Consider the following 115,343-nt stretch of genomic DNA (forward strand, 5'->3'; position numbering starts at 1 on the left):
GCCGCCGGCGGCTATGTCGGCCGCGCCGACGCGGCCCAGCTCGACGAGGCGTACCGCTTCCTGCGCGCCATGGAGCACCGCATCCAGCTCTACCGGCTGCGCCGCACCCACCTCGTCCCCGAGGGCGAGGGCGACCTGCGCCGCCTCGGCCGCTCCCTCGGCCTGCGCACCGACCCGGTCGCCGCGCTGAACAAGGAGTGGAAGCGGCACGCGTCCGTCGTCCGCCGCCTCCACGAGAAGCTCTTCTACCGGCCGCTGCTCGACGCCGTCGCCCAGCTCGCCCCCGGCGAGATCCGGCTCAGCCCGAAGGCCGCGGGCCAGCGCCTCGAAGCCCTCGGGTACGCTGACCCCGCCGCCGCCCTGCGCCACCTGGAGGCGCTGGCCTCCGGCGTCAGCCGCAAGGCCGCCATCCAGCGGACCCTGCTGCCGGTGCTGCTCGGCTGGTTCGCCGACTCCGCCGACCCGGACGCGGGCCTCCTCGGCTTCCGGAAGGTCTCCGACGCCCTCGGCAAGACCCCCTGGTACCTGCGGCTGCTGCGCGACGAGGGCGCCGCCGCCGAGAACCTCGCCCGGGTCCTCTCGGCCGGCCGGCTCGCCCCCGACCTGCTGCTCCGCGCCCCGGAGGCGGTCGCCATACTCGGCGATCCCGAGGGCCTGAAGCCGCGCGGCCGGGACCATCTGGAGCAGGAGGTCCTCGCCGCCGTGGGCCGCGCGGACGACGCCGAGCAGGGCGTCGCCGCCGCCCGCGGGGTGCGCCGCCGCGAGCTGTTCCGTACCGCCGCCGCCGACCTCATCGACTCGTACGGCACCGAGGACAGCCCCCGCACCTCCGACCCGGGCGCCCTGGTCGACCGGGTCGGCGAGGCCGTCACCGACCTCAACGCCGCGACCCTCGCCGGCGCCCTGCGCGCCGCCGTCCGCGCCGGGTGGGGCGACGAACTCCCCACCCGTTTCGCGGTGATCGGCATGGGCCGCTTCGGCGGTCACGAACTCGGTTACGGCTCCGACGCCGACGTCCTCTTCGTGCACGAGCCGCGCCCCGGCGTGGACGAGCAGGAGGCCGCCCGGGCCGCCAACCGGGTCGTCACGGAGATGCGCAGGCTGCTCCAGGTGCCCACCACCGACCCGCCGCTGCTGATCGACGCGGACCTGCGCCCGGAGGGCAGGAGCGGCCCCATGGTCCGCACCCTCGCCTCCTACGGCGCCTACTACCGCCGCTGGTCCCTCGTCTGGGAGGCGCAGGCCCTGCTCCGCGCCGCGCCCATGGCTGGGGACCCGGAGCTCGGACAGCGGTTCATCGAGCTGGTCGACCCGCTCCGCTACCCCGCCGAGGGCCTCGGCGAGGACGCGGCCCGCGAGATCCGCCGCCTCAAGGCCCGCATGGAGTCCGAGCGGCTGCCGCGCGGCGCCGACCCCACCCTCCACGCCAAGCTGGGCCGCGGCGGCCTCAGCGACGTCGAGTGGACCGTCCAGCTGCTCCAGATGCGGCACGGCTGGTCCGAGCCGGGCCTGCGCACCACGCGGACCCGGGAGGCGCTCTTCGCCGCCCACGCGGCCGGGCTGATCCCCACCGAGGAGGCCCAGACCCTCGACGAGGCATGGGTGCTGGCGACCCGGGTGCGCAACGCGGTCATGCTCGTCCGCGGCCGCCCCGGCGACACCTTCCCCTCGGACCCGCGCGAACTGGCCGCCGTGGGACGCTACTTGGGGTACGCGCCCGGCCACGTCGGCGAGATGGTGGACGACTACCGGCGGATCACCCGCCGCGCCCGCGCGGTCGTCGACGAACTCTTCTACGGGGCCTGAGCCGAGAGAGAGCCGGACGAGAGCCGAACGACGCGGCCGGGCCCGGCCGGTTACGATCGCGGCATGGCCCTGATCATGAGCGACGTGCACCGGTTCGAGGCGGCCCGGCCCCGGCTGGAGGCCATCGCCTACCGGATGCTCGGTTCCTCGGCCGAGGCCGAGGACGCCGTGCAGGAGACCTACCTGCGCTGGCAGGCCGCCGACACCGGGCGCGTCGAGGTGCCCGAGGCGTGGCTCACCAAGGTCCTCACCAACTACTGCCTCAACCAGCTCACTTCGGCCCGCGCCCGGCGCGAGACCTATGTGGGGCAGTGGCTCCCGGAGCCGCTGCTCGCCGGCGACCCGATGCTCGGCCCCGCCGACACCGCCGAGCAGCGCGAATCCGTCTCGTACGCCGTCCTCGTCCTCCTGGAGCGCCTGACCCCGAACGAGCGGGCGGTGTACGTGCTCCGCGAGGCGTTCGGCTACCCGCACCGGGAGATCGCCGAGATCCTCGACATCGGCGAGGCCGCCGCTCAGCAGATCTTCCACCGGGCCAAGAAGCACCTCGCGGACGGCAGGGCCCGTACCGAGATCGACGGGGCCGCCGCCCGCAGGATCGTCGAGGAGTTCCTGGCCGCCGCCACCAGCGGACGTACCGAACCCCTCGTCCGCCTGCTCACCCAGGACGCGGCCGCGATCGGCGACGGCGGCGGCAAGGTCCCCGCCCGCGCCAGGGCGTTCGAGGGCGCCCTCGCGGTCGCCACCTTCCTGCGCGGCCTCTTCAAGCCGAGCGACGCCAAGCGGGCGCTGGTCGGCGGCTCGCCCGACTTCTACGCCGCCACCGCCAACGGCGGGCCCGCGATCGTCGCCGTCGTGGACGGCCGGGTCATCGGGATCACCTGCCTGGAGGCCACCCCGGACGGCATCGTCGCCGTCCGCAGCCAGGTCAACCCGGACAAGCTGGACCGCGCCACCGGGCGCTGGGCCGCCGAGGGGCACGAGGAGGCCCCGCTCTTCACCTTCCGGGACCCCTCCCAGGGGGTGTGACGCGGGTCACATCAGCTTCCTGTCAGGAAACGCGGGGCCGTCCGGTTCAAGGGGCGAGACCACGCCGGGAAACGGCGCGGACCCCGCGCAGACAGGAGCACGGTCATGCAGCACCGCATCGTCGTCCTCGGAGCCGGATACACCGGAGCCGTCGCCGCCGGCCGCCTCGCCCGCCGGCTGCACCGCGAGGACGTGAGCATCGCCCTCGTCAACCCCGAGCCCGACTTCGTCGAGCGCGTCCGCCTGCACCAGCTCGCGGCCGGCCAGGACCTCACCCCCCGCCCCTTCGCCGAGATGTTCTCCGGCACCGGGGTCGAGCTGAGGCTCGGCCGGGTCGAGGCCGTCGACGTCGACCGCAAGGCCGTCACGGTGGACACCGGCGCCGGACCCGAGGAACTGCCCTACGACAGCCTCGTCTACGCCCTCGGCAGCGGCTGGAACCACGGCGGGGTCCCCGGGGTCGCCGACCACGCCCACGAGGTCTCCTCCCGCCCCGGCGCCCTCCGGCTCCGCGACCGCCTGGCCGCCCTGGAGGCCGGACGGCCCGTGGTGGTGGTCGGCGGCGGCCTGACCGGCCTGGAGGCCGCGACCGAGATCGCCGAGGCCCGCCCCGACCTCGACGTGGCCCTGATCGCCCGCGGCGCCCTCGGCGACTGGCTCTCGGAGAAGGGCCGCGGCCACCTGTGGAAGGTCGCGCGGCGGCTCGGCATCACCGTCCACGAGCACACGGAGGTCGCCGCCGTGGCCGCGGACCGGGTGACCACCGTCGACGGCACGGCCCTCCCCGCCGACGTCACCGTCTGGACCACCGGCTTCGCCGTCCACCCCGTCGCCGAGGCCACCGGTCTGGAGCTCGCGGGCGACGGGCGGATCGTGGTCGACGGCACCATGCGGTCGGTCTCCCACCCCGACGTCTACGCCGTCGGCGACGCGGCGACGGCCCTCGGCCCGAACGACGTGCCGCTGCGCATGTCCTGCGCCTCGGGCGTCCCGATGGCCTGGCAGGCCGCCGACGCCCTCGCCGCCCGGCTCGCCGGCGTCGAGGTGCCCCGGGTCGCCATCCGCTACTTCCAGCAGTGCGTCTCGCTGGGCCGCAAGGAGGGCCTGATCCAGTTCGTCACCGCCGACGACCGGGCCAAGGAGAAGGCCCTGACCGGCCGGACCGCCGCCCTCTACAAGGAGATCATCTGCAAGGGCGCCGCGTGGGGCGTCGCCAACCCGACCGTCGGCCTCCCGTCCCGCCGCCGGCGCGTGGCCCGGCAGGAGACCCGGGACGCCGCCCGTACCCAGGCCGCCGTCTGACCCTCAGGCGCGGCTACGGCGCCTGATCCTCGCGCGGCGGGGCCTGGGCCATCAGGCTCCGGACCTGGGCCAGGAGTGCCGCGAGCGCCAGCTCGAAGGCGTGGTCGGCGCGGCCCTCCGGGGCCGCGCCGAGCGCCGCGGCCAGGCGCGGGGTGACCGTCGCGTCGGCCACCTCCCACATCGCCTCCGGCGCCGCGAGGTCGAGCGCCGAGCCGAGCACCAGGTTCTCCAGGCCGATGATCACCGGCATGACGTCCGGCAGCGCGAACCCCGCCTCCAGGAGCCGGGTGACGGCCCGCTCGTACTGGCCGAGGACCATCGGCGCGCGCACCGGTGAGGTCATGAGCAGCGGGATCGCGCGCGGGTGCGCGGCGAAGGCGGCCCGGTAGGAGCGGGCCCAGGCGGTCATGGCCGCCTCCCAGGGCTCCAGGTCCAGGGCGGCGACGTCGATGCCGGAGGCCACCCGCTCGCGCATCAGCTCGATGATCCCGTCCCGCCCGTCCACGTGGTGGTAGACGGAGGCGGTCTGCACCCCGAGCCGCTTGGCGATCTGCGGGACGCTGAGGTCGCCCAGCTCGTCGACGACCGCGAGCGCCGTGGTGGTGATCCGCTCCCGGTCGAGGAGGGGTCTGCGCGGCCGGCCCATGCGAGGTCACTCCCTGTTCAGGTTTCCGTCAGGTCTTCCCCCGCGGACGAAGCCGAGGTTACATTGCGCCAACCGAAAGCCTTTAGGTTTCGCCTCCCCATGGACCCCCCTGCCACGGAAGGGCTTCCCCGCGCATGCCCGAAACCACCCCCGACCGGCCGCCAGGACTCCGCACCGGCACGCTCTCCACCAGCGACATCACGTTCTTCGTCGTCTCCGCCGCCGCCCCGCTCACGGTCATGGCCGGCGTCGCGCCCGTCGCCATCCTGCTCGGCGGCATCGGCGCCCCCGTCGGCTATCTCCTGGCCGGTCTCACGCTCACCGTCTTCGCCGTCGGCTTCACCACCATGAGCCGGCACGTCCGCTCCGGCGGCGCCTTCTACGCGTACATCACCCGCGGCCTCGGCGTCCCCCTCGGCCTCGCCGCCGCCCTCGTCGCGATGCTCGGCTACAACGGCATGGAGATCGGCGTCTACGGCCTCCTCGGCTCCGCCACCTCCGACACCGCCGCCGCCTTCGGCCTCGACATCCCCTGGCTCCCGGTCTCCCTCGCCGGCCTGCTGATCATCTGGTACGGCGGCTACCGCTCGATCGACTTCGGCGCCAAGGTCCTCGGCGTCCTGCTCGTCGCCGAGACCGGCATCCTCGTCCTGCTCGCCGGAGGCGTCCTCCTCGACGGCGGCGCCGACGGCCTCTCGATCGGCGGACTCGCCCCCGCGCACGTCCTCACCGGCGGCACCGCCGCCGTCCTGGCCTGCGCCTTCGCCGCCTTCACCGGCTTCGAGTCGACCGTCATCTACCGCCGCGAGGCCCGCGACCCCGACCGCACCGTGCCGCGCGCCACCTACCTCGCGGTCGCCTTCCTCGGCCTCTTCTACGCCTTCGTCGTCTGGACCGTCATCCAGGCGTTCGGCGAGGACAAGGTCGTCCAGGCCGCCGCCGACGACCCCGGCGGCCTCTTCTTCGCCGCCATCACCACGTACGTCGGAGCCTGGGCCGCCGACCTGATGCACGTCCTCATCGTCACCAGCGTCCTCGCCTCCCTCCTCGCCTTCCACAACGCCATCAACCGCTACACCCTGGCCCTCGCCGAGGAGGGCGTCCTCCCCAAGGCGCTCGGCCGGATCCACCCCCGCCACCGCTCCCCGTACCTCGCCGGGGCCGCGCAGACCGTGCTCGGCGCGGTCGTCGTCCTCGCCTTCGCGCTCGCCGGCGCCGACCCGTACCAGCAGCTCCTGCTCTGGGTGAACACCCCCGGCATGCTCGGCCTGATGTTCCTCCAACTGCTCGCCGCGCTCGCCGTGCCGTGCTTCTTCCGGAAGATTCCGCACCGCGAGGGCGCCTGGCGCACCGTGGTCGCCCCCGTCACCGCCTTCGTCCTGCTGGCCGGCGCGATCGTCCTGGTCACCGCCAACATCGAGCTCTTCACGGCGGCCTCCACCACCGTCAACACCGTCCTCGTCGCCCTCGTCCCCGCCGTCTTCGTCCTCGGCCTGCTGCTGGCGCGCCGGCTGCGCCGCACCCGCCCCGAGGTGTACGCCCGCTTCGCCGCCGAACCCACCCCCCAGGGAGAGACCCCCGCATGTCCGCCGACCTCGTCCTCGTCAACGCCCGCGTCCGCGACCCCGAGCTCACCGGCCACACCGCTGTCGCCGTCCGTGGCGGACTGATCACCGCCGTCGGCTCCACCGCCGACGCCCGCGACTGGACCGGACCCGGCACCGAGACCGTCGACCTGGCCGGTGGCACCCTCGTCCCCGGCCTCACCGACGCGCACAGCCACCCCGTCTGGGGCCTGGAGATGTCCGCCGGCACCGACCTCTCCGCCGTCACCGACCTCGACGGGCTCCGCGCCGCGCTGCGCGGCGCCGAGCGCCGCGACGGCTGGGTCCTCGGCTTCGGCCTCGACCACAACGTCTTCGGCGGCCGCCCGATCCACCGCGAGCTCGTCGAGGAGGCCCTGGCCGGCGCCCCCGCCTTCCTCCGCCTCTACGACGGCCACTCCGCGCTCGCCAGCGGCGCCGCGCTGAAGGCGGCCGGCATCGACGGACCGCGCGCCTTCAGCCAGCGCTCCGAGATCGTCTGCGACGCCGAGGGCCGCCCCACCGGGCACCTGAACGAGCACGCGGCCATGGAGCTGCTGGCCCCGGTCCTGCCCGTCACCCCCTACGCCGAGCGCCGCGACCGGCTCGTCGCCCTGCTCTCCGCCATGGCCGCCACCGGCCTCACCTCCGCCCACGTCATGGACCTCGGCGGCCACGACGTCCCCGGCCTGCTCGCCGCGATCGAGGAGGACGGCGACCTGCCGGTACGCCTCCGGCTCGCGCCCTGGTGCATGCCCGGCGCCACCGAGGAGGAACTGGACGCCCTCGTACGGCTCCAGGAGCGGGCCGGCCGGAACTGGCGCATCGGCGGCGTGAAGTTCTTCATGGACGGCACCGTCGAGGGCGGCACCGCCTGGCTGGAGCACGCCGACTGCCACGGCCAGGGCACCGACGCCTTCTGGCCCGACCCGGAGGCGTACTCCGCCGCCGTGCGCCGGCTCCACCGCGCCGGGGTCGGCACCGCCACCCACGCCATCGGCGACGCGGCGGTCCGCCACGTCCTCGACACCGTCGAGGGCCTCGGCGCCGGCGGCCCCCGCCACCGGATCGAACACATCGAGACCGTCCCCGACGGGCAGCTCGGCCGCTTCGCCGCCCTCGGCGTCGTCGCCTCGATGCAGCCCCCGCACACCGGGTACACCCGCGCCGACCACACCGACCAGTGGTCCCAGCGGCTCGGCGAGGAGCGCGCCGCGCGCGCCTGGCGCTGCCGCGACCTGCGCGACGCGGGCGCCCATCTGGCGCTCGGCTCGGACTGGCCCATCGCGCACTACGACGCCCGGCAGGTCCTCGCCACCGCCCGCGCCCCGCTCGGCGCCGCCTCGGCCCGGCACGGCCTGACCGGCCTCATGGCCCTGGAGGGCATGACCACCCACGCGGCTTACGCGGCGGGGGAGGAGGCGCTGACCGGGCGGATCACCCCGGGGCTGCGCGCCGATCTGACCGCTCTCGCCCTGGATCCGACGGAGGCCCCCGCCGACGAAACGGCTCAGGCCCCGGTCCTGCTCACGCTCAGCGGCGGTCGGATCACCTTCCGGAGCTGACCGGCTCCTCGTGCTCCGCGGCCTCGGGCGCGTCCGTCCCCCGTGCGGGGGCGGACGCCGCCGGCGCGACGGCGGTCATCGGCTCCACCCGCTTCGACAGGCGGTGCGGCCAGGTGCCGTACCAGAAGTAGGCGACGAGGAAGCCGAAGCCGAGGCAGATCCAGCCGCCGACCGCGTCCAGCCAGAAGTGGTTGGCGGTCGCGACGATCACGACCAGGGTCACCGCCGGGTAGAGCAGGCCCAGGATGCGGGCCCAGGGCGCCTTCGCCAGGAAGAAGATCGTCAGGCCGCACCACGTCGACCAGCCGATGTGCATCGACGGCATCGCCGCGTACTGGTTCGACATGTGCTTGAGGTCGCCCGAGGCCATCGAGCCCCAGGTGTGGTGCACCAGCACCGTGTCGATGAAGTCCTTGCTCTCCATCAGCCGCGGCGGCGCGAGCGGATACAGGTAGTAGCCGACCAGGGCCACGGCGGTGGTCGCGAAGAGGACGGTACGGAACGCGGCGTAACGGCCCGGCTGCCATCGGTACAGCCACACGAGCACACCGATGGTGACGATGAAGTGCAGTGTGGCGTAGTAGTAGTTCATCGCCACGATGAGCCAGGTCACCGAGTTCACGGCGTGGTTGACCGCGTGCTCGAAGGCGAGGCCGAGGGACTCCTCGGTCCGCCAGATCCAGTCGGCGTTCTTGAGCGCCGCCGCCTTCTGCTCCGGCACCGCGTTGCGGATCAGCGAGTACACCCAGTAACTGATGCCGATCAGCAGCAGTTCGAACCAGATGCGGGGACGCCGGGGCGTGCGCGCGCGCAGCCATGCCCACCGCCCGTCGGCCACGATGGGTGACGACGGGGTCGTCCGGTCGTCCAAACTCTTCACGGTCGTTTCACCCATAGGCAGAGAGTTTGCCAGATCCCCGCCCCCCGACCGATCATCCCTCGGGTGGGTTAAGGGCGCACCCGCTCCGTCTCAGGGACGAGGCCCCGGGGCGGAGGCCGTGGAACCGCGCACGACCAGCTCCGGCATGAAGACGAACTCCGAGTGCGGGGCCGGGGTGCCCCCGACCTCCTCCAGGAGCGCGCGCACCGCCGCCTGTCCCATCGCCTGCACCGGCTGCCGGATGGTGGTGAGCGGCGGATCGGTGAAGGCTATGAGCGGGGAGTCGTCGAAGCCGACGACGGAGACGTCCTTGGGCACGTTGAGCCCCTGCTGGCGTGCCGCGCGGATCGCGCCGAGCGCCATCATGTCGGAGGCGCACACGATCGCCGTGCAGCCCTTGGCGATCAGGGCGGCGGTGGCCGCCTGGCCGCCCTCCAGGGTGTAAAGAGAGTGCTGGATCAGTTCCTCGGACTGCTCCGGGGTGAGGCCGAGACGGTCCCGCATCCCCTTCTGGAAGCCCTCTATCTTGCGGAGCACCGGCACGAAGCGCTTCGGCCCGACGGCGCGACCGATCCGGGTGTGGCCGAGGGCGGCGAGGTGCGTGACCGCCAGCTGCATCGCGGCCCGGTCGTCGGGGGAGACGAAGGGCGCCTGCACCTTGGGGGAGAAGCCGTTGATGAGGACGTACGGGACGCCCTTGCCGCGCAGCTGGTCGTAGCGGGAGGTGTCCGCGGTGGTGTCCGCGTGCAGGCCGGAGACGAAGATGATGCCGGCCACCCCGCGCTCCACCAGCATGTCGGTGAGCTCGTCCTCGGTGGACCCGCCGGGGGTCTGGGTGGCGAGCACCGGCGTGTAGCCCTGGCGGGTCAGGGCCTGCCCGATGACCTGCGCGAGGGCGGGGAAGATGGGGTTGTCCAGTTCGGGGGTGATCAGCCCGACCAGGCCCGCGCTGCGCTGGCGCAGCCGTACCGGACGCTCGTAACCGAGCACGTCGAGCGCGGCAAGGACGGATTCACGGGTGGCCGTGGCCACGCCGGGCTTGCCGTTGAGCACGCGGCTGACTGTGGCTTCACTGACCCCCGCCTGGGCTGCGATGTCGGCAAGCCGCGCGGTCATGAGAGTGGACTGTACCGGTCACAGCGCGTATTGCCCACCAGTGGGGTGGGGCCGTCTCGCCGCGGGGGAGTGCGGGTGGTTGCGGGTGCCGAACCGCAAGGTCTTGCAGGTCTTGCAGGGGAATGCATGAGGCCGTTGTTGCGGAAGGGCCGGTTCCGTGCGGGCCGGATGGCGGTTTCCGGTCGGAGATTACGGACGAAGAGGCGGAAGGCGGGCCTCCGTGCCGCTGTCAAGCGGCCCGACGGCAACCTTCGGGACACGCGGATGTAACGATCCCCGGTCCTTGCAGAAATTTCACGCAAGGTCTTTCGGCTCGTTTTCATCCCTGTTACGTTCCTGGCAACCCGGAGCGCCGCGAGGGAGCGGTCGCAATGAGGCAGGTTCCAGCCCCTCGTCACCCCGGGATCATGTTGAAGGAGTTCACATGCGGCGTGGCATAGCGGCCACCGCGCTGGTCGCGGCCCTGGGCGTCACCCTGGCGGCGTGCGGCGGAAGCGACAGCGGTTCCAACGGCGCGAAGGGCTCGGGCGAGCTCTCCGGAACCGTGACCTGGTGGGACACCTCCACGGTCGGCTCCGAGGACAAGGTCTTCAAGAAGCTCGCCGAGGACTTCACCAAGAAGCACCCGAAGGTCACGGTCAAGTACGTGAACGTGCCCTTCGGCGAGGCGCAGAACAAGTTCAAGAACGCCGCCCAGTCCGGCGGCGGCGCCCCCGACGTGATCCGCTCCGAGGTCGCCTGGACCCCCGAGTTCGCCGACCTCAGCTACCTGGCCCCGCTGGACGGCACCCCGGCGCTGAAGAACGCGGACGACTTCCTGGAGCAGGCCGCCGCCTCCACCAAGTACAACGGCAAGACCTACGCCGTGCCGCAGGTCATCGACTCCATGGGCATCTTCTACAACAAGAAGATCTTCAAGGAGGCCGGTGTCGAGGTCCCGAAGAGCATCGCCGAGCTGAAGACCGTCTCCGCCAAGATCAAGGAGAAGACCGGCAAGACCGGCCTGTACCTCCGCGGCGACGACCCGTACTGGTTCCTCTCCTTTCTCTACGGCGAGGGCGGCGACATGGTCGACGCCGAGCAGAAGACGGTCACGATCGACAACGAGGCCGGCGTCAAGGCCCTCAAGACGGTCAAGGACCTGGTCGACTCCGGCGCCGCCAAGACCGACGCCACGGACGGCTGGAACAACATGCAGACCGCCTTCAAGGAAGGCAAGGTCGCCATGATGATCAACGGCCCGTGGGCCGTCGCCGACACCTACGCCGGCAAGGAGTTCGCGGACAAGGCGAACCTCGGCATCGCCCCGGTCCCGGCCGGCTCCGCCGGTCAGGGCGCCCCGCAGGGCGGCCACAACCTCGCCGTGTACGCGGGCTCCAAGAACCTCGACGCCTCCTACGCCTTCGTGGAGTACATGACGTCGGTGGAGAGCCAGACCCAGGTCACCAAGGAGCTCAGCCTCCTCCCGACCCGCCAGTCCGCCTACCTCCAGAAGGAGGTCGCCGGGAACGAGATGATCGGGTTCTTCAAGCCGGTCGTCGAGAAGGCCGTCCAGCGCCCCTGGATCCCCGAGGGCGGCAGCCTCTTCGAGCCCATCAAGACCGAGTACGTCAAGGTCCTCACCGGCCAGGCCACCCCCGAGGCCGGGGCCAAGGCGATCGGCGACGCCTACCGCAAGCTCCTGAAGGACTGGAAGTAAGAGGAAGGCTGGCCGGCTGATGGCTGTGGACACCCCCAGCCAGTCGGTGGCGAAGGCCGCGGGCGACGACGTCGCCCGCGGCCGGAGCCGCGGGACTGGTCCGAAGCGACGGGCGCCGAAGCGCTCCCTCGCCACCCACTGGTACGCCTGGGCGATGGTCACCCCCGTGGTGATCGTGATCGCCGTGATCATCGGCTACCCGCTGGTCCGCGGCATCTACCTGTCGCTGACCGACGCCACCGAGCGCAACGTCGCGCGCAGCATCGGCGTCAACGAGATCCCGGCCACCTACGAGTTCGTCGGCCTGGACAACTACAAGGACGCCCTCACCGGCAGCCAGTTCCTCGCCACCCTGGGCTGGACGGTCGTCTGGACCGTCTCCTGCGTGGCGATCACCTTCGCCCTCGGCCTGGCCCTCGCCAACATCCTCAACCGGAAGATCGCCGGCCGCTCCGCCTACCGGATGCTGCTCGTCCTGCCCTGGGCGGTCCCCGGCTTCGTCTCGGTCTTCGCCTGGCGCTTCCTCTACAACGGCGACAACGGCCTCATCAACAAGGTCCTGGGCGGCGTCGGCATCGACGGAGTCCCCTGGCTGAACGACCCCACCTGGGCCAAGTTCGCGGTCATCACCGTCAACGTCTGGCTCGGCATCCCCTTCATGATGGTGGCCCTCCTCGGCGGCCTCCAGTCCATCCCCGGCGAGCTCTACGAAGCCGCCGAGATGGACGGCGCCAACGCCTGGCAGCGCTTCAGGAACATCACCATGCCGGGACTGCGGTCCGTCTCCACCACGGTGATCCTCCTCTCCACCATCTGGACCTTCAACATGTTCCCGGTGATCTTCCTGCTCACCCGGGGCGGACCGGGCGAGGCGACCCAGATCCTCGTCACCCAGGCGTACAAGTTCTCCTTCGAGATCAGCCCGCGCGACTTCGCCCAGTCGTCCACGTGGGGCGTCCTCATCCTGGTGCTCCTGATGATCTTCGCCGCGATCTACCAGCGCGTCCTCCGCAAGCAGGGAGAAGTCTGGTGACCACCACGAACCCCGCCCCCCAGGCGATGAACGCCCCGATCCGGGGCCGCCGCTCGCCGCTCGCCTCCGTGGCGCTGCACCTCACCCTGATCGTCGCCTCCGTCGTCGCCGTCTTCCCGGTGCTGTGGGTCCTGCTGACCTCGCTCAAGCCGGCGAAGTACGCGACCACCACGGACTTCTTCAAGGAGACGACGTTCGAGAACTACACGAACCTGCTGAGGGACACCCCGTTCCTCACCTGGTTCGGGAACTCGCTCCTCGTCGCCGGACTCACCACCGTCGTCGGCGTGTTCATCTCCGCCACCACCGGCTACGCCGTCAGCCGCTTCCGCTTCCCCGGCAAGCGCGGACTGATGTGGACCCTGCTCATCACGCAGATGTTCCCGGTCGCCGTCCTCATCGTGCCGATCTACAACATCATGGCGTCGCTGGGACTGCTCAACCAGTCGGCCGGCCTGGTCATCACCTACCTGACCATCGCCGTCCCCTTCTGCGCCTGGATGATGAAGGGCTTCTTCGACGGCATCCCGCGCGAGATCGACGAGTCGGGGTACGTCGACGGGCTCACCCCCTTCGGCACCTTCTGGCGGCTCATCCTGCCGCTCGCCAAGCCGGGCATCGCGGTGACCGCCTTCTACTCCTTCATCACCGCCTGGGGCGAGGTCGCCTACGCCTCCGCCTTCATGGTCGGTGACGAGAACCTGACGCTCGCCGGCGGACTCCAGAAGTTCGTCAACCAGTACGGCGCCCAGTGGGGCCCCATGACGGCGGCCTCCGTCCTCATCGCCATCCCCGCGGCCCTGGTGTTCCTCTTCGCCCAGCGCCACCTCGTCACCGGCATGTCCGCCGGTGCCGTCAAGGGCTGACGGCCCTGAGCGCCGAACCCGTACGCCCCTCCTTACCTCCCAGGGAAGACATGACCCAGCACCTCGCCACCGCCGCCGACGCCCCCACCACCGGCACCGACACGGGCTGGTGGAGAGACGCGGTGATCTACCAGGTCTACCCGCGCAGCTTCGCCGACGGCAACGGCGACGGCATGGGCGACCTGGTGGGCATCCGCAGCCGGCTGCCGTACCTCAAGGAGCTCGGCGTCGACGCCGTGTGGCTCTCCCCCTTCTACGCCTCCCCGCAGGCCGACGCCGGCTACGACGTCGCCGACTACCGGGCCATCGACCCCATGTTCGGCTCGCTGCTCGACGCCGACGCCCTGATCCGCGAGGCCCACGCCCTGGGCCTGCGCATCATCGTGGACCTGGTCCCCAACCACTCCTCCGACCAGCACGAGTGGTTCCAGCGGGCACTGCGCGAGGGCCCCGGCTCCCCGCTGCGCGAGCGCTACCACTTCCGCCCCGGCAAGGGCGAGACCGGGGAACTCCCGCCCAACGACTGGGAGTCCATCTTCGGCGGCCCCGCCTGGACCCGGACCGAGAACCCGGACGGCACCCCCGGCGAGTGGTACCTCCACCTCTTCGCCCCGGAGCAGCCCGACTTCGACTGGGACCACCCGGCCGTCCGCGACGAGTTCCGCTCGATCCTGCGCTTCTGGCTCGACATGGGCGTCGACGGCTTCCGCGTCGACGTCGCCCACGGCCTCGTCAAGGCCCCCGGGCTCCCCGACATCGGCGCCCACGACCAGCTGAAGCTGCTCGGCAACGACGTCATGCCCTTCTTCGACCAGGACGGCGTCCACGAGATCTACCGCTCCTGGCGCCGGATCCTCGCCGAGTATGACGGCCAGCGCGTCCTCGTCGCCGAGGCGTGGACCCCCACCGTCGAGCGCACCGCGAACTACGTGCGCCCCGACGAGATGCACCAGGCGTTCAACTTCCAGTACCTGGGCACCCACTGGGACGCCGCCGAGCTGCGTACCGTCATCGACGCCTCGCTCGAAGCGATGCGCCCGGTCGGCGCCCCCACCACCTGGGTGCTCTCCAACCACGACGTCACCCGGCACGCCACCCGCTTCGCCAACCCGGCGGGCCTCGGCACCCAGCTGCGCACCGCCGGCGACCGCGCGCTCGGGCTGCGCCGGGCCCGCGCCGCGACGCTGCTGATGCTGGCGCTGCCCGGCTCCGCGTACGTGTACCAGGGCGAGGAGCTGGGTCTGCCGGACGTCACCGACCTGCCCGACGAGGTGCGCCAGGACCCGTCCTTCTGGCGGGCCAGCGGGCAGGACGGCTTCCGCGACGGCTGCCGGGTTCCGATCCCGTGGACCGCCGAGGGTTCCTCGTACGGCTTCGGCGAGGGCGGCTCCTGGCTGCCGCAGCCCGCCTCCTGGGGCGGGCTGAGCGTCGAGGCGCAGACCGGCGACCCCGGCTCCACCCTGGAGCTGTACCGCAGCGCGCTCGCCGTGCGCCGCGAGCGCCCCGAACTCGGTGCGGGCGAGACCGTGGAGTGGCTGGAGGCACCCGAGGGTGTGCTCTCCTTCCGCCGCGACGGCTTCGTCTGCACCGCCAACACCACCGGCCGGGCCCTCTCCGTCCCGCTGCCCGGCCGGTATCTCCTCTCCAGCGGGGAGGTCCGCATCGTCGCCGTCGACGACGAGGACACCGTGGAGATCCCCGCCGACACCACCGTCTGGTGGGCGGTGTGACGATCCCCCCGCCGCGGGGCACCGGCAACGGCGCCCCGCGGCTCGCGGACATCGCGGCCCAGTCCGGGGTCAGCGAGGCCACCGTCAGCCGCGTCCTCAACGGCAAGGCGGGGGTGGCCGGCGCGACCCGGCACAAGGTGCTGGCCGCGCTCGACGTGCTCGGCTACGAGCGTCCCGTACGCCTCAAACGCCGCAGCGCGGGCCTCGTCGGGCTCGTGGTGCCCGAGCTGACCAACCCGATCTTCCCGGCCTTCGCGCAGGTCGTCGAACAGGTCCTGGCCGGGCACGGCTACACGCCGGTGCTCTGCACCCAGATGCCCGGCGGCGCGACCGAGGACGAGCTGGTCGACCAGCTGGTGGAGCGCGGGGTGGCCGGCATCGTCTTCCTCTCCGGGCTGCACGCGGACGCCACCGCCGACCCGGGGCGGTACGCCCGGCTGACCGAGCGGGGCGTGCCGTACGTCCTCATCAACGGCTACCACGAACGGATCGACGCCACCTTCGTCTCCCCGGACGACCGGGCCGCCGCCCGGATGGCCGTGCGGCACCTCGCCGAGCTCGGGCACGAGCGGATCGGCCTCGCCATCGGCCCGACCCGTTACGTGCCCTCGCGCCGCAAGGCGGAGGGCTTCGCCGCCGAGCTGTACGAGATGCTCGGCGTGGAGCGGGCGGAGGCCGAACGCTTCGTGCGGCCCACCCTGTTCGGCGTCGAGGGCGGGCACGCCGCCGCCGAGATCCTGCTCGACGAGGGCTGTACGGGCATCGTCTGCGGCTCCGACCTGATGGCGCTCGGCGTCGTCCGGGCCGCCCGCGCCCGGGGCCTCGACGTGCCCCGGGACGTCTCCGTCGTCGGCTTCGACGACTCCCCGCTGATCGCCTTCACCGACCCGCCGCTGACCACCGTGCGCCAGCCCGTGCAGGCCATGGCGACGGCGGCCGTCGGCGCGCTCCTGGAGGAGATCGAGGGAAACCCGGTGCAGCGCACCGAGTTCGTCTTCCAGCCGGAGCTGGTCGTGCGCGGTTCCACCGCGCAGCCGCCGCAACTCCCCGCGTAATCCCCAAGGAGGGGCGTGCCGGAGGTATTGACCGCACGCCTGTACGCCCCTACGGTCGCGGCTGAAAACAGTTGCTGAGAGTTTCGGCAACTTCTTGCGAACAGCTCTCGCACGCGACAGGGACGTCGTACAGGAGGAAGCATGGCAAGAAAGACCGTGGCCGCTGCACTCGCCCTCGTGGCGGGAGCCGCGGCGGCCGTCACGGCGAACGCCCCGGCCCAGGCCACCCCGCCGGGGACCAAGGACGTCACCGCGGTGATGTTCGAGTGGAAGTTCGCCTCGGTGGCCCGTGAGTGCACCGACCGCCTGGGCCCCGCCGGCTACGGCTACGTCCAGGTCTCCCCGCCGCAGGAGCACCTCCAGGGCGGCCAGTGGTGGACCTCGTACCAGCCCGTCAGCTACAAGATCGCCGGCCGGCTCGGGGACCGCACCGCCTTCAAGAACATGGTCGACTCCTGCCACGCCGCCGGCGTGAAGGTGATCGCCGACTCGGTCGTCAACCACATGGCCAACGGCTCCGGCACGGGAACGGGCGGGACCCCGTTCTCCAAGTACGACTATCCGGGCCTCTACTCCGGCGCCGACATGGACGACTGCCGGGCCACCATCTCCACCTACCAGGACCGCGGGAACGTCCAGAACTGCGAACTGGTGGGCCTCCCCGACCTCGACACCGGCGAGGACCACGTCCGCGGGAAGATAGCGGGCTACCTCAACGACCTCCTCTCGCTGGGCGTCGACGGGTTCCGCATCGACGCCGCCAAGCACATGCCGGCCGCCGACCTGGCGAACATCAAGACCCGGCTGACCAACCCGAACGTGTACTGGAAGCACGAGGCCATCCACGGCGCCGGCGAGGCCGTCTCCCCGAGCGAGTACCTCGGCAGCGGAGACGTCCAGGAGTTCCGCTACGCCCGCGACCTCAAGCGGATCCTCCAGAACGAGAAGCTCGCCTACCTGAAGAACTTCGGCGAGTCCTGGGGCTACATGCCCTCCGGCCAGTCCGGCGTCTTCGTCGACAACCACGACACCGAGCGCGGCGGCGACACCCTCTCCTACAAGGACGGCGCGAACTACACCCTCGCCTCCGTCTTCATGCTCGCCTGGCCCTACGGCTCCCCGGACGTCCACTCCGGCTACGAGTGGACCGACAAGGACGCCGGACCGCCCAACGGCGGCCAGGTGAACGCCTGTTACAGCGACGGCTGGAAGTGCCAGCACGCCTGGCGCGAGATCTCCTCCATGGTCGCCTTCCGCAACACCGCCCGCGGCGAGGCCGTCACCCAGTGGTGGGACAACGGCAACAACGCGATCGCGTTCGGCCGGGGCAGCAAGGCGTACGTGGCGATCAACCACGAGTCCTCCGCCCTCTCCCGCACCTTCCAGACCTCCCTCCCGGCCGGCTCCTACTGCGACGTGCAGTCGAACACCGCCGTCACCGTCAACGCCTCCGGCCAGTTCACCGCCACCCTGGGCGCCAACACCGCCCTCGCCCTGCACACGGGCGCCATGAACTGCGGCTCCGGCACCACCCCGCCGACCACCCCGCCGACCACGCCCCCCGCCACCGCGGGCGCCTCCTTCCACGTCACCGCCACCACGGTGATCGGCCAGAACATCTACGTCACCGGCAACCGCGCCGAGCTGGGCAACTGGTCCCCGGCCGCCGCCCTCAAGCTCGACCCCGCCACCTACCCCGTGTGGAAGCTGGCCGTGAACCTCCCCGCCGGAACGGCCTTCGAGTACAAGTACCTCCGCAAGGACGCGGCAGGGAACGTGACCTGGGAGTCCGGTGCCAACCGCACCGCGACCGTCCCCGCCTCCGGCCAGGCCGTCCTGAACGACACCTTCCGCAGCTGAGCCCCTCCCCCTCCTCAAGGGCCGCCCCCGCCGGGGCGGCCCTCCCTTCCCCGTACCTTCAGGGAGCCCCTGTGATCCGCAAGAGAACGGCGGTCGCACTCGCCGCCGCCCTGGTCGCCGCCCTCGCCCCGGCCCTTCCCGCGACCGCCGCCCCCCGCCCGCCGGCCCCGCCGTCGGACCGGGCGATGGCCGCCGAGCCGGCCCGCCAGGACCTCACCCGCGAGCAGTTCTACTTCGTGCTGCCCGACCGCTTCGCCAACGGCGACACCTCCAACGACCGGGGCGGTCTCACCGGCAGCCGTACCGCCACCGGCTTCGACCCCACCGACAAGGGCTTCTACCAGGGCGGCGACCTCAAGGGCCTCACCCAGCGCCTCGACTACATCAAGGGCCTCGGCACCACCGCGATCTGGATGGCGCCGATCTTCAAGAACCGCCCCGTGCAGGGCGAGGGCAAGGACGCGAGCGCCGGCTACCACGGCTACTGGATCACCGACTTCACCCAGGTCGACCCGCACTTCGGCACCAACGACGACCTCAAGAAGCTCATCAAGGCCGCCCACGCCAAGGGCATGAAGGTCTTCTTCGACGTCATCACCAACCACACCGCCGACACCGTCGACTACGCCGAGAAGAAGTACGGCTACCGCCCCAAGGGCGCCTACCCGTACCTCGACAAGGACGGGCGCCCCTTCGACGACCGCACGGCGATCGGGAAGGTGGACGCGGACTCGTTCCCGTACACCCCCGTCGAGAAGGCCGGCACCAAGGTCCCGGCCTGGCTCAACGACCCGGAGATGTACCACAACCGCGGCGACTCCACCTGGCAGGGCGAGTCCGCCGAGTACGGCGACTTCGTCGGGCTCGACGACCTGTGGACCGAGCGCCCCGAGGTCGTCGAGGGCATGAAGAGGATCTACGAGAAGTGGGTCCGCGACTTCGACATCGACGGCTTCCGCATCGACACCGTCAAGCACGTCGACCTCGACTTCTGGACCCAGTGGGCCACCGCGCTCGACGCCTACGCCAAGAAGCGGGGGCGCGAGGACTTCTTCATGTTCGGCGAGGTCTACTCCGCCGACACCACCGTCACCGCCCCCTACGTCACCCGCGGCCGGCTCGACGCCACCCTCGACTTCCCCTTCCAGGACGCCGCCCGCGCCTTCGCCTCCCAGGGCGCCGGCGCCGACCGGCTCGCCAAGGTCTTCGCCGAGGACTACCGCTACACCACCGACAAGGCCAACGCCTACGAGCAGGTCACCTTCCTCGGCAACCACGACATGGGCCGCTTCGGGACCTTCCTCAAGCAGGACAACCCGAACGCCTCCGACGCCGAACTCCTCCGCCGCGCCACCCTCGCCAACGAGCTGATGTTCCTCTCCCGCGGCAACCCGGTGATCTACTCCGGCGACGAGCAGGGCTTCACCGGCGCCGGCGGCGACAAGGACGCCCGCCAGACCCTCTTCGGCTCCCAGGTCGCCGACTACCTCGACGACGACCAGCTCGGCACCGACCGCACCCACGCCACCGACGCCTACGACACCGGCCACCCGGTCTACACGTCGATCGCCCGGCTGTCCCGCCTGACGAAGGACCACCCCGCCCTGCGCGACGGCGTCCAGCGGGAGCGCTACGCCGAGGGCTCCGTCTACGCCACCTCCCGCACCGACGCCCGCCAGCGCGTCGAGTACCTCGTCGCCGCCAACAGCGCCACCCAGCCGAAGACCGTCACCGTTCCGGTCGACTCCACCGCCTTCCGCGCCCTGTACGGGGGTCAGGGCGCCGTCACGGCGAAGGACGGCGAGGTCACCGTCACGATCCCGGCCCTCTCCACCCTCGTCCTCAAGGCCGACAGGCCCCTCCCGCCCGTCACCGGCAAGCCGGCCGTCACCCTCGACGCCCCGGCCGCGGGCTCCACCGGCACCGTCGAGATCAGCGCCGACGTCGACGGCGACGGCCTGAACCGGGTCGTCTTCGCCGCCCAGGTCGGCAACGGACGCTGGCAGACCCTCGGCACCGCCGACCACGCCCCCTACAAGGTCACCCAGCACGTCACCGCCCCCGCCGGCACCCCGCTGCGCTACAAGGCCGTCGTCGTCGACGCCGCCGGACGCACCGCGAGCGCCACCGCCGCCACCACCGCCGGCGCGCCCCCGGCGCCCGAGAAGCCGGTCGCCGTCGAGCGCCCCTACGCGATCGTCCACTACCGGCGCGAGGACGGCGACTACGACGGCTGGACCCTCAAGGCCGCGGGCCAGGAAGCCGCCTTCACCGGCCGCGACGCCCACGGCGCCTTCGCCTGGGTCAAGCTCCCCGAGGGCGCCTCCACCGTCCCGTACACCGTCGAGAAGGCCGGCACCGCCGACGGCCCGCAGCGCACCATCAGCCTCGGCCGCACCGGCGAGGTCTGGATCACCCAGGGCCAGGACGGCCAGTCCGACACCGCCCCCGCCCCGGTCCCGCAGGACAAGACCAAGGCCGTCATCCACTACCAGCGCGCCGACGGGAACTACGACGGCTGGGGCCTCCACCTGTGGACCGGCGCCGCCCAGCCCACCGACTGGTCCAAGCCCCTCCCGCCCACCCGCGTCGACGCCTACGGCGCCGTCTACGAGGTCCCGCTCGCCGAGGGCGCCACCTCGCTCTCGTACATCCTCCACAACGGCGACGAGAAGGACCTCCCCACCGACCAGTCCCTCGACCTGGCCGCCACCGGCCACGAGGTCTGGCTCCTCGCCGGGCAGCCGAAGCACCTCCTGCCGACCTCCGGCGGCGCCCCCGCCCTCGACCTCGGCAAGGCCGAGGCGCAGTGGATCGACCGGAACACCGTCGTCTGGAAGGTGAAGGCGAACGACTCCACCAGCCAGCAGCTCGTGTACGCCCCCGAGGGCGGCATCACCGTCACCGACGGGTCCCTCAGCGCCGAGGGCCAGTGGCTCCGGCTGAACGCCGGCACCCTCACCGACGCCCAGAAGGCCGAGTTCCCGCACCTCAAGGACTACCCCGCCTTCACCGTCGACCCGCGCGACGCCGACCGGATCCGCACCTCCCTGCGCGGCCAGCTCCTCGCCACCCAGCGCGCCGCCAACGGCGCCCTGCTCGCCGCCACCGGCGTCCAGACCGCCGGCGTCCTCGACGACCTGTACGCCGCGAAGGCCGTGAAGGCCGACCTCGGGCCGGTCTTCGACCGGAAGGGCCGCCCCACCCTCTCCCTGTGGGCGCCCACCGCCGCGTCCGTCGCCCTGGAGATCGACGGCCGCACCGTGCCCATGCGCCGCGACGACGCCTCCGGCGTCTGGAAGGCCACCGGCCCGAAGTCCTGGAACGGCAAGCCGTACCGGTACGTCGTGAAGGTCTGGGCGCCCACCGTCCAGAAGCTCGTCGAGAACCGCGTCACGGACCCCTACGCGACCGCCCTCACCGCCGACTCCGCCCGCAGCCTCGTCGTCGACCTCACCGACCCGAAGCTCGCCCCCTCCGGCTGGAAGAACCTCAGGAAGCCGGCCGCCGTGCCGCTGCGCGACGCCCAGATCCAGGAACTCCACGTCCGCGACTTCTCGATCGCCGACCCCACCGCGAAGGCCGCCCACAAGGGCACCTTCCTCGCCTTCACCGACAAGGACAGCAAGGGCTCGAAGCACCTCAAGGCCCTCGCCGACTCCGGCACCAACTACGTCCACCTCCTCCCGGCCTTCGACATCGGCACCGTCCCCGAGAAGAAGTCCGACCAGGCCGAACCCGCCTGCGACCTCAAGGTCTACGCCCCCGACTCCGAGGAGCAGCAGGCGTGCGTCGCCGCCGCCGCGGCGAAGGACGCGTACAACTGGGGCTACGACCCGCTGCACTACACCGTCCCCGAGGGCTCCTACTCCACCGACCCGAACGGCACCCGCCGCACGGTCGAGTTCCGGCAGATGGTCCAGGCCCTCAACGGGCAGGGCCTGCGCACCGTCATGGACGTCGTCTACAACCACACCGTCGCCGCCGGACAGTCCGACAAGTCCGTCCTCGACCGGATCGTCCCCGGCTACTACCAGCGGCTCCAGGCCGACGGCTCCGTCGCCACCTCCACCTGCTGCGCCAACACCGCGCCCGAGAACGCCATGATGGGCAAGCTCGTCGTGGACTCGGTCGTCACCTGGGCGAAGCAGTACAAGGTCGACGGCTTCCGCTTCGACCTCATGGGCCACCACCCGAAGGAGAACATCCTCGCCGTCCGGGCCGCCCTGGACGCGCTCACCGTCGAGAAGGACGGCGTCGACGGCAAGGCGATCGTCCTCTACGGCGAGGGCTGGAACTTCGGCGAGATCGCCGACGACGCCCGCTTCGTCCAGGCCACCCAGAAGAACATGGCCGGCACCGGCATCGCCACCTTCTCCGACCGGGCCCGCGACGCCGTCCGCGGCGGCGGCCCCTTCGACGAGGACCCCGGCGTCCAGGGCTTCGCCTCCGGCCTCTACACCGACCCCAACTCCTCCACCGCCAACGGCACCCCGGAGCAGCAGAAGGCCCGCCTCCTGCACTACCAGGACCTCATCAAGGTCGGCCTCACCGGCAACCTCGCCCCCTACACCTTCACCGACACCTCCGGGCGCACGGTCAAGGGCTCCGAGGTCGACTACAACGGCTCCCCGGCCGGCTACGCCGCCGCCCCCGGCGATGCCCTCGCCTACGCCGACGCCCACGACAACGAGACCCTCTACGACGCCCTCGCGTTCAAGCTGCCCGCCGGCACCTCCGCCGCCGACCGGGCCCGCATGCAGGTCCTCGCCATGGCCACGGCCACCCTCTCCCAGGGTCCGGCGCTCTCCCAGGCCGGCTCGGACCTGCTCCGCTCCAAGTCCCTCGACCGCAACTCGTACGACAGCGGCGACTGGTTCAACTCGATCCACTGGGACTGCCGCGACGGCAACGGCTTCGGCATCGGCCTCCCGCCGGCCGCCGACAACAAGGCCAAGTGGGGCTACGGCAAGCCGCTCCTCACCCTGCCGAACCTGACGCCGGGCTGCGCCGAGATCGACGGCGCCTCCGCCGCCTACCGGGACCTCCAGAAGATCCGCACCACCGAGCCCGGCTTCTCCCTGGCCACGGCCGGACAGGTGCAGGACGCCCTCTCCTTCCCGCTCTCCGGCAGGGACGAGACCCCCGGCGTGATCACCATGCGCCTCGGTGACCTCGTGGTCGTCTTCAACGCGACCCCGGGCGAGCGGAAGCAGACCGTCCCCGGCCTCGCCGGCACGGCCTACGGCCTCCACCCCGTCCAGGCGGACGGCTCCGACGCCGTCACCAGGTCCGCCTCGTACGAGGCCGGTTCGGGCACCTTCACCGTCCCGGCCCGCACGGTCGCCGTCTTCAAGACGACCGGCTGACGATCCTCCTCGGGGACACGGGCCCCGGCCGCCACTTGTGCGGCCGGGGCCCGCGCCGTAAAGCTGTGGCCCGACATCCCGCGCCACCAGGAGACACCGTCATGCCGCAGATCACCGTCGACTACTCCGCGCCCCTGGACCGGCGCGGTTTCGCGCTCGCCCTCCACGCCCTGGTGGTCGAGACGGTCGACACCACCCTCGACGCCTGCAAGACCCGCTTCCGCGAGGTCGAGGAGCTCGTCGTCGGCGACGGGTCCGGCGACGACCTCGTCGTCCACGTCGAGATCGCCCTGCTCTCCGGCCGTACGGACGCGACCAAGGCGCGGCTCGCGGCGGGCGTGCTCGACCTGCTGCCCCGCCACCTCAAGGCGGTGGACGGAGCCCGCCTCTCGGTCGAGGTGCGCGACCTGGAGAACTCCTACCGCAAGCGCTGACCCGGCACGGCGGCGGGCGGCGCCAGCTCCAGGAGCCGCACCACCAGCTCCGCGAACGGCCCGTCCGCCGGCTCCTCGGCCAGGATCGCGGCCAGCACCCCGGCCGCCTGCTCGTCGTAGAGGGCGCTGACCGCCGTCAGGGCCGCGAAGTCGTGCACCAGCTTCTGCTCCAGCTCCGCGCGCGGCACCCGCCGCCCGTCCAGCCACAGCAGCGCCGTCGACTCCGCGAGCGACACCCAGGACCGCACGACCAGTTCGAGCCGCGGCGAGGGCTCCGCCACCCCGAGGTGGGCGACGATCTGCTCGTACGCCGCCTGCCGGACCTCGTCGATCATCGCGTTGGTCGTCGACGAACCCACCGCCGGGCCGCCCCGCATCAGCGCAGCGAACCCCGGGCCGTGGTCGTCGACGAAGTCGAAGAACCGGCCCATCACCCGCAGCAGCCGCGCCCCCAGCGGTCCCTGCGGCGGCTCCAGGAAGCGGGCCGCGAGCTCGTCGGCCGCCCGCCGCAGCGCCGCCTCGTACAGGCTCTGCTTGCCGGGGAAGTAGTGGTAGACCAGCGGCCGGGAGATACCCGCGGCGGCGGCGATCTCGTCGATGGAGACCTCGTCGGGCGAGCGGCTGCTGAAGAGTTCGAGGGCCACCCCGATCAGCTGCTGCTTGCGCTCCTCGACGCCCATCCTGCGCCGTACACCGGTCGTCATACGAACAGCCTATCGGGGTCCGTTACGCTCCTCGTCCATGAGCGCTTCCGACCAGGACACCCCGGCCGCCGAGGGCCCCGCGACCGACGAGCCCGACGAACTCGACGAGGCGGCGGGGGAGGAGGGTGCGGAGGAGGACCGGGAGGACCTGGAGGACCAGGACCACCCCGTCGACGGCATGAGCCCCAAGCAGGCGAGGCGGCTGCGCGTGGCGGCCGCCTCGGTCCTGCTGGTGGTGATGGGCGTGGTCCTGGTGGTCCGCCTCGCGAGCCGGACCTCCGTGCTGGTCGTCGGCGTCTACGGCCTCGCGATGATTCTCTGCGGAATCGTCATCGAGCTCTCCCGCAACGGCCGCACCCGGCTCGGCACCTGGCTCCTCGTGGGCGGTCTCGCGGCCGCCCTCGCCTTCGACTGGTTGATCCTGCCCTGACGGTTCAGAGGTCCAGGACGAGCTTCTTCCCGGCGCAGCGCGAGACGCAGATCAGCATCGAGTCCGCCCGCTGGGCGTCGGTGAGCAGCTCGTCCCGGTGGTCGACCTCGCCGTCCAGGACGGTCTGCCGGCAGGTGCCGCAGAAGCCCTGCGTGCAGGAGTACATGAGGCCCGGCACCTCCTCCCGTACGGCCGCGAGCACGGACTGGTCGGCGGCGACGGCCACCGTCCTCCCGGAGCGCCGGAGTTCGACCTCGAAGGGGGTGCCGGCGGCCGGGGCGAGCGCCGAGAAGCGCTCCAGGCGCGGCGCCCGGCCCTCCGGCATCGCGGCGGTGACGGCGTCCATCAGCCCGTCGGGCCCGCAGCAGTAGACGGCCGTCCCGTCCGGCACGGACGCCAGGAACGACAGGTCGGGGTACCCCGCCTCGTCCTCGGCGACCACGGTGACGCGCTCGCCGCCGAGCCGTACGAGCTCCGCCAGGTACGGCATCGTGGCGCGGGACCGGCCGCAGTAGACCAGCCGCCAGTCCGCGCCCGCCGCCTCGGCCGCCCGGACCATGGGCAGGACCGGGGTGACGCCGATGCCGCCCGCGACGAAGACGTAGCCGGGGGAGGGGACCAGCGGGAAGCGGTTGCGGGGGCCCCGGATCTCGATCTCGGCGCCCTCGTGGAGCTGTTCGTAGACCTCGCGCGAGCCGCCCCGGCCGCCTTGCTCCTCCTCGATGAGCCGGGTCGCGATCCGGTACACGTCCGGCCTGCCCGGGTCGCCGCAGAGCGAGTACTGCCGGACCTGGCCCGAGGGGAGCACGAGGTCGATGTGCGCGCCGGGCTCCCAGGACGGCAACCGCTCGCCCTCCAGGCGCAGTTCGACGACGCCCTCGGCGGGGACGGCCCGGCCGGTGACGAGCACCCGGCGCGGGACGGTCGCCCCGCGCCCGTACCCGGAGACCGGCGTCTCCAGGGACGGCAGCGGCCACAGCGGGGCGCTGTCCATCCGGGAGCGGACCGCCCGGCGGACGAGCAGCGCGGCCCCGGCGACGAGGGCGACGGTGGTGAACCGGGGCATCAGCGGCCTCCGTTGGCGCCGGGGGAGGAGGCGAGGTACGCCACCGCCTGCGCGGTGTCACCCTCCTGGGAGGGGTGGTAGGCGCGGCTCAGGTAGCGGGGTATCGAGCGCAGCATGGCCGGGGTGGACGGCAGCACGCCCGCGCGGCCCCTGCGGTAGAAGTCGGCCCAGGACGCCTTGGGGTCGAGCAGGGTCGGGTCGTTCTCCAGGAAGAAGCGCACCCCGCGCTGCCAGAGGAAGACCAGCGCGGAGAAGGCGAGCGCCCAGGTGCGGGCGCGGCGCCGGTAGCCGCCGTCGAGGTGCATGAAGAGCTCGAAGGCGACGGCCCGGTGCTCGACCTCCTCGGCGCCGTGCCAGCGAAGCAGGTCCATCATCATGGGGTCGGCGCCGCGCCGGTCCAGCTCCTCGGCGTTGAGCACCCAGTCGCCGAGGAAGGCGGTGTAGTGCTCGATCGCGGCGATCATCGCGACCCGCTCCATCAGCCACCAGCGGCGCGGCCGGCCCGGCGGCAGCGTCCGGTCGCCCAGCAGCTTCTCGAAGAACCAGTCGACCTGCGCGGTGTACGGCGTCGGGTCGAGCCCCTGCGCGCGCAGATGCGGCAGGACGTCGTCGTGCGCCTGCGAGTGCACGGCCTCCTGGCCGATGAAGCCGATGACGTCCTCGCGCAGCCGGTCGTCGGTGATGTACGGCAGCGCCTGCTGATAGACGTGCACGAACCACCGCTCGCCGGCCGGCAGCAGAAGGTGCAGCACATTGATCGTGTGCGTGGTGAAGGGGTCGCCGGGAACCCAGTGGAGCGGGGTCTCCCGCCAGTCGAAGGCCACCTTGCGCGCCTTGAGCTCGACGTGTTCCGACGCCACCGGTGCAGGCTGCGTATTAGACATGCCGTCAATGTACTGAGGAGTAAGCACAGACAACAGAGCCGTGCACGGCCTTTTTCGCCCTGCGGCCGGCCCCGGCTCAGCCCGGCCCGGCCCGGCCCAGCCCGGCCCAGCCCGGCCCAGCCCGGCCCGGTTCAGCTCAGCCCCGGCCCAGCCCGGTTCAGCGCAGGGCGGGCATCTGGCGGCCGTCTTCCAGGGTGGCGCTCAGTTCGGCTCGGGCGCCTGCCTGGGCCGGTGCGGCGAGGACCTGGCCGTCGGCGCGGGCGGTCACCCCGCCCTTCACCTCCACCGCCGCCACGTCGGGACCGCCCGCCGCCAGCACGTACCAGCCGCCGCCCGGCGCCTGCCACAGCGCCCCGGCCAGCACTCTCGGCTCGCGCACTCCGCACGCGGGGGCGTCCTGTGCGCGGGCGGCCAGCGCGGCCGGCACCTTGCGGTCCGGCGGCAGGAACTGCGCGAGGACCCGGGCGCCGGTGCCCCGCCAGGTCTCGGCCCGGGTGCACACCCAGGTCGCCCGCCCCGCGCCCTCCGGCAGCGTCTGCCGGGCGAACCGCCACGCCTGCACCGAGCGCACACCGTGCCCGAGCACCGTCGTCAGCTGGCACGCCGTCCGCGCCCAGGCCGCCCGAGCCTCGCGCCCGGTCGCGTCCACCGGCGCGTCGGGCGCGCCCCACAGCAGCCGGGCGGGCACCAGCTCGCCCAGGTCGCCGAGCAGGCGGCCGCCGGAATCGTCCTTCGCCTCAAGGGTGTTCCACCGCACGCACTCCTTCGCGTGCGCGGGACTCGGCACGGCGTCCGTGACCCCGTGCGCGTCCCGCCCGAGCGTCCACGGCTCCTTGTCGGGCATGAGCAGATCCCGTACGGCCGTACCGGTCACCCAGGGCGCGGTCAGATAGCGCACGTTGCCCGCCGCCCGCGTGACGACGACGGCACCGGCGGCCGGGCCCTCGGCGCCGTCGGTCCGGGCGAAGTCCAGCGCGGCGCCCGCCGTCCCCGCCACCGGCTCGGCGTACCGCACGATCCGCAGCCCGTCGTGGAAGAGCACCACCCGGGCCGCGTCCACCCGCCCCGCGAAGAGCAGCTGCGGCGGCCCCATCGGCGGCCCGACCGGCGTCCCCGGCGTCGCCGACGACTCCACCGCCCCGCCGGGCCGCGCCCACACGGCGAGCGCCCGCCGCAGCAGCGGCGCGTCCCCGGTGAGCTCCCCGCGCGCGGGCCACACGGAGAAGTCCCTCCGTACGGCCCCGGGCCACACGGCCGCGGAGACCCGCTTCACCTTCGCGGGGTCGAGGGCGGCCTCGGCGGCGGGGTTACGGGCATAGCTGGGCGCCGCAGCACCGTTTCTGCCCCACCCGTCCCCCGGCAGCCCCAGCAGCGCCCCGCACACCAGCAGCGCCGCCACCCCCACCAGCACGGCCCGCCCGTGCTGCCGTCTGCGCAGCAGGTCCCCGGGCCGCGCCTGCAAGGTGCACGGATCGAACTCCGCCGACTCCAGCAGCGAGGCGCCGCTGAGCCGAGGCCCGGCGGGCTCGGCAGAGCCCGGGTCCGTAGGAGTCCCACCCGAGCTCCGACGGCGCCCGGGCCCGGCCTGCTCACCGCCGCGCGCGACGACGGGACTGGCCGGCGGCTCGTCCTCCAGCACAGCGAGCTCGGCGAGGGCGGACTCCGGGTCCGCGGCCCCCGCCGAGGCGAGGACCCGGAGGACCTCCGCGTCCCCCTGGCGCTCCAGACCGCGCAGCACGTACGCGGCGCGGGCCGGCCCGGAGAGGCGGGAGAGCAGCTGGTCCAGGGCGAGTTCGTCCGCCCCGCCGGCCCGGGGGAACAGCCGCAGCCCCCACACCTGCGGCAACAGCGGCGGCAACTGCGCCCGGCGCGGCACCGCGAGCCGCCGCAACGGCAGCCCGGCCACCAGCGCCTGCCGCAACACCTCGCCCCGTACATACGCGTACCCGGGATCCACCGCGTCCTCGGCCCGCCGGGGCTCCGGCACGACGGGCCCCGGCACCCGCCGCCGCGGCAGCGCCCGCTGCACGAGCGCATGCGCGGTCAGCACCCGCCGGTTGCGCCCCATCGTCGGCGGCAGAACCAGATAGGCGATGCGTACGAGACGCGGATACCGCTCGACGAGCGCGGCCTCGGCCTGCTCGACATCGACGGGCCCCAAGGGCGAGGGAACGAGATCCTGGCTGCTCACATTCAGCAGAACGAGCGATTCTTCCGATGGTCACCCCGGCCCTTGGCCCCGCCGCACCGGCCGGGCGCCCGTGCCGCGCCCGCGCCCCCTCAGGCCGCGTACACCGTGAGCCGCTCCCGGACGAGTGCGGTGATCTCGTCGGGGACGCCGAGGCCGTCGCGTACGTACGCCTCCATCGAGCCGTGGCGCTGCGCGACCTCCTCCAGGCCCGCGTCCAGGTACTCGGGTAGGACGCCGATCATCGCGAGGGCCAGTTCGGGGTCGCCGCCCTGGGTGACGAAGCCTTCGATCATCGGTGCGAAGGCGTGGCGGACCGCCGGGTTGACCGCCAGGTACTCCTCTCGGACCACTGCCTCGTCCGCTCCGAGGAGGCCGAGTACGACCGTCGCCGCCCAGCCGGTGCGGTCCTTGCCGGCCGTGCAGTGGAAGAGGAGCGGGCCGGCGCCGGGGGTGCCGAGTTCGGTGAGGAGGGTTCGGTAGGAGTCGCGGGCCGAGGGGCTGGTGACGAAGGCGCGGTAGGTGTTCCGCATCGCCTCGCGGATCCGGCCGCCGCCGAGGTGCCGCTCGGCCAGGGCCGGATCCGTGAGGAGGGTCTTGAGCCGGGCGGCCGGCGGCAGCCCGCTCGCCGCCAGGTGGTCGGCGAGCACGTCGGCGACGACCAGCCGCGCCCCGTCCGGGAGCCGGTCGGGCCGCTCGGCTCGCTCGGCGGCGGTCCGCAGGTCGACGACGGTACGGATCTTCAGCCCGGCCACCGCCTCCTCCTCGGGTTCCAGCCGGTCGAGCTGCGCCGACCGCAGCACCAGCCCGGACCGGACGGACCGCCCGCCGCCCAGCGGCAGCCCCCCGAGGTCCCGGAGGTTGGCGACGGTGGTGGCGGGTATCGCGGGCATGGGGTCGGACTCCTCCTGTTGCGCGGCTTTCCTCCCGACCGTAATCGCCCCGCCCCGACTCGGCACCACCGGCCCCGCCGGAGCCTCCCGCCGTGGCCGAAAAGTAGTCCGTTCCGGACGACCGCGGGAAGCGGGAGGCGGTCCGTCCCGTCACCCCGACGGGTGACACCATGTCCCCCGATGACGCATCCCCGGTCGCCCCTGCGCGCCTTGAGAGCCGCCCTGTTCGCGGTCGTATGCGTCGTACTGGCAGCGGTAGGGCATTCGTCCATGTCTGGGATGGAAGCGCACCCGCTCGACCCGCTCACCCTCCTCGCCGCCTTCGCCGCCACGGCCGGTGTCGCCTGGTGCGCGGCCGGCCGCCGCCGCGGCCCCGCCGCCTGCGCGACCGCCACCGTGGCCGCCCAGGCCGCCCTCCACACCGCCTTCTCCCTCACCGGAGCCCACCACCCGGCAGCACCCGCCCCGCAGACCCCCACGGGCCACGAGGCACACATGGGCCACATGGGCCACATGGGCCACACAGGCCCCATGACCCACGTGGCCCCCGCGGATCCCACCGGCGACGGCATCGCCGCGCTCCTCGCGCCCCTCGCCGACGGCGGTCCCGGCATGCTCGCCGTGCACCTCCTGGCCGCGCTGGTCTGCGGGCTGTGGCTGGCGCGCGGCGAGGCCGCGTTCTTCGCGCTCGCCGAGGCCGCGCTCACCCCGCTCCGGCACCTCCTCGCCGTACCGCTCGGGCCCGTGGCCGTACCCGACGACCCGCGCCGCCCGGTCCGGCGGCCCCGCCGGAACGCCCGGCGCCCGCACGTCACCGTCCTCGCGCACGTCCTCTCCCGGCGCGGGCCGCCCCGGCTGTCCGTCCCCCGCGCCATGGTCCTCGGTCCGCTCGTCTGACGCCGGGGGCCGCTTCCCCCTGCCCGACGGCAGACCCCTCACGAGACTCCGAGGACAGTCATGACCATCGACGATCCCGCACGCCCCGACACAGTCGAAGCACCCGAAGCACCCGAAGCACCAACAGAGGCCCCCACCACCCCCCGCCGCCCCGGCGCCTGGAGCGCGCTGCGCCCCCTCCTCCTCCGGCTCCACTTCACCGCCGGTCTCCTCGTCGCCCCCTTCCTCCTCGTCGCCGCGCTCAGCGGACTGCTCTACGCGCTCTCGTACCAGGCGGAGAAGGTCGTGTACGCGCACGAACTGGAGGTCCCGGTCGGCGAAACCACGCTCCCGCTCGACCGCCAGGTCGCCCTCGCCCGCGAGGCGAACCCGGACGGCACCGTCACCGCCGTCTGGCCCGCCGCCGAACCGGGCGCGACCACCCGCGTCCTGATGGCCGACCCCGACGCCCCCGAGGGCACCTCGCTCGCCGTCTTCGTCGACCCGTACACCGGCGACGTGCGCGGGCAGCTGCCCAGCTACGGCAGCAGCGGCGCCCTGCCGCTGCGCACCTGGATCGACGGACTCCACCGCGACCTGCACCTCGGCGAACCCGGCCGGATCTACAGCGAGCTCGCCGCGAGCTGGCTCGGGGTGCTGGTCCTCGGCGGTCTGGTCCTCTGGTTCGCCCGGCGCCGCACCAAGCGGCGCGCGCTGCTGCTGCCCGAGGGCGGCCCGAAGTCCCGCCGCCGCACCCTCTCCTGGCACGGCTCGGTCGGCCTCTGGGCCGCCCTCGGTCTGCTGCTGCTCTCCGCGACCGGCCTGACCTGGTCGCGGTACGCGGGCGAGAACATCGGCACCCTCCAGGACGGCCTCGGCGGCGCCACCCCCACCCTCTCGGCGGGCGCCGCGCCCGGGGCGGGCGGCGAGCACGCGGGCCACGGCGCCGGCCACCAGCCGGCCGACACCGCCCCCGCCGGCGCCGACATGGGCGTCGACCGGGCCGTCGAGGCCGCCCGTGCGGCCGGTATCGACAGCGCCTGGCTCGCCGTCACCCTGCCCTCCGAGGGCAGCGGTTACGTCGTGAAGGAGACCGACAAGCAGTTCCCGGTCGAGCTGGACTCCGTCGCGCTGGACCCGGCCGACGGCACCGTCCTCGACCGGCTCGCCTTCGCCGACTACCCCCTCCTCGCCAAGCTGACCCGGGTCGGCATCGACGCGCACATGGGCGTCTCCCTGGGCCTGTTCAACCAGCTGGTCCTCGCCGCCCTCGCCCTCGCGCTCGCCCTGATGATCCTCTGGGGCTACCGCATGTGGTGGCTGCGCCGCCCGCGCCGCCCGGTGGGCCGGGGCGCCTGGAGCAAGGTGCCGGTGACGCTGCTCCTGCCGCTCGCCGCGGCGGTCGCGCTCATCGGCTGGTTCCTCCCGCTGCTCGGCATCAGCCTGCTGGTGCTGCTGGCGGCCGAGGCCGTCCTCACCCTGGTGGCCAGGGCGAGGACGAAGCGGACCGCCGTCTCCTAGGAGGCGGTCACGGAAGGTACTTGTAGCCGACCCGCCGCACGGTCTGGATCGTGTGGCGGTGCTCGGCGCCCAGCTTGCGGCGCAGCCGGGCCACATGGACGTCGACCGTCCGCCCGTCGCCCACGTGCCCGTACCCCCACACCGTCTGCACGAGCTGGTCGCGGGTGTGCACCCGGTGCGGGTGGGCCACGAGGTGGGCGAGGAGCTCGAACTCCAGGTAGGTCAGGTCGAGCGCCCGCCCGTCGACGGTGGCGATCCGCCGCTCGCCGTCGATGCCGACCGGCCCGTCGGCCGCCTGCCCCGGCGGCGCGGGCGGGAGCGGTTCCTGCTCGGCCGGCAGCAGGACCAGGTAGCCGACCATCGGCGGCCGGCCCGGCAGCGCCGGCAGGGCGTGCGGCGGGGCGGGCAGCAGCGTGGCGCCCGGCGGCAGGAAGTCCGCGACCCGGGCGAGGCCGGCGGCCTCGTCGGGGGCGACGGCGCGCAGGCGGGGGCGGGGAGCGGTAAGCGGGGCGGCGGCAGCCTGGGTGTGGGCCATGGGAGGACTCAGCTCTCTCGCGCGAGGTGCGGGACGGACCGGAGGTCGTACGTCATGCGTCGTGCGCGTCGGCCGAAGGCCGGGGACCGGGAATCCGCCCGGTCGGGGCTTTAGAGGGCCGACGCGTTCCTCACGCGCCGACAGCACCGGTCGTAGTCGTGGTGCTGACGGGAAGGCCAGAACGGCTCAAGGTCGTGGCGACCCCTCGCGCTCTCGTTCCGCTCCATGCTGGCCATATCCCTATTAAACCAGGAGGGAAGAGCTCCGGGCAGCCCCGGGACACCCAAAACCCTTGTCGCGCATCCCACATGACGGAAGGGGCGCCCACCGTACGGAACGGTGGGCGCCCCTTCACGGGACGTGCGTCAGCGGGTCGCTCAGACCTGGCCGGCCTTCTCCAGGGCCTCGCAGCAGGTGTCCACGATGAGGCGGGTCACCACGTACGGGTCCACGTTGGCGTTGGGGCGGCGGTCCTCGATGTAGCCCTTCTGGTCCTGCTCGACCTGCCACGGGATGCGGACCGAGGCGCCGCGGTCCGAGACGCCGTAGGAGTACTCGTCCCACGGGGCGGTCTCGTGCAGACCGGTCAGGCGCTCGTCGATGCCGGCGCCGTAGTTCTTGACGTGGTCGAGCGGCTTCGAGCCCTCGCCCAGCGACTCGCAGGCGGTGATGATCGCGTCGTAACCCTCGCGCATCGCCTTGGTGGAGAAGTTGGTGTGCGCGCCGGCGCCGTTCCAGTCGCCCTTGACCGGCTTCGGGTCGAGGGTCGCGGAGACGTTGAAGTCCTCGGCCGTGCGGTAGAGCAGCCAGCGGGCGATCCACAGCTGGTCGGAGACCTCCAGCGGCGCCAGCGGGCCGACCTGGAACTCCCACTGGCCGGGCATGACCTCGGCGTTGATGCCGGAGATGCCCAGACCCGCCTTGAGGCAGTTCTCCAGGTGCGCCTCGACGATCGGACGGCCGTGGATCTCGTCCACGCCGACGCCGCAGTAGTAGCCGCCCTGCGGGGCCGGGAAGCCGTTGACCGGGAAGCCGAGCGGGCGGGTGCCCTCGAAGAAGGTGTACTCCTGCTCGATGCCGAAGATCGACTCCTGCGCGGCGTACTTGGTGGCGACCTCGGTCAGCGCGGCGCGGGTGTTGGAGGCGTGCGGCGTCATGTCCGTGTTGAGGACCTCGCACAGCACCAGGATGTCGTTGCCGCCGCGGATCGGGTCCGGGCAGACGAAGACCGGCTTGAGCACGCGGTCCGAGGCGTGACCCTCGGCCTGGTTGGTGCTGGATCCGTCGAAGCCCCAGATCGGGAGCTCCGCCAGCGCCAGGCCCTCGCCCGCGATGATCTTCGTCTTGGAGCGAAGCTTCGCGGTCGGCTCGGTGCCGTCGATCCAGATGTACTCAGCCTTGAAGGTCACGGGGTTCATCCTTAGGGCGTGGCGTGCTGCTGCGGGGATCCGCGGCGGCTCGCGGCGCTGCGAGAAGCTGCGGTGTAGGCGACGGACGCCCGGCCGGTGTCCGGCCCGCCGTCTGAGGCGCCTTTCGTGTGACCGCAGCTTCGCAACACGGGATTTCCCTTCGGTTGCCCGTTTGTGAACCCCGTGTTACTCAGCTTTCCTTCGAATCGCGCGCGGCCTGTGCGAGACCGTGCGCGTCGAGCAGCGCGCCGAACCCAGCCGCGCGGATCCGCCGCACCAGCTCGTCCCGCGCGATGCCCAGCGCCTCGGCCGTCCGCCCCGGGTGCCAGTCGCAGGAGGCCAGCCTGCGCAGCAGATACCCCCGCCTGACCTGGGCGTCCGACAGCCGGAAGGTCTTCAGATAGGCCGTCCGCCCCTTGTGGTCGGTGATCAGCTCGCCGATGTGCTGCTCCCGCCCGTCCCGCAGGAACGGCGGCAGGAACCGGTACAGCGCGAACCGCCCCATCCGGTGGACCCGCTCGAACGCGTACGGAGTCTCCAGCAGGTCGCGCGCCATCAGCCCGTCGTGCGCCACCGCCCACCGCCGCTCCTGCTCCCGCGCCGCCGCCCGCAGGTCCGCGAGGTCCCGGATCCCGCCCGCGCCGTCCCGGATCCGGGCCGCGAACTCGGGCACAGGACCGCCGTAGTACGCGTACTGGTGCACCAGCTCGCCGAACAGGTCCTCCACCAGCGTCGGGTGCAGCACCCGGTAGTCCTCCGGGTGCGGCACGACGAAGGCCGCGGCCAGCGCGTCCGCCGTGTACACCAGCACCCCGCACTGGCCCGGGTGCACCTCGAAGATCCGCAGCGCCTCCGCGAGCCCCGGCACGTCCACGCCCGCGTACGCCGCCTCCGCCCGCGGCGACAGCCCGCGCCGCAGCGCCTCCCGCGACCACTCCTCCCACAGCACGGACGGCCCGCCGAAGTGCAGCGACAGGTACCCCTCCAGGGCGAGGTGGAGCGGCAGGAACCGCAGCCGCCGCTCGCCGCGCCGCCGCTTGGCCAGCCGGTGGTGCGGGGCGCGCAGCGGCACGGTGGCCGGCGGCCCGTCCCCGAGCCGCGTCCCGTACGCCGCCTCCTCGCGCTCCGCCCCCGACCAGTCCGCGACGAAGCCGTGCGGGATGTAGGAGGTGTAGACGGTGCCGTCGCCGACGTCCACGGACGAGGGCAGCGCGAGGTGCGAGACGTACCCGCCGTCCCTTCCCCCTTCGTCGTACCGGGCCCCGCTCCCGTACACCTCCCGGTGCAGCCGCAGCCCCTCCACCGGCGCGGACCGCACCAGCGGCACCAGCCGCACCCCGCCCCACACCTGCGAGGGCCGGACGTCGAGCCCGGTCAGATCGATCCGCGTCACGCCTTCTCCCCCTCGCCGTGCCCCGCCAGGAAGTCCGCCACCCGCCGGTCCAGATAGGCGCGCAGCTCCGTCAGCCCGGTCCGCCCCTCCGCGAACCCGGCGACCTCCACCAGCGCCGGCAGGTCCTCCGCGTCCCGGATGCCGACCGCGGGCACCGAGGGCCCCAGCCGGCGCACGTCGAACACCCCGGCGTCGTATACGGGGTTCACATGGACCGCCGCCGTCCGCCGCTCCGGGTCGAGCCGCGACCGCCACACCCGCAGCACCTCGCCCGCGAGACCCGGCGGCGCGTTGTCCCAGCCGTCCGAGACGATCACCAGCCGCTCGGGACCGCCGTCGAGCGCGTCCAGGATCCGCAGCCCCAGCGGAGTGGGCCCGTACGGCCTGACCAGCAGCGGATCCGTACCGCCCGAGGTCCACAGACCGGTGTACGCCCCCGGTGCCGCCAGCGCCTCCAGGAGGAAGTGGCAGCCGAGCGCCACGGCCAGCGGCCGGCGCCGCTTCACCGCCGAACCCGACGAGGAGAAACTGTCGTCGAGGACGGCCGCGACCCGCCCCCAGCTCCCCGCGTACGGCCCCGCCGCCCGCCGCGCCGCCGCCCGCAGCGCCCCGGTCAGCTCCGCCCGCCGCGCCGCCCGCTCCGCGAACGGCAGCGCCAGCACGTACAGCGCCAGCCGCGTCAGCGGCATCACCGCGAGCCCGGAGCCCGGCCCCGCGCCGCGCCCGGCGGCCCGCTCGGTCCGCAGCCGCTCCAGCCGGGTCATCCGGGGCGCGATCCGCTCCAGGAACACCGCCCGGTCCACCCCGTGCCGCGCCGCGAACCCCTCCGCGACCGTGAACGGCAGCGCGTAGAGCGCGGCCTCCTCGTAGTGCGCCCGCCGGTACGCCTCCAGCGTCCGGTTCTCGTACCGGACCCGGCGCCCGGGCGCGAAGAGGAAGTCGCCGGTCTCGGCGTCGGCGGCCGGTACGTGCGCGTGCCGCAGCGCGGCCTTCACCCCGGCCCGGTACTTCACGGCGTCCAGCGCCGGATCCGGCCGCGCGGCCAGCCACTCGCGCGTGATCGCGCGCGTGCGCCGGTTGTTGACCCCGGCGGCGCGCAGCACCCGGAAGAGCCGGTAGACCCGCTGCGGCGCCATCCGCGCCAGCCGGGCCGCGATCAGCCGCCCCTCCCCGGCGCCCGCCTCGCCCGGCGTCCGCAGCAGCTGCTCGACGACGAGGGCGGCGTTGTGGTCGTTGATGTCAAGCGCCAGGCAGGACGCGTACAGCGGGCGGTAGTTGACCCGTACGTACTCGTGGAGGAAGGCGAGCGAGAGGCGCTGCTCGGCGGCGGAGGAGCGGAACTCCCGCTGCCCGGTGGCGGTCACGGCCGCGTTGACGAACAACAGCACGTCCTCGGCGGCGACGAGCTCGGACACGACGTCCCCCTCCTGGCGTGTCGGTGTGCCGGCCGGGGAGAGGAAGCGCGATCAGCGAAGACGTTGCTTTACCAGGCAGGTTCCGGAAGTCACGCCGAAGTCCCGCGGCCGGCACCCCAGCACGCTAACACCGGCCCGGGGGAGCGGGGCCAGTGGATATCGGGTGCCGCCCGCCCGCCCCGGGCGGGCAGACTGGACCCATGGCGACACCCATGGCGAACCCTCCCGCGCGGCAGCGCCCCCGCATCGGACTCCTCGGCACCGGCCCCTGGGCCGCCCGCACCCACGCGCCGGCGCTCGCCGCCCACGAGGGGGTGGACTTCGCCGGGGTGTGGGGCCGGCGCCCGGAGGCGGCCGCCGAACTGGCCGCGGCCTTCGGCACGCGCGCGTACGAGGACCTGGACCTGCTCCTCGCGGAGTGCGACGCCGTCGCCGTGGCGCTCCCGCCGGACGTCCAGGCCGGCGTCGCCGTCCGCGCGGCCCGGGCCGGCTGCCACCTGCTCCTCGACAAGCCGCTGGCGACGACGGTCACGGCCGCCCGCGAGGTGGTCGAGGCGGCGGAGAAGGCGGGCGTCGCCTCCGTCGTCTTCTGCACCCTGCGCTTCGCCCCCGAGACCGCCCGCTGGATCGAGGAACGGCAGGCCGAGGGCGGCTGGTACGTCGCCGAGGCCCGCTGGCTCGGTTCGCTGTACGGCCCCGGCTCCGACAGCCCCTACGCGGCCTCCCCGTGGCGGCGCGAGAAGGGCGGCCTCTGGGACGTCGGCCCCCACGTCCTCTCCGTCCTCCTCCCGGTCCTCGGCGACGTGACGGCCCTCACGGCGGCGCGGGGCCCGGAGGACACCCACCACCTGATCCTCCGCCACAGCTCGGGCGCGAGCAGCACGGCGACGCTGACCCTGAGCGCACCGCCGGAGGCCGCGGGCGCGGCGATCACCCTCCACGGCACGGCGGGCCGCGCCGACCTCCCCGCGTGGAGCGGCGCGGCCGACGCGTACACCCACGCCGTGGACGCCCTCCTCACAGCAGCCCGCACCGGCACCCCCCACCCCTGCGACGCCCCCTTCGCCCTCCGCCTCACCGAACTCCTGACGGAGGCGGAGACCCGTGCGGAAGCCCTCTGAGGCCGCCGGTCCCGCCGCCCCCGTCCTGCGGAGGCTCACCCCTGCCGATCGGCGGCTCTGGGGGGAGGCTCGCCTCGCGGCTCTGACCGTCTCGCCCGAGGCGTTCACGATGGACTTGGCGGACTGGCGCGCGGGCGGCGAGGAGCGGTGGCAGGCCCGCCTGGACGACCCGACGGCCCTCGCGCTCGTGGCCCTCCTCGCCGGGGACCGCCCGGCCGGTCTGGCGGGCGGGCTCGTCGCCCCCGACGGGGTCCCCGAGCTGCGTTCCCTCTGGGTGGCGCCGGAGGCCCGGGGCCGGGGCCTGGCGACCCGTCTGATCGCAGCCGTGGAGGAGTGGGCCCGGGGGACCGGCGCCCCGGCGATCCGCCTGGCGGTCCTCACCACCAACACCCCGGCCACAGCCCTCTACGAACGCCTCGGCTACCGCCGCACCGGCACCCGCCCCGGCGAACACCTCATGACCAGACCCCTCACGACCGGGCCCCTCACGACCAGACCCCTCACGACCAGACCCCTCACGACCGGGCCCCTCACGACCGGGCCCGGCACGACCGACTAGCCCCGCCCGAGGGCGTCCCGCACCGCCTCCTCCGATCGCCCGACGACGGCGGAGCCGTCCTCCGCGGTGATGATGGGGCGCTGGATGAGCTTCGGGTGGGTGGACAGGGCCTCGATCCAGCGCTCACGGTCCTCCGGCTGCCGCCCCCACTCCTTCAGGCCGAGTTCCTTGGCCACCGTCTCGCCGGTTCGTGTGATGTCCCAGGGCTCCAGGCCCAGCCGCTCCAGGACGTCCCGGATCTCCTCGGTGGAGGGCACGTCCTCCAGGTACTTCCGGACGGTGTACTCGGCTCCCTCCGCGTCGAGCAGGGTGAGGGCGCTGCGGCACTTGGAACAGGCGGGATTGATCCAGATCTCCATCCCCCCAAAGTACCTCCGAACCCCGTCCGACCAGGCCCGATTGTCAGTGGCAGCCACTAAAATAGGAGCTGAAGGCAAGGGCCCCGGGGAGGGCCCCCGCCACCGTTCGCCAGGAGGTAGCCCATGGCAGCAGCCGTGATCCGCAGGCCGTCCATCGAACCCTTCACGCCACTCCTGAAGCAGCCCCTCCCGGCCGGCCGCCCGCGCGAGTGGTACGTCACCCACAACCGCCGCCTGAAGGCCATGCGCCTCGCCATCGCCCTCCTCGACGCCGGTGTCTACATCCCCTCGAAGGCCACCAACACCACCATCCGCACCACCGCCGCCCGCATAGGCATCCACCCGCCCTCCGACACCACCTGCCGCATGGTCCGAGCCCTGATCCGCTACGGCCGCTGAGCCGCGCGAGGCGAGCGCCGGGTCCGCCGTCCCCGGGACTCCCGGGAGCGGCGGACCCGGCAACCCCGCAGCCCAACTGCCCTGTGGTGCACGGAAGGAGATGGGCCGTCACCCCATCCTCGCTACGCCGTTCGGGGCTATTCTTCTGGCATGCTCGGCCGGGATGGTCCCCGGCCCTCAACGGGGAGGCGAGCGTGGCCCATATCGTCGGCGTACACGGCATCGGTTGGTCCTGGCGGTCCCGCGAGGAGATGCACGAGACATGGCACGGGGCCCTGAGCACCGGCCTGCGGAACATCCGGTACGCCGACCCCGCGTCGGTCACGTTCGAAGCGGCCTTCTACGGGCACCTGTACAACGGCGGCACGGGCAAGGCCGGCGGTGACGCGCTCTACACCGCCGCCGACGTGGCCGACGGCTTCGAGTACGAGCTCCTGGAGGCGATGGCCCGGGAGGCGGACCCGGCGGCCTTCGACGAGGAGGGCGAAGGACCGCCCTCCAAGGGCGCCGTCGTGCGCGGCGCGCAGGCGTGCCTCAGCATCCTGGAGAGGACGCCCTTCCTCGGCGGGATGACGGCCTCGGTCATCATCCGCCAGATCAAGCAGGTGCACCGCTACTTCGAGGACGCGGCGCTGGGGGAGGAGATCCGGGGCGAGCTGGAGACGGCGATCCAGGACGACACCCGGGTGGTCCTCGCCCACTCGCTGGGCAGCGTGGCCGCGTACGAGGTGCTCTGGAAGCTCAAGGACGTCCGGATCGACACCCTCGTCACCATGGGCTCGCCGCTCGGGCTGAAGTCCATCCGGCGCCGCCTGGCCCGCTCGGCCGACGCGGAACCGGGCCGCCCGCCGTCCGTGCGCCGCTGGGTGAACGTGGCCGCCGAACAGGACGTCGTCGCCCTGCGCAAGCGCCTCAAGGGCCTGTACGGCGACGACGAGGTCGAGGACTTCGTCGTCACCAACCCCCTGCTCCACATGCACGACTGCACCCGCTACCTCACCAACGTCTGGACCGCCCGCGCGGTCGGGGCAGCTCTTGGGTGAGCGGTGGTTCTTCCTGGCCGGGGAGGGCGAGTACGGCGAGGAGTCCGGCCTGGCGCGACTCGAACACGTCCCGCACGAACTGAGGGAGATGCGCCGCACCCTCCAGAGCCTGGGGATGCGGGAGATCCCCAGGCCCCCGGGGGCCACGGGGGAGCGCGGCCTGCACGAGGTGCGCCCGGAGCTCGGCGCCTGGCTCCAGTCGGTGAGGACCGGTGCGCAGGAGCCGCCGCTGTCGGTGTTCGTGTACTGCACCGGGCACGGCGAGCGGGAGAGCGACGACACGTGGGGCCTGGCCATGCCGGCGCACACGGAGTGGACGACGGCGCTCCTCAAGCCGTCGGACATCATCAACACCCTGCACGGAGGCAAAGGGGACAGGAAGAAGCAACTCTTCGAGCAGGCGGTCGTCGTCCTCGACGCCTGCTACTCCGAGCCCGGCGCGGGCGATGCCATGGAGACCCGTCGGCGTCAGTCCGCCGCCGGCCGCGCCGAGTACGACGTCTGGGTGATCGCCACGGCGCGCAGGGCGCAGCAGGCCCAGCAGCTGGCCTTCGCCCACGCCTTCGCCAAGGCGCTCTCCGGGAGCGACGGCGTGCAGGAGTTCATCGAGCCGTCCGTGCTCGTGGAGCGGATCAACGGGCACCTGCCGACGGACAGCCAGGAAGTGTGGGTGTCCTCGACCGACCGCCGGGGCTGCCGAGTGCTGCCGGATCCGGCGTACATGCCCCGGACCTCCCCCGAGTGGCTCGACCGGGAGCTCGACGAGTGGTCCCACCTCGCGCGCGGCCGGAGCGGGCGGCACCAGCCGGGCTGGTACTTCTCCGGCCGGGCCGACGAGCAGCGGCGGCTCCGCGAGTTCATCGCCGGCGGCGGACCGGCCGGGCCGCTGATCCTCCGGGGCGCGGCCGGAGTCGGCAAGAGCGCACTCCTCGGACACCTGGCCGTGAGCGGGAGGACCGAGTGGCGGCGGCTGCTGCCGCCCGTCGCCCGGCGCGGTCTGATCCTCCCGGACGGGTCGGTGCACGCGCTGGTGACCGCCGAGGACGCCGGTGTGCCGGGCCTGACCTGGCAGATCGCCCGGGCGCTCGGCCTCGACCTGGGCAACGCCCCGACCCCGGACGACCTGTGCGACGCCCTGGAGGACCTGTCTCCCCGAACCGTTCTGGTGGACGACCTCCATCTGGCGAGCGACGACCTCGTGACCGTGGTGAGGGAGCTCCTCGACCCTCTGGCCGAGTACGCGCGCACCACCGTCATCGCCGCGGCCGGCCACGCCCCCGCCGCCGACGAGGCGTGGCAGACCCTCCGGCTGCCGGTGCTCCAGCTCGGCACCGACGAGGAGGACGTCCGCGCCTACGCGCGCGCCCGGGGCGCCGAGGAGATCGCCGACGCCTGCCACGGGCACTTCGGGGCGGCGGTCCACGCGGTCGACGCCTTCCTCGGCACCCCGCGCGGCCAGGACGCCGGCGCGGGCGCGCGGCGCGCGGCGGGAAAGCGGCTGACGTACTTCCACCACAGCCTGCTCGCCGCCCGCGGCCGCGAGGACGACTGGTGCCGAGCGATGCTGGAGCCGGTAAGGGCCGCGGCGGCGGTAGGCCACGAAGCCGGCCTGACGGCCGAACACTGGTCCGCCCTCGCCACATCCGCAGACCGCTCCGGCAGGACGTACACCCCAGAGGAAGCAAGCGAAGCCGCGAACCTCCTGGCCGAAGCGCTGACGAACACCACGGCGACGGACCCCGACCCGAGCGCGGACCCCACCCCCGACTCCGACCCCGCCCCCGCCTGGCGCCTGGCCACCCCCGTTGCGCCGGAGTCGCGGGACCAGGAGTTCGCCGCGGCGGTGCGGGACTGCTTGCCCGTCCGGGCGTCCGGGGAGCCGGGGATCGACTGGACGGCTGATCTGGCGCTTACGGCGCTGTTCGCTTCCGCCGCGCGGCACTTCGAGGAGGCGTTTGTCGCCGAGTTGTCCTCGCCTGCCTTCTGGACCGCGCTGCCGGGTGGGGCCCTCGCCCGGCAGTTGGGTGGGGGAGGGGCGCGGGTGCTGCCGCCCGGGGTCGGGGACGGCGTACGGCGGCAGACGGCCGGACTGCACCCGGCGGAGCGGGCGTTCCAGGTGAAGCTCCACCTGCTCAGGTCCGGGGAGGAGGCGCGTGGTCTGAAGCCGCGCGACCTGGGCGCCGGTGCCGACGTCCTGTGGGCCACGCCCAAGGACGAGGTGCCCGTGCCCGACCTCCTGGCGGTCGCGTCCGGCGCCTCCGGCGACGGTTACGTGGTCACCACCCACGGCGACGCCTCCTTGCGGCTGTGGAACCTGGCGGACGGCGCACCGCTCGACGTGGCGGTGCGGTCGGAGCGGGACGGTATCGCCTCGCACCTGTCGCTCGCCGTCGTCGGCGGCAAGCCCGTCGTCGCGTTCGTCGCGGACGGGGCGGGACTCCTGTGGCGCCCGCTGACGGGCCGGGCCCCCGAACCGCTGCCCGCCCTGGACGGGGCGACGGCCTTCTCGCTGCACACCGACGGCCTGCTCGCCGTCGCCAGGGACACGCGGATCGAGGTCGTCGAGCCGGGCGCCGGCGGGCGGACCAGATCGCTCACCGTGCCCGGGTCCAGCCGCGTCACCCAGGTGTATCTGGCGGGCGGCACCGGCGACGGACGGCTCGTCGCCACCACCGAGTTCGGCACCGTGACCGCGCGCGTCCTGGCCACCGGAGTGACCGCGGTACGACGCCAGCCGCTGCTCATGCCCCTCGCACAGCACGCCGTGGTGTCCTCGACGGGCCGCACCGTGGGCGTGCTCGACCGCCGCGGAGGGCTGTACGTGTGGGACGAGGACCACGGGACGCGCGGACTGGAGATCCCCGCGACCCGCGACGGAACCCTCGCGTTCGCCGTCGACGACAGCCTGGCCGCCGCGGTCGGCGGCGCCCGGAAGCCCTGGCTGTGCCTCCGTCCGCTCATTCCCGCCGAGGAACGGCCCGCCTCCCGGCTGCCGCTGCCGGACCAGCCCGTCGCGCTCGCCTTCGACGCCGACGGCTCCCGCCTGGTCGTGACCGACCTGCGCGGCGTGTTCTGTCTCGACGTCGCCCCGATCCGCCCGATTCACCGCGATCCGACCGATCCGCCCGATCCGCCCCGACCGGCTCCGGCCGGCTCCGACCCCGACCCACCCGGCCCGTCCCCGACGACCGACCGCAGTGAGGAGGCAAGATGACAGCCCTGGACTCCGTCTCGCCACGTGAAGGTGTCACCGGCGCGCTGCTCGCCCTCGACGACATCCTGACGAAACGCGGGGAATCCGCCGTGCGCACGTCCCTCGGCGTCCTGCTCGGACGGCTCCACGCCCAAGGCATCCGGCCCCTGCTGGAGGAAGCCGAGCGGAGGGACCTGCGCGGCATGGCGCTCGGCCTCCCGGACCGGTTCGTGAGCGGCTCCGACCGCACCAGCCTCGAACGGCTCGTCTTCATGCTCCTGGATCCGGACGCCTGCGAGGGCCCGGACGCCGAACTGATCGCGCAACTCCAGAGCGTCGAGGGCCTGGAGGACGACCTCGTCCACCTCTACGAGCGGGCCTACGCCCCCGACAGCGGCCCGTACGACCCCGAGGAGACCCCGGCCACCGAGCACCTGGACGTCACCGTCCTGCGCCCGGAGGCCGACCCGGAGCTGCCGCCCGCGGCCTGGACGGTCCGGCTCGCCCTGGAGGGCAAGGCCGGCGACGACGCCACCGGCCACGACGACACCGTCCGGAAGCTGGCCGGCATCACCAGGAGGTGGCGGTCCGTCACCCCCGCCACCAACAGGGCCTCCGACGGAGCCGCGGAGCCCGTACGGACCCTCCTCCTCCAGCTCGGGATGGACGAGGAGGTCACGGGAGACCCGAAGCCGAGACTGGCGGCCCAGGGCCTGCTGCCGCCGAGCCGCGTCGACGACCCCACGGTGGCGCTGCCCGCCGCGCTGCGGCTCCTCTCCCGCACCCTCGCCGCCCCCGAACTGCCCCACCCCGCGCCCGGCATGTGGGCCGCGGGCGGACTCTCCCCGTCCCACCTCGGCGCGGCGACCCCGTTCGAGTCCCTCAAGCCCGGCGAGGCGCCCCTGCGCGCCGACGCCTGCGGCGGCACGCTCGTCCACCCCGGCCACGGCGGCTGGTTCCGTACCTCCGCCGGGGACGCCACGGCGACCCTCGCGGTCGCGGACCCCGGCCTCACCCTGGCGGGCGCCGCCCGCGCCTACTGGGGCGCCGCCTGGGACGACTGGACGCGGGACTGGCACACCAGCGCCCTGAAGGCCACCGGATGGAGTCTCGACGACTGGTCGCGGACGCGGCTCGACGGGCAGTGGCTTCCCGACGTCCGTACGGACCAGGTCGACAGCCTCGTGGCGATCTTCCACGACGCGGAGCGCAAGGTGGCCGTGCTGGGAGGACCGTCCGGCTCCGGGAAGAGCTGCATCGTCCGGTGCACGGCACGGGCGCTCGCCGAGGCCGGCCGGCGCGTGGTCGTCCTCTCCCCGGACGACCGGGCGTTCCCGAGCGGTGACGTCCTCGCCCGGGTCGTACGGCACGCCCTCGGCAGCCTCGAACCCCAGGAGGAGCCGGGAACCGGCTCCCCCGTCGTCATCCTCGACGACATCCGGCCGATCGGCGAGACGGACGTCGACCGCGTGCTGCGCGCCGTGTCGGCGGAGCTCGGCGTCAGCGTGCTCGCCTGCCTCGGGTACGACATCAACTCGCTCCACGACTGGCAGGCGGCGAACCTCACCGTCGTGCCGTCCATCGTCCGCCCCGCCGCCCTCCTCGACCTGGCCGCACGCGCCCGGGCGATCCACGGGGACGGCGTCGCCGCCAACCCCCGCTTCCTCGACGCGCTGGTACGCCGCTTCCCCCACGACCTCAGCCGCTTCGTCAAGGGCCTGTGCGACTACCGGGGCGGGAACGACAGGCCCGAACGCCTGGACGAGGAACTCCGGCAGGACTTCACCGAACGGCTCGGACTGGGGGCGGACACCCAGGACCTGGCCGCCGCCGTCGCGGCCGTCTCCCTGCTCGGCGGGAACGTGAGCGTCCCCGAGGACGAGCGACCCGCCCTCTCCAAGCTCGGTGCCGCGTCGGACCGGGACCCCGACCGGCTCCGCTTCCCCAGCCCCACGGACTCCCGCACCATCCTGGACGCCTACGCCGGAGAGGCGTACCCCGACGAGGCCACCCGGCCACGCCGCCACGAACTCGTCGCCGAGCTCGCCGCCAAGGAACTCTTCAAGGACCTGGGCGACCACCGCAGCGGGCTCCTGCCCATGCTGCGCGGCGCGCGCCTGTACGACGAGCGCGTCTGCCGCAGCCTCGCCGACCGCCTGCTCCGCCCCGAGCACGAGGCCGACTTCGCCAAGTGGCGCCGGAACGCCTCACCGGTCGACATCGCGCTGGTGCTGCTCGCCATGGACTCCTCGTTCGGCGACAAGCTGATGGGCAAGCTCCTGGACACCTTCGTGGCGCGGCTGCCGCAGGCCACCCTCGGGTCCGGACGCGACCTGCTCGCCGTGATCCGCGCGATCCACCGGCACCGGCACCGCTTCAGCGACTCCCGCTTCGACACCCTCGCCGCCTGGATGGTGGGGCGGTTCGGAGACCTGCTGGACGACAAGCCGAAGCCCGACGACGGCCTGTACAGCGTGCTGGAGCAGCTCAGCCGCTTCCACCACCCCGACCTCGACGAGATCGTGGCCAGACGCGGAGCCGAGACCCTGATCCGCCTCGACCCCGACAAGGCCCTCGACTACCGCACGGTCGGCCGGGTCGAACGCCTGGTGCGCCGCGCGGCCAACGACATCGGCATCCCGAACTACGCCTCCTTCGTCCAGAACGAGACCGAGGTCCGCAAGCTCCTCGACCACGATCCCGATCCCGCGCGCGGCATCGCGCTCTACATCTCGTCCCTCGTCCTGCGGCTGCGGTACGACCCCGACTACGAGGACTGGGAGACCGTCTTCCGCGGCCACGAGGTGGCCATCCGGCAGGCGCTGCGGCAGGCCGACGCGGTGGACCTGCGGTACGCCCTGGTGGACGCCCGGGACTACCGGGTCGGGTTCGTCACCAAGATGCTCAACGACAAGGAGATCAACAAGGGCGAGGGCTTCGGCGTCGCCATCCGCAACGCCCTGCGCACCGCGACCCCGACGGACGCGGCCCTGCTGATCCGGACGACCAGCGAGATCCACGACTACACCGCCCGGCACGCGCTCTACGGCGACCAGGCGGAGCGCCCCGACGCCGTTCTCGCCCGCTCCCTCGCCCAGCAGGTGCGGGACAGCCAGGACCTCAAGGGCGCCGGTCTGCTCCTGTCGGCGACGGCACGGGTCGACGAGCTGTTCCTGACCTAGAAGAAGGGCTTCGGCCAGTACCTCGCCGAGGAGATCGGCAAGGAGTGGGTGATCGACCGGCTCGGGGACGACCCGCGGATCTCCATCCAGTACCACCTGATCAAGGGGATCTGGGAGACCCACGCCTCCTTCCGGGAGGAGTGCCTGGACCAGTTCGTGGACGTCGTCGCCGGGGCGCTGAACCGCTCGATGCGCCCCTGGGGCCCGCAGGCCGCCCTGCTGCTCGGGCAGGACGAGGAGTTCGGGGCGGCCTTCCTGGTGAAGCTGCGCCGGCAGGTGGCCGACAAGAGGCTCTTCGAGGCGATGCGGGAGGCGTCGATCGGGGACGCCCGCCGCTTCTTCCACCAGCTCGGCCGCGCCATGTTCCAAGGGCTGTCGAGCCAGTACGTCAACGAGTACGACGCGGCCGGCTTCGTCGAGAAGATGGCCGCCGTCTCGCCCGCGTCGGCGGCGCTGGCCGCCCGCGAGACCGCCCGGACGCTCGTCGACGGAGGAGTGCCGAAGAGGGACGCCGGACTGTGGGTGCTCCGGAAGGACGGCACCGAGACCCCGGACGCGGTGGGCCGGCGCTGGGCCGCGCAGATCAGCCGCGGAGCCGGCGCGAACCAGCTGACCGAGGTGATGAACGTCCTGGCCGCGCTGAACCGCGACACCGCCGCGGCGGCCCTCGACGACCTGGGGACCAGGACGGTCCCCCGGCGCGGACGCAGGGACAGCCAGCTCCGGGAGAAGGCGCGCCAGGCCGTCTACAGCGACCCCGTCGACGCCGCCCGGCTGCTGACGGCGGTGGAGCGGGTCTCCGCCGGCGCCGGCGTCACGCTCATGCGCGACCTCCAGAGCGAGCGGGGGGCCTGGAACGCCTTCACCAGCGAACTCGCCCACATCCAGCACCCCACCCAGCAGTACGAGGTCGTCCGCCAGCTGGTGGCCCTCGGGCTGCGGCCGGGCGGAGTCCACTCGAACTGGGTGGACAAGCTCCGCGACCGGCACCAGGCGACGGTGCTCCAGGTGACCAGCCCGGCCGCGCTCTGCGACGTCCTGCGGCTGGCCCTGATCTGGGACGTCGGCTGGGCCGCCCGGCTGGCCGCGGACGTCCCCGGGCAGCGACTGGCCCGAAGGCTCGCGTACGCGCGCGTGAAGGACCTGATGCACCTGCCCTCGCTGCTGTCGCTGCTGGTGAGGGCCGATGCCTACGAGCCCGTCCGGTTGCTGCTCGACGAGCTGGAGCGCCTGCCGGCCGCGTCCCTGGTGAGGCGGCTCAACCCGTTCTCCGTCGACGTGCTGCTGGACGTGCTGCTCCGGGTGCGGCCGGACTACGCCCGGCGACTGGCCCCCGCCGTGGCCGAGGCGGTCGACACGCAGATACGGCGCGAGGTGGTGCTCGACGAGGCGAAGCACTGGAACGAGATCGGCTGGATGGCGCACTCCCTGCACCTGATGAAGCAGGACGGGCTGCTCACCCGGCGGGTCCCGAAGCGGAGCCCGAACCCGGCCTACCCGGACGCCTCCGTCTGGGGCGCGATGTGGCTCCCCCGCCAGGACTGGACCCGGGAGATCCTGGGCGGCGCGGCCGACCGCGTCGTGAGGCCGACGGTCTCCGGCGGCCGGCGGGTCTTCGTCGCCTACGCCTACGCGTCGGCCGAGGGCCGCACCGCCGAGCTGCGCTCCCCGGACGGCTCCTGGCCCCGGCTCGGCCGGTGCAGCGCCCGTAAGGTCGCCACCCTCCAGGGGATGGCCGAGAGGGACCCGGCCCTGCGCTCCGCGCTGCTCTCCCAGCGGGCCCAGCTGACGGCGGAGCTGGACAGGCCCGTGGCCCAGGTGGACGCGTACGCGAAGACGGCCCGCGCGTGGTTCGCCCCCGGCATCCGGCCCGCCCGGCGGGCGTAGACGGCCCGGGAGCGCGCAAAGGTGAGGGCCACCCCCTGGGGGGTGGCCCTCACCTTCACGTCAGACCGTGGTCCCGCGATTTAGAGGTCGTAGTAGAGCTCGAACTCGTGCGGGTGCGGGCGGAGCTGGATCGGGGCGATCTCGTTGGTCCGCTTGTAGTCGATCCAGGTCTCGATCAGGTCGGAGGTGAAGACGCCGCCGGCCTGGAGGTACTCGTTGTCCTCCTCCAGGGCCTTGAGCACGGCCTCCAGGTTGGTCGGGACCTGCGGGACGCTCGCGTGCTCCTCGGGGGCGAGCTCGTACAGGTCCTTGTCGATCGGCTCCATGGGCTCGATCTTGTTCTTGACGCCGTCGAGGCCCGCGAGGAGGAGGGCGGAGAAGGCGAGGTACGGGTTCGAGGACGGGTCCGGCGCGCGGAACTCGACGCGCTTGGCCTTCGGGTTCGAGCCCGTGATCGGGATGCGCATGGCGGCGGAGCGGTTGCGCTGCGAGTAGACCAGGTTGACCGGCGCCTCGAAGCCCGGGACCAGGCGGTGGTAGGAGTTCACCGTCGGGTTGGTGAAGGCGAGCAGCGACGGGGCGTGCTTGAGGATGCCGCCGATGTAGTAGCGGGCGGTGTCCGAGAGACCCGCGTAGCCGGCCTCGTCGTAGAACAGCGGGTCGCCGTTGGACCAGAGCGACTGGTGGACGTGCATGCCCGAGCCGTTGTCGCCGAAGATCGGCTTCGGCATGAAGGTCGCGGACTTGCCGTTCCGCCAGGCGACGTTCTTGATGATGTACTTGAACAGCATCAGGTCGTCGGCCGAGGCGAGCAGCGTGTTGAACTTGTAGTTGATCTCGGCCTGGCCGGCGGTGCCGACCTCGTGGTGCTGGCGCTCGACCTGGAGGCCGACCTTCTCCAGCTCCAGGGACATCTCGGAGCGCAGGTCGGCGAAGTGGTCGACCGGCGGGGCCGGGAAGTAGCCGCCCTTGTAGCGGACCTTGTAGCCGCGGTTGTTCTCCTCCGCACCGGTGTTCCAGGCGCCGGCCTCGGAGTCGATGTGGTAGAAGCCCTGGTTCGCGGAGGTCTCGAAGCGGACCGAGTCGAAGACGTAGAACTCGGCCTCGGGGCCGAAGTACGCGGTGTCGGCGATGCCGGTGGAGGCGAGGTACGCCTCCGCCTTCTTCGCGATGTTCCGCGGGTCACGGCTGTACGCCTCGCCCGTGATCGGGTCGTGGATGAAGAAGTTGATGTTGAGCGTCTTGTCGCGGCGGAACGGGTCCAGACGCGCCGTCGACAGGTCCGCGCGCAGCGACATGTCGGACTCGTGGATGGCCTGGAAGCCGCGGATCGACGAGCCGTCGAAGGCCAGCTCCTCGGACGGGTCGAAGGCCGTCGCAGGGATCGAGAAGTGCTGCATCACGCCGGGAAGGTCGCAGAAGCGGACGTCGACCATCTTGACGTCCTCGTCCTTGATGAACTTCGCGACCTCTTCGGCGTTCTGGAACCCGTGCTTGGACATCCAACTCCTCCTACTCCCGGCCCGGGGAGGGGCGGGGTTGCAGCTCGGTGATGCGGCCAGTGCGGTGGCGCACGCTCGAACCCGACCCTAGGCAGTCGGGATTTCTCAAGCATGACCCATTTGTTTCGTCGAAGTTAACCGGGGCGGGTGGCGGCCCTCCGTGTCGCGCCCCATCCGCACCCGGACCGAAGTGATCGAAAACGGGCGCAGTACGGTGGTCGGGTGGACAACAGGCAAGCACTCGGATCGTGGCTCTCCGGCCCCCGTGCCGCGGCGGAGCAAGCAGGCGTGGACTTCGGCTACCGGGGGCGGCAGCTGGGCCTCCCCGAGGAGGGACCCGGCTCCATCGCCCGCCCCGGGGCGCGACTCGGCGCGCTCGCCGTGGACTGGGGCCTCTGCCTGGTGATCGCATACGGTCTCCTCACCGACGGCTACAACCAGGCGACGGCCAACTGGGCCCTGCTCATCCTGTTCGTCCTGAACGCCCTGACCGTCGGCACCGTCGGCGCCACCCCGGGCAAGCTCCTCTTCCGCCTGCGGGCCGTCTCGGTCCACGGGGGCCGGCTCACCCTGCCGCGCGCGGTGCTCCGCGCCGCCCTCACCTGCCTGGCGATCCCCGCCCTGATCTGGGACCGGGACGGCCGCGGCCTCCACGACCGCCTCTCCGGCGCGGTCCAGATCCGGATCTGAACCCCCGGACACAGGGTTCCTGAGCACAAAGGGCGGCGCCCCGGACCTCGCAGGTCCGGGGCGCCGCCCTTCATCCGTCTCGGTGCGCGTCAGCGCATCTTCCCGCCGCGCGGCATCTTCATGCCCTTGGGCATCGGGCCCTTGGGGAGGGGCATGTTGGACATGAGGTCACCCATCGCCCGAAGTCGGTCGTTGGCCGCCGTCACCTGGGGGCCGCTGAGCAGCCGGGGCAGCTTCAGCATCTTGGTGCGGACCTTCTTGAGCGGGACCTGGCCCTCGTCCTCGTCGTTGCCGACGACGATGTCCGTCACCGGTACGTCGACCAGGATGCGGGCCATCTTCTTCTTCTCGGCGGCGAGGAGGGGCCTCAGCCGGTTCGGGTTGCCCTCGCCGACCAGGACGATGCCCTGGCGGCCGACCGCCCGGTGCACGACGTCCTGGCTGCGGTTCATCGCGACCGCCGGGGTCACCGTCCAGCCGCGCCCGATGTTCTGCAGCACCGCCGCGGCCGCGCCCGGCTGGCCCTCCATCTGCCCGAAGGCCGCCCGCTCGGCGCGCCGTCCGAAGACGACGGCCATCGCGAGCAGCGCCAGGACGAAGCCCAGGATGCCCAGGTAGACCGGGTGTCCGATCAGGAAGCCGATACCGAGGAGGACACCGAGTACGACGATGCCCACGCCGGCCACGACGAGCCCGACCTTGGGGTCGGCCTTCCGGGTCATCTTGTACGTGAGGGCGATCTGCTTCAGTCGCCCGGGGTTCGCGGCGTCAGCGCCGCCCGTGTTTGCCTTCCTCGCCATGTCCTGAAGTCTACGTGGCCCTCGACGTCCGGCCAGACGCGGCCTCCAGGACATGCTGGGCCTCGACGCGGTCCTTGGCGCGGCGGCGGTCCTCCAGGACGGAGGTCCAGGCGTTGCGGCGGGCGGTGCGCTGCCCGGCGCCCAGGAACAGGGCCTCGACGGCCCGCAGGGCTCCGGTGACGGACGGAAGGGCACTGACGCGGACGTGCGTCGACGCGGCCGGCATGAGGGGTCCTCTCTCGCGTGCGGATGAGACGAGGTGGGGGAGTGAGCGGGTGGTGGCGGTGTGTGGATCCATGCTCACAGATCGGTGTTACCAGGGCATGACCCGGCGGTCAAACACTGATGAAACGCTGATGCGGGACGCCCGTACGGCGGAGCGGCCCGTACCGCCCCGCTGAACTGCGGGGCCGTACGGGCCGCTCTCCGGCAGACGTTACCGACCGGTAACGTCCTGTGCCGCGACTCACACCGCCTGGACGGCCTCCACCGTCGTCCCGCGCTTCTCGATCGCCTGCTGGTACAGGCGGCCGGCGCGGTACGAGGAGCGGACCAGCGGGCCCGACATGACACCGGAGAAGCCGATCTCGTCGGCCTCGTCCTTCAGCTCCACGAACTCCTGCGGCTTCACCCAGCGCTCCACCGGGTGGTGGCGGAGCGAGGGGCGCAGGTACTGGGTGATCGTGATGAGCTCGCAGCCGGCGTCGTGCAGCTGCCGGAGCGCCTCGCTGACCTCCTCGCGGGTCTCGCCCATGCCGAGGATCAGGTTGGACTTCGTGACCAGACCGTAGTCACGGGCCCGGGTGATGACGTCCAGCGAGCGCTCGTAGCGGAAGCCGGGGCGGATCCGCTTGAAGATCCGCGGGACGGTCTCCACGTTGTGCGCGAAGACCTCGGGGCGGGAGGCGAAGACCTCCGCGAGGAGTTCCGGCACCGCGTTGAAGTCGGGGGCGAGCAGCTCGACCTTCGTGCGCCCGTCGGCGCGCTCGGCGGTCTGCTGGTGGATCTGGCGCACGGTCTCCGCGTACAGCCAGGCGCCGCCGTCCTCCAGGTCGTCGCGGGCGACGCCGGTGATGGTGGCGTAGTTCAGGTCCATCGTGACGACGGACTCGCCCACGCGGCGCGGCTCGTCCCGGTCCAGCGCCTCCGGCTTGCCGGTGTCGATCTGGCAGAAGTCGCAGCGCCGGGTGCACTGGTCACCGCCGATGAGGAAGGTGGCCTCGCGGTCCTCCCAGCACTCGAAGATGTTGGGGCAGCCCGCCTCCTGGCACACCGTGTGCAGGCCCTCGCTCTTCACGAGGCTCTGCATCTTGGTGTACTCGGGCCCCATCTTGGCGCGGGTCTTGATCCACTCGGGCTTGCGCTCGATGGGGGTCTGGGCGTTCCGGACCTCCAGGCGCAGCATCTTGCGTCCGTCGGGTGCGACTGCGGACACATCGGCTCCTGTAGCTTCGATTCTTCGGCGCACACCAGGGTACGCCCGTTGCTTCCATGCCTTGCTACGTCTGGCCAACCCGTGGCCAGAGCCAGGCATTCCTAGGCCGAGGCCCGTTCCGTCTCGCGTGCGATCTCGCGGGGCCTGAGCTCCGCGTTCTCCAGCACGTCCCGCAGGTGCCGCTCGGCCACCGGCAGGACGTCCTCGATCGTGAGGTCCCGCCCCAGCTCGTTGGCGAGCGAGGTCACGCCCGCGTCGCGGATGCCGCACGGGATGATCCGGTCGAACCAGGCGTTGTCCGGGTTCACGTTGAGGGCGAAGCCGTGCATCGTGACGCCCTTGGCGACCCGGATGCCGATGGCGGCGAGCTTGCGGTCCTCGCGGCGCTGGCCGGCGTTGGAGGGGGCGTACTCGGGGCCGTTCAAGCGCGGGTCGAACTCGTCGTCCGTCAGCCGCGGGTCGAAGTCCAGCGAGAGCCCGCCCAGCGAGGGCCGCTGCTCCACCGGGTCGCCCAGCACCCAGACGCCGCTGCGCCCCTCGACGCGGGTGGTCGCCACGCCGAACTCGGCGGCGGTGCGGATCAGCGCCTCCTCCAGCCGGCGCACGTGCGCGACCACGTCCACCGGGCGGGGCAGCTTGAGGATCGGGTAGCCGACCAGCTGGCCGGGGCCGTGCCAGGTGATCTTGCCGCCGCGGTCGACGTCGACGACCGGGGTCCCGTCGAGCGGGCGCTCGCTCTCCGCCGTGCGCCGCCCGGCCGTGTAGACCGGCGGGTGCTCCAGGAGCAGACAGGTGTCGCCGGTCTCGTCGGCGAACCGCGCGGCGTGCACCTCGCGCTGCTTGTCCCAGGCCGCCTGGTACTCGACGGCGTCCTCGCCGAAGCCCAGGCGGACGAATTGCAGCTCACTCACGGCCATGCCTCCTCCTGGGTGCCCGCGGCCGGGTTCCGGGGATCGTCCCGGGGCGGGAGCCGGCCCGGCACCCTGCGTCATACGCGCCCCTGCCACTGTACGGCGACACGCCCGGGAACCCTCGGGCAGGTGGAGGCCGCATCCCGGGCCCCCGGGGGGTGGGGTCCGGTCAGCGTGGAGCGACAACGGGGGTTCTGGTTCCTCACACGATCGGATGAATGTGGGGCGAAGCTGGCGGTACGGGCCGGGATGACCGCTACATTCACGCCGTTCCATGAGGGTCGAAACGGGCTGCCACCTGCGCCCGGAAGGCAGGAGACCGCACAGCCGATGACGGAACGACCACCGCAGCGCGTCCCGAACCGCCAGCTCGCCGCGCTCATCGCCGAGGCCGGGTTCTCCAACGCCGGGCTCGCCAGGAGGGTGGACCAGCTGGGCCTGGAGCACGGGCTCGATCTGCGGTACGACAAGACCTCCGTGACCCGGTGGCTGCGCGGCCAGCAGCCGCGCGGCACCACCCCCGCCCTCATCGCCGAGGTCTTCACCCGCCGCCTCGGCCGCCGGCTCACCGCCCAGGACCTCGGGCTCGACGCCTGCGCGCCGGTCTACGCGGGCCTGGAGTTCGCCGCCACCCCCGAGGAGGCCGTCGACATCGTCAGCGGGCTCTGGCGCAAGGACTCCGGCAGCCACGCCGAGCTCCGCAAGATCGCCTTCACCCCGGCCGGTCTCGTCGTGCCCAGCCGCGACTGGCTCATCGGCCGCGCCGACGAAAGGGTCGCCCGCGGCGAGCCCGCGCCCGCGCCGGCCGTCCGCCCCGCCGGGCCCGTCCTGCCGGTCAGGCAGTCCCTCACCGATCCCCGCGTGCCCCCGCAGGGCCGCTTCTCCGTCCCCCGCCAGCGCGGCACGGAGCGGGGCCCCGGCCAGCGCGTTACCGGCGGCGACATCGCCGCCCTCCGCTCCGTCGGCGACCTCTTCCGCACCCTCGACCACGCCTACGGCGGCGGCCACGCCCGCCAGGCCCTCGTCCGCTACCTGGAGCACGAGGCCGAGCCCATGCTCCGCGGCACCTACGGCGAGGCCACCGGCAGGCGCCTCTTCGCCGCCGCCGCCGACCTCACCCGGCTCGCCGGCTGGACCTCGTACGACATCGCCGCCCACGGCCTCGCCCAGCGCTACTTCGTCCAGGCGCTGCGCCTCGCCCAGGCGGCCGGGGACCGGGCCTACGGCTCGTACGTGCTCCTCACCATGAGCTGCCAGGCCGTCTACCTCGGCCACGGGCGCGAGGCCGTCCAGCTCGCCCGCGTCGCCCAGCAGGGTGTCGGGCCCGCCGCCCCGCCCGTCGTCCAGGCCATGCTGCACGCCGTCGAGGCCCGCGGCCACGCCGTCCTCTCCGAGGCCGGCGCGTGCAGCGCCGCCCTCGTCCGCGCCGAGCGGGCCCTGGAGTCCGCCCGGCCCGGCGACGAGGTGCCCTACTGGGCCCGCGCCTTCGACGAGGCCCAGCTCGCCGACGAGCTCGGCCACTGCCACCGCGACCTCCAGCAGTACCGCCCCGCCGCCCAGCACGCCGAACGGGCCCTCCAGCTCCGCGCCCCCGGCTACGCCCGCAGCCGCCTCTTCTGCCGGGTCGTCCTCGCCACCGCCCGCCTCGCCCTCGGCGAGCTGGACCAGGCGTGCGCGCTCGGCGCCGAGGCCGCCCAGCAGGCCGCCGAGATGCGCTCCGCCCGCGCGATCGAGTACGTCCGCGACTTCGAGCGGCGCCTGGAGCCCTACCGCGACGCCCCGCCCGTCCGCACCTACCGCGACCGCGTGGCCGCCCTCGGCTGACCGGCGGCCCCCGGGCCGGTCAGGCCGCCGCCTCCTCCTCCGCCTCCTCCAGGACCGGCGGACACAGGCCCAGGTCCGCCAGGACGGCGCCGGCGGCCCGGTCGCCGGAGGCCAGCGTGGAGCGCAGGGTGCCCGCCGCGCGGTGGTCGCCGCACACGTACAGGCCCGCGAGCAGCCGCACCGAGCGGCACGGGTCGTGCGCCGGGGGAGTGGCCAGCACCGCGTCCCGGGTGTGGTGCAGGGCCAGCAGCTCCCACTCGTCCGTGGAGGTCCCGTACAGCGCCGCCAGGTGCTTGCGGACCCGCCGCTCGGTGTCGTCCGGCGGCGTCCCGAGCACCGTCGAGGTGATCAGCGGCCGTCCCGCCGGCGCCCGCGTCGGGTCCACCGCGCTCATCACCGCTGTGTGCGCCACCGGCCCGCCCGGGTCCGATTCGAGGAGCAGCGTCGGGTCCGCCGTCGGCGCCACCGGCGCCGTGTGGTGCAGCACCGTCACCGGGTGGTACGCCGGGACCCGCAGGCCCGGCAGCAGTTCGGCCGCCGTCCGCGCACCCGTCGCCAGGACCACCGCCCGGCAGCCGACCGTCCCGTGCTCCGCCGTCACCACCCGGGCCGCCGACACCTCCGTGACCCGGACGCCGGTCCGCACCGTGCCCGGCGGCAGCAGCGCCGCCAGCCGCTCCGGGAGGGCCGCGGACCCGCCCTCCGGCACCGACACCCGGCCCCGCGCGAAGGCCCGCAGCGCCAGGTCCGCCCGCCGGCTGGACGAGGCCAGGTCCGGATCGGCGAGGAGCGCCGCGAGCAGCGGCCGCAGCACCGTCTGCACGGTCCGGGCCGGCAGCCGGCCCGACAGCGCCTCCCGCGCGGTCCGCTCCGGCCGGGCGAGCAGCCGCTGCGTCGGCGTCGCCGCCAGCCGCACCAGCGAGGCGCCGAGCCGCGCCTGGTCCAGCGAGGCCGCCGGATGCCGGGGGGCGCTCGCGAGGGCGCGTGCCACGGTGAACGCGCCCCTGCGGGCGCGCGGGTGCGGGGCGCCCCAGCGCGCGTACCGCCCGTCGGAGTGGATCAGCACCCCGGGCGCGAAGGGGCGCGGCACGACGCCGTCGAGGCCGGGCAGGGCCCGCAGCTCCTCCGGCGCGAGGGTGAGCAGCCGGCCCACCCGGTCGAGCCGGAAGCCGTCGGCCGTGGCGGTGGCGTGCCGGCCGCCGACGAACGGCTCGGCCTCCAGGACGGCGACCGAGAGCCCCGCCCCGGTCAGCCGCCGGGCCGCCGTGAGCCCCGCGATCCCGGCGCCCACGACGACGACGTCCACGTCCCCCGGCCCGCCGGCGTCCCCGTGCGCCGCCGTCCGGGGCCGCGGAACGGCCGTGCCCCGCGCGGCCTCCGGCACGGAGGTGGCCTCCGTGGCGTCGTCCGCGTGCTGTGCCTGCTGTGCGGTGCGTGCGGTACTGAGCACGTGCCCCTCCCCAGGTCTGCGCCGCCTGTTGGTGGCCTATGCCCCCAACGGGCCCCCGGAATGCCCGAGTTCGCGATCCGTGTCGACTGGTGGCCACCGAGGGTAGGCAGCGCTCCCACGACGGGGGGCCCGCGCGCGGCGGGCTTGCCGGAGCACGGGGGAGCGCAGGGAGCGCAGAGGGCCCGCTCAGCGGGGTGCGGCGGCCCGGATCGACGCGTCGATGGTGGGGAAGGCGAAGGTGAAGCCGGAGGAGAGCAGCCGCTCCGGGAGCACCCGCTGGCTGCCGAGGACGTCCTGCGCGAAGTCCCCGAGGACCAGCCGCAGGGCGGGCGCGGGGACCGGGAAGGGGGTCGGGCGGCGCAGCACCCGGCCCATGGCCGCGGTGACCTCCCGGTTGGTGACCGGTTCGGGGGCCGTCAGGTTCACCGGGCCGGAGAGCGAGGGGGTGTCGATCAGGTGCCGCAGGGCGGCGACCTCGTCGTGGAGCGCGATGAAGGACCAGTACTGGCTTCCGTCGCCCATCCGTCCGCCGAGTCCGGCCCGGAAGACGGGGAAGAGCCGTCCCCACGCGCCGCCCTGACGGGCCACCACCAGGCCGGTGCGGGCGTACGTCACCCGGATCCCGGCCTTTTCGGCGGGCGCCGCGGCGGCCTCCCACTCCACGCACACCGAGGGCAGGAAGCCGGTGCCGGCCGGGGCGCTCTCGTCCACCGCGCGGCTGCCGGTGTCCCCGTACCAGCCGAGGGCGGTGCCGCACACCAGCGCCTTCGGCGGCTCGGCGAGCCCGGCGAGGGCCTGCGCGATCGCGGTGGTGCCGAGGACCCGGCTGTCGCGGATCTCCCGCTTGTACGCCTCGTTCCACCGGCGCTCGCCGACGCCGGCGCCCGCCAGGTGCACGACCGCGTCGACGCCGACGAGACCGGCGGAGTCCACGTACAGCCGCTTCGGGTCCCACTCGACCTCGTCCGCCGTCCGGGCGGGCCGGCGCACGAGCCGGAGCACGTCGTGCCCGTCGGCACGCAGGGAGCGGACGAGGGCGGCCCCGATGAGCCCGGAGGCCCCGGTGACGGCGACACGCTGACGAAGGGCAGAAGGCTGCATGCCCCCCATCCTGCCCCCTCCCCACCCCCCACCCACCGCCAGCCACCCTTCCCACCGGCGGGTGCCCGCCTCTCCCGCCCGCCCGTGCCCGCGCTTCGGCTGCCCCGGGGTGCCGGGGGCGTGGCAGAGTGGCCGGTATGACCGTGGCGGAGACGTTGGTGATCCGGGGGGCGCGGGTGGGCGACGCCGAGGCGTTGGGGGTGCTGGACCGGGCGGCCTGGTCGCCGCTGCACGCGGTGCTGCCCGCGCCCTCGGAGCCGTATCCGCCGTTCTTCGACGAGCGTCACCTGCCGGGGGACTACCTGGTCGCCGAGCGGGCCGGTGTGCTGCTCGGGTACGTGCGGGTGGCGCGGCCGACGCCGCTCGACTCCAACGCCCACGTCCGCCAGATCCAGGGGCTCGCCGTCGCCGGTGAGGCGCGCGGCCAGGGGGTGGGACGGGCGCTGGTGCGGGCCGCGCTGGTCAAGGCGCGGGCCGACGGGGCCGCGCGGATCACCCTGCGCGTCCTCGGGCACAACGTGCCCGCCCGCGCGCTCTACGAGGCCGAGGGCTTCGTGGTGGAGGGCGTGCTGCCGGGCGAGTTCGTCGTCGGCGGCGCTCCCGTCGACGACGTCCTGATGGGCCGCTCGCTGCTCAGCTAGGGCCCGGGCTCCACAGCGCCACCCCGCCCATGAGTTCGCGCAGGCAGCGCAGGGCGAGGGCGGCGGGGGAGCCGGGGCCGTCGACGGGGGCGTCGGACTCGGCCCAGCTCTCCAGGGCGATGCGGATCGCGTCGGTGGCCGCCGCGGCCGCGAGCCGTACCTCCAGCGGGTCGGCGTCCGGTCCCGCGAGGACGGCCAGGACGTCACGCAGCCGCTCCTCGGACTCCTGGTTGACCCGGTACCAGACGGCCCGCAGCGCCGGGTCCTCGGCCGAGGCGCGCAGCAGCCCGCGGGTCCAGCGCAGGCCCTCCGCCCCGGCCTCGTCCACGGGGGTCAGGGAGGCGGCGATGGAGCCCTCCAGGGCGGCGGCCAGGGGGGTGCCGGGGGCGGTGGCGGAGAGCGACTCCCGCCACCGGTCCGCGCCGCCCGCGAGGAGCGGCGCGACGGCGTCCTGCTTGGAGCGGAAGTAGCGGTAGAAGGTGCGCAGCGCGACCCCGGCCCGCAGGGCGATGGACTCCGCCGTGGTGCCGTCGGGCCCGTCCTCGGTGAACAGCTCGGCCGCCGCGCGGGCGATGTCCAGCTGGGTGGCGGCCTTGCGGCGCTGGGTCAGGGAGGGCGTGGCGGCCGTCGGCCCGGGTCGGTGGTTCACCGTACGAGGGTACGCCTCCGGATACGGAAAGTGCGCGATGTGCAGGTGTGGCAAAACGTGCCATCCAGGCGTACGGTGGCCACCAAGCAAAGAAGCTTGACATCGAGAGGTCGCCGCCATGAACCAGCTCACCCGTTACGAAGGACGCCGCGCACTCGTCACCGGCGGCGGCTCCGGCATCGGCCAGGCCACCGTCCTGCGCATGCTCGCCGAGGGCGGCCGCGTCGTCGCCGCCGACATCAGCGAGGACGGCCTGAAGGACACCGCCGCCAAGGCGGGCGAGGCCGCCGACCGCCTCACCACCGTGGTCCTGAACGTCGCCGACGAGGAGTCCGTACGCGCCGGCGTCGCCGCCGCCGTCACCGCCCTCGGCGGCCTGGACGTGCTGGTCAACGCGGCCGGCGTGCTCCGCTCCTCGCACACCCACGAGACCAGCCTCGACTCCTTCGAGCAGGTGCTCCGGATCAACCTCACCGGCACCTTCCTCATGATCCGCGAGGCGATCCCCGCGCTCCTGGCGGGCGACGGCTCCGCCGTCGTCAACTTCTCCTCCACCTCCGCGCTCTTCGCCCACCCCTACATGGCGGCCTACGCGGCCAGCAAGGGCGGCATCCAGTCCATGACCCACGCCCTCGCCGCCGAGTACGCCAAGCAGGGCATCCGCTTCACCGCCGTCCAGCCCGGCTCCATCTCCTCCGGCATGACCGACGGCTCCGGCGCCAGCAAGCAGTCCATGGGCCCCGGCCTCCCCGCCGACGCCGACATGTCGCTCTTCATGAAGCTCGCCCCCGCCCTCGGCCAGGGCTTCGCCGGCCCCGAGACCGTCGCCGGCGTCGTCGCGATGCTCGCCTCCGAGGACGGCAGGTTCATCACCGGCACGGAGGTCCGGATCGACGGCGGGACGCACTTCTGATGTCCGCCGCCCCGGCCCCCGCCCCGTCCGGCACCCCGTCCGCCGCCGAGGTCTTCGCCGGGCGCGTCGCCGTCGTCACCGGAGCCTCCTCCGGCATCGGCGCCGGCCTCGCCCGGCACGCCGCGAAGCTCGGCATGAGGCTCGTCCTCGCCGACATCGCCGCCGACCGGCTCGCCGCCTTCGCCGAGGAGCTGCGGGCCACCGGCGCCGAGGTCGAGAGCGTCGTCACCGACGTCGCCGAGCCCGCCTCCGTCGAGGCCCTCGCCGACACCGCGTACACCCGGTTCGGCACCGTCGACCTCCTGGTCAACAACGCCGGGATCATGGCCATGGGCTACTCCTGGGAGATCCCCGCCGAGCGCTGGGACGCCATGCTCCGGATCAACATCGGCGGCTACGTCAACGGCATCCGCGCCTTCGTCCCCCGCATGCTGGAGCGCGGCGAGAAGGCGTGGGTGGTGAACGTGTCGTCGATCGGCGGCCTGCTGCCGAGCCCGCTCATGGCCCCGTACAGCGTCACCAAGTTCGGCACCCTCGCCCTCAGCGAGTCGCTGCACTACGAGATGCTGATGAAGGGCGCCCCGATCCAGGTGTCCGTCGTGACCCCCGGCTCGGTCAAGAGCGAGATCTTCAAGGCCGCCCGGCCCGGCGAGACCGCGCCCCCGGAGATCGCCGCGTTCAACGAGCGGCTCCAGAAGCTCGCCGACGAGCACGGGCTCACGGCCGAGGAGCACGCAGAGCGCGTCTTCGACCTGGTCGCCGAGGGGAAGTACTGGGCGATCCCGCAGCCCGAACAGCTCTTCCCGGCCCTCCAGCCGCGCACGGACATGATCCTCGCGCAGGAGAACCCCCGCCTCCAGGCGGGCTGACCCGAAGCCGCCGAGGGCCCCGGTTCCCCCGCCGGGGCCCTCGGCCATGTCCTACGCAGCCGGGCTCGGCCTACCCCGCCCCGAAGCGCTCCCACAGCCGGGGCAGCCGCGCCGCGAGCGCCGTCTCGTCCGCCAGGTCCAGCGGCGCGCCCTCCGGCTCCCCGTCGGGCATCACGATCCCCAGGTCCGGCGTCTCCGTCCCGGTCAGCGTCTCGTACGCCTCGTCCGCCGCGAAACCCAGCTCCTCGCCGTCCCCGTCCAGCTCCGGATCGAACTCCTCAAGGAGCTCCGCCAGCCCGTCAGGATCGGCGACCCCGCCCTCGTACACCTCCCGGCCCTGGCCGATCAGCCAGCAGCGGAACGCGTCGAAACCCTCCTCGCCCGCCCCGGCCCCGTCGAGCAGCACCGCCGCCGCGCCCCACACGTCCCAGTGGTACGCGCGGTTGAAGCGGGCCTCGAAATGGCGCGCGTAATCGAGCACCGTGTCCGGATCCAGCCGGGTCAGCCGCTCCACGAGCAGATCCGCCTGCTCCTCGGGGTCGCCCTCGGCGTCCGCGCGGGTGGCGTCGATGATCTCCCAGAACTCGGTCTCGTCCATCACGGGACCAGCATCCTGTGTCCGCGACGGCGACGCACCCGGAAATCCGGAATCAATCCGGACAAAAGACGTCGGTGTTTCCTGCCAGCCTGAGAACCATGACGACCGACAAGACCACCGAACCGAAGCCGCTGCGCGGACGGATCTGCCTCGTCGCCGGGGCCACCCGGGGCGCCGGCCGGGCGATTGCCGTCCAGCTCGGCGCCGCCGGAGCCACCGTCTACGTCACCGGCCGCACCACCCGCGAGAGGCTCAGCGAGGTCGGCCGCGCCAGCGAGACCATCGAGGAGACCGCCGAACTGGTGACCGCCGCGGGCGGCGAGGGCGTCGCCGTCCCCACCGACCACCTCGAACCCGACCAGGTCCGCGCCCTCGTCGACCGGATCGACCGCGAGCGCGGCCGGCTCGACGTCCTCGTCAACGACGTGTGGGGCGGCGAACACCTCGTCGTCTTCGGGAAGAAGTCCTGGGAGACCGACCTCGCCGGCGGCCTCAGGATGCTCGAACTCGGCGTGCGGACCCACGCCATCACCTCGCACCTCGCGATCCCGCTGCTGATCCGCCACCCCGGCGGGCTCGTCGTCGAGGTCACCGACGGCACCGCCGCGTACAACGGCACCCGCTTCCGCGAGAACCTCTACTACGACCTCACCAAGAACGCGCCGATCCGGATGGCCTTCGGCCTCGCGAAGGAACTGGAGGAGTTCGGCGGCACGGCCGTCGCCGTCACCCCCGGCTGGCTCAGGTCCGAACAGATGCTCGCCGCCTTCGGTGTCACCGAGGAGACCTGGCGCGACGCCACCGCGAAGATCCCCGACTTCGCCGTCTCCGAGTCGCCCGTCTACGTCGGCCGCGCCGTCGCCGCCCTCGCCGCCGACCCCGACCGGCACCGCTGGACCGGACAGTCGCTCTCCAGCGGCGGCCTCGCCAAGGAGTACGGCTTCACCGACGCGGACGGCTCCCGACCCGACGCCTGGGGCTTCATCATCGCCGGCGAGACCGGAAAGCCGGACGTAGCCGACTACCGGTAGCGCTCCGCCATGGCCCGGACCGCCTCCGCGAACCTCTCCCGACCCGACGCCCGGGGCTTCATCGTCGCCGGCGAGACCGGAAAGCCGGACCTAGCCGACTACCGGTAGCGCTCCGCCATGGCCCGGGCCGCCTCCGCGAACCTCTCCCGGAGCGTGGCCGGGGCCAGCACCTCCGCCTCCGGGCCCAGACCTAGCAGCTGTGCGAGGGCCACCTCCTCGCTCTCCACCCGCAGCACGGTCCGCAGCCGCCCGTCGTCCTCCGCGACCGCCGCCGCCAGCGCCTCCCCGGCCGCCGCCCGATCCGTCACGTACGGCAGCCGGCGCGCGCCCGCCTCCGTCAGCCGCAGCTCCACCTCCGCGCGCAGCAGCGAGCGCGCGAACTCCGCCGCGCGCTCCGCCCAGAAGGCCGCCAGATCGAAGCCGGGATCCCGCTCGAAACGCTCCCCGCCGACCGCGACCGCGGTGAACCGGTCCACCCGGTACGTGCGGAACGACCGGTCCGCCAGGGCGCACACGTACCAGACACCGGCCTTCAGCACGAGCCCGTACGGCCGCAGCTCCCGCTCCACCTCCTGGCCGTCCCCGCGCCGGTAGCGCGCGGAGACCCAGCGGTCGTCCCAGACCGCCTCCGCCATCGCGGGCAGCAGCTCCGGCGTCTCCGGCTCCTGGTACCAGCCCGGCGCGTCCAGGTGGAAACGACGGGCCGCCGAACCCGGCGCGTCCGCCAGCGAGGGCAGCAGCGCCGCCGACACCTTCAGCCGGGCCGCCGAGGCCGCGTCCTGGAGCCCCATGTCCCGCAGCGCGCCCGGCAGTCCGGACAGGAACAGCGCCTCCGCCTCGTCCCTGGCGAGCCCCGTCAGCCGGGTCCGGTACCCGCCGACCAGCCGGTACCCGCCCGTGCGCCCCCGGTCCGCATACACGGGAACCCCCGCCTCCGAGAGGGCGAGGGCATCACGCGTGACGGTCCGCTCCGACACCTCCAGCTCGGCGGCGAGCTCACCAGCCGTCATGGAAGGGCGGTTCTGAAGGAGCAGGACCATCTTGATGAGTCGGGCGGCGCGCATGACTCACATCATGCGCGCCGCCACTGACATCTGACCCTTACAGGCCGTAGCGCTCGCGCGCCTCCTTCACCGCGGTGGCCGGGACCTCGCCGCGGCGGGCGAGCTGGGCCAGGGAGGCGGCGACGATCGACTGCGCGTCGACACCGAAGTGGCGGCGGGCGGCGGCGCGGGTGTCCGAGAGGCCGAAGCCGTCGGCGCCGAGCGACGAGTAGTCCTGCTCGACCCACTGCGCGATCTGGTCCGGGACCTGGCGCATGTAGTCGGAGACCGCGAGGACCGGGGACTCGACGCCCGCGAGGGCCTGGCGCACGTACGGGACGCGCTCCTCGCCGCGCAGGAGGGCGGCGTCCGCCTCCAGCGCGTCGCGGCGCAGTTCGGTCCAGGAGGTGGCGGACCACACGTCGGCGCCCACACCCCACTCCTCGGCGAGCAGCTTCTGCGCCTCAAGCGCCCAGTGGATCGCGGTGCCCGAGCCGACGAGCTGGATCCGCGGGGCGTTGGCCGGCAGGGTCAGCCCGGCCGACTCGGCGGTGTTGAAGCGGTAGAGGCCCTTGACGATGCCCTCGTCGACGCCCGCGTGGCCCGGCTTGGCCGGCTGCGGCATCGGCTCGTTGTAGACCGTCAGGTAGTAGAAGACGTCCTGGTCCTCGCCCGGCGCGGCCTCGCCGTACATCCGGCGCAGACCCTCCTTGACGATGGCCGCGACCTCGTAGGCGAACGCCGGGTCGTAGGTCAGCGCCGCCGGGTTGGTGGCCGCGATGACGGGGGAGTGCCCGTCGGCGTGCTGGAGGCCCTCACCGGTCAGCGTGGTGCGGCCGGCGGTGGCGCCGACGAGGAAGCCGCGGCCGAGCTGGTCGCCGAGCTGCCACATCTGGTCGGCGGTCCGCTGCCAGCCGAACATCGAGTAGAAGATGTAGAACGGGATCATCGTCTCGCCGTGCGTGGAGTACGCGGTCGACGCGGCGATGAAGTCGGCCATCGAGCCGGCCTCGGTGATGCCCTCGTTCAGGATCTGGCCGTTGACGGCCTCCTTGTAGTACATCAGCTGGTCGCGGTCGACCGGCTCGTACGTCTGGCCCTTCGGCGAGTAGATGCCGAGCGAGGGGAAGAGCGACTCCATGCCGAAGGTGCGGGCCTCGTCCGGGACGATCGGGACCCAGCGCTTGCCGGTCTCCTTGTCGCGGACCAGGTCCTTCACGAGGCGGACGAATGCCATCGTGGTGGCGATCGACTGCGAGCCGGAGCCCTTGTCGAAGGAGGCGAACGCCTTCTCCGGCGCCGCCGGGAGCGGCGCGACCGGGTGGACGCGGCGGGCCGGGGCGGGGCCGCCGAGGGCCGCGCGGCGCTCCTGGAGGTAGCGGACCTCGGGGGAGTCGGCGCCCGGGTGGCCGTAGGGCACCACGCCGTCGACGAACTGCGCGTCCGAGATGGGCAGTTCAAGAAGGTCACGCATGTTCTTGAACTCGTCCGTCGTCAGCTTCTTCATCTGGTGGTTCGCGTTCTTCGACGCGAAGCCCTCACCCAGGGTGAAGCCCTTGACGGTCTGCGCCAGGATCACGGTCGGGGCGCCCTTGAACTCCAGGGCGGCCTTGTACGCGGCGTACACCTTGCGCGGCTCGTGGCCACCGCGCGAGAGGTGGAAGCACTCCAGGATCTTGTCGTCCGAGAGCAGCTGCGCCATCGCGACGAGCGCCGGGTCCTTGCCGAAGAAGTCCTGGCGGATGTAGGCGGCGTCACGGGTCTGGTACGTCTGCACCTGCGCGTCCGGCACCTCGCGGAGGCGGCGGACGAGGGCGCCGGTGGTGTCGAGCGCGAAGAGCTCGTCCCAGGCGTTGCCCCACAGCGACTTCACGACGTTCCAGCCGGCGCCGCGGAACTGGGCCTCCAGCTCCTGCACGATCTTGAAGTTGGCGCGGACCGGGCCGTCGAGGCGCTGGAGGTTGCAGTTGATGACGAAGGTCAGGTTGTCCAGACCCTCGCGGGCCGCGAGCGCGAGGGCCGCGGTCGACTCGGGCTCGTCCATCTCGCCGTCGCCGAGGAACGCCCACACGTGCGAGGCGGAGACGTCCTTGATGGCGCGGTTGGTCAGGTAGCGGTTGAACCGCGCCTGGTAGATCGCGGAGAGCGGGCCGAGACCCATGGAGACGGTGGGGAACTCCCACAGCCAGGGGAGGCGGCGCGGGTGCGGGTAGGAGGGCAGGCCGTTGCCGCCCGACTCCTGCCGGAAGTTGTCGAGGTGCGACTCGTCCAGGCGGCCGTCGAGGAAGGCGCGGGCGTAGATGCCGGGGGAGGCGTGGCCCTGGATGTAGAGCTGGTCGCCCGAACCGTCGCCTTCCTTGCCCTTGAAGAAGTGGTTGAAGCCGGTCTCGTAGAGCCAGGCGGCGGAGGCGAAGGTGGCGATGTGGCCGCCGACGCCGTGCTTGGAGCCGCGGGTGACCATCGCGGCCGCGTTCCAGCGGTTCCACGCGGTGATCTTGCGCTCCATCTCCTCGTCGCCGTCGATGACGGGCTCGGAGGAGGTGGGGATGGTGTTGAGGTAGTCCGTCTCCAGCAGCTTGGGCAGGGCCAGGCCCGCGCCCTCGGCGTGCTGGAGCGTACGGCGCATCAGGTAGGCGGCCCGGTGGGGGCCGGCGGCCTTGGTGACGGCGTCCAGGGAGGCCGCCCACTCGGCGGTCTCCTCGGTGTCACGGTCCGGGAGCTGGTCGAGCTCGCTCGGATTCTTGCCTACGGGATCGGTCATGATCGCCGCCTTCCGGACAGATGGGGGTGCAGATAAAAACGGTGGCCTTGTCTGGCAGGACAGGGCGATGGGCCGGGTAGCGGCCCGCCGAAGACTGTAAACCGCCGATCGATGATCGATCAAAGGGTTGAAGCAGGAAACCTCTTCAGATCGAGAAAGTCGGCACAGGGTGCCGCGAAAGAGGGCACCCGGTGCCGACTTTTCGAACGCCGCGGAAACGGCCCCAAGACGCCGGAAGCCCCGCCGAAGCGGGGCTCTGACCTGCGGAAACCCGCGCGGACGGGTCAGGCGCGGGGCGCGCAGCCCAGGACGTGGGCCTTCACCAGCGCCCCGATGTTCGGATCGCCCCTGCGGAACGCCTCCACGAGCTCCTGGTGCTCCTCCGCGTACGACTTCTGCACCGTGCCCAGCCAGCGGATCGACAGCGCGGTGAAGACCTCGATGCCGAGCCCCTCCCAGGTGTGCAGCAGCACGCTGTTCCCGGCGGCCTTCACCAGCTCGCGGTGGAAGCCCACCGTGTGCCGGACCTGCGCGGTGCCGTCGGAGGTCGCGTCCGCCTCGTACAGGGCCGCCACGTGGGGCTCCAGGGTGGAGCAGTCGGCGGACAGCCGGGGCGCGGCCAGCTCGGCCGCGATCTGCTCCAGGCCGGCCCGGACCGGATAGCTCTCCTCCAGGTCGGCGGCGGTGAGGTTGCGGACCCGGACGCCCTTGTTCGGCGCCGACTCGATCAGCCGCAGCGACTCCAGCTCCCGCAGCGCCTCGCGGACCGGCGTCTGGGAGACCTCCAGCTCGGTCGCGATCCGGCGCTCCACGATCCGCTCTCCCGGCTTCCAGCGGCCGCTGACGATCCCCTCCACGATGTGCTCGCGGATCTGCTCGCGCAGCGAGTGGACGACGGGGACGGTCATGGAACGGCTCCTCCGGGAGTTTCGTGACCCTTAGACAATACGGCGGTGCCCCCGCCCGGACACACATCCGGACGGGGACACCGCTGGTGAGGCTCGTTACGTTGCCTCCGGGGCGCTGAGCCCTATGAGCCCTATGAGCCCCTACGAGTCCTGCGAGTCCTTACAGACCGAGGTCCACCTCGAACTCGCCGGCCTCCAGGATCGCCTTGACGGCCGTCAGGTAGCGGGCGGCGTCCGCGCCGTCCACCAGACGGTGGTCGTAGGAGAGCGCCAGGTAGGTCATGTCGCGGATGCCGATGACCGTGCCCTCGGGGGTCTCGATGACGGCCGGACGCTTCACCGTGGCACCGATGCCCAGGATGGCGACCTGGTTCGGCGGAACGATGACGGTGTCGAACAGCGCACCGCGCGAACCGGTGTTGGAGATGGTGAAGGTCGCGCCCGCCAGGTCGTCCGGCGTGATCTTGGAGGCACGCACGGCGCCCGCCAGCTCCGCGGTCTTCTTGGAGATGCCGGCGATGTTGAGGTCGCCCGCGCCCTTGATGACCGGGGTCATCAGACCCTTCTCGGAGTCCACCGCGATCCCGATGTTCTCGGAGTCGAAGTAGGTGATCGTGCCCTCGTCCTCGTTGATCCGGGCGTTGATGACCGGGTGGGCCTTCAGCGCCTGGGCCGCCGCCTTCACGAAGAAGGGCATCGGGGAGAGCTTGACGCCCTCACGGGCGGCGAAGGCGTCCTTGGCACGGGCGCGCAGCTTCATCAGCTTGGTGATGTCGACCTCGACGACCGTGGTCAGCTGGGCCTGGCTGTGCAGCGCCTTCATCATGTTGTCGCCGATGACCTTGCGCATGCGGGTCATCTTGACCGTCTGGCCACGCAGCGGGGAGACCTCCAGGGCGGGAGTCCGCGAAGAGGCAGCCGCGGCGGCGGCCGGGGCGGCGGCGGCGGGGGCGGCAGCGGCGGCCTTCTTGGCCTCGGCGGCCGCGAGGACGTCCTGCTTGCGGATGCGGCCGCCGACGCCGGAGCCCTTGACGGACGCGAGGTCGACACCGTTCTCGGTGGCGAGCTTGCGGACCAGCGGGGTGACGTAGGCGCCGTCCTCGGCGGGAGCCGGAGCGGCGGGCGCGGCCGGAGCCGGGGTCGCCGGGACCGGGGTGACGACCGCGGGAGCGATCGACGGGGCGGCCGGGGCCACCGGAGCCGGAGCGGCGGCGGGCGCGGCCGGGGCGGCCGGCGCGGGGGCCGGAGCCGGAGCGGCCGGGGCGGCCGGAGCCGGGGCCGGAGCGGCCGGAGCCGGGGCGGCGGGGGCGGCCGGAGCGGCACCCGCGGCACCGATGACGGCCAGCTTGGCGCCGACCTCAGCGGTCTCGTCCTCGGCGACGACGATCTCCAGGAGCACGCCGGAGGCGGGCGCCGGGATCTCGGTGTCGACCTTGTCCGTGGAGACCTCGAGCAGCGGCTCATCGGCCTCGACGGTCTCGCCGACCGACTTCAGCCAGCGGGTGACGGTGCCCTCGGTGACGGACTCGCCCAGCGCGGGCAGCACGACGTCGGTGCCCTGGGCACCACCGGCGGGGGCGGCCGGAGCGGCCGGGGCCTCGGCGGCGGGGGCCGGGGCGGCCGGGGCCTCGGCGACCGGCGCCGGGGCGGGCTCGGCGGCGGGGGCCGGAGCGGCCTCGGCGGCGGGCGCCGGGGCGGCGGCGGGGGCGCCGGAGCCGTCGTCGATGATGGCGAGCTCGGCGCCGACCTCGACGGTCTCGTCCTCGGCCACCTTGATGGAGGCGAGGATGCCGGAGGCGGGGGCGGGGATCTCGGTGTCGACCTTGTCGGTCGAGACCTCGAGCAGCGGCTCGTCCGCCTCGACGCGCTCGCCCTCGGCCTTGAGCCAGCGGGTGACGGTGCCCTCGGTGACGCTCTCGCCGAGCGCCGGCAGGGTTACGGAAACCGACATGGTTTCAGTTGCTCCTAACGAATTGCGGAAGTTGGTCGTCGCGCCCTGTGAGTGACGTGAGCGTCAGTCGTGGGAGTGCAGAGGCTTGCCGGCCAGGGCCAGGTGGGCCTCGCCGAGTGCCTCGTTCTGCGTCGGGTGGGCGTGGATGAGCTGCGCGACCTCGGCCGGCAGCGCCTCCCAGTTGTAGATCAGCTGCGCTTCGCCGACCTGCTCGCCCATGCGGTCACCGACCATGTGGACGCCGACCACGGCACCGTCCTTGACCTGGACGAGCTTGATCTCGCCCGCGGTCTTGAGGATCTTGCTCTTGCCGTTGCCCGCGAGGTTGTACTTGAGGGCGACGACCTTGTCCGCGCCGTAGATCTCCTTGGCCTTGGCCTCGGTGATGCCGACGGAGGCGACCTCGGGGTGGCAGTACGTCACCCGCGGCACGCCGTCGTAGTCGATCGGGACGGCCTTCAGACCGGCGATCCGCTCCGCCACCAGGATGCCCTCGGCGAAGCCGACGTGCGCCAGCTGGAGGGTCGGGACCAGGTCGCCGACCGCGGAGATCGTGGGCACGTTGGTACGCATGTACTCGTCGACCAGGACGTAGCCGCGGTCCATCGCGACGCCCTGCTCCTCGTAGCCGAGACCGGCCGAGACCGGGCCGCGGCCGATGGCGACGAGCAGCACCTCGGCCTCGAAGGTCTTGCCGTCGGCGAGGGTGACCTTCACACCGTTCTCGGTGTACTCGGCGCTCTGGAAGAAGGTGCCGAGGTTGAACTTGATGCCCCGCTTGCGGAAGGCGCGCTCCAGGAGCTTCGAGCTGTTCTCGTCCTCGACCGGGACGAGGTGCTTCATGCCCTCGATCACCGTGACGTCGGTGCCGAAGGACTTCCACGCGGAGGCGAACTCGACGCCGATCACACCGCCGCCGAGGATGATGGCGGACTCCGGCACACGGTCCAGGGTGAGGGCGTGGTCCGAGGTGATGATGCGGTTGCCGTCGATCTCCAGGCCCGGCAGGGACTTCGGCACGGAACCGGTGGCGAGGAGGACGTGGCGGCCCTCGACCCGGCGACCGTCGACGTCGACGGAGGTCGGGGAGGACAGGCGGCCGGCGCCCTCGATGTAGGTGACCTTGCGGGAGGCGACGAGACCCTGGAGACCCTTGTAGAGGCCCGAGATCACGTCGTCCTTGTACTTGTGCACGCCCTTGATGTCGATGCCCTCGAAGGAGGCCCTGACACCGAACTGCTCGGCCTCGCGCGCCTGGTCGGCGACCTCGCCGGCGTGGAGCAGGGCCTTCGTCGGGATGCAGCCGTTGTGCAGGCAGGTGCCGCCGAGCTTGTTCTTCTCGATCAGTGCGACGTCCAGGCCCAGCTGCGCTCCGCGCAGCGCCGCGGCGTAACCGCCGCTACCGCCGCCGAGGATCACTAGGTCGAAAACGGTGCTGGCGTCGTTCGCCACGTCACGTCCTCCATGCATGTGCGCTCGTCGCCGGTCGTCGATGACCGGGCGGCGGCTCCGGTGTCCGGCCGCATTATGTCGGCCCTGTGGTGGGGGCCCTGTCCTGCCGAGAACCCATCTTCGCACTTGTTGACGGATGGCGGGACGCGGGGCCGGTGGATGAGACCGGGGGATCGTCCGTCCGGGCGTCCACCAGGGCGTACGAATCTACGGATTTCGTCGGCAGCGAACAGCGGCGCGGGAACGGGGGAGGCCCCGGAGCCGAAGCGTCCGGGGCCTCCCTCAGGCGTCGGCGGGCTCAGAGCTCGCCGGCCGCCGTCAGCTCGGCGAGACGGACCAGGGTGCGGACCGAGGAGCCGGTGCCGCCCTTGTGGGTGTAGCCGTACGGGGCGCCCTCGTGGAAGGCCGGGCCCGCGATGTCCAGGTGGGCCCAGGTGATGCCCTCGCCCACGAACTCCTGGAGGAAGAGGCCGGCGATCAGGCCGCCGCCCATCCGGACGCCCATGTTCGCCATGTCGGCGGTGGGGGAGTCCATGGTCTTGCGCAGGTCGGCCGGGAGCGGCATCGGCCAGGACTGCTCGCCGACCTCGCCCGCGACCTCGTGGATCGCGGTGCGGAAGTCGTCGTCGTTGGCCATGATGCCGAAGGTACGGTCGCCGAGCGCGAGGACCATGGCGCCGGTGAGGGTCGCCACGTCGATGATCGCGTCCGGGTGCTCCTCGGACGCCTTGGTGATCGCGTCCGCGAGGACGAGCCGGCCCTCGGCGTCGGTGTTGAGGACCTCGACGGTCTTGCCGCTGTACATGCGCAGCACGTCACCCGGGCGGGTGGCGGAGCCGGACGGCATGTTCTCGGCGAGGGCGAGCCATCCCGTGACGTTGACCTCCAGGCCGAGGCGGGCCGCGGCGACGACGGTGGAGAACACGGCGGCGGCGCCGCTCATGTCGCACTTCATCGTCTCGTTGTGGCCGGCCGGCTTGAGGGAGATGCCGCCCGAGTCGTAGGTGATGCCCTTGCCGACCAGGGCCAGGGTCTTCTCCGCCTTCGGGTGGGTGTACGCGACGCGGACCAGGCGCGGCGGGTTCTCCGAGCCCTTGCCGACGCCCAGGATGCCGCCGTAGCCGCCCTTGGCGAGCGCCTTCTCGTCGAGGACCTGGACCTTGAGGCCGTGCTCCTTGCCGGCGGCCTGGGCGGCGGCGGCGAAGGAGGCCGGGGTCAGGTCGTTCGGCGGCATGTTGATCAGATCGCGGGCGCGGTTGATCTCCTCGGCGACGGCCTGGGCGCGCTCCGCGGCGGCCTTGTGGGCCTTGTCGCGCGGCTTGGCGCCGAGCAGGGCCACCTCGGCCAGCGGCTTCTTCGCGGCGGGGGCGTCCTTGTCGGCCTGGCCCTTCCACGCGTCGAAGAGGTACGCGCCGAGCAGCGCGCCCTCCGCGATGGCGCCGGCGTCCTCGGCGGAGGCGACGGGCAGCGCGAACGCGGCCTTCTTCGAGCCGAACAGGACGCGGGCGGCGGTGCCGGCGGCGCGGCGCAGGGTCTCGGAGTCGTACGACTCGCCGTCCTCGGGGGCGGAGCCGAGGCCGACGGCCAGCACGACGGGGGTCTTCAGGCCGGCGGGCGCGGGGAGCTTGGTCGCCTCACCCTCTCCACCCGAGGCGCCCAGGGTCTCCAGGACGGCGGCGAGCCGGCCGTCGAACGCCTTGTCCACGGCCTCCGCGCCCGGGGCGACGACGAGCGTCTTCCCGGCCTTCGCGACACCGACGACGAGGGCGTCGGCACGCAGCGTCGCCGCTCCGGCAGTGCTGAGAGTGAGAGCAGTCACGGTGGTGAAATCTCGCTTCCATTGAGTTCTGTGGCGGTCGAGGGATAGGCCGACCGAGCCCGCCGCATCGTATTTCGGCCCGATGAGCGCCGAGAACGAGCCTACGCTCGCTCACCCGGTTCGCTCACCGGGGCTTCGGTTCACTCATCCGAGGTGTCTCTTTCATGTTTGTCCTTCCGGCTCACCCACCGGCGCCACACTCGCCTCATTCACACAAGCGCGGCACTCACGCCTTCGCTTCATCTCCACAGGTCCCCCCGCTTCGGTGGACCTGCCGAGGGGGGACACCACACCATGCACGCGAACAGATCCCGCATGCCCGCGGCCGCGCCGAGGAAGTCCGGAAACAAGGGGGTGCCGCGCCGCGCGGGCCGCACCGCGGGCGCGCTCGCCGCCGCCGCGCTCCTCGCCACCGTGCTCCCGTCCGCGCAGGCCGCCGCCGCGCCCGCGCCCCGGATCGACCTCACCGTCCTGGTCGTCGACGACGGCGGCAGCGCCATCGAGGCCATCACCGCCGAGCTGAAGGGCTCCGGCGTCCCGTACCGCGTCCTCGATCTGAACGACCCGGACCGGCCGGTCCTCACCGCCGCCTTCCTCAGCGACACGGTCGACGGCAGGCCCCGCGCCAAGTACCAGGGCGTCGTCCTGCCCCACGAGACCGCCTTCGGCCCCGACTCCGCCGAACACACCGCCCTCCAGACGTACGAGCGCGCCTTCGGGATCCCGCAGGTCGACGCGTACACCTGGTCCCACCCCGGCGTCGGCCTCGACTACACCACCGACGGCGGCTGGTCCGGCGTCCTCGACGGCGTCACCGCCGGCGTCACCCCGGCCGGGAAGTCCGGCCCCTTCCGCTACCTCGCCGGCAGCCTGACCTTCGAGGACAACGACCCGGCGGTCTCCGAGAGCTACGGCTACGCGGGCCGCCCCCGGGCCGGCTACACCAGCTACCTCGACGTCCCCGTCGAGGGCGCCGGACCCGGAGCCCGCGCCAGCCTCGTCGGCGAGTACACCGCCGACGGGCGCCGCGAACTCGTCGTCACCTTCGCCTACAACCAGCACCAGCGGCAGTTCCGCGCCCTCTCCCGCGGCATCGTCGAATGGCTCACCCAGGGCGTCCACCTCGGCCAGTCCCGCAACTACCTCTCCGTCCACGTCGACGACGTCTTCGCCCCCGACGCCCGCTGGGACACCGTCCGCAACTGCACCCCCGGCGACCTCGACTGCGTCGGCGGAGACGGAGAGCCCGAGAACCCCATCCGGATGACCGCCGCCGACGCCGCGTACGCCGCCGCCTGGCAGAAGTCCTCCGGCTTCACCCTCGACATGGTCTACAACGGCGGCCAGGGCGAGCAGTGGAAGGCCGAGCACGGCGGCTCCGACCCGCTCGCCGCCCGGCTGATCGCCGACCGCGCCCAGTACCGCTGGATCAACCACACCTACACCCACCCCTTCCTCGGCTGCGTCCAGGACAACAGCACCGTCCCGTGGCGGTGCGCCGAGAACGCCGCCGGCGCCACCCTCTGGGTCAGCCGCGCCGAGCTCTCCGCCCAGATCCGCGACAACGTGAACTGGGCGATGGGCAAGGGCATCTCGATCGACCGCTCCGAACTCGTCACCGGCGAGCACTCCGGTCTCAAGACCCTGCCCCAGCAGCCCGTCGACAATCCGAACCTCGCCGGCGCGCTCGCCGACAACGGCGTGAAGTGGACGGCGAGCGACAACTCCCGCGAGCCCCGCCAGCGGGCCGTCGGCGCCGCGAAGACCGTGCCCCGGCACCCCATGAACGTCTACTACAACGTCGGCACCGCCGCCGAGATGGCCGACGAGTACAACTGGATCTACACCTCCCGCGCCGACGGCGGCAGCGGCGCCTGCGAGTCCAACCCCGCCTCCACCTGCCTGCCCGCCCCGCTCGACACGGCCACCGGCTACGCGGCGTACATCGTCCCGCAGGAGGCCCGCATCGCCCTCTCCCACGTCATCGCCAACGACCCCCGCCCGCACTACGTCCACCAGTCGAACCTGGCCGAGGAACGCCTCCTCTACCCGGTCCTCGACCGGCTCCTCGCCGACCACGCGGCCCTCTTCGCCGCCAACACCCCGATCGTGAACCCGCGTCAGAAGGACGTCGGCACCGAACTGACCCGCCGCGACGCCTGGGACGCCGCCCTCGCCGCCGGCAAGGTCACCGCCTACCGCATCGGCGACAAGGTCACCGTCAAGGCACCCTCCGGCGTCCAGGTCCCCGTCACCGCCCCCGAGGGCACCCGCAAGCAACTCCTCCTCGGCACCACCGCCTTCGGCACCGCCTACGCCGGCGGCCGCTCCGCCTGGACCGCGCCCGAACTGCTCCAGACCGCCGTCACACTCCAGCTCCCGACCGCCTGACCAGCACGTCCTGGGGGGACACGCACATGCCGAGCAGTGGCCGTCACGTCACCATGCTCACCGAAGGCACCTACCCGCACGTCCACGGCGGCGTCAGCACCTGGTGCGACCAGCTCGTCCGGGGCATGCCCGAGGTCACCTTCGAGATCCTCGCCCTCACCGGCAGCGGCCGCGAACCCGTCACCTGGGAGCTGCCGCCCAACATCACCCGGCACACCGCGTTCCCCCTCTGGGGCCACCCGCGGGGACCGGCCGCGCCCACCCGCGCGCGCCGGCCCCTGCGGGGACGCGAACGCCGCCGCTTCCTCGCCGGATACGAGCACTTCCTGCTCGCCCTCCTCGACCCGGAGGCCGGACACGACCTCGCCGGCAGCCTCTACGACCTCGCCGCCCTCGCCCGCGACGGCCGCCTCACCCCGGCCCTGCGCTCCGAGGCGGCCCTCCGCTCCCTCATGTGGATCTGGACCATGCCGCACCTGCCGACGCGTGCCGCCGGGCCCACCGTCCACGACGCCCTCACCGCCACCGACCTCCTCGAACACGCCCTGCGGCCGCTCGGCGCCCGGATATCCGACGGCAGCGTGGCCCACGCCGTCTCCAGCGGCCTCGCCACCCTGCCCGCCCTCGCCGCGCAGCACTTCGAAGGGGTGCCCTTCCTGCTCACCGAACACGGCATCTACCTCCGCGAGCGCTACCTCGGCTACCGCACCGAGGCCCAGCGCTGGCCCGTCAAGGCCCTCATGCTCGGCTTCTACCGCGAGCTGAACTCCCTCGGCTACCGGCAGGCCGACCTCATCACCCCCTGCAACCAGTACAACCGGCGCTGGGAGGAGCGCGGCGGCGCCCCCGCCGACCGCATCCGCACCGTCTACAACGGCGTCGACCCCGCCCTCTTCCCCGAGGCGGGACCCGAACCCGAGACGCCGACCCTCAGCTGGTGCGGCCGGGTCGACCCGATCAAGGACCTGGAGACCCTGATCAGGGCGTACGCGATCTCCCGCGCCGAACTCCCCGAGCTGAGGCTCCGCCTCTTCGGCCCGGTCCCCGCGGGCAACGAGGACTACCTCACCCGCCTGGAGAAGCTCGCCGCCGAACTCGGCGTCGCCGACGGCGTCTCCTTCGAGGGCCGCGTCTCCGACGTCCCCTCCGCCTACGCCGCCGGCAGCGTGGTGATGCTCTCCTCCATCAGCGAGGGCTTCCCCTTCTCCCTCATCGAGGCCATGTCCTGCGGCCGGGCCACCGTCTCCACCGACGTCGGAGGCGTACGGGAGGCGGTCGGCGACGCCGGAGTCGTCGTCCCGCCCCGCGAACCGGCCGTCATGGCCGCCGCCGTCTCCGCCCTCCTCCGCGACGGCGCCCGCCGCGCCGCGCTCGGCCGGCAGGCCCGGCAGCGGGTCATCGACGAGTTCACCCTGCACCGCTCGGTCGACGGCTTCCGCCGCATCTACCGCGAACTCGCCGCCCCCCGCACCCCCGTGCCCGCGCCCGCCCCCGCGCCGCTGCGCGTCAGCATCCCGTCCCCGCGCCGCGGCGCGCCCCGCGTCCCGGAAGGCACCCCGGCATGAGCGGCTCCCTCTGGCTGAAACCGCCGACCGCGACCGCGACCCCCGTGCTCGCGGCGCCGCCCCGGCCCCGGGAGCCCGAGGCATGGCCCGGGGTCGGGGGAGGGTCGTCCGGCACCGCCGTCGATCCCCTCGACGAACTCGCCCTCCGCCTGGACGAGTTCGTGGCGGAGGCCGTCCACCCCGACGAGATCGCCGCACTCCTCGAATCCGACGGCATGACCGACGCCCACATCCGCCTCACCTACGGGCGGAACGATTCCTTCACCCTCGCCGAGGACCTGTACGCGCGCGTGGAGCGGCGCCACCCCGAGCCGCCCCGGAAGGACCGGAGCGGCCCGGCCTGGTCGGACGGGCTCGGCGGCTGCCTGATACGCGGCCTCGTCTTCGCCCTCCCCGGACTCGCGTACGTCCTGGCGGGCCCGCTGCTCGCCGGACCACAGGGGCGGTACGGGCTGCCCTCCGGCACCGTGCCGCTGCTCGCGGGCGCCGTCACCGGCTGGGTGTGGAACCAGGTCCTCTCCCACCGCGCCTACACCTGGCTCGGCCTCGGCGACCGGGCCGCCGCCGCCCGCGCCCTGCTCCTCGGCGCCCCGGCCGGCGCGCTCGCCGGAACCGCCGTCGCCCTCGCCGCCGCCCGCGACGGCGAACTGCCCGCCGCCGTCTTCGCCGCGGGCCAGTCCCTCTACCTCGCCGCCGCCACCGTCCTCCTCGTCCTCGGCCGCGAACGGGCCCTGCTCGCCGCCCTGCTGCCGCTCTTCGGCGCCCTCCTCGTCCTCCGCTGGGACCTGCCCGACCCGGTGCGGGCCGCCCTGCCGGCCCTCTCGCTCACCGCCGCCTGCCTCGTCGCCGCCCGCGCGCTGCGCCCCGGCACCGCGCGCGGCGCCGCCGGGCGGGGCGGACCGCCGCTCGCGGCCTCGATCCCGTACGGCCTCTTCGGCCTCGGCAGCGGGGTGCTGGTGCTGCACGCCGGGCTCGGCGACGCGCTGGCCACCGGGACCGGCGCGGTCATCGCGCTCACCCTCTCCATGGGGCCCGCCGAATGGCTGCTGCACCGCTTCCGGGGCGCGGGCCTCGCCCGGCTGCGGACCCTCACCACCGCCCGCGAGTTCCGCCGCGCCCTCACCGGCACGCTGGTCCTCTGCCTCGGCGGCTACCTCACGGTGCTGCTCGCCCTCACCCTCGCCGCGACCCTGCTGTGGCCCGGCTCCTCCTGGCCCACCCCGGCCCGGCTGCTCGCCCTCCTCCTCATCGGCACCGTCCTCTGGCTCGGCCTGCTGCTCCAGGCGTTCGGCGCCGTCACCGCGGCCGCCGCGGTCTGCCTGCTGGCGGCCGCCGCGCAGACCCTCCAACCGGCGGCGGGCCTCCTCGCCGCCGGGGGAGCGGCGGCGGCGCTGGCCGTCCTCAGCCGAGTCCTGCTGGCCCGCCCGACCGCCCACCGCCCCTAGGTAGGAATCTCAGGACGTGAATCGTTTCCTCCTGGTGCCGTACTACGAGCACCCCACCGACCGCCCCGAGGGCTGGGCGGCCCTGATCGCGGCGGCGCCCCGCCTCCACGGCGTCGTCCTCAACCCGGCGAACGGCGCCGGCGAGGCCCCCGACCCGGCCTTCGCCGAGGCCGCGGGACGGCTGCGCGCCGCCGGGGTGCGGATCCTCGGCTACGCGGACACCGCCTACGGCCGCCGCCCGCACGCCGAGGTCGTCGTCGACCTGCTCCGCCACCGCGACTGGTACGGGGCCGACGGGGCCTTCCTCGACCAGGTCGCGACCGCGCCCGACGCGCTGCCGCACTACCGGCGGCTCGCCGTAGCCGCGCGGGCCGCGGGCGCCTCGACCCTCGTCCTCAACCACGGCGCCCACCCCGACGAGGGGTACGCCGAACTGGCCGACCTGCTGGTCACCTTCGAGGGCCCCTGGGACACCTACCGCACCCTCGACCTGCCCGTCGCCCCCCACCACTGCCACCTCGTGTACGAGGCTCCGCCCGGCTTCCGCCCCGCGACCGAGGTGCACTGCGCGGTCCCGGGGACGGGCGCCCACCCCTGGGGCACCCTGCCGCACGAGATCCTGGAGCCCGCCCGATGAGACGCCCGCTGCCCCTCCTCGCGGCGGCCCTGCTGCTCCTCCTGGTCACCGCCTGCACCTCGGGCTCCGGCCCGGACCCCAAACCGGACCGCGCGCGCTGGCGCCCGACGGCGGGCCTCGCCTGGCAGTGGCAGCTCAGCGGGAAGCTGGACCCGACCGTCGACGTGCCCGTGTACGACATCGACGGCTTCGACCACCCGGCCTCGACCGTCGCCGACCTGCACCGCCGGGGCCGGAAGGTGATCTGCTACCTCTCCACCGGCGCGTGGGAGGAGTTCCGCCCCGACGCGGGCCGCTTCCCGGAGTCGGTCCTCGGCGAGGGCAACGGGTGGAAGGGCGAGCGGTGGCTCGACATCCGCCGCACCGACGTCCTCGAACCGCTGATGGCCGAGCGGATCGAGATGTGCCGCGCCAAGGGCTTCGACGCGGTGGAGCCCGACAACATGGACGGCTACCGCAACCGCACCGGCTTCCCGCTCACCGCCGCGGACCAGCTCCGCTACAACCGCCTCATCGCCCGCCTCGCCCACGACCGCGGCCTCGCCGTCGGCCTCAAGAACGACCTCGACCAGATCCCCCAGCTCCTCGCCGACTTCGACTTCGCGGTCAACGAGCAGTGCGCCGAATACGCCGAGTGCCACCGCCTGACCCCCTTCATCGCCGCGAACAAACCCGTCTTCCACGCCGAGTACGAACTACCCCCGGCCGGGTTCTGCCCGCAGACCCGCGAACTGGGCCTCAGCTCCCTGCGCAAGAACTACGACCTGGGCGCCTGGCACCATGCTTGCTGAGAGCCCGGGGGTCAGGAGAGCCGGAAGCAGGTGGCCCAGCCCTCGCCCCGGTCCCGCCACTCCTCCGATGTCGACCAGGCGTGCCACGTCCCGAACCCCTTCTGGCCGGCGCACGCCCGCTCGGCACGTTCCCGGGCGGCGTCCGGCCCCGGGTAGGCGGCGCCCAGCGCGTGCTGCCCGGTGATCCTGGCGTCGTGGGGGCCGTCGCAGGACAAGCGGGTCACCAGCCTGCGGTGCCGCATCCCCGTGTCGACGTCCACGCAGCTCCCGGAGGCAGCCTCGTACAGCGGGACGACCGACCGGGCGGCGTCCAGGACCTGCCCGTCCGGGGTGGCGCCGACGGCGGGCGCGGGCGCGCCGAAGCCGCTCAGGGCCAGCTCGACCCAGAGTCCGGTCACCTCCGCGAGCGCGCTGTCCGCCGTGGTGGGGAGGACGGCGGCGAGGTCGGCCCGTGCCCGTACGATCCGGCCCTCGCCGTCGACCTCGACGGTCACCGGGACGGGCGCGCCGGGGGAGCCGGCGAAGAGCGGCTCCGGCGCCAGCTCATGCCGCAGGTCCATCGGGAAGAGCGCGAGGGCCTGGGCGAGCGGGAAGTCCGCCCGGTAGGTCCGGCCGCCGCCCGGGGCGGCTTCGCCCTTGGCATGCGGCCGCACGCCGCCCAGCACCTCCAGGAGCGTGCCGCCGACGGCGCTCTCGGTGCCCCGCAGATGACTGACGGAGTCGATGCCCCAGAGCGGTTTGATGTCGCCCTCGTACCGCAGCCAGTACCCGGCGGAGCCGGCCCGGTAGTGGATGGCGCGGGTGTCGACGGTGTACCGCCCCCGCGCGGCGCCGGTCTCCAGCGCGGCCAGGTGACCGAGGAGCGTGTCCTGCGCGGCCATCGGGAAGTCGGGGGCGATCCGCCACTCGCTCGACGCCTCGCCGCGCGCGCCGGCGAAGTCCACCCGGCCGGCGACGGTCTGGACGGCCGTGGTCCGCCCGGCGGTGAAGGTGACGGTCTGCCGGAGGGCGGCGCCACCGGTCTCCTGGGTGTGCCGGAGAGCGAGGAGCACCTGCCGGGCCGGCGGCGCGGAGAAGACGGGGTGGGCGGCGGGCGTCGCCTCGGCGCCCCCGTCGCTCCCGGTGCAGGCGGTGAGGAGCAGGGCGGCGGTGGTGAGCGCGGCGGCGAGGCTTCTGGACATGCTCCGATGACCGGCGCGGGGGGCGGATGGTTGCCCGTCCTCCGGTCACGAAACGATCACCGCCGCCTCAGCCCAGGGTCAGCGCCAGCAGCGTCACCGTCGCCGCCGTCTCCTCGACCGCTCCGAAGACGTCGCCGGTGACGCCGCCGAAGCGGCGGACGCAGCGGCGGAGGAGGAGGGCGGAGGCGGCGAGGCCGGCGCCCGCCGCGAGGACGGCGTGGACGGCGTCGTACGGGGAGAGCAGCAGGCCCGTACCGGCGGCGAGCAGCAGCACGGCCGCCGTGCAGAGGGTCGCCGCCCGGACCGGCACCGTGGCCGCGACGATCGCGCCGAGCCCCTCGGGCCGCGCCGCCGGGACGCCCTGCCGGGACGCGTGGGTGAGGGCGAGCCGCGCGACGGTGGCCGCCAGCGCGACGCCGACCGCGCCGTGCGCCCACCCCTCCCCGTACAGCTCGTACACCGCCGCGACCTGCGCGAGCAGCGCGAGGACGAGGGTGATGACCCCGAAAGGACCGATGTCGGACTGCTTCATGATGCGCAGCGCGTCCTCCGCCGGCTTCGCGCTGCCGAGCCCGTCGGCGGTGTCGGCGAGCCCGTCGAGGTGGAGCCCCCGGGTGAGCGCGGCGGGCACGGCGACGGTGACGACGGCGGCGATCAGCGGCCCCGAGCCCAGCGGCAGGAGCACCCCGCCGACCGCCGCGGCGACGAGGCCGACGGCCAGTCCGGCGACGGGTGCGCAGAGCATGCCGGCGCGCGCCGCGTCCCGGTCCCAGCGGGTGATGCGGGCGGGGAACACGGTGAGGGTCCCGAAGGCGAAACGCAGGCCGTCCATCCGGGCAGGGTAATCGCCGGGGCAGGACGGTAGATTGCCCATTCGTTACGTATCGGGCATAGCGGAACGGGGTGGCATGGGTCACTGGTTCTCCCGCAACATCGTCGAGCCGGGCAAACTCCCGATGCTCCTCGCGCTGACCTCCTTCGTCCTGACCTTCCTGCTCACCCGCACGGTCACCCGGCTGATCCGCGCGGGGAAGGGCCCGTTCCGCAACGTCTCCTCGGGCGGGCTGCACATCCATCACGTCGTGCCCGGCGTGGTCCTCAGCGTGCTCGGCGGCTTCGGCGCGGTCGCCAGCGGCCGGCACGGCTTCGGGGCGGCCGCCTTCGCCGTGGTCTTCGGGATCGGCGCCGGTCTCGTCCTGGACGAGTTCGCGCTCATCCTCCATCTGGACGACGTGTACTGGTCGGAGGAGGGCCGGCAGAGCGTCGAGGTCGTCGTCCTCACCGCCGCCCTCGTCCTGCTCCCGCTCAGCGGCTTCTCCCCGCTCGGCGTCGACGACATCACCGAGGAGGAGCGCCAGGACCGGGTGAGCTTCCTGCTCACCCTGGTCCTGAACTTCGCCCTCATCCTGGTCGCCCTGGTCAAGGGCAAGCTGCGGATGGCGCTGATCGGCGTCTTCGTGCCCTTCGTGGCGATCGTCGGCGCCGTCCGGCTGGCCCGCCCCGGCTCCTGGTGGTGGCGGCGCTTCTACCGGCGCCGCCACCGCGCCCGCGCGCGGGGCACGGTCCGCGCCTACCGGCACGACAAGCGCTGGACCCGGGTGCGGCGGAAGGTTCAGGACCTGATCGGCGGCTTCCAGGAGCGGGTCCCGGGCCGTGGGCCGGGCTCGTCCTGACCCCGCCGCCGCCACGCCTGGAACCCCATCAGCACGAGGACGCCCGCGATGGCCGCCAGGTGCTCCTTGCCCGCCAGGTTCGGCTTGACGATCACCTCGATCACCATCGCCAGCACGACGGCCGCGCCCGTCCAGTACGCCCGCCGCCGCCAGCAGACGTAGACGGCGAGCCCCACCACGGCCGCCGAGGGCCCGGTGTCCACCACCTGCGCGTCGGAGGCGGGCAGCCCGAAGGGCGTGCCGGGGCCCAGGGCGATGCCCACGCGCGCGTACAGGGTCCCGGAGAGGGTCGCCAGATAGGCGATCCCGAGCATCCGCCACCGGCCCAGGCAGATCTCCGCGATCCCGAAGACCAGCAGGACCTGGGCGAGCGCGCCCCAGACGGGCAGGTCGAGCGCGGGGACGAAGAGCGAGAGCGGGGTACGGAGCAGGGCGAGCCAAAGCGGGTCCTCGGCCCGCACCGCGCCGATCGCCTGCACCGGCCCGTACCCCCACTCCTGGTTCTGGACGAACTGGAAGAGCGCGGTGAGGCAGACGGCGGTCAGCGTCAGCGGCACCGCCCTCCACCGCCGGGCCGTCAGTTCCCCGCGTACGGCGCCGAAGAGCGGCCCCCACTCGCGGCGGGCGAAGCTCCGCACCGCCCCGCTCAACGCCCGCCCGCCAGGTGCTTGCGGTGCAGCCTCCCCCAAGGACTTCGTCCAGGGGGTGCCCCCAGCAGGCCCGGCGCCTCCAGGAAGCCCTCGGCCCGGCCGGCGGCCAGGCCGATGCGCAGCAGGTCGGCGCTCTTCTCGAAGAGCATGAAGCGGGGCTCCCAGATCGGTCGGTACTTGGCGTTGGCGCGGTACAGCGACTCGATCTGCCACCAGCGGGAGAAGAAGCTGAGCAGTGAGCGCCACATCCTCAGCACCGGTCCGGCGCCGAGCTTCGAGCCGCGTTCGAAGACGGACCGGAACATCGCGAAGTTCAGCGAGACCTGAGTGATCCCGATCTCCTTCGCCCGCTGGAGGAGTTCGATCACCATGAACTCCATCAGCCCGTTCTCGGAGTCCCGGTCCCGCCGCATCAGGTCCAGCGAGAGCCCCTTCGGCCCCCACGACACGAAGGAGAGCACCGCCCGCAGCTCCCCCTCGCCGTCCGAGCACTCCAGCATCACGCAGCGCCCGTCGCGCGGGTCCCCGAGCCGGCCGAGCGCCATCGAGAAGCCGCGCTCGGTGGCCCCGTCCCGCCAGTCGTCCGCCTTCCGCAGCAGCTCGGCCATCTCCTCGGCCGGGATGTCCTCGTGGCGCCGGATCCGCACCTCGTACCCGGCCCGCTTGACCCGGTTGAACGCCTGCCGGACGGTCCGCATCGCCCGCCCGTCCAGGGTGAACTCGTCGGTCTCCACGATCGCCTCGTCGCCCAGCTCCAGGGCGTCCAGACCGTGCCGGGCGTAGATCACCCCGGCCTCCTCGCTCGCCCCCATGACCGCCGGGATCCAGCCGTGCTCCCGGGCCTCGGCCAGCCACGGCTCGATCGCCCCCGGCCACGCCTCGGGGTCGCCGATCGGATCGCCGGAGGCCAGCGACACCCCGCCCACCACCCGGTAGGCGATGGCCGCCTTCTCGCTCGGCGACCAGACCACGCTCTTCTCGCGGCGCAGCGCGAAGTAGCCGAGCGAGTCCCGGTCCCCGTGCCGGTCGAGCAGCGCCCGCAGCCGCTCCTCGTCCCCCTCGGTCAGCGGGTCGACCGCCCGGCGGGAGCGGAAGGCGGCGAAGAGCACCGCGAACAGCAGCAGCGTGGACATCACGTTGATGACCACGTCGACCCAGCCCGGGGTGGTGATGGACGGGAACCGCGAGTCGTCGGCGGCCAGCGTGATCAGCCGCATCACGCCGTACCGCCAGCGCTCCAGGAAGGTGGCGTGCCCGGCGGCCGTGTTGGTGACGGTGACCAGGAGGGCGGCGAGCAGCGAGGTGACGAGCAGGCCGCCGACCGCGACGAGCGCGGCGAGCAGCGGGTTGGAGCGGTCGCCCTTCGCGTAGAACTCCTTGCGGCCGAGCAGCAGGGCGGCGAAGAAGGCCGCCGTCAGGGCCAGCGAGATCCAGTTCTGGGCGTGCTGCCGGACCTCCGGGAAGAGCATCACCAGCGCGAAGAGCAGCAGGAAGAGCCCGCTCAGCACGAGGTTGAGGATCCAGGCCGCCCGCTTGCGGCGGCGCATCGTGATCGCCAGGAAGAGCGTGAAGACGCCGGAGGCGAAGCCCGCCGTCAGCATGTACGGCGTGAAGTAATCGTCCTCGTTGTGCCGTCGCAGGTCCTGCCCGAAGGAGACCCAGACGGCACTCAGGAAGTTGATGAACGTGACGACGCGGAGGTACCAGACGGCGAACGCGGCACTGCGCCGCGAGCGGTCGGTGCCCCGGGGCGTTCCTTCGGCGGACAAACGGACCTCTCCCATGAAAAGCGATCATATGGGGCACCGCTTCCCATGCGGCGACGCCGGAGACGGCCGCCCCCGCGTCGCGGGCGGCCGCCTCCCGGCCGCACCCATCCGAGTACGCCTCCCCGTCAGACCGCCCCGACGGAGCCGGCCTCGTCCGCAGTGGTCGGCTCCGGACGCTCGGGCAGTTCGGCGGCGAGTGCCGCCGCGGCCCGGACGAGGGGAAGCGCGAGCAGTGCCCCGGTTCCCTCACCCACCAGGACGCCCTGGTCGAGCAGGGGGTTGAGCGCCATCCGGTCCAGCGCCTTCGTCTGCGCCGGCTCACCGGACACCTGACCCGCCAGCCACCAGTCCGGCGCCCGGAACGCCGCCCGCTGCGCCACCAGCGCACACGCCGCGCCCACCACACCGTCCAGGATCACCGGCATCCGCCGCACCGCCGCCTGGAGCAGGAAGCCGGTCGTCGCCGCCAGGTCCGCCCCGCCGACCGCGCCGAGCAGCGCCAGCTGGTCGCCGAGCACCGGCCGGGCCCGCCGCAGCGCGTCCCGGATCGCCGCGCACTTGCGCATCCACGCCAGATCGTCGATCCCCGCGCCGCCGCGCCCCGTCACCACCGAGGCGTCCGTCCCGCACAGCGCCGCGATCAGCGTCGACGCCGGAGTCGTACCGCCCACGCTCAGATCACCGAGCACCACCAGATCGGTGCCCGAGTCGGCCTCCTCGTCGGCGATCGCCATCCCGAGCCGCACCGCCGCCTCGGTCTCCTCCGGCGTCAGCGCGTCCTCGACGTCGATCCGGCCGCTGCCGCGCCGCACCCGGTGCCGGGTCACCGCCTCCGGCAGCAGCTCCGGGTCGCAGTCCAGAGCCACGTCCACGACCCGCACCGGCACGTCCATCGAACGGGCCAGCACCGCGAGCGGGCTCGCCCCGTCGAGGAGCTCCCGCACCAGCACATGGGTGGTGCCGGCCGCGCGGCCCGAGACCTCCTGGGCGGCGATGCCGTGGTCGCCGGCGAAGACGACCACCTTCGGCTGCTCGATCGCCCGCACCCGCACCGCCGACTGGGCCGCGGAGAGCCATTCGCCCAGCTCGTCCAGGCGCCCGAGCGCGCCCGGGCGGACGGCGAGCCGCTCCCGGAGCTCCTCGGCGTCACGCCGGATCCCGCCGTCGGGGCGCTCGATCAGATCGGAGAAGTCGTCGAGATTCATGGGGTTCACGGGGTGCAGAGGGTCCATCGGGGGTTCCGCCTTGTGACATCAGCGAGGTTCGGCACGCAGGCCCATCGGGATCAGCACCCTACCCGCGCAGCACCAGCGCCTGACCGGCGACCACCAGCACCACCTGCTCGCACTCCTCCGCGAAGGCCGCGTTCAGCCGCCCCAGCTCGTCCCGGAAGCGCCGCCCGGCCGCCGTCGCGGGCACCACGCCCGAACCGACCTCGTTGGTCACCGCCACCACCGTCCGGCCGGTCGCCCGCACCGCCGCCACCAGCTCCGCCGTCCGCTCCCGCAGCGCCGCCTGCCCGCCGTCCGCCCACGTGGCGTCGGACCAGGCGCCCACCTGGTCCATGACGTCCGTCAGCCACAGCGACAGGCAGTCGATCAGCAGCGCCGGGCCCTCCCCGGCGAGCAGCGGGACCAGGTCGGTGGTCTCGGAGGTACGCCACGAGCCCGGCCGCCGCTCCCGGTGCAGGCCCACCCGCTCCGCCCACTCCGGGTCGCCCTCCCGGGTCCCGCCGGTCGCCACGTACACCACCTCGGGGAAGGTCTCCAGGCGCCGCTCGGCCTCCACCGACTTCCCCGACCGCGCCCCGCCGGTCACCAGCGTCCGCCGCGGCACCTCCGGCAGCTCGTGGTACTCGCCCAGGTACAGCACCGTCCCGTCCGGCACCGCCCGCGCCCCGGCCGCCGCCAGCCGCCGGTCCAGCTCGGCCCCGGTCGGCGCGTCGTGGTCCAGATGGACGGCGATCACCTCCGTGCCCGGCCCCACCGCGCCGGTCGCCCGCAGCCGCGCCAGCGCGTCCGGCCGGCCCGTCACGTCCGCCGCCACCAGGTCGTACGGCTCCTGATGGTTCTCCGGCAGCCCCGCGGGCGACCCGCCCGGCGGCAGGTACAGCAGCCGCTCGCCCTCGGTCGACACCACCTCGTACCCGGTCCCGGGGGAGTCCATCGGCACCGCCCGCACCCGGTGCCCGCTGATCAGCGTCAGCTCCCGTCCGTCGGGCACCCGCCCGGCCGTCGGCAGCCCGGCGGGCACCTCCACCGCGGGGCCGTCGTGCGGATGGGTCAGGAGCACCTGCCGCACCCCCACGAGCGAACGCCCCGCGCGGGCCGCGGCGAGCGCCGCCCCCGGGGTGAGGTCGAGCAGCAGCGCGCCGTCCACGAGCAGCGCGGTCGCGGCACGCGCGCGCGTGCCGCGGGAGCGCGCGCACACCGCGCAGGGGCAGTCGGGGCGGGGCAGACCGAGCGGGGAGCCGGTGCCGAGCAGAGTCAGTTCCACGCACTGATCCTCCCGCGCCCCCGCGCGAGGTGCTCGCCCGGCTACGCTGCGGGCAGGAAACCGATCATCCGGTGAGCCCAGGAGGCGGACATGGCATGGACGTGGCGGTTCGAGAAGTCCGACGGCACAGAGGTCGTGCCGGTGGTGACCCCGGAGGAGTTCGGCACCCAGGGCGACGCCGAGAGCTGGCTAGGCGAACACTGGCGCGACCTCCTCGCCGGCGGCGCCGACCAGGTAACCCTCTCCGAGGACACCGCAAAGATCTACGGCCCGATGCCCCTGGACGCAGAAGGCGCTTGACGGCGTGACCGCCCGAGAGCGTGACCGCCTGAGGGTGTGACCCCCTGGCGGCGTGACCGCGTGGGCGGCCCGCCCGCGCACGGGCCCGCGGGGCCGGAGGCCGGCTCACGCCGCCTGGCGGCGGGACCGCCGGGTGGCGTGAGCCGCCCGAGGGTTACCGCCTGACGGCGGGACGCCTGACGGGGTGACCGCGTGGGCGACCCGCCCACGCACGGGCCCGCAGGGCCGGAGCCGGCTCACGCCGCCTGACGGCGTGACCGCCCGGTGGTGTGACCGCCTGACGGCGTGACCGCCCGAGGGTTTACCGCCTGAGGGCGGGACGCCTGATGGCGTGACCGCGTGGGCGACCCGCCCACGCACGGGCCTGCGGGGCCGGAGGCGGGCTCACGCCGCCCGACGGCGCGACCGCCCGAGGGTGTGGCCGCCTGGCGGCGGGACCGCCCGAGGGTTTACCGCCTGGAGGCGGGACGGCCTGGTGGTGTGACTGCCCGAGGGTTTACCGCCTGACGGCGGGACGCCTGACGGCGGGACCGCGTGGGCGACTCGCCCGCGCACGGGCCCGCAGGGCCGGAGCCGGCTCACGCCGCCTGACGGCGTGGCCGCCCGGTGGTGTGACCGCCTGACGGCGTGACCGCGTAGGCGACTCGCCCGCGCACGGGCCCGCGGGGCCGGAGGTCGGCGGTCACATCTCGCCGAGTGTGACCTCCGCCTTGCGGGTCTCGGTGCCGCGCACGTACGTCACGGCCACCTCGTCGCCCGGGGCGCGGTCCGCCAGGGACTCGGCGAGCGAGGTGATCGTCGTGATGTCGTCGTCGGCGAGCCGGGTGATCACGTCACCCGCACGCAGCCCCGCGGCGGCCGCCGCGCCGCCCGCTTCCACCTCCACCACGGCCACGCCGGCCGGCTCGTAGGTGTCGTTCAGGACCGTGCGGCCGGTGATGTCGAGGGCCGCCCGGCCCGAGTCGGTGACCCTGCCGTCCTTGATGATCTGGTCGGCGACCGTCCGCACCATCGAGGCGGGGATCGCGAAGCCGATGCCGGGCGCGGAGCCGCCGCCCAGCTCCGGGTCGGTGGCCGCCAGCGTCGGGATGCCGACGACCTCGCTGTCCAGGTCGACCAGCGCGCCCCCGCTGTTTCCGGGGTTGATCGCGGCCGAGGTCTGCACCATGTTGCCGATGGTCGCGCCGGTGCCGCCGCCGGTCCTGCCCTCGCTGACCGTGCGGCCGGTGGCCGAGACGATGCCCTGGGTGACGCTGCCGGACAGGCCCAGCGGCGACCCCATCGCCAGCACGATCTGCCCCATCTCGACCGCCGAGGAGTCGCCGAACCGGGCCGGCTTGAGCCCGTCGGGCACCGACTCCAGCCGGATCACCGCGAGGTCCTGCTCCGGGTAGGCGGCCACCAGCCGGGCCGCCACCGGCTGCCCGCCGGTGGCGGCGGTGACCTGGAAGGTCCTCTCCCGGCCGACCACGTGCGCGTTGGTGACGATGTGCCCCTTGTCGTCGTAGACGACCCCGGAGCCGAGGCTCTCCGCCGCGTCGATCTGCACCACCGACGGCAGGACGTCCCTGATCACGCTCTGGTAGTCGTCCTCCAGCTCGTTCGCGGCGCGCGGCGCCGCCGCCTGCGAGGTGGACCGCTCCGGCGCCGCGGCCTCCCCGGGGTCCGAGGAGCAGCCGGCGGTCAGCGCGGCGGCGCAGACCCCCGCGGCGAGGGGGAGGCCGAGGCGTCGGGTACGGGAGCGGGCGCGGGTGACATCCATGTCCGGAGTATCCGTTCCGCCCCCTTCGCCCGTCCCGGTGGACGCCTCCGATCAGGCGTACCGCCCGTCGGACGTCCACGGCGTCAGGCGTACTCCGCGCCGGACGGGGCAGGGGTACGTGTCGGGAGAAGGCGATACGCGAAAGGGCCGGCGCGCCGCGTCGGCGCACCGGCCCTCGGCCGTGTCATGAAGGCGGGGGAGGGCGCTTCAGCCCCGGACCCCGCACAGGTGCAGCAGCGCCGCCACCCGCCGGTACGGATCGGTCCGCCCGGCCCGCTCCTCGGCGGCGAGCAGCCGCTCCAGCTCCCCGGCGGCCGGAAGCCCCGCCTCCGGGGGCACCGCGTCGGTGAAGACCCGCACCCCGTACCAGGCGTGCAGCGGCGCCGCGATCCCCGCGAGCGTCGAGGTCAGCGCCTCCAGGCGGTCGGCCCGCACCTTCACGCCGTCGTCGTCCTGGTAGACGTCCGACTCGAAACCGGCCAGCGCGCCCACCCAGTCCCCGGCGAGCCCCGGCCGCATGGCGAGGGCGTCCGCGTTCCGTACCACCAGGGAGAGCAGGCCGCCGGGCGCCAGCATCCGGGCCAGGCCTGCCAGCAGCGCGTCCGGCTCGTCGGCGTACATGAGCACGCCGTGGCACAGGACCACGTCGAAGCTGCCCGGCAGGAAGTGGACACCGGTCTCGCGCCCGTCGCCCTCGATCAGCCGGACCCGCTCGCGGATCCCGGCCGGCTCGGTCGCCAGCGACTCCCGGGCCGCCTTCAGCAGCTCGGGATCGGCCTCCAGGCCCGTGACCGTGTGTCCGGCCCGGGCCAGCCGCAGCGCCTGCGTACCGGCTCCCATGCCCGCGTCGAGGATCCTCAGCCGCTGCCCCACCGGGTAGCGGCCGGTTATCTGCTCGTCGACCTGGCGGGCGACGATCTCCTGCCGGATGGTGTCCCGGAGCCCGCCGTGACCGGCGGGCCAGTGGACGACCGCGGGCAGCACAGGACCGCCCGTCCCGGTGGCGGCCACGCCGAAGGCATGACCGCCGGAGACCGAGCTGTCCGCGCTCAGGGCCGCTCTCCGCGCTTGACCTGCGGCTTCGGAAGCCGCAGACGGCGCATCTGGAGCGTTCGCATCAGGCCGTACGCGATCGCGCCGCGCTTCGGCGTGTCGGGGAAGCGCGCGTTGAGCTGCTTCTTCAGACGGATCCAGATGCCGATCGAGTCCAGGATGATCAGGATGATCACGCCGAGCCAGAGCAGCAGCGAGATGTTCTGGAGCGAACGGTTCGTGTTGCCGAAGAGCGAGAGCACGAGGATGACCACGGCCATCGGCAGGAAGAACTCGGCGATCGCGAACCGCGAGTCGACGAAATCGCGCACGAAACGGCGCACCGGACCCTTGTCACGGGCCGGCAGATAACGCTCGTCACCACTGTTCAGCGCCTCGCGCTGACGCGTCAGGTCGGCCCGCCGCGCCTCACGCTGGCGCTTGCTGGCCTCCTTGCGGTCGAGCGGGACGGTCTGCGCACGACGACGCTGGGTCTGGGCCTCACTCCGCTTCGGGGTCGGGCGGCCCTTGGGGGCCTCAGGGTCGCGGGGCTGCTTGGAGAGGTCCGCCGTCACCTTGTCGGTGGGGGCCTTCTCATCCTTCGAACGGCTACGGAACACAAAACCCAAGGGTACGGGGTGGCGGGCATGGAACCCCAGTCCGGGAGGGAACGATCCGCTCACAGCCGGCGTCGTAGCCGGTACGCACACCAGGACGCGCGGTGCCAGGGGTCTCCCGGAGATCCGTCTACTCCTCCCGCCGGAGGAGGAAGAGGTGCCACTCGTCCTTGGGGAGGAGCGCATCCGGCTCCGAACAGTGCGGTAATGGATGCAGGGACCGTACTGTGGATCCTGACGAAGAGCTGGTGCCAAGTCCGTCAGAAGGGGGCGCGCGAAGCCCATGAGCGGTGTCATGAAGCGTATGGGGATGATCTTCCGCGCGAAGGCGAACAAGGCCCTTGACCGGGCCGAGGACCCGCGCGAGACCCTCGATTACTCGTATCAGAAGCAGCTGGAGCTGTTGCAGAAGGTGCGCAGGGGCGTCGCCGACGTCGCCACCTCCCGCAAGCGGCTCGAACTCCAGCTGAACCAGTTGCAGGGCCAGTCCTCCAAGCTGGAGGACCAGGGCCGCAAGGCGCTGGCGCTCGGCCGCGAGGACCTGGCGCGCGAGGCGCTGTCCCGCCGCGCCGCGCTCCAGCAGCAGGTCAGCGACCTGGAGGTGCAGCACCAGACGCTCCAGGGCGAGGAGGAGAAGCTGACCCTCGCCGCGCAGCGGCTCCAGGCCAAGGTCGACGCCTTCCGCACGAAGAAGGAGACCATCAAGGCCACCTACACGGCCGCCCAGGCCCAGACCCGGATCGCCGAGTCCTTCTCCGGCATCTCCGAGGAGATGAGCGACGTCGGCCTCGCCATCCAGCGGGCCGAGGACAAGACCGCCCAGCTCCAGGCGCGGGCCGGCGCCATCGACGAACTCCTCGCCTCCGGCGCGCTCGACGACCAGTCGGGCCTCGCCAAGGACGACATCCAGGCCGAGCTGGACCGCCTCTCCGGCGGCACCGACGTCGAGCTGGAGCTCCAGCGCATGAAGGCCGAGCTGGCCGGGGGCCCCTCGGCCCAGCAGCAGGCCATCGAGGGCGGCGCCGCGGGCACCCCGCAGCAGAACCAGCAGCAGTCCCACCCCCGCTTCGACAAGCAGTAGCAAGGACGGCGTCATGATCGTACGGATCATGGGGGAGGGCCAGCGCGAGCTGGCCGACAGCCACTTCGCCGAGCTGAACAAGCTCGACGACGAACTGCTCGCCGAGATGGAGTCGGGCGACGAGGAGGGCTTCCGGCGCACCCTGAGCGCCCTCCTCGACGCCGTCCGCCGCCTGGGCACACAGCTCCCGGACGACTCCCTGGAACCCTCGGAACTCATCCTCCCGTCCCCCGAGGCAACCCTGGACGAAGTCCAGCAAATGCTCTCCAACAACGGCCTGATCCCCGGCTGACGCCCCCGCCACCCCGGTACCCGCCCGCCCCCGTACCCGCCCCCACCCCCACCCCCACCCGGTGTGGGCAATCGTTCCGCTGGGGCGGAACGGGTGGGCACACCGGAACGGCGCCCTCTGCGGGCGCCTCCGCACCCGCCCCTCCCCGCAGGACGGCGCCCGTTTCCCGGGCCGCCAGCACGCCGTACCGTTTCCGGCGTGACCCGCACAGGACCCGCCCCCCCCCCCCGCCTCGCCGCCCGCCTGTGCGCCCGCTTCCGCGACCACCCCCTCGCCTCCGACACCCTCCTCGCCGCCGCCGTCCTCCTCGCGATGATCGCCGCCTCCTTCACCGACCCCCACGGCAGCTCCACCGGCCCCACCTTCGGCGACCGCGCCCCCACCCCCCTCGGCGTCCTGATGATGACCGCCGCCGCCGTGGCCCTCATCCTCCGCCGCCGCAGGCCCTTCGCGGTCCTCGCCTTCACCGGCGCCCTCAGCCTCGTCGAGCTGCTCGGCGAGACCCGCCCCGCGCCCGTCACCATCAGCGCCGTCGTCGCCCTCTACACCGTCGCCTCCCGCACCGACCGCCCCACCACCTGGCGCGTCGGCCTCGCCACCATGACCGCGCTCGCCGTCGCCGCCATGGCCTTCGGCCCCACCCCCTGGTACGCCCAGGAGAACCTCGGGGTCTTCGCCTGGACCGGCATGGCGGCCGCCGCGGGCGACGCCGTCCGCAGCCGCCGCGCCTTCGTCGACGCCATCCGGGAACGCGCCGAACGCGCCGAACGGACCCGCGAGGAGGAGGCCCGCCGCCGCGTCGCCGAGGAGCGGCTGCGGATCGCCCGCGACCTCCACGACGTCGTCGCCCACCACATCGCCCTGGTCAACGTGCAGGCCGGGGTCGCCTCCCACGTCATGGACAAGCGCCCCGACCAGGCCAAGGAGGCCCTCGCCCACGTCCGCGAGGCCAGCCGCTCCGCCCTCGACGAGCTCCGCGCCACCGTCGGCCTGCTCCGCCAGTCCGGCGACCCCGAGGCCCCCACCGAGCCCGCCCCCGGCCTCGCTGTCCTCGACGGGCTCCTCGACAGCTTCCGCAAGGCCGGACTGCCCGTCTCGCTGGCCCACGCCGACGGCGGCCGCCCCCTCCCGGCGGCCGTCGACCTCGCCGCGTACCGGATCGTCCAGGAGGCCCTGACCAACGTCCGCAAGCACGCCGGGCCGGACGCCCGCGCCGAGGTGAGCGTCGTCCTCGTGGGCCGTACGGTCGAGATCACCGTCCTCGACGACGGCGCCCCGCCCGCCGGACCCGCCCCGGAGCCCTCCGGCGGGCACGGCCTGCTCGGCATGCGCGAGCGGGTCACCGCCCTCGGCGGCGCGCTCACCGCCGCACCCCGCTACGGCGGTGGCTTCCGAGTGCAGGCGATACTGCCGCTGACGCCCGGGACGGCCCGGGAGGCGGGGGAGGACGACAGATGACGATCCGGGTGCTGCTCGCCGACGACCAGGCCCTGCTGCGCAGCGCCTTCCGGGTGCTGGTCGACTCCGAGCCCGACATGGAGGTCGTCGGGGAGGCCGCCGACGGCGCCCAGGCCGCCGCCCTCGCCCGCTCCGAACGGCCCGACGTCGTCCTCATGGACATCCGGATGCCCGGCACCGACGGCCTCGCCGCCACCCGCGCGATCACCGCCGACCCCGAGCTCTCCGAGGTCCGGATCGTCATGCTCACCACCTTCGAGATCGACGAGTACGTGGTCGAGTCGCTGCGCGCCGGCGCCTCCGGCTTCCTCGGCAAGGGCGCCGAACCGGAGGAGCTGCTTGGCGCGATCCGGATCGCGCACGCCGGCGAGGCACTGCTCTCCCCGGCCGCCACCAAGGGCCTGATCGCCACCTTCCTCGCCCAGAGCGCCGCCGCCGACCCGGTCGGCGCCGGCGCCAGGGTCGACGCCGGACGGCTCGCCGCGCTCACCGCCCGGGAGCGCGAGGTCCTCGTCCTCGTCGGCGGCGGCCTCTCCAACGACGAGATCGCCGACCGGCTCGACGTCAGCCCGCTCACCGTGAAGACCCACGTCAACCGCACCATGGCCAAGCTCGGCGCCCGCGACCGCGCCCAGCTGGTGGTCACCGCGTACGAGACGGGACTGGTACGCCCGAGGGTGGAGTGACCCCGCCCGCGGGCGTACTCCAGACGCGGTACGCGCCCGGCCGGGAAACGAGCCCGGGGGCCGAGGACTTCGCGCCGCGGATGCCGGATGCTTGTTCGCCTGGGGGGCGCTCCTGGCTGCCCGCCGCCTGCCGACGAGTACGCCACAGAAGAGAGACCCCATGTCCTGGCTGTCCAGATTCAGCCTCGCGCAACGGGCCCTGATCGGGCTGATGTCCATCATCGCCATCGTCTTCGGACTGATCGCGATACCGCAGCTGAAGCAGCAGCTGTTCCCGTCGATCGAGCTCCCGATGGTCTCGATCATCGCCCCGTACCAGGGCGCCTCTCCCGACGTGGTCGAGAAGCAGGTCGTCGAGCCGCTGGAGAACAACCTCAAGGCCGTCGACGGCATCAAGGGCATCACCTCCACCGCCTCCGAGGGCAGCGCCGTCATCATGGCCTCCTTCGACTACGGGGACGAGTCCACCAAGCAGCTCGTCGCCGACGTCCAGCAGGCCGTCAACCGCGCGCGGGCGATGCTGCCGGAGTCGGTCGACCCGCAGGTCGTGGCCGGCTCCACCGACGACATCCCGACCATCGTCCTCGCCGCCACCTCCGACCGGGACCAGCAGGCCCTCGCCGACCAGCTGGAGCGGACCGTCGTCCCCGCCCTGGAGGACATCGACGGCGTCGGCCAGGTCAGCATCGACGGCGTCCAGGACCTCCAGGTCTCCGTCACCCCCGACGAGCGCAAGCTCGCCGCGGCCGGACTGACCTCCATGAACCTCGCCCAGGCCCTCCAGGGCGGCGGCGCCACCGTGCCCGCCGGCTCCTTCTCCGAGGCGGGCAAGAGCCGCACCGTCCAGGTCGGCGGCGGCTTCACCTCGCTCCAGCAGATCCAGGACCTGCGCATCAAGCCCGCCAAGGGCAAGGCGGTCCGGCTCGCCGACGTCGCCACCGTGAAGCAGGAGGAGTCCACCCGGGTCTCGCTGACCCGCACCGACGGCAAGCCCAGCCTCGCCGTCATGGCGACCATGGACAAGGACGGCAGTGCCGTCGCCATCTCCGAGGCCGTCGAGGACAAGCTGCCCGGGCTGCGCGAGCAGCTGGGCGCGGGCGCCGAGCTGACCGTCGTCTCCGACCAGGGCCCGGCCGTCGCCAAGTCGATCTCCGGCCTCACCACCGAGGGCGCCCTCGGCCTCGTCATGGCCGTCCTGGTGATCCTGGTCTTCCTCGCCTCGATCCGCTCGACGCTGGTCACCGCGGTCTCCATCCCGCTCTCGGTCGTCCTCGCCCTGATCGTGCTGTGGACCCGCGACCTCTCGCTCAACGTGCTGACGCTCGGCGCGCTCACCATCGCGATCGGCCGGGTCGTCGACGACTCGATCGTGGTCCTGGAGAACATCAAGCGGCACCTCGGCTACGGCGAGGACCGCCAGTCCGCGATCATCACGGCCGTGAAGGAGGTGGCCGGCGCGGTCACCTCGTCCACCCTGACGACCGTCGCCGTCTTCCTGCCGATCGGCCTGGTCGGCGGCATGGTCGGCGAGCTGTTCGGCTCCTTCAGCCTCACCGTGACGGCCGCCCTGCTGGCCTCGCTGCTGGTGTCGCTGACGGTCGTCCCGGTGCTCTCGTACTGGTTCCTCCGCGCCCCGAAGGGCACCTCCGAGGACCCGGACGAGGCCCGCAGGCTCGCCGAGGAGAAGGAGGCGAAGAGCCGCCTCCAGCGCGCGTACGTGCCGGTGCTGCGGTTCGCCACCCGCCGCCGTCTCACCAGCGTCGCGATCGCGCTCGTCGTGCTGGTCGTCACCTTCGGCATGGCGCCGCTGATGAAGACCAACTTCTTCGACCAGGGCGACCAGCCGGTCCTGACGGTCAAGCAGAAGCTGGCCCCCGGCACCGCCCTGGACGCCTCCGACGAGGCCGCGAAGAAGATCGAGAAGGTCCTCGCGGACACCGACGGCGTCAAGAACTACCAGGTCACCGTCGGCTCCTCCGGCTTCATGGCGGCCTTCGGCGGCGGCACCGGCGCCAACCAGGCGTCCTTCCAGGTGACCCTGGAGGAGTCCGCCTCGTACGAGAAGACCCGGGACGCCATCGAGTCGGCGCTCGGCAGGCTCGACGGCATCGGCGACACCTCGATCGCGGCCGGCGACGGCTTCGCGAGCCAGGACCTGAGCGTCGTGGTGAAGGCCGGCGACCGGGAGCTGCTCCAGAAGGCGTCCGAGCAGGTCCAGAAGGCCGTCGCGGAGCTGGAGGACGTCACCGACGTCCAGAGCGACCTCTCCCAGTCGGTCCCGCGGATCTCCGTGCGGGCGAACGCGAAGGCGGCCGACGCCGGCTTCGACGACGCCACCCTCGGCATGGTCGTCGCCCAGGCCGTCCGCGGCACCCCGGCCGGCCGGGCCACCCTCGACGACACCGAGCGGGACGTCCTCATCACCTCGGCCGCCCCGGCCACCACCCTCGCCGAGCTGAAGGCGCTGCCCCTCGGCCCGGTGAAGCTCGGTGACATCGCCACCGTCGAGCTGGTCCCCGGCCCGGTCTCCATGACCCGGATCGACGGCGCCCGCGCGGCGACGATCACGGCCAAGCCGACCACGGACAACACCGGTGCCATCGGCACCGCGCTCCAGTCGAAGATCAGCGCCCTGGACCTGCCGGAGGGCGCCTCGGCCTCCATCGGCGGCGTCTCCGAGGACCAGAACGAGGCGTTCCTCAACCTGTTCCTGGCGATGCTCGCGGCCGTCGCGATCGTCTTCATGCTGCTGGTCGCGACCTTCCGGTCGCTGATCCAGCCGCTGATCCTGCTGGTCTCCATCCCGTTCGCGGCCACCGGCGCGATCGGCCTGCTGGTCGCCACCGGCACCGCGATGGGCGTCCCGGCGATGATCGGCATGCTGATGCTCATCGGCATCGTCGTGACCAACGCGATCGTCCTGATCGACCTGATCAACCAGTACCGGGCGCAGGGCTACGGCGTCGTCGAGGCGGTCGTCGAGGGCGGCCGTCACCGGCTCCGCCCGATCCTGATGACGGCCCTGGCGACGATCTTCGCCCTGCTGCCGATGGCCCTCGGCATCACCGGCGAGGGCGGCTTCATCGCCCAGCCGCTCGCCGTGGTCGTGATCGGCGGCCTGATCAGCTCGACCCTGCTGACCCTCCTCCTCGTCCCGACGCTCTACGCGATGGTCGAACTCCGCAAGGAGCGCCGCGCGAAGAAGAAGGCGGCGAAGAAGGCGTCCCAGGAGGGCGACGCCCAGGTCCCGCCGCAGGCGAAGGAACCGGCGAACGCCTAGGCACCAGACGAAGGGGCGCCCCCACGAACCCGTGGGGGCGCCCCTTCGGCGTACGTACCGGAGAACCGATACGGAGAACCGCTACGGCAGAGCGAGCATCCGCTCCAGCGCGAGCTTCGCGAAGCTCTCCGTCTCCTTGTCGACCTGGATCTGGTTGACGAGGTTGCCCTCGGCCAGCGACTCCAGCGTCCACACCAGGTGCGGCAGGTCGATCCGGTTCATGGTCGAGCAGAAGCAGACCGTCTTGTCGAGGAAGACGATCTCCTTGTCCTGGTCGGCGTAACGGTTCGCCAGACGGCGGACCAGGTTCAGCTCCGTGCCGATGGCCCACTTCGAGCCGGCCGGGGCCGCCTCCAGGGTGTTGATGATGTACTCGGTCGAGCCCACGTGGTCCGCGGCGGCGACGACCTCGTGCTTGCACTCCGGGTGGACCAGCACGTTCACGCCGGGGATCCGGGCGCGCACGTCCTCGACCGACTCCAGCGAGAAGCGGCCGTGCACCGAGCAGTGACCCCGCCACAGGATCATCTTGGCGGCGCGCAGCTGCTCGACGGTGAGCCCGCCGTTCGGCTTGTGCGGGTTGTAGAGCACGCAGTCGTCCAGGGACATGCCCATGTCGCGGACGGCGGTGTTGCGGCCCAGGTGCTGGTCGGGCAGGAAGAGCACCTTCTCGCCCTGCTCGAAGGCCCAGTTCAGGGCCCGCTCGGCGTTGGACGAGGTGCAGATCGTGCCCCCGTGCTTGCCGGTGAACGCCTTGATGTCGGCCGAGGAGTTCATGTACGAGACGGGCACCACCTGGTCGGCGATCCCGGCCTCGGTCAGCACGTCCCAGCACTCGGCGACCTGCTCGGCGGTGGCCATGTCGGCCATCGAGCAGCCGGCCGCGAGGTCCGGCAGGACGACCTTCTGCTCGTCGCCGGTGAGGATGTCGGCGGACTCGGCCATGAAGTGCACGCCGCAGAAGACGATGTACTCGGCCTCCGGCTTGGCGGCGGCGTCCCGCGCGAGCTTGAAGGAGTCGCCGGTGACGTCGGCGAACTGGATGACCTCGTCACGCTGGTAGTGGTGGCCGAGGACGAAGACCTTGTCCCCGAGCTTCTCCTTGGCCGCGCGGGCACGCTCCACCAGGTCGGGGTCGGAGGGAGACGGCAGATCGCCGGGACACTCCACGCCGCGCTCGCTCTTGGGGTCGGCCTCGCGGCCGAGCAGCAGCAGGGCGAGCGGCGTCGGCTGGACGTCCAGGGGGGTCTGGGCGGTGGTCACGTCACGCACCCTTTCTTCGGGGAAGCCTTTTCGTCTAAATGACGCTATCTATCATAACCCCTTCACGTCATCCTGACGATGGCCATAGTGTCGATGTGACGAATTCGCCCTCCGCGTCTCTGGACAGGGTGTGCGAGCATGAAGGAGGGAAATCCCGCTCGACCCGGAATGAATCCGGGGCACCGTCGGTTGCAACCGTCGGCAAGCAGTCTCCGTACAACCCGGGAGAGATGTAGATGTCCGTATCGGACGAGACCGGCACCGTCACCGACGGCATCATCGTCACCGACGCCGCCGCGGCGAAGGTCAAGGCTCTGCTGGAGCAGGAAGGCCGTGACGACCTGGCGCTGCGCGTCGCCGTCCAGCCCGGCGGCTGCTCCGGCCTGCGCTACCAGCTGTTCTTCGACGAGCGTTCGCTCGACGGCGACGTCGTCAAGGACTTCGACGGCGTCAAGGTCGTCACCGACCGCATGAGCGCCCCGTACCTGGGCGGCGCCTCCATCGACTTCGTCGACACCATCGAGAAGCAGGGCTTCACGATCGACAACCCGAACGCCACCGGCTCCTGCGCCTGCGGCGACTCGTTCAGCTAGGCCGTCGCGCAAGCGACGACCGAAGGGCGGTGGCCCGGGAGACCGACCTCCCGGGCCACCGCCCTTTCTCCGTCCAGGCCATCTGGCTAGCGCCGGGGCAGGGCCTCGTTGCTCGCCGCGTCCACCACCGGCCGGTCGCCCAGCGGCGCCTCCAGGGTCACCTCCACGGTGATCTCCTTGGCGACCAGGATGCAGGCCCGCCCCGGGTCCTGCTGCTTCTCGTCGATCCGCACCCGCACCTGCCGCGGGTCCTCGGCGGCGTGCGCCGTATAGGTGCTGCACACCCCGCCCCAGAACGTCAGTGCCAGCGTCCGCCCGTCGTCCCGCACGGTGAAGGACTCGATCCGCCGCACCGGCTCCGTCCCCTCGGAGGGCTCCGGCACGCTCGGCGTGGGCTCCGGGGACGGCTTCGCCGGCGGCACCAGGTACTTCGGCTCCACCGCCGTCGAGGTCACCGTGTACGGCGCCGCGTCCGCCGGATCCGCCGTGAACAGCCACGCCGGTACGAGCGCCCGCCCGTCCGCCGTGTCCGTCGCCGCCAGGCCGAGCACCGCGCCGGTCACCGGCACCTCGTCCGGCGCCGCCATGTCCACGATCGTCTGGCAGGGCGCGTCCTTCCCGGGCTCGCCTGGGGCCTGCGGCTCGCCGGGCGCCTGCGGCTCCCCGGCCGGCGGGGCCGTGGCGCAGCCGCCGATCCCGATCGGGCCGGTCCCCTGGGACTCCTCGTTCAGCCGCGCCAGCGCCCGCTCCGCGGACACCACCGGGTACGTCTCGTCCTTCGCCGGCTCCTTGAGCGTCCCGCTGCCCGCGACCGGCCGCCCGTCCGGGCCGATGTGCAGCCCCGTCGACCAGCCGTACGTGGGCAGCCCGCCGATCACCGGATCGGCGTTCACCACCCGCACCGAGCCGTTCATCACCTGCGTCGCCGACACCTTGGCGTCGTCCTGCCCCAGGACCTTCAGCACCGGCGCGGCCGCCGCCTTCGCCGCCGCCTCGCTCACCGGGGAGCCCTTGGCCGGCGGCTTCGCCTCACCCGGAGGCGGGCACGCCCGGCCCTTCAGACAGGTGTCGCCGGCCGGACCGCCGTCGTACCAGGAGTACGTCCAGTTCCCCGGAGCCTGCCGCGACACGTCCAGGCGCGGCCCCTGACCGTCCTTCTCCGGCCGGATCGTCCACACGTCCCCGACCAGCGCCGGGCGCCCCTCGATCCCGAGGACCCCGGCCAGCCTGGCCACCTCTTCCGAGGTGACCAGGCCCTCCGGCCGGTGGACCGCGGCCGACGAGGGCCCTTGGGGGAGTGGGCCCTCGGCTCTGTAGACCGTCCCGTTCGGGCCGCCGCCCGGGTCCGGTTCGCCCGGCGCGATCCCCGCGCCCGGGCCCGTACCACCGCTCCCGCCCCCGAGCCGCAGGGGCGGTGGCGCGGGCGCACCCGCGGCCCGGGACGCCGTACCGTCCTCACCGCCCCCGTCGTCACCCGAGGCGGTCAGATACAGCCCACCGCCACCGGCCAGCAGCACACCCGCCGCCACCGTGGCGACGAGCGCGGTCCGCCGCCCGCGTCCGCTCTCCGTACCGCTCACCGCAACGCTCCCTCGTGTCGTTCGGACACCGGTGGGACGGGGCGGGGGCGCGGACGGTTCCGTCCGTCAGCCGCCGTACTCGGCGGTGGCGGCGATCAGCCGCGCCGACGCGTCCGGTACGACCACCCCGTGGATCGAGGCGGGGGAGACCGGGGCGGGCGCCGGATCGGCGGGCGTCACCCAGTGCGGGACCATCCGGGCACTGGCGCCGCGCAGCTCGGCGAGGCTCAGTTCGGACTCGTGTCGCTCTCGAGAAGCGGTGTACGTGGTCATGGGCGCACCGTATGCACCACCCGCCTCCCCGGAAAAGCCCTACTCTGAGGTAGTTTCCACTGTTCGGCAGCGCGCCCCGCACCGGGTAGCGTGAATCGTCGTCCCCGCCCGTCTCCCATCCTTGATTCCGCAGGAGCGCCCAGCCGTGCGTATCGCAGTCACCGGCTCCATCGCCACCGACCACCTCATGACCTTCCCCGGCCGGTTCGCCGACCAGCTCGTGGCCGACCAGCTCCACACGGTGTCCCTCTCCTTCCTCGTCGACAACCTCGACGTCCGCCGCGGCGGGGTCGGCCCCAACATCTGCTTCGGCATGGGGCAGCTCGGGGGGAACCCGATCCTCGTCGGCGCGGCCGGCTCCGACTTCGACGAGTACCGCGCCTGGCTCGACCGCCACGGCGTCGACACCGGCTCGGTCCGCATCTCCGAGGTGCTGCACACCGCGCGCTTCGTCTGCACGACGGACAAGGACCACAACCAGATCGGGTCCTTCTACACCGGTGCCATGAGCGAGGCGCGCCTCATCGAGCTCAAGGCCGTCGCCGACCGGGTGGGCGGGCTCGACCTCGTCCTCATCGGCGCGGACGACCCCGAGGCGATGCTGCGGCACACCGAGGAGTGCAAGGCCCGGTCCATCCCGTTCGCGGCGGACTTCTCGCAGCAGATCGCGCGGATGGACGGCGAGGAGATCCGTACGCTGCTCGACGGCGCGACCTATCTCTTCTCCAACGAGTACGAGAAGGGCCTCATCGAGGCGAAGACCGGCTGGACCGACGAGGAGATCCTGTCCCGCGTCGGCCACCGCGTCACCACGCTCGGCTCGCGCGGCGTGCGCATCGAGCGGGTGGGCGAGTCGGCGATCGAGGTCGGGTGCCCGGAGGAGGAGGCGAAGGTCGACCCCACCGGCGTCGGCGACGCCTTCCGCGCGGGCTTCCTGACGGGCCTGTCGTGGGGCGTCGGCCTGGAGCGGGCGGCGCAGGTGGGCTGCATGCTGGCGACGCTGGTCATCGAGACCCTCGGCACGCAGGAGTACACCCTCCGCCGCACCAACTTCATGGACCGCTTCACCAAGGCATACGGCCAGGAACCCGCCACCGAAGTCCAGTCCCACCTCCCCTGACCCCGCGCGACCCCGCCCCGCCGGGCCCGTATGGGCCCGCGCCCTTCGCTGCACCTCCGTGTGGGCATGCGTCCCGCTAGGGGCGGGACGGGTGGGCACACGGGACGGCGCCCCTTGCCGGGCCTAGGCTTTCCGCGCCTGAACCCGCACCCGATGCACGGAGCGGTACGGGTGCGGGTCCAGGCACCGGTGCGGAGGCACCCGCGAAGGGTGCCGTTCCGTTGTGCCCACCCGTTCCGCCCCAGCGGAACGATTGCCCACAACGAAACGGCGGCGGCGGGTCCAGGCGCGGGGGTGGGCACCGCACCAGCGGAACGTATGCCCACAACGGAGCGGCGGCGCGGCTGCCCGCAGCGAAACGGCGGCGGCCGCGCGGGCCCGGGCGCGGGGGTGGGCACCGCCCTGGCGGCGCGGCTGGCCGCAACGGGGCGGCGGTGCGGCCGGTCGCAACGGTGCGGCCGCGCGGGCCCGGGCGCCGAGGTGGGCGCCGCGCTAGCCGTGCGGGCGCGGTAGTTACGAGGTGCGGCGGACTACGTAGGCCGTGCCGCCCTGGGGGGCGGGGGACTCGCCTTCGTAGTGCTGGTGCCGCATCTCGCACCACGCGGGGATGTCCAACCGCGCAGCCGCATCGTCCGACAGCACCGTCACCGTCCCCCCCACCGGTACCCCCCCGATCACCTTCGCCAGCTCGATCACCGGGATCGGACACCGCTTCCCCCGCGCGTCCACCACCACATCGCGCCCGGCGACGCCCGCCGCCACCACGCCGCCCGCGCCGCCCAACCGCTCCCGTACCGACGCCACCACCCCCGGCAGCACCGCGAGGAAGCGGTCCACGTCCTCCTCCGTGGTTCCTCCCGGAAGCGAGACCCGGACGTTGCCCTCGCTCAGTACGCCCATCGCGCGCAGCACATGGCTGGGCGTCAGCGTCGAGCTCGTACACGACGAACCGGACGAAACGGAGAAACCCTCCCGATCCAGCTCCGACAGCAGCGTCTCCCCGTCGACGTACAGACAGGAGAAGGTGACGAGATGGGGGAGGCGCCGCACCGGATCGCCCACGACCTCCACGTCCGGCACCAGCTCCGGCACCCGCGCCCGGATCCGGTCCACCAGCGCCCGCAGCCGCGCGCCCTCCGCCGCCGCCTCGGCCCGTACCGCCCGCAGCGAGGCCGCCGCCGCGACGATCGCGGGCAGGTTCTCGAAGCCGGGCGCCCGCCCCGACTCCCTTTCGTCGGACGGGCCTTGGGGCGCGAACCGCACCCCCTTCCGCACGGCCAGCAGCCCCACCCCCGCCGGCCCGCCCCACTTGTGCGCGCTCGCCGTCAGCAGCGACCAGCCCTCCGGCACCGGCCCCCAGCCCAGCGACTGCGCCGCGTCCACCAGCAGCGGCACCCCGGCCTCCCGGCACGCCGCCGCGACCTCGGCCACCGGCTGCTCCGTGCCCACCTCGTGGTTGGCCGACTGGAGACAGGCCAGCCCGACCCCTTCCCCGTGACCGAGACCGAGCTCCGCCGCGAAGACCTCCGGGTCCACCGCGCCGCTCCGGCCGACCGGAACCTCCGTCACCACCCCGCCCGCCGCCGCGTGCGCCTCGCCCGCGTGCAGCACCGACGAGTGCTCGACGGCCGAGACCACGAGCCGGGCGCCCACCCGCCGGCGCCCCGCGAGCGCCCCCGACACGCCCGAGTGCACCGCGCGCGTCCCCGAAGGGGTGAAGACGAGTTCGTCGGGGCGACAGCCCACCGCCTCCGCCGCGGCCTCCCGCGCCGCGTCGAGCAGCAGCCGGGCCCGCCGCCCCTCCCGGTAGAGCCGGGCGGGGTCGGCCCACCCCTCGTCGAGGGCGGCGAGCAGCGCCTGACGGGCGACGGGGTGCAGGGGAGCGGCGGACGCGGTGTCGAAGTACGGCATCCGCCCACGGTAGAGCCTGCCGCCGACGAGCCCCGGCCGGCCGCGGCCCGGCACGGGTGAGGACTCGTCAGGAGTGCGCCCCCAGCCGCGACCAGACCCCCGAACGGGCGCTTCCGCCCCCTCTCCGGAACCCCCGGGTCCACCCCTTCGGGGACTCGGACGGCGCGTTGGGCACCCTCCCCGCGCGACCCCAAATAGCGTCCAGTAGGGTTTGGTCCGCATAAACATCCAAACCCCTGCCCGCGGCCGGGGCGGCGACCGACCAGCGAGACGGACGGCCGTGGCCGACCAACGCGGGCCGAGACTCTCGGGAAGGCGCTACGTGAGTCCCAACGGCTCCGACCGCTCGTCGCGGCGCCCGATGCGGCGGAAGCTGCCGCAGGTGCTGACTGCGGGCCTGATCCTGGCGACAGCCACCGGCTGCTCGTACAACTGGGAAGACTTCCCCCGCCTTGGCATGCCCACCCCCGTCACGGAAGAGGCGCCTCGGATCCTCTCCCTGTGGCAGGGGTCCTGGGCCGCCGCGCTCCTCACCGGCATCCTGGTGTGGGGCCTCATCCTGTGGTCGGTCATCTTCCACCGGCGCAGCCGGACCAAGGTCGAGGTACCTCCGCAGACCCGCTACAACATGCCCATCGAGGCGCTGTACACGGTCACCCCCCTCATCATCGTCTCGGTGCTCTTCTACTTCACCGCGCGCGACGAGTCGAAGCTCCTGGCCCTCTCGGACAAGCCGGCCCACACGATCAACGTGGTCGGCTACCAGTGGAGCTGGGGCTTCAACTACATCGAGGACGTGCCGGGTGTCGAGGGCGACGCCAAGACGGACAAGAACCTCGCGTCCATTCCGGACAAGTTCATCAAGCAGTTCCCGGAGAACGCGGGCGGCGTCTTCGCCGCCGGCATCCCCGGCGACCGCAACCCGCAGACCGGCAACCCGGGCCCGACCCTGTGGCTGCCCAAGGGCGAGAAGGTCCGGTTCGTCCTCACCTCGCGTGACGTCATCCACTCCTTCTGGGTCGTGCCGTTCCTCTTCAAGCAGGACGTCATCCCGGGTCACACCAACGTCTTCGAGGTGACCCCGACCCGTGAGGGCACCTTCCTCGGCAAGTGCGCCGAGCTGTGCGGTGTCGACCACTCCCGGATGCTCTTCAACGTCAAGGTGGTCTCCCCGGAGCGCTACCAGGCGCACCTGAAGGAGCTGGCCGAGAAGGGTCAGACCGGCTACATCCCGTCCGGCATCGAGCAGACGGACCCGGCCAGGAACGCGGAGAAGAACCAACTGTGAGCATCCCCAACGAAACCAAGGGTGCCGCGGCTGAGGACTCGTACGAGAACGAGGTTCCCGTCCGCCGTAAGCAGCCCGGCAATGTGGTGGTGAAGTGGCTGACCACCACCGACCACAAGACCATCGGTACGATGTACCTGGTCACGTCGTTCGTGTTCTTCATCATCGGCGGCCTGATGGCGCTCTTCATGCGCGCCGAGCTGGCCCGTCCGGGCACGCAGATCATGTCGAACGAGCAGTTCAACCAGGCGTTCACGATGCACGGCACGATCATGCTGCTGATGTTCGCGACGCCGCTGTTCGCCGGTTTCGCGAACTGGATCATGCCGCTCCAGATCGGCGCGCCCGACGTGGCGTTCCCGCGGCTGAACATGTTCGCCTACTGGCTGTACCTCTTCGGCTCGATCATGGCGGTGGCCGGCTTCCTCACCCCGCAGGGTGCGGCCGACTTCGGCTGGTTCGCCTACTCCCCGCTGTCGGACGCGGTCCGCTCGCCGGGTGTCGGCGCCGACATGTGGATCATGGGTCTGGCCTTCTCCGGCTTCGGCACGATCCTCGGTTCGGTCAACTTCATCACCACGATCATCTGCATGCGCGCTCCGGGCATGACGATGTTCCGCATGCCGATCTTCACCTGGAACGTGCTGCTGACCGGTGTCCTGGTCCTGCTCGCCTTCCCGGTCCTGGCGGCCGCGCTGTTCGCCCTGGAGGCGGACCGCAAGTTCGGTGCCCACGTCTTCGACGCGGCCAACGGCGGAGCACTGCTCTGGCAGCACCTCTTCTGGTTCTTCGGACACCCAGAGGTGTACATCATCGCCCTGCCGTTCTTCGGCATCGTCTCCGAGGTCATCCCGGTCTTCAGCCGTAAGCCGATGTTCGGCTACATCGGTCTGGTGGCCGCGACCATCGCGATCGCCGGTCTGTCCGTGACCGTGTGGGCCCACCACATGTACGTCACCGGCGGCGTGCTCCTGCCGTTCTTCTCCTTCATGACGTTCCTCATCGCCGTACCGACCGGCGTGAAGTTCTTCAACTGGATCGGCACGATGTGGAAGGGCTCGTTGTCCTTCGAGACACCGATGCTCTGGACGATCGGCTTCCTGATCACCTTCACCTTCGGTGGTCTGACCGGCGTCATCCTGGCCTCGCCGCCGATGGACTTCCACGTCTCGGACTCGTACTTCGTGGTGGCGCACTTCCACTACGTCGTCTTCGGCACCGTCGTCTTCGCGATGTTCGCCGGCTTCCACTTCTGGTGGCCGAAGTTCACCGGCAAGATGCTGGACGAGCGCCTCGGCAAGATGACCTTCTGGACGCTGTTCATCGGCTTCCACGGCACCTTCCTGGTGCAGCACTGGCTGGGCGCCGAGGGCATGCCGCGTCGTTACGCGGACTACCTGGACGCCGACGGCTTCACCGCGCTGAACACGATCTCGACGATCTCGTCGTTCCTGCTCGGCCTGTCGATGCTGCCGTTCTTCTACAACGTGTGGAAGACCGCCAAGTACGGCAAGAAGGTCGAGGTCGACGACCCGTGGGGCTACGGCCGCTCGCTCGAGTGGGCGACGTCCTGCCCGCCGCCGCGGCACAACTTCCTCACGCTGCCGCGGATCCGTTCGGAATCGCCCGCGTTCGACCTGCACCACCCTGAGATCGCGGCTGTCGACCAGCTGGAGAACAAGCCGCACGAGGCCGCGGCCCTCACGGGCAGCAAGGAGGCCGGCAAGTGAAGATCCAGGGCAAGATGTTCATCTGGCTGAGCGTCTTCATCCTTGCCATGGCGGTCCTGTACGGCGTCTGGAGCAAGGAGCCGGTCGGCACGACGGCGCTCTTCCTGGCCTTCGGCCTGTCCATCATGATCGGCTACTACCTGGCCTTCACGGCCAAGCGGGTCGACGCGATGGCGCAGGACGACAAGGAGGCCGACGTCGCGGACGAGGCCGGCGAGGTGGGCTTCTTCGCCCCCCACAGCTGGCAGCCGCTGTCGCTGGCCATCGGTGGAGCGCTCGCGTTCCTCTCGGTCGCCATGGGCTGGTGGATCATGTACTTCTCCGCCCCGCTGATCCTCGTCGGCATCTGGGGCTGGGTCTTCGAGTTCTACCGCGGTGAGAACCAGAACCAGTAGCAGGACCCCGTAACACCCCGAGGGGCCCGGTCACTTCGTACGCGAAGCGGCCGGGCCCCTCTTTTGCCGCGCTCGGCGCGCCCGCGCGGGGAACAGTCCTTAGCGTGAGGTCATGAACGACACGCCGCGCATTCGGACTGTTCTGAGCTGCACCCTCCTGGCCCTCACCGTCACCGCCGGCGCGACGGCGTGCGCGGGCTCCGACGGGCACCCGCTGTCGGCGAGCCCGTACGACGCCGCCGACCAGATCGCCTTCGCGGCGGCGGACGGTACCCGACTGGACCCCGAGAAGCCGCTGGAGATCACCTCCACCGGCGAGGAGGGCCGGATCAGCGACGTCACCGCCACCGACGCGGCCGGCCGCCACCTGGCGGGCGAGCTGACCGCGGACGGGCGTACGTGGCGCTCCACGGGCTCCCTGGCCGCCGGGACCCGCTACACCGTCAGAGTGGCCACGGAGGACGCGGACGGGGCCCCAGGCGCCCGTACGTACACCTTCGAGACGGCTCCGGCCAAAAGGGCGCTGACCGTCACCTTCGGGCCGGAGGCGGGCACCTACGGCGTCGGGCAGCCGATCACGGCGGAGCTCACCCTGCCCGTCAAGGACCGGGCCGCGCGCGCCGTCGTCGAACGGGCTCTCAAGGTCCGCTCCACGCCCGCCGTCGAGGGCTCCTGGTACTGGGTCGACGACAAGAAGCTGCACTTCCGGCCCAAGGAGTACTGGCCGGCCGGCACGCTCGTCTCCGTCACCGCCAGGCTCGACGGCCTCCGGGTCGGCGACAAGCTCTACGGCGGCGCGTCCAAGCCGCTCCAGCTGAAGATCGGCGACCGGATCGAGGCCCTCGCCGACGCCGGCTCGCACCAGATGACGGTGCGGCGCAACGGAGAAGTGATCAACACCATTCCGGTGACCACCGGGAAACCGGGCTTCTCCACCCGTAACGGGATCAAAGTGGTGCTCGGCAAGGAGTACTACGTCCGGATGCGCGGCACCAGCATCGGCATCGCCGAGGGCAGCTCGGAGTCGTACGACCTGCCGGTGTACTACGCCACCCGGGTCACCTGGAGCGGCGAGTACGTGCACGCCGCCCCCTGGTCCGTCGGCTCCCAGGGCGTCGCCAACGTCAGCCACGGCTGCGTGGGCATGTCCACCGGCAACGCGGCCTGGTTCTACGAGACCGTCCGCCCCGGCGACATCGTCAAGACCGTCAACAGCTACGGCGAGATGATGGACCCCTTCGGCAACGGCTTCGGCGACTGGAACCTCTCCTGGGACAAGTGGCGCCGAGGCAGTGCCCTGGTGGCCGAGAAGGGCGACCCCTCGGCCACCGAGGTCACCAAGGCCCGCCTCAGGCCGTCTCTTTAGAGGCTCGACTCACTCGCCGGGCAGGTGCCTCAGGCGCCGATCGCGAGGCGGGTGCGGAGGAGGGTGGCGAGGGACGCCGCGAAGTCGACCGGTTCCACCGGAAGGGTGAGCGCGGCGTCCGCGCGGCTCCAGGTGGCCAGCCAGGCGTCCTGCGGACGGCCGATGAGCAGCAGCACCGGAGGGCACCGGAAGACCTCGTCCTTGATCTGCCGGCAGACCCCCATGCCGCCCGCCGGGACGGCCTCGCCGTCCAGCACGCAGACGTCGATCCCGCCCTCGTCCAGCCGCTTCAGCAGGGCAGGGAGCGTCGCGCACTCCACGAACTCCACGGGGGGCACATCGGCCGCGGGCCGCCGCCCGGCGGCGAGCCGGACCTGCTCCCGGGTGTTCGCGTCGTCGCTGTAGACCAGGACCGTGGCACTCGACTGCATCGTTCCTCCGTCCGGAAGGCGGGCCGGTCGTCCTCGACCGGTGCGCGGGAGCCTACTCCGGTCCACACCCCGTCAACACCCGTTCAACACCTGTTCGAAGGGTGCCGGGAGGGCCTCCGGATGGGCCGTTCGGGCTGGACACACCCCTCTGACACTCCGAACGGCACCCCCCGGAGTGAGGGCGGGATAAGCGACCGACATAATGTCGGTCGTGGCGACAGTAACGACAGTAGATACCGGGCACGCGCACCCGTCGGTCAATCGACCGAACCTCACCAGCGTCGGAACCATCATCTGGCTGAGTTCCGAGCTGATGTTCTTCGCGGCCCTCTTCGCGATGTACTTCACCCTGCGATCGGTGACCGGTCCCGAGTTCTGGACGGAAAAGGCAGACGCCTTGAACTTCCCGTTCTCGGCGACCAACACCACGATCCTGGTGCTCTCCTCCCTCACCTGCCAGCTCGGCGTCTTCGCCGCCGAGCGCGGTGACGTGAAGAAGCTCAGGACGTGGTTCATCATCACGTTCGTGATGGGTGCGATCTTCGTCGGCGGCCAGGTCCTGGAGTACACCGAGCTGGTCAAGCACGAGGGCCTCTCGCTCTCGTCCGACCCGTACGGCACGGTGTTCTACCTGACCACCGGCTTCCACGGCCTGCACGTGACAGGCGGTCTCATCGCCTTCCTGCTGGTCCTCGGCCGGACGTACGCCGCCAAGAGGTTCACTCACGAGCAGGCAACCGCCGCCATCGTCGTGTCCTACTACTGGCACTTCGTCGATGTCGTCTGGATCGGCCTCTTCGCCACGATCTACATGATCAAGTAGTCGGTCACCGCCCGTCGCGGCGGACCGACATCCAGCAAGCATCGACGCAGAAGATCCTGACACCGGGGTAATCCGTGAAAAAGCTCTCCGCACGACGACGCCATCCGCTGGCGGCGGTCGTCGTCCTACTTCTCGCGCTGGCGGCCACGGGGGGGCTGTACGCCGCGTTCGCGCCCGCGGGCACGGCGAAGGCCGATGAAACCGCCCAGTCCCTCGCCATCGAGGAGGGCAAGAAGCTCTACTCCGTCGGCTGCGCCAGCTGCCACGGAACCGGCGGTCAGGGCACCACTGACGGCCCGTCCCTCGTCGGCGTGGGCTCCGCCTCCGTGGACTTCCAGGTCGGCACCGGCCGTATGCCGGCCCAGCAGCCGGGCGCCCAGGTCCCGAAGAAGAAGGTCATCTACTCGCAGGCTGAGATCGATCAGCTCGCGGCGTACGTCGCCTCTCTCGGTGCCGGCCCGATCACGCCGAAGGAAGGCCAGTACGACCCCGCCGGCGCCAACTCGGCCCGCGGTGGCGAGCTGTTCCGCAACAACTGCGCGCAGTGCCACAACTTCACCGGTGAGGGCGGCGCGCTGACGCACGGCAAGTACGCCCCGAACCTCGAAGGCGTGAGCCCGAAGCACCTCTACGAGGCCATGCAGACCGGCCCGCAGAACATGCCCTCGTTCCCGGACACCACCATGCCGGAGCAGCAGAAGAGGGACATCATCGCGTACGTCCAGGCCGTCAACAGCGACAAGACCGACAACCCGGGCGGCCTCTCGCTCGGTGGACTCGGCCCCGTCTCCGAGGGTCTGTTCGCCTGGATCTTCGGTCTGGGTGGACTCATCGCAGTTGCCATCTGGGTCGCGGCCCACACCGCTAAGGCCAAGAAGTCATGAGTACCCAAGAGATTCCAGAAGAGAACCTGCCGGCAGGGCAGGACACCGCGCACGGCGCGGTGAAGGTCGCGGACAACCCGTTCGCCGACCCGGGCCTCCCGCCCCACAAGCCGCGCATCCAGGACATCGACGAGCGGGCCGCCCGTCGGTCCGAGCGCGCGGTCGCCTTCATGTTCGTGCTGTCGATGCTGGCCACCGTCGCCTTCATCGCCTCGTACGTGATCTTCCCGGTCGACAAGATCGTGTACATCTGGCCGTTCGGCCGGGTGTCCGCGCTCAACTTCGCGCTCGGCTGGTCCCTCGGCCTCGCCCTCTTCTTCATCGGCGCGGGCGCGGTCCACTGGGCCCGCACCCTGATGTCCGACGTGGAGATCGCGGACGAGCGTCACCCGATGGCCGCGACGCCGGAGGTCAAGGCGAAGGTCATGGCGGACTTCGCGGCCGGTGCCGCCGAGTCCGGCTTCGGCCGCCGCAAGCTCATCCGCAACACGCTCTTCGGCGCGCTGGCCCTGGTGCCGCTCTCCGGCGTCGTGCTGCTGCGTGACATGGGCCCGCTGCCCGAGCGCAAGCTCCGGACCACCCTGTGGGCCAAGGGCAAGCTGCTCATCAACATGAACACGCACGAGCCGCTGCGTCCCGAGGACGTCGCCGTCGGTTCGCTGACCTTCGCGATGCCCGAGGGCCTCTCGGAGCACGACCACCACTTCCAGACCGAGATCGCCAAGGCCGCCCTGATGATCGTCCGGATCCAGCCGGAGGACATCAAGGACAAGCGCGAGCTGGAGTGGTCGCACGAGGGCATCGTCGCCTTCTCGAAGATCTGCACCCACGTCGGCTGCCCGATCTCGCTGTACGAGCAGCAGACGCACCACGTGCTCTGCCCGTGCCACCAGTCCACCTTCGACCTGTCCGACGGCGCCCGAGTCATCTTCGGCCCGGCCGGTCACGCCCTCCCGCAGCTGCGGATCGGCGTGAACGACGAGGGCTTCCTCGAAGCGCACGGCGACTTCGACGAGCCCGTCGGTCCCGCATTCTGGGAGCGCGGATGAGCACTGTGACCAACACGCAGAAGAAGGCGCCCGCCGGTGAGCGGGTCGCCGACTGGGCCGACGGACGCCTGGGGATCTACACGCTGGCCAAGGCCAACATGCGGAAGATCTTCCCGGACCACTGGTCCTTCATGCTGGGCGAGATCTGCCTCTACAGCTTCCTCATCATCATCCTGACGGGCGTCTATCTGACGATGTTCTTCCACCCGTCGATGAACGAGGTGGAGTACGCCGGTCCGTACGTCCCGCTCCAGGGACAGCTGATGTCCGAGGCGTTCAACTCGACCATGCACATCTCGTTCGAGGTGCGCGGTGGTCTGCTGATCCGGCAGATCCACCACTGGGCGGCGCTGATCTTCCTCGCCGGCATGTTCGTGCACATGATGCGCGTCTTCTTCACGGGCGCGTTCCGCAAGCCGCGTGAGATCAACTGGCTGTTCGGCTTCCTGCTGTTCTTCCTGGGCATGTTCACCGGCTTCACCGGCTACTCGCTCCCGGACGACCTGCTCTCCGGCACCGGTGTCCGCTTCATGCAGGGCGCGATCCTGTCGGTGCCGATCGTCGGCACCTACCTGTCGATGTTCCTCTTCGGCGGCGAGTTCCCCGGCGGCGACTTCGTGGCCCGGTTCTACTCGGCGCACGTGCTGCTGCTCCCCGGCATCATGCTGGGCCTGGTGGTCGCTCACCTGATCCTGGTGTTCGTCCACAAGCACACGCACTTCGAGGGCCCCGGCCGGACGAACAAGAACGTCGTCGGCATGCCGCTGCTCCCGGTGTACATGGCGAAGGCCGGAGGCTTCTTCTTCCTGGTCTTCGGCGTCATCGCCGTGATCGGCGCGATCGCCTCGATCAACCCGATCTGGGCCATCGGCCCGTACCGCCCCGACATGGTGTCCACCGGCGCCCAGCCCGACTGGTACATGGGCTTCGCCGAGGGTCTGATCCGTGTCATGCCGGGCTGGGAGATCAACCTGTGGGGCCACACGCTGGTCCTCGGCGTGATGATCCCGCTGGCGATCTTCCCGGCGGTCCTGGCGGCCATCGCGGTCTACCCCTTCATCGAGTCCTGGATCACGGGCGACAAGCGCGAGCACCACATCGCGCAGCGCCCGCGCAACGCTCCGACGCGCACCGCCTTCGGTGTCGCCTGGATCACCGCGTACATGATCATGCTCGTCGGTGGTGGAAACGACCTCTGGGCCACCCACTTCCACCTGTCGATCAACTCGATCACCTGGTTCGTGCGGATCTTCTTCTTCGTCGGCCCGGTCATCGCGTTCATCGTCACCAAGCGGATCTGCCTCGGCCTCCAGCGCCGGGACAAGGACAAGGTGCTGCACGGGCGGGAGTCCGGCATCATCAAGCGCCTGCCGCACGGTGAGTTCGTCGAGGTCCACGAGCCGCTCAGCCAGGGCGAGCTGTACAAGCTCACCGCGCACGAGCAGTACGAGCCCGCGGCGCTGCCGCCGGCCGTCGACGAGAACGGCGTGGAGCGGAAGATCGGCGCGATGGAGAAGCTCCGGATCAAGCTCAACAAGGGCTACTTCGGCGACGACAACCAGGTCGCCAAGCCCACCCTGGAGGAGTACAAGGAGATCCAGAGCGGCCACGGCCACCACTGAGACCCTCCTGACCTCCTGATGTAGGTCGCCACGGCGAGAGCCCCGTCCATTCGATGGACGGGGCTCTTTGCCGTACCGGCGGCTCGATAGGCTGGACCCCGTATCCGACGCGCGATCATCAGGAGCTGCCATGAGCGCTGTGACCCCCGCTGGAGGACCGACCACGGCGGGCCGCTCCTGGCCCGCCCTTCTGAACGGCCTCCTGGAAGGGAGGAATCTCTCCGCCGACGACACCGCCTGGGCGATGGACCTGATCATGAGCGGCGAGGCGACCGACGCCCAGATCGCCGGCTTCATGGTGGCGCTCCGGGCCAAGGGCGAGACCGTCGAGGAGATCAGCGGGCTCGTCCGGACCATGTACGCGCACGCCAACACGATCGAGGTGCCGGGCCCGGCCGTCGACATCGTCGGCACCGGCGGCGACGGCGCCAAGACCGTCAACATCTCCACGATGGCCTCGATCGTCGTGGCCGGCACCGGCACCAAGGTCGTCAAGCACGGCAACCGGGCCGCCTCCTCCGCCTCCGGCTC

General features: G+C 72.7%; 94 protein-coding genes (2 of these 94 only partly in view). 52 read left to right on the forward strand and 42 right to left on the reverse strand.

Annotated elements, in window-relative coordinates; all coding sequences use genetic code 11:
• From ACFXMG_RS08480 to ACFXMG_RS08490, 3 genes are all read left to right on the forward strand, one after another.
• On the forward strand, positions 1-1,806 hold the 3' portion of the coding sequence (locus ACFXMG_RS08480; RefSeq protein WP_383827027.1) for a bifunctional [glutamine synthetase] adenylyltransferase/[glutamine synthetase]-adenylyl-L-tyrosine phosphorylase. The gene continues 1,182 nt to the left of window position 1, outside the view; the window shows 1,806 of its 2,988 coding nt (coding positions 1,183-2,988); its start codon lies off the left edge, out of view; its stop codon occupies positions 1,804-1,806.
• 63 nt (positions 1,807-1,869) lie between these two features.
• A complete protein-coding gene (gene sigJ, locus ACFXMG_RS08485; protein ID WP_383827024.1) occupies positions 1,870-2,835 on the forward strand; it encodes an RNA polymerase sigma factor SigJ in 966 nt (321 codons plus the stop codon).
• Positions 2,836-2,940: 105 nt separating this feature from the next.
• Positions 2,941-4,137 carry an NAD(P)/FAD-dependent oxidoreductase gene (locus ACFXMG_RS08490; protein WP_383827022.1) on the forward strand — a complete coding sequence of 399 codons (1,197 nt, stop codon included), beginning with the start codon at positions 2,941-2,943 and terminating at the stop codon, positions 4,135-4,137.
• Between the two features lie 13 nt (positions 4,138-4,150).
• On the opposite strand, the gene ACFXMG_RS08495 is transcribed toward ACFXMG_RS08490, so the two are convergent.
• Positions 4,151-4,783, reverse strand: coding sequence for a TetR/AcrR family transcriptional regulator (locus tag ACFXMG_RS08495; protein ID WP_383827020.1), 633 nt, complete (start codon positions 4,781-4,783; stop codon positions 4,151-4,153).
• 134 nt (positions 4,784-4,917) lie between these two features.
• Between ACFXMG_RS08495 and ACFXMG_RS08500 the strand changes: the two genes are divergently transcribed.
• Complete coding sequence (locus ACFXMG_RS08500; protein ID WP_383827018.1) at positions 4,918-6,453, forward strand: APC family permease; 1,536 nt, start codon at positions 4,918-4,920, stop codon at positions 6,451-6,453.
• On the forward strand, positions 6,366-7,931 hold the full coding sequence (locus ACFXMG_RS08505; RefSeq protein ID WP_383827016.1) for an amidohydrolase: 1,566 nt from the start codon (positions 6,366-6,368) through the stop codon (positions 7,929-7,931). The genes ACFXMG_RS08500 and ACFXMG_RS08505 overlap by 88 nt, the downstream gene beginning before the upstream one ends.
• Here the strand turns inward: ACFXMG_RS08505 and ACFXMG_RS08510 are convergent.
• Together ACFXMG_RS08510 and ACFXMG_RS08515 are read right to left on the reverse strand one after the other, a co-directional pair.
• Positions 7,915-8,826, reverse strand: a complete 912-nt coding sequence (locus ACFXMG_RS08510) for a phosphatase PAP2 family protein (RefSeq protein ID WP_383827013.1) — start codon at positions 8,824-8,826, stop codon at positions 7,915-7,917. The genes ACFXMG_RS08505 and ACFXMG_RS08510 overlap by 17 nt on opposite strands.
• Positions 8,827-8,901: 75 nt before the next feature.
• A complete protein-coding gene (locus ACFXMG_RS08515; protein WP_384900487.1) occupies positions 8,902-9,927 on the reverse strand; it encodes a LacI family DNA-binding transcriptional regulator in 1,026 nt (341 codons plus the stop codon).
• Positions 9,928-10,351: 424 nt separating this feature from the next.
• Between ACFXMG_RS08515 and ACFXMG_RS08520 the strand changes: the two genes are divergently transcribed.
• From ACFXMG_RS08520 to ACFXMG_RS08555, 8 genes are all read left to right on the forward strand, one after another.
• Entirely contained in the window at positions 10,352-11,626 is a 1,275-nt protein-coding gene (locus ACFXMG_RS08520) for an extracellular solute-binding protein (RefSeq protein ID WP_383827007.1), read from the forward strand.
• Positions 11,627-11,645: 19 nt separating this feature from the next.
• Complete coding sequence (locus ACFXMG_RS08525; RefSeq protein WP_384338754.1) at positions 11,646-12,659, forward strand: carbohydrate ABC transporter permease; 1,014 nt, start codon at positions 11,646-11,648, stop codon at positions 12,657-12,659.
• A 26-nt stretch (positions 12,660-12,685) separates the two neighbouring features.
• Positions 12,686-13,525, forward strand: coding sequence for a sugar ABC transporter permease (locus tag ACFXMG_RS08530; RefSeq protein ID WP_169086291.1), 840 nt, complete (start codon positions 12,686-12,688; stop codon positions 13,523-13,525).
• 50 nt (positions 13,526-13,575) lie between these two features.
• The gene (locus tag ACFXMG_RS08535; protein ID WP_383827886.1) at positions 13,576-15,255 is read left to right on the forward strand and encodes a glycoside hydrolase family 13 protein; all 1,680 of its coding nucleotides are present in this window, start codon (positions 13,576-13,578) and stop codon (positions 15,253-15,255) included.
• Complete coding sequence (locus tag ACFXMG_RS08540; protein WP_383827884.1) at positions 15,243-16,310, forward strand: LacI family DNA-binding transcriptional regulator; 1,068 nt, start codon at positions 15,243-15,245, stop codon at positions 16,308-16,310. The genes ACFXMG_RS08535 and ACFXMG_RS08540 overlap by 13 nt, the downstream gene beginning before the upstream one ends.
• Positions 16,311-16,451: 141 nt before the next feature.
• Entirely contained in the window at positions 16,452-18,170 is a 1,719-nt protein-coding gene (locus tag ACFXMG_RS08545) for a carbohydrate-binding module family 20 domain-containing protein (RefSeq protein ID WP_383827882.1), read from the forward strand.
• 71 nt (positions 18,171-18,241) lie between these two features.
• Positions 18,242-23,539, forward strand: coding sequence for a pullulanase-type alpha-1,6-glucosidase (pulA, locus tag ACFXMG_RS08550; protein ID WP_383827880.1), 5,298 nt, complete (start codon positions 18,242-18,244; stop codon positions 23,537-23,539).
• Between the two features lie 101 nt (positions 23,540-23,640).
• A complete protein-coding gene (locus ACFXMG_RS08555) occupies positions 23,641-23,973 on the forward strand; it encodes a 5-carboxymethyl-2-hydroxymuconate Delta-isomerase (RefSeq protein WP_383827878.1) in 333 nt (110 codons plus the stop codon).
• Here ACFXMG_RS08555 and ACFXMG_RS08560 read toward each other — a convergent pair.
• The gene (locus ACFXMG_RS08560; RefSeq protein WP_383827877.1) at positions 23,958-24,677 is read right to left on the reverse strand and encodes a TetR/AcrR family transcriptional regulator; all 720 of its coding nucleotides are present in this window, start codon (positions 24,675-24,677) and stop codon (positions 23,958-23,960) included. The genes ACFXMG_RS08555 and ACFXMG_RS08560 overlap by 16 nt on opposite strands.
• Before the next feature lie 37 nt (positions 24,678-24,714).
• On the opposite strand from ACFXMG_RS08560, the gene ACFXMG_RS08565 reads away from it, so the two are divergent.
• Positions 24,715-25,107, forward strand: coding sequence for a hypothetical protein (locus ACFXMG_RS08565; protein ID WP_383827875.1), 393 nt, complete (start codon positions 24,715-24,717; stop codon positions 25,105-25,107).
• Positions 25,108-25,111: 4 nt separating this feature from the next.
• On the opposite strand, the gene ACFXMG_RS08570 is transcribed toward ACFXMG_RS08565, so the two are convergent.
• From ACFXMG_RS08570 to ACFXMG_RS08585, 4 genes are all read right to left on the reverse strand, one after another.
• Complete coding sequence (locus ACFXMG_RS08570) at positions 25,112-26,173, reverse strand: PDR/VanB family oxidoreductase (protein ID WP_383827873.1); 1,062 nt, start codon at positions 26,171-26,173, stop codon at positions 25,112-25,114.
• On the reverse strand, positions 26,173-27,057 hold the full coding sequence (locus tag ACFXMG_RS08575) for a metal-dependent hydrolase (RefSeq protein WP_383827871.1): 885 nt from the start codon (positions 27,055-27,057) through the stop codon (positions 26,173-26,175). The genes ACFXMG_RS08570 and ACFXMG_RS08575 overlap by 1 nt, the downstream gene beginning before the upstream one ends.
• Before the next feature lie 157 nt (positions 27,058-27,214).
• Positions 27,215-29,248, reverse strand: coding sequence for a hypothetical protein (locus ACFXMG_RS08580; protein WP_383827869.1), 2,034 nt, complete (start codon positions 29,246-29,248; stop codon positions 27,215-27,217).
• Between the two features lie 89 nt (positions 29,249-29,337).
• Positions 29,338-30,138, reverse strand: coding sequence for a tyrosine-protein phosphatase (locus ACFXMG_RS08585; protein ID WP_383827867.1), 801 nt, complete (start codon positions 30,136-30,138; stop codon positions 29,338-29,340).
• 279 nt (positions 30,139-30,417) lie between these two features.
• On the opposite strand from ACFXMG_RS08585, the gene ACFXMG_RS08590 reads away from it, so the two are divergent.
• Both ACFXMG_RS08590 and ACFXMG_RS08595 read left to right on the forward strand, forming a co-directional pair.
• Positions 30,418-31,035: a hypothetical protein gene (locus ACFXMG_RS08590; RefSeq protein WP_383827865.1), complete on the forward strand. Its 618-nt coding sequence runs from the start codon at positions 30,418-30,420 to the stop codon at positions 31,033-31,035.
• Between the two features lie 60 nt (positions 31,036-31,095).
• Positions 31,096-32,535, forward strand: a complete 1,440-nt coding sequence (locus tag ACFXMG_RS08595; protein ID WP_383827863.1) for a PepSY-associated TM helix domain-containing protein — start codon at positions 31,096-31,098, stop codon at positions 32,533-32,535.
• A gap of 7 nt (positions 32,536-32,542) precedes the next feature.
• Here ACFXMG_RS08595 and ACFXMG_RS08600 read toward each other — a convergent pair whose 3' ends face one another.
• The 4 genes from ACFXMG_RS08600 to ACFXMG_RS08615 form a co-directional block, all read right to left on the reverse strand.
• Positions 32,543-33,070, reverse strand: coding sequence for a winged helix-turn-helix domain-containing protein (locus tag ACFXMG_RS08600; RefSeq protein ID WP_383827861.1), 528 nt, complete (start codon positions 33,068-33,070; stop codon positions 32,543-32,545).
• A 377-nt stretch (positions 33,071-33,447) separates the two neighbouring features.
• Complete coding sequence (gene glnII, locus ACFXMG_RS08605) at positions 33,448-34,479, reverse strand: glutamine synthetase (RefSeq protein ID WP_383827859.1); 1,032 nt, start codon at positions 34,477-34,479, stop codon at positions 33,448-33,450.
• Positions 34,480-34,669: 190 nt separating this feature from the next.
• Positions 34,670-35,872: a hypothetical protein gene (locus ACFXMG_RS08610; RefSeq protein ID WP_383827857.1), complete on the reverse strand. Its 1,203-nt coding sequence runs from the start codon at positions 35,870-35,872 to the stop codon at positions 34,670-34,672.
• A complete protein-coding gene (locus ACFXMG_RS08615) occupies positions 35,869-37,287 on the reverse strand; it encodes a hypothetical protein (protein ID WP_383827855.1) in 1,419 nt (472 codons plus the stop codon). Before ACFXMG_RS08615 ends, ACFXMG_RS08610 begins: the two co-directional genes overlap by 4 nt.
• A 200-nt stretch (positions 37,288-37,487) precedes the next feature.
• Here ACFXMG_RS08615 and ACFXMG_RS08620 point away from each other — a divergent pair, with 200 nt between their 5' ends.
• Both ACFXMG_RS08620 and ACFXMG_RS08625 read left to right on the forward strand, forming a co-directional pair.
• On the forward strand, positions 37,488-38,408 hold the full coding sequence (locus ACFXMG_RS08620) for a Gfo/Idh/MocA family protein (RefSeq protein WP_383827853.1): 921 nt from the start codon (positions 37,488-37,490) through the stop codon (positions 38,406-38,408).
• Positions 38,392-38,967, forward strand: a complete 576-nt coding sequence (locus ACFXMG_RS08625; protein WP_383827851.1) for a GNAT family N-acetyltransferase — start codon at positions 38,392-38,394, stop codon at positions 38,965-38,967. Before ACFXMG_RS08620 ends, ACFXMG_RS08625 begins: the two co-directional genes overlap by 17 nt.
• Here ACFXMG_RS08625 and ACFXMG_RS08630 read toward each other — a convergent pair.
• Positions 38,964-39,326 (reverse strand): arsenate reductase family protein, encoded by a 363-nt coding sequence (locus tag ACFXMG_RS08630; protein WP_383827849.1) that lies wholly within the window; start codon positions 39,324-39,326, stop codon positions 38,964-38,966. The genes ACFXMG_RS08625 and ACFXMG_RS08630 overlap by 4 nt on opposite strands.
• Positions 39,327-39,449: 123 nt before the next feature.
• Between ACFXMG_RS08630 and ACFXMG_RS08635 the strand changes: the two genes are divergently transcribed.
• The 5 genes from ACFXMG_RS08635 to ACFXMG_RS08655 all read left to right on the forward strand — a co-directional run bounded on the left by ACFXMG_RS08635 (position 39,450) and on the right by ACFXMG_RS08655 (position 49,030).
• Positions 39,450-39,725, forward strand: a complete 276-nt coding sequence (locus tag ACFXMG_RS08635; RefSeq protein WP_383827847.1) for a hypothetical protein — start codon at positions 39,450-39,452, stop codon at positions 39,723-39,725.
• Between the two features lie 194 nt (positions 39,726-39,919).
• On the forward strand, positions 39,920-40,768 hold the full coding sequence (locus tag ACFXMG_RS08640; protein WP_383827845.1) for a hypothetical protein: 849 nt from the start codon (positions 39,920-39,922) through the stop codon (positions 40,766-40,768).
• A complete protein-coding gene (locus ACFXMG_RS08645) occupies positions 40,761-43,982 on the forward strand; it encodes a hypothetical protein (protein WP_383827843.1) in 3,222 nt (1,073 codons plus the stop codon). The genes ACFXMG_RS08640 and ACFXMG_RS08645 overlap by 8 nt, the downstream gene beginning before the upstream one ends.
• A complete protein-coding gene (locus tag ACFXMG_RS08650; protein WP_383827841.1) occupies positions 43,979-47,143 on the forward strand; it encodes an AAA family ATPase in 3,165 nt (1,054 codons plus the stop codon). The genes ACFXMG_RS08645 and ACFXMG_RS08650 overlap by 4 nt, the downstream gene beginning before the upstream one ends.
• Positions 47,144-47,191: 48 nt before the next feature.
• Positions 47,192-49,030, forward strand: a complete 1,839-nt coding sequence (locus tag ACFXMG_RS08655; protein ID WP_383827839.1) for a hypothetical protein — start codon at positions 47,192-47,194, stop codon at positions 49,028-49,030.
• 80 nt (positions 49,031-49,110) lie between these two features.
• Here ACFXMG_RS08655 and glnA read toward each other — a convergent pair whose 3' ends face one another.
• Positions 49,111-50,532 (reverse strand): type I glutamate--ammonia ligase, encoded by a 1,422-nt coding sequence (gene glnA, locus ACFXMG_RS08660; RefSeq protein WP_189850283.1) that lies wholly within the window; start codon positions 50,530-50,532, stop codon positions 49,111-49,113.
• A gap of 222 nt (positions 50,533-50,754) precedes the next feature.
• Between glnA and ACFXMG_RS08665 the strand changes: the two genes are divergently transcribed.
• Positions 50,755-51,222 (forward strand): RDD family protein, encoded by a 468-nt coding sequence (locus ACFXMG_RS08665; protein ID WP_383827837.1) that lies wholly within the window; start codon positions 50,755-50,757, stop codon positions 51,220-51,222.
• A gap of 89 nt (positions 51,223-51,311) precedes the next feature.
• Here ACFXMG_RS08665 and ACFXMG_RS08670 read toward each other — a convergent pair whose 3' ends face one another.
• From ACFXMG_RS08670 to lipB, 4 genes are all read right to left on the reverse strand, one after another.
• Complete coding sequence (locus ACFXMG_RS08670; RefSeq protein ID WP_383829967.1) at positions 51,312-52,022, reverse strand: DUF4191 domain-containing protein; 711 nt, start codon at positions 52,020-52,022, stop codon at positions 51,312-51,314.
• Positions 52,023-52,032: 10 nt separating this feature from the next.
• On the reverse strand, positions 52,033-52,248 hold the full coding sequence (locus tag ACFXMG_RS08675; protein WP_383829964.1) for a hypothetical protein: 216 nt from the start codon (positions 52,246-52,248) through the stop codon (positions 52,033-52,035).
• 240 nt (positions 52,249-52,488) lie between these two features.
• Entirely contained in the window at positions 52,489-53,457 is a 969-nt protein-coding gene (lipA, locus tag ACFXMG_RS08680; protein ID WP_383829961.1) for a lipoyl synthase, read from the reverse strand.
• Positions 53,458-53,558: 101 nt separating this feature from the next.
• Positions 53,559-54,368 (reverse strand): lipoyl(octanoyl) transferase LipB, encoded by an 810-nt coding sequence (gene lipB / locus ACFXMG_RS08685; RefSeq protein WP_383829958.1) that lies wholly within the window; start codon positions 54,366-54,368, stop codon positions 53,559-53,561.
• Between the two features lie 330 nt (positions 54,369-54,698).
• Between lipB and ACFXMG_RS08690 the strand changes: the two genes are divergently transcribed.
• Positions 54,699-56,192 carry a regulator gene (locus ACFXMG_RS08690; RefSeq protein WP_383829955.1) on the forward strand — a complete coding sequence of 498 codons (1,494 nt, stop codon included), beginning with the start codon at positions 54,699-54,701 and terminating at the stop codon, positions 56,190-56,192.
• 19 nt (positions 56,193-56,211) lie between these two features.
• Here ACFXMG_RS08690 and ACFXMG_RS08695 read toward each other — a convergent pair whose 3' ends face one another.
• Positions 56,212-57,498 (reverse strand): NAD(P)/FAD-dependent oxidoreductase, encoded by a 1,287-nt coding sequence (locus ACFXMG_RS08695; protein ID WP_383829973.1) that lies wholly within the window; start codon positions 57,496-57,498, stop codon positions 56,212-56,214.
• A gap of 330 nt (positions 57,499-57,828) precedes the next feature.
• Entirely contained in the window at positions 57,829-58,752 is a 924-nt protein-coding gene (locus ACFXMG_RS08700; RefSeq protein ID WP_383829952.1) for a TIGR01777 family oxidoreductase, read from the reverse strand.
• A 128-nt stretch (positions 58,753-58,880) separates the two neighbouring features.
• On the opposite strand from ACFXMG_RS08700, the gene ACFXMG_RS08705 reads away from it, so the two are divergent.
• On the forward strand, positions 58,881-59,384 hold the full coding sequence (locus ACFXMG_RS08705; protein ID WP_383829950.1) for a GNAT family N-acetyltransferase: 504 nt from the start codon (positions 58,881-58,883) through the stop codon (positions 59,382-59,384).
• On the opposite strand, the gene ACFXMG_RS08710 is transcribed toward ACFXMG_RS08705, so the two are convergent.
• On the reverse strand, positions 59,377-60,033 hold the full coding sequence (locus ACFXMG_RS08710; protein ID WP_383829947.1) for a TetR/AcrR family transcriptional regulator: 657 nt from the start codon (positions 60,031-60,033) through the stop codon (positions 59,377-59,379). The genes ACFXMG_RS08705 and ACFXMG_RS08710 overlap by 8 nt on opposite strands.
• A 118-nt stretch (positions 60,034-60,151) precedes the next feature.
• Here ACFXMG_RS08710 and ACFXMG_RS08715 point away from each other — a divergent pair, with 118 nt between their 5' ends.
• Positions 60,152-60,946, forward strand: a complete 795-nt coding sequence (locus ACFXMG_RS08715; protein ID WP_383829944.1) for an SDR family NAD(P)-dependent oxidoreductase — start codon at positions 60,152-60,154, stop codon at positions 60,944-60,946.
• Complete coding sequence (locus ACFXMG_RS08720; RefSeq protein WP_383829941.1) at positions 60,946-61,815, forward strand: SDR family NAD(P)-dependent oxidoreductase; 870 nt, start codon at positions 60,946-60,948, stop codon at positions 61,813-61,815. Before ACFXMG_RS08715 ends, ACFXMG_RS08720 begins: the two co-directional genes overlap by 1 nt.
• 70 nt (positions 61,816-61,885) lie before the next feature.
• Here ACFXMG_RS08720 and ACFXMG_RS08725 read toward each other — a convergent pair whose 3' ends face one another.
• Positions 61,886-62,413, reverse strand: coding sequence for a DUF4240 domain-containing protein (locus tag ACFXMG_RS08725; protein ID WP_383829970.1), 528 nt, complete (start codon positions 62,411-62,413; stop codon positions 61,886-61,888).
• A gap of 98 nt (positions 62,414-62,511) precedes the next feature.
• On the opposite strand from ACFXMG_RS08725, the gene ACFXMG_RS08730 reads away from it, so the two are divergent.
• Positions 62,512-63,444, forward strand: a complete 933-nt coding sequence (locus ACFXMG_RS08730) for an SDR family oxidoreductase (protein ID WP_383829938.1) — start codon at positions 62,512-62,514, stop codon at positions 63,442-63,444.
• A 98-nt stretch (positions 63,445-63,542) separates the two neighbouring features.
• Here ACFXMG_RS08730 and ACFXMG_RS08735 read toward each other — a convergent pair whose 3' ends face one another.
• The 6 genes from ACFXMG_RS08735 to ACFXMG_RS08760 form a co-directional block, all read right to left on the reverse strand.
• Positions 63,543-64,508: a helix-turn-helix transcriptional regulator gene (locus ACFXMG_RS08735; protein WP_383829935.1), complete on the reverse strand. Its 966-nt coding sequence runs from the start codon at positions 64,506-64,508 to the stop codon at positions 63,543-63,545.
• A gap of 37 nt (positions 64,509-64,545) precedes the next feature.
• Complete coding sequence (gene aceE, locus ACFXMG_RS08740) at positions 64,546-67,248, reverse strand: pyruvate dehydrogenase (acetyl-transferring), homodimeric type (RefSeq protein ID WP_383829931.1); 2,703 nt, start codon at positions 67,246-67,248, stop codon at positions 64,546-64,548.
• Between the two features lie 284 nt (positions 67,249-67,532).
• On the reverse strand, positions 67,533-68,156 hold the full coding sequence (locus ACFXMG_RS08745) for a GntR family transcriptional regulator (RefSeq protein ID WP_362174023.1): 624 nt from the start codon (positions 68,154-68,156) through the stop codon (positions 67,533-67,535).
• A 160-nt stretch (positions 68,157-68,316) separates the two neighbouring features.
• A complete protein-coding gene (gene sucB, locus ACFXMG_RS08750) occupies positions 68,317-70,107 on the reverse strand; it encodes a 2-oxoglutarate dehydrogenase, E2 component, dihydrolipoamide succinyltransferase (protein ID WP_384120177.1) in 1,791 nt (596 codons plus the stop codon).
• A 63-nt stretch (positions 70,108-70,170) separates the two neighbouring features.
• Positions 70,171-71,559 carry a dihydrolipoyl dehydrogenase gene (gene lpdA / locus ACFXMG_RS08755; RefSeq protein ID WP_383830045.1) on the reverse strand — a complete coding sequence of 463 codons (1,389 nt, stop codon included), beginning with the start codon at positions 71,557-71,559 and terminating at the stop codon, positions 70,171-70,173.
• Between the two features lie 298 nt (positions 71,560-71,857).
• A complete protein-coding gene (locus tag ACFXMG_RS08760) occupies positions 71,858-73,378 on the reverse strand; it encodes a leucyl aminopeptidase (RefSeq protein WP_383830048.1) in 1,521 nt (506 codons plus the stop codon).
• A 294-nt stretch (positions 73,379-73,672) separates the two neighbouring features.
• Here ACFXMG_RS08760 and ACFXMG_RS08765 point away from each other — a divergent pair, with 294 nt between their 5' ends.
• From ACFXMG_RS08765 to ACFXMG_RS08785, 5 genes are read left to right on the forward strand one after another with little or no spacing between them, the layout of a single operon-like run.
• Positions 73,673-75,769: a hypothetical protein gene (locus ACFXMG_RS08765; RefSeq protein WP_383830051.1), complete on the forward strand. Its 2,097-nt coding sequence runs from the start codon at positions 73,673-73,675 to the stop codon at positions 75,767-75,769.
• 26 nt (positions 75,770-75,795) lie between these two features.
• Complete coding sequence (gene pelF, locus ACFXMG_RS08770) at positions 75,796-77,334, forward strand: GT4 family glycosyltransferase PelF (RefSeq protein WP_383830054.1); 1,539 nt, start codon at positions 75,796-75,798, stop codon at positions 77,332-77,334.
• Complete coding sequence (locus ACFXMG_RS08775; protein ID WP_383830057.1) at positions 77,331-78,779, forward strand: hypothetical protein; 1,449 nt, start codon at positions 77,331-77,333, stop codon at positions 78,777-78,779. Before pelF ends, ACFXMG_RS08775 begins: the two co-directional genes overlap by 4 nt.
• A 16-nt stretch (positions 78,780-78,795) precedes the next feature.
• The gene (locus ACFXMG_RS08780) at positions 78,796-79,416 is read left to right on the forward strand and encodes a spherulation-specific family 4 protein (RefSeq protein WP_383830060.1); all 621 of its coding nucleotides are present in this window, start codon (positions 78,796-78,798) and stop codon (positions 79,414-79,416) included.
• Complete coding sequence (locus tag ACFXMG_RS08785) at positions 79,413-80,207, forward strand: endo alpha-1,4 polygalactosaminidase (protein WP_383830063.1); 795 nt, start codon at positions 79,413-79,415, stop codon at positions 80,205-80,207. Before ACFXMG_RS08780 ends, ACFXMG_RS08785 begins: the two co-directional genes overlap by 4 nt.
• Positions 80,208-80,218: 11 nt before the next feature.
• Here the strand turns inward: ACFXMG_RS08785 and ACFXMG_RS08790 are convergent, their stop codons facing one another.
• Both ACFXMG_RS08790 and ACFXMG_RS08795 read right to left on the reverse strand, forming a co-directional pair.
• Complete coding sequence (locus ACFXMG_RS08790; RefSeq protein ID WP_383830066.1) at positions 80,219-81,388, reverse strand: hypothetical protein; 1,170 nt, start codon at positions 81,386-81,388, stop codon at positions 80,219-80,221.
• Positions 81,389-81,455: 67 nt separating this feature from the next.
• Complete coding sequence (locus ACFXMG_RS08795; protein WP_383830069.1) at positions 81,456-82,220, reverse strand: adenosylcobinamide-GDP ribazoletransferase; 765 nt, start codon at positions 82,218-82,220, stop codon at positions 81,456-81,458.
• A 76-nt stretch (positions 82,221-82,296) separates the two neighbouring features.
• Here ACFXMG_RS08795 and ACFXMG_RS08800 point away from each other — a divergent pair, with 76 nt between their 5' ends.
• Positions 82,297-83,061, forward strand: coding sequence for a hypothetical protein (locus ACFXMG_RS08800; protein ID WP_383830072.1), 765 nt, complete (start codon positions 82,297-82,299; stop codon positions 83,059-83,061).
• On the opposite strand, the gene ACFXMG_RS08805 is transcribed toward ACFXMG_RS08800, so the two are convergent.
• From ACFXMG_RS08805 to ACFXMG_RS08820, 4 genes are all read right to left on the reverse strand, one after another.
• Positions 83,001-83,699 (reverse strand): hypothetical protein, encoded by a 699-nt coding sequence (locus tag ACFXMG_RS08805; RefSeq protein WP_383830075.1) that lies wholly within the window; start codon positions 83,697-83,699, stop codon positions 83,001-83,003. The genes ACFXMG_RS08800 and ACFXMG_RS08805 overlap by 61 nt on opposite strands.
• An 8-nt stretch (positions 83,700-83,707) precedes the next feature.
• A complete protein-coding gene (locus tag ACFXMG_RS08810) occupies positions 83,708-85,495 on the reverse strand; it encodes a phosphatidylglycerol lysyltransferase domain-containing protein (RefSeq protein WP_383830078.1) in 1,788 nt (595 codons plus the stop codon).
• A 110-nt stretch (positions 85,496-85,605) separates the two neighbouring features.
• A complete protein-coding gene (gene cobT / locus ACFXMG_RS08815) occupies positions 85,606-86,685 on the reverse strand; it encodes a nicotinate-nucleotide--dimethylbenzimidazole phosphoribosyltransferase (protein WP_383831033.1) in 1,080 nt (359 codons plus the stop codon).
• Positions 86,686-86,773: 88 nt separating this feature from the next.
• Positions 86,774-87,976 carry a bifunctional adenosylcobinamide kinase/adenosylcobinamide-phosphate guanylyltransferase gene (locus tag ACFXMG_RS08820; RefSeq protein WP_383831030.1) on the reverse strand — a complete coding sequence of 401 codons (1,203 nt, stop codon included), beginning with the start codon at positions 87,974-87,976 and terminating at the stop codon, positions 86,774-86,776.
• Positions 87,977-88,066: 90 nt separating this feature from the next.
• Between ACFXMG_RS08820 and ACFXMG_RS08825 the strand changes: the two genes are divergently transcribed.
• On the forward strand, positions 88,067-88,276 hold the full coding sequence (locus ACFXMG_RS08825; protein ID WP_383831027.1) for a hypothetical protein: 210 nt from the start codon (positions 88,067-88,069) through the stop codon (positions 88,274-88,276).
• 682 nt (positions 88,277-88,958) lie between these two features.
• Here ACFXMG_RS08825 and ACFXMG_RS08830 read toward each other — a convergent pair.
• From ACFXMG_RS08830 to ACFXMG_RS08840, 3 genes are all read right to left on the reverse strand, one after another.
• Positions 88,959-90,038 (reverse strand): S1C family serine protease, encoded by a 1,080-nt coding sequence (locus ACFXMG_RS08830; protein ID WP_383830979.1) that lies wholly within the window; start codon positions 90,036-90,038, stop codon positions 88,959-88,961.
• 207 nt (positions 90,039-90,245) lie between these two features.
• Positions 90,246-91,022, reverse strand: coding sequence for a class I SAM-dependent methyltransferase (locus ACFXMG_RS08835; protein WP_383830982.1), 777 nt, complete (start codon positions 91,020-91,022; stop codon positions 90,246-90,248).
• Between the two features lie 65 nt (positions 91,023-91,087).
• Positions 91,088-91,690 (reverse strand): DUF3043 domain-containing protein, encoded by a 603-nt coding sequence (locus ACFXMG_RS08840; RefSeq protein WP_383830976.1) that lies wholly within the window; start codon positions 91,688-91,690, stop codon positions 91,088-91,090.
• A gap of 280 nt (positions 91,691-91,970) precedes the next feature.
• Between ACFXMG_RS08840 and ACFXMG_RS08845 the strand changes: the two genes are divergently transcribed.
• The 5 genes from ACFXMG_RS08845 to ACFXMG_RS08865 all read left to right on the forward strand — a co-directional run bounded on the left by ACFXMG_RS08845 (position 91,971) and on the right by ACFXMG_RS08865 (position 98,484).
• Positions 91,971-92,768 (forward strand): PspA/IM30 family protein, encoded by a 798-nt coding sequence (locus ACFXMG_RS08845; protein ID WP_383830973.1) that lies wholly within the window; start codon positions 91,971-91,973, stop codon positions 92,766-92,768.
• Positions 92,769-92,781: 13 nt separating this feature from the next.
• Positions 92,782-93,060 carry a hypothetical protein gene (locus ACFXMG_RS08850; RefSeq protein ID WP_383830970.1) on the forward strand — a complete coding sequence of 93 codons (279 nt, stop codon included), beginning with the start codon at positions 92,782-92,784 and terminating at the stop codon, positions 93,058-93,060.
• Between the two features lie 243 nt (positions 93,061-93,303).
• Entirely contained in the window at positions 93,304-94,518 is a 1,215-nt protein-coding gene (locus ACFXMG_RS08855; RefSeq protein ID WP_384338761.1) for a sensor histidine kinase, read from the forward strand.
• The gene (locus tag ACFXMG_RS08860; protein ID WP_384120174.1) at positions 94,515-95,204 is read left to right on the forward strand and encodes a response regulator; all 690 of its coding nucleotides are present in this window, start codon (positions 94,515-94,517) and stop codon (positions 95,202-95,204) included. The genes ACFXMG_RS08855 and ACFXMG_RS08860 overlap by 4 nt, the downstream gene beginning before the upstream one ends.
• 160 nt (positions 95,205-95,364) lie before the next feature.
• The gene (locus ACFXMG_RS08865; RefSeq protein ID WP_383830781.1) at positions 95,365-98,484 is read left to right on the forward strand and encodes an efflux RND transporter permease subunit; all 3,120 of its coding nucleotides are present in this window, start codon (positions 95,365-95,367) and stop codon (positions 98,482-98,484) included.
• Positions 98,485-98,565: 81 nt separating this feature from the next.
• Here ACFXMG_RS08865 and nadA read toward each other — a convergent pair whose 3' ends face one another.
• Entirely contained in the window at positions 98,566-99,756 is a 1,191-nt protein-coding gene (gene nadA / locus ACFXMG_RS08870; RefSeq protein ID WP_383830778.1) for a quinolinate synthase NadA, read from the reverse strand.
• Between the two features lie 227 nt (positions 99,757-99,983).
• Between nadA and erpA the strand changes: the two genes are divergently transcribed.
• On the forward strand, positions 99,984-100,340 hold the full coding sequence (erpA, locus tag ACFXMG_RS08875; RefSeq protein WP_189850249.1) for an iron-sulfur cluster insertion protein ErpA: 357 nt from the start codon (positions 99,984-99,986) through the stop codon (positions 100,338-100,340).
• A gap of 86 nt (positions 100,341-100,426) precedes the next feature.
• Here erpA and ACFXMG_RS08880 read toward each other — a convergent pair whose 3' ends face one another.
• Both ACFXMG_RS08880 and ACFXMG_RS08885 read right to left on the reverse strand, forming a co-directional pair.
• Positions 100,427-101,920 (reverse strand): hypothetical protein, encoded by a 1,494-nt coding sequence (locus tag ACFXMG_RS08880; RefSeq protein ID WP_383831018.1) that lies wholly within the window; start codon positions 101,918-101,920, stop codon positions 100,427-100,429.
• Positions 101,921-101,986: 66 nt separating this feature from the next.
• On the reverse strand, positions 101,987-102,193 hold the full coding sequence (locus ACFXMG_RS08885) for a hypothetical protein (protein WP_383831021.1): 207 nt from the start codon (positions 102,191-102,193) through the stop codon (positions 101,987-101,989).
• A gap of 145 nt (positions 102,194-102,338) precedes the next feature.
• Here ACFXMG_RS08885 and ACFXMG_RS08890 point away from each other — a divergent pair, with 145 nt between their 5' ends.
• Positions 102,339-103,313, forward strand: a complete 975-nt coding sequence (locus ACFXMG_RS08890; RefSeq protein ID WP_383831024.1) for a carbohydrate kinase family protein — start codon at positions 102,339-102,341, stop codon at positions 103,311-103,313.
• A 513-nt stretch (positions 103,314-103,826) separates the two neighbouring features.
• On the opposite strand, the gene ACFXMG_RS08895 is transcribed toward ACFXMG_RS08890, so the two are convergent.
• Complete coding sequence (locus ACFXMG_RS08895; protein ID WP_383823243.1) at positions 103,827-105,224, reverse strand: cysteine desulfurase/sulfurtransferase TusA family protein; 1,398 nt, start codon at positions 105,222-105,224, stop codon at positions 103,827-103,829.
• Positions 105,225-105,546: 322 nt separating this feature from the next.
• On the opposite strand from ACFXMG_RS08895, the gene coxB reads away from it, so the two are divergent.
• From coxB to ACFXMG_RS08915, 4 genes are all read left to right on the forward strand, one after another.
• On the forward strand, positions 105,547-106,512 hold the full coding sequence (gene coxB, locus ACFXMG_RS08900) for a cytochrome c oxidase subunit II (protein ID WP_383823245.1): 966 nt from the start codon (positions 105,547-105,549) through the stop codon (positions 106,510-106,512).
• Positions 106,509-108,242, forward strand: a complete 1,734-nt coding sequence (gene ctaD / locus ACFXMG_RS08905) for a cytochrome c oxidase subunit I (protein ID WP_189850243.1) — start codon at positions 106,509-106,511, stop codon at positions 108,240-108,242. Before coxB ends, ctaD begins: the two co-directional genes overlap by 4 nt.
• Complete coding sequence (locus ACFXMG_RS08910) at positions 108,239-108,637, forward strand: cytochrome c oxidase subunit 4 (RefSeq protein ID WP_383823248.1); 399 nt, start codon at positions 108,239-108,241, stop codon at positions 108,635-108,637. The genes ctaD and ACFXMG_RS08910 overlap by 4 nt, the downstream gene beginning before the upstream one ends.
• A gap of 112 nt (positions 108,638-108,749) precedes the next feature.
• Positions 108,750-110,003 (forward strand): Ig-like domain-containing protein, encoded by a 1,254-nt coding sequence (locus ACFXMG_RS08915; RefSeq protein ID WP_383823251.1) that lies wholly within the window; start codon positions 108,750-108,752, stop codon positions 110,001-110,003.
• A 29-nt stretch (positions 110,004-110,032) separates the two neighbouring features.
• On the opposite strand, the gene ACFXMG_RS08920 is transcribed toward ACFXMG_RS08915, so the two are convergent.
• The gene (locus ACFXMG_RS08920) at positions 110,033-110,434 is read right to left on the reverse strand and encodes a hypothetical protein (RefSeq protein WP_383823253.1); all 402 of its coding nucleotides are present in this window, start codon (positions 110,432-110,434) and stop codon (positions 110,033-110,035) included.
• A 202-nt stretch (positions 110,435-110,636) separates the two neighbouring features.
• On the opposite strand from ACFXMG_RS08920, the gene ACFXMG_RS08925 reads away from it, so the two are divergent.
• From ACFXMG_RS08925 to trpD, 5 genes are all read left to right on the forward strand, one after another.
• Positions 110,637-111,257: a heme-copper oxidase subunit III gene (locus tag ACFXMG_RS08925; RefSeq protein ID WP_189850239.1), complete on the forward strand. Its 621-nt coding sequence runs from the start codon at positions 110,637-110,639 to the stop codon at positions 111,255-111,257.
• A gap of 74 nt (positions 111,258-111,331) precedes the next feature.
• Positions 111,332-112,141: a c-type cytochrome gene (locus ACFXMG_RS08930; RefSeq protein WP_383823255.1), complete on the forward strand. Its 810-nt coding sequence runs from the start codon at positions 111,332-111,334 to the stop codon at positions 112,139-112,141.
• Positions 112,138-113,190: a Rieske 2Fe-2S domain-containing protein gene (locus ACFXMG_RS08935; protein WP_383823258.1), complete on the forward strand. Its 1,053-nt coding sequence runs from the start codon at positions 112,138-112,140 to the stop codon at positions 113,188-113,190. The genes ACFXMG_RS08930 and ACFXMG_RS08935 overlap by 4 nt, the downstream gene beginning before the upstream one ends.
• Positions 113,187-114,812 (forward strand): cytochrome bc complex cytochrome b subunit, encoded by a 1,626-nt coding sequence (locus ACFXMG_RS08940; protein ID WP_383823261.1) that lies wholly within the window; start codon positions 113,187-113,189, stop codon positions 114,810-114,812. Before ACFXMG_RS08935 ends, ACFXMG_RS08940 begins: the two co-directional genes overlap by 4 nt.
• A 130-nt stretch (positions 114,813-114,942) precedes the next feature.
• A protein-coding gene (gene trpD / locus ACFXMG_RS08945; protein ID WP_383823264.1) for an anthranilate phosphoribosyltransferase crosses the window boundary here: on the forward strand, positions 114,943-115,343 show its 5' end (the start). The gene runs 664 nt beyond the window's last position; 401 of the gene's 1,065 nt are visible here — the first part of the coding sequence; its start codon is at positions 114,943-114,945; its stop codon lies off the right edge, out of view.

This window comes from Streptomyces sp. NPDC059201 (assembly GCF_042754585.1).
Lineage (GTDB): Bacteria > Actinomycetota > Actinomycetes > Streptomycetales > Streptomycetaceae > Streptomyces.

Coding starts and splice junctions, on each gene's coding strand:
- ACFXMG_RS08620 (WP_383827853.1), top strand. CDS start 37,488: ATGGCGACACCCATGGCGAACCCTCCCGCGCGGCAGCGCCCCCGCATC.
- ACFXMG_RS08800 (WP_383830072.1), top strand. CDS start 82,297: ATGGGTCACTGGTTCTCCCGCAACATCGTCGAGCCGGGCAAACTCCCG.
- ACFXMG_RS08500 (WP_383827018.1), top strand. CDS start 4,918: ATGCCCGAAACCACCCCCGACCGGCCGCCAGGACTCCGCACCGGCACG.
- ACFXMG_RS08525 (WP_384338754.1), top strand. CDS start 11,646: ATGGCTGTGGACACCCCCAGCCAGTCGGTGGCGAAGGCCGCGGGCGAC.
- cobT (WP_383831033.1), bottom strand. CDS start 86,685: ATGAATCTCGACGACTTCTCCGATCTGATCGAGCGCCCCGACGGCGGG.
- ACFXMG_RS08735 (WP_383829935.1), bottom strand. CDS start 64,508: ATGCGCGCCGCCCGACTCATCAAGATGGTCCTGCTCCTTCAGAACCGC.
- aceE (WP_383829931.1), bottom strand. CDS start 67,248: ATGACCGATCCCGTAGGCAAGAATCCGAGCGAGCTCGACCAGCTCCCG.
- ACFXMG_RS08920 (WP_383823253.1), bottom strand. CDS start 110,434: ATGCAGTCGAGTGCCACGGTCCTGGTCTACAGCGACGACGCGAACACC.
- ACFXMG_RS08895 (WP_383823243.1), bottom strand. CDS start 105,224: ATGCCGTACTTCGACACCGCGTCCGCCGCTCCCCTGCACCCCGTCGCC.
- ACFXMG_RS08590 (WP_383827865.1), top strand. CDS start 30,418: ATGGAAGCGCACCCGCTCGACCCGCTCACCCTCCTCGCCGCCTTCGCC.
- ACFXMG_RS08585 (WP_383827867.1), bottom strand. CDS start 30,138: ATGCCCGCGATACCCGCCACCACCGTCGCCAACCTCCGGGACCTCGGG.
- ACFXMG_RS08785 (WP_383830063.1), top strand. CDS start 79,413: ATGAGACGCCCGCTGCCCCTCCTCGCGGCGGCCCTGCTGCTCCTCCTG.
- ACFXMG_RS08765 (WP_383830051.1), top strand. CDS start 73,673: ATGCACGCGAACAGATCCCGCATGCCCGCGGCCGCGCCGAGGAAGTCC.
- ACFXMG_RS08490 (WP_383827022.1), top strand. CDS start 2,941: ATGCAGCACCGCATCGTCGTCCTCGGAGCCGGATACACCGGAGCCGTC.
- ACFXMG_RS08575 (WP_383827871.1), bottom strand. CDS start 27,057: ATGTCTAATACGCAGCCTGCACCGGTGGCGTCGGAACACGTCGAGCTC.
- ACFXMG_RS08915 (WP_383823251.1), top strand. CDS start 108,750: ATGAACGACACGCCGCGCATTCGGACTGTTCTGAGCTGCACCCTCCTG.
- sucB (WP_384120177.1), bottom strand. CDS start 70,107: ATGTCGGTTTCCGTAACCCTGCCGGCGCTCGGCGAGAGCGTCACCGAG.
- ACFXMG_RS08595 (WP_383827863.1), top strand. CDS start 31,096: ATGACCATCGACGATCCCGCACGCCCCGACACAGTCGAAGCACCCGAA.
- ACFXMG_RS08495 (WP_383827020.1), bottom strand. CDS start 4,783: ATGGGCCGGCCGCGCAGACCCCTCCTCGACCGGGAGCGGATCACCACC.
- ACFXMG_RS08845 (WP_383830973.1), top strand. CDS start 91,971: ATGAGCGGTGTCATGAAGCGTATGGGGATGATCTTCCGCGCGAAGGCG.
- ACFXMG_RS08830 (WP_383830979.1), bottom strand. CDS start 90,038: ATGGATGTCACCCGCGCCCGCTCCCGTACCCGACGCCTCGGCCTCCCC.
- ACFXMG_RS08865 (WP_383830781.1), top strand. CDS start 95,365: ATGTCCTGGCTGTCCAGATTCAGCCTCGCGCAACGGGCCCTGATCGGG.
- ACFXMG_RS08790 (WP_383830066.1), bottom strand. CDS start 81,388: ATGTCCAGAAGCCTCGCCGCCGCGCTCACCACCGCCGCCCTGCTCCTC.
- ACFXMG_RS08940 (WP_383823261.1), top strand. CDS start 113,187: ATGAGCACTGTGACCAACACGCAGAAGAAGGCGCCCGCCGGTGAGCGG.
- pelF (WP_383830054.1), top strand. CDS start 75,796: ATGCCGAGCAGTGGCCGTCACGTCACCATGCTCACCGAAGGCACCTAC.
- ACFXMG_RS08825 (WP_383831027.1), top strand. CDS start 88,067: ATGGCATGGACGTGGCGGTTCGAGAAGTCCGACGGCACAGAGGTCGTG.
- ACFXMG_RS08505 (WP_383827016.1), top strand. CDS start 6,366: ATGTCCGCCGACCTCGTCCTCGTCAACGCCCGCGTCCGCGACCCCGAG.
- ACFXMG_RS08530 (WP_169086291.1), top strand. CDS start 12,686: ATGAACGCCCCGATCCGGGGCCGCCGCTCGCCGCTCGCCTCCGTGGCG.
- ACFXMG_RS08860 (WP_384120174.1), top strand. CDS start 94,515: ATGACGATCCGGGTGCTGCTCGCCGACGACCAGGCCCTGCTGCGCAGC.
- ACFXMG_RS08810 (WP_383830078.1), bottom strand. CDS start 85,495: ATGGGAGAGGTCCGTTTGTCCGCCGAAGGAACGCCCCGGGGCACCGAC.
- ACFXMG_RS08670 (WP_383829967.1), bottom strand. CDS start 52,022: ATGGCGAGGAAGGCAAACACGGGCGGCGCTGACGCCGCGAACCCCGGG.
- ACFXMG_RS08555 (WP_383827878.1), top strand. CDS start 23,641: ATGCCGCAGATCACCGTCGACTACTCCGCGCCCCTGGACCGGCGCGGT.
- ACFXMG_RS08650 (WP_383827841.1), top strand. CDS start 43,979: ATGACAGCCCTGGACTCCGTCTCGCCACGTGAAGGTGTCACCGGCGCG.
- ACFXMG_RS08730 (WP_383829938.1), top strand. CDS start 62,512: ATGACGACCGACAAGACCACCGAACCGAAGCCGCTGCGCGGACGGATC.
- ACFXMG_RS08520 (WP_383827007.1), top strand. CDS start 10,352: ATGCGGCGTGGCATAGCGGCCACCGCGCTGGTCGCGGCCCTGGGCGTC.
- ACFXMG_RS08850 (WP_383830970.1), top strand. CDS start 92,782: ATGATCGTACGGATCATGGGGGAGGGCCAGCGCGAGCTGGCCGACAGC.
- ACFXMG_RS08570 (WP_383827873.1), bottom strand. CDS start 26,173: ATGCCCCGGTTCACCACCGTCGCCCTCGTCGCCGGGGCCGCGCTGCTC.
- ACFXMG_RS08635 (WP_383827847.1), top strand. CDS start 39,450: ATGGCAGCAGCCGTGATCCGCAGGCCGTCCATCGAACCCTTCACGCCA.
- ACFXMG_RS08510 (WP_383827013.1), bottom strand. CDS start 8,826: ATGGGTGAAACGACCGTGAAGAGTTTGGACGACCGGACGACCCCGTCG.
- ACFXMG_RS08630 (WP_383827849.1), bottom strand. CDS start 39,326: ATGGAGATCTGGATCAATCCCGCCTGTTCCAAGTGCCGCAGCGCCCTC.
- ACFXMG_RS08720 (WP_383829941.1), top strand. CDS start 60,946: ATGTCCGCCGCCCCGGCCCCCGCCCCGTCCGGCACCCCGTCCGCCGCC.
- ACFXMG_RS08715 (WP_383829944.1), top strand. CDS start 60,152: ATGAACCAGCTCACCCGTTACGAAGGACGCCGCGCACTCGTCACCGGC.
- ACFXMG_RS08535 (WP_383827886.1), top strand. CDS start 13,576: ATGACCCAGCACCTCGCCACCGCCGCCGACGCCCCCACCACCGGCACC.
- ACFXMG_RS08725 (WP_383829970.1), bottom strand. CDS start 62,413: ATGGACGAGACCGAGTTCTGGGAGATCATCGACGCCACCCGCGCGGAC.
- ACFXMG_RS08690 (WP_383829955.1), top strand. CDS start 54,699: ATGACGGAACGACCACCGCAGCGCGTCCCGAACCGCCAGCTCGCCGCG.
- ACFXMG_RS08705 (WP_383829950.1), top strand. CDS start 58,881: ATGACCGTGGCGGAGACGTTGGTGATCCGGGGGGCGCGGGTGGGCGAC.
- ACFXMG_RS08560 (WP_383827877.1), bottom strand. CDS start 24,677: ATGACGACCGGTGTACGGCGCAGGATGGGCGTCGAGGAGCGCAAGCAG.
- ACFXMG_RS08935 (WP_383823258.1), top strand. CDS start 112,138: ATGAGTACCCAAGAGATTCCAGAAGAGAACCTGCCGGCAGGGCAGGAC.
- ACFXMG_RS08925 (WP_189850239.1), top strand. CDS start 110,637: ATGTCGGTCGTGGCGACAGTAACGACAGTAGATACCGGGCACGCGCAC.
- erpA (WP_189850249.1), top strand. CDS start 99,984: ATGTCCGTATCGGACGAGACCGGCACCGTCACCGACGGCATCATCGTC.
- ACFXMG_RS08545 (WP_383827882.1), top strand. CDS start 16,452: ATGGCAAGAAAGACCGTGGCCGCTGCACTCGCCCTCGTGGCGGGAGCC.
- ACFXMG_RS08795 (WP_383830069.1), bottom strand. CDS start 82,220: ATGGACGGCCTGCGTTTCGCCTTCGGGACCCTCACCGTGTTCCCCGCC.
- glnA (WP_189850283.1), bottom strand. CDS start 50,532: ATGTCCAAGCACGGGTTCCAGAACGCCGAAGAGGTCGCGAAGTTCATC.
- ACFXMG_RS08885 (WP_383831021.1), bottom strand. CDS start 102,193: ATGACCACGTACACCGCTTCTCGAGAGCGACACGAGTCCGAACTGAGC.
- ACFXMG_RS08565 (WP_383827875.1), top strand. CDS start 24,715: ATGAGCGCTTCCGACCAGGACACCCCGGCCGCCGAGGGCCCCGCGACC.
- ACFXMG_RS08745 (WP_362174023.1), bottom strand. CDS start 68,156: ATGACCGTCCCCGTCGTCCACTCGCTGCGCGAGCAGATCCGCGAGCAC.
- ACFXMG_RS08675 (WP_383829964.1), bottom strand. CDS start 52,248: ATGCCGGCCGCGTCGACGCACGTCCGCGTCAGTGCCCTTCCGTCCGTC.
- ACFXMG_RS08775 (WP_383830057.1), top strand. CDS start 77,331: ATGAGCGGCTCCCTCTGGCTGAAACCGCCGACCGCGACCGCGACCCCC.
- ACFXMG_RS08700 (WP_383829952.1), bottom strand. CDS start 58,752: ATGGGGGGCATGCAGCCTTCTGCCCTTCGTCAGCGTGTCGCCGTCACC.
- ACFXMG_RS08600 (WP_383827861.1), bottom strand. CDS start 33,070: ATGGCCCACACCCAGGCTGCCGCCGCCCCGCTTACCGCTCCCCGCCCC.
- sigJ (WP_383827024.1), top strand. CDS start 1,870: ATGGCCCTGATCATGAGCGACGTGCACCGGTTCGAGGCGGCCCGGCCC.
- ACFXMG_RS08515 (WP_384900487.1), bottom strand. CDS start 9,927: ATGACCGCGCGGCTTGCCGACATCGCAGCCCAGGCGGGGGTCAGTGAA.